The 82,822-nt window shown below is 34.0% G+C and carries 68 protein-coding genes and 1 other RNA gene (1 of these 69 running past the window's edge); 44 read left to right on the plus strand and 25 right to left on the minus strand.

The features are described from left to right. The 5 genes from CLV33_RS14560 to CLV33_RS14580 all read right to left on the minus strand — a co-directional run. A protein-coding gene (locus tag CLV33_RS14560) for a hypothetical protein (RefSeq protein WP_042248376.1) crosses the window boundary here: on the minus strand, window positions 1-437 show its 5' portion. It extends 319 nt beyond the left edge of the window; the window shows 437 of its 756 coding nt (coding positions 1-437); its start codon is at window positions 435-437; its stop codon lies off the left edge, out of view. 165 nt (window positions 438-602) lie between these two features. After that, window positions 603-1,625 (minus strand): UDP-glucose--hexose-1-phosphate uridylyltransferase, encoded by a 1,023-nt coding sequence (locus CLV33_RS14565; RefSeq protein ID WP_105474526.1) that lies wholly within the window; start codon window positions 1,623-1,625, stop codon window positions 603-605. Between the two features lie 22 nt (window positions 1,626-1,647). Further along, window positions 1,648-2,805 carry a galactokinase gene (gene galK, locus CLV33_RS14570; RefSeq protein ID WP_105474580.1) on the minus strand — a complete coding sequence of 386 codons (1,158 nt, stop codon included), beginning with the start codon at window positions 2,803-2,805 and terminating at the stop codon, window positions 1,648-1,650. 11 nt (window positions 2,806-2,816) lie between these two features. Beyond that, window positions 2,817-3,707 carry an aldose 1-epimerase gene (locus tag CLV33_RS14575; RefSeq protein WP_170064029.1) on the minus strand — a complete coding sequence of 297 codons (891 nt, stop codon included), beginning with the start codon at window positions 3,705-3,707 and terminating at the stop codon, window positions 2,817-2,819. Window positions 3,708-3,719: 12 nt separating this feature from the next. Continuing rightward, window positions 3,720-4,712, minus strand: coding sequence for a GntR family transcriptional regulator (locus CLV33_RS14580; protein ID WP_105474528.1), 993 nt, complete (start codon window positions 4,710-4,712; stop codon window positions 3,720-3,722). A gap of 173 nt (window positions 4,713-4,885) precedes the next feature. On the opposite strand from CLV33_RS14580, the gene CLV33_RS14585 reads away from it, so the two are divergent. The 3 genes from CLV33_RS14585 to bshA all read left to right on the plus strand — a co-directional run bounded on the left by CLV33_RS14585 (window position 4,886) and on the right by bshA (window position 10,860). Then, complete coding sequence (locus CLV33_RS14585; protein ID WP_042243903.1) at window positions 4,886-6,535, plus strand: sodium/sugar symporter; 1,650 nt, start codon at window positions 4,886-4,888, stop codon at window positions 6,533-6,535. Between the two features lie 193 nt (window positions 6,536-6,728). Further along, window positions 6,729-9,641 (plus strand): glycoside hydrolase family 3 N-terminal domain-containing protein, encoded by a 2,913-nt coding sequence (locus tag CLV33_RS14590; RefSeq protein WP_105474529.1) that lies wholly within the window; start codon window positions 6,729-6,731, stop codon window positions 9,639-9,641. An 82-nt stretch (window positions 9,642-9,723) separates the two neighbouring features. Next, complete coding sequence (bshA, locus tag CLV33_RS14595; RefSeq protein ID WP_105474530.1) at window positions 9,724-10,860, plus strand: N-acetyl-alpha-D-glucosaminyl L-malate synthase BshA; 1,137 nt, start codon at window positions 9,724-9,726, stop codon at window positions 10,858-10,860. A 76-nt stretch (window positions 10,861-10,936) separates the two neighbouring features. On the opposite strand, the gene CLV33_RS14600 is transcribed toward bshA, so the two are convergent. The 5 genes from CLV33_RS14600 to CLV33_RS14620 all read right to left on the minus strand — a co-directional run bounded on the left by CLV33_RS14600 (window position 10,937) and on the right by CLV33_RS14620 (window position 19,294). Next, window positions 10,937-13,018 (minus strand): mucoidy inhibitor MuiA family protein, encoded by a 2,082-nt coding sequence (locus CLV33_RS14600; protein WP_105474531.1) that lies wholly within the window; start codon window positions 13,016-13,018, stop codon window positions 10,937-10,939. 205 nt (window positions 13,019-13,223) lie between these two features. Further along, window positions 13,224-13,640, minus strand: coding sequence for a thiol-disulfide oxidoreductase DCC family protein (locus CLV33_RS14605; protein ID WP_105474532.1), 417 nt, complete (start codon window positions 13,638-13,640; stop codon window positions 13,224-13,226). 70 nt (window positions 13,641-13,710) lie between these two features. Then, on the minus strand, window positions 13,711-15,609 hold the full coding sequence (locus CLV33_RS14610) for a tetratricopeptide repeat protein (protein ID WP_105474533.1): 1,899 nt from the start codon (window positions 15,607-15,609) through the stop codon (window positions 13,711-13,713). A 594-nt stretch (window positions 15,610-16,203) separates the two neighbouring features. Then, entirely contained in the window at window positions 16,204-17,073 is an 870-nt protein-coding gene (locus CLV33_RS14615) for a polysaccharide lyase family 7 protein (protein ID WP_105474534.1), read from the minus strand. A gap of 52 nt (window positions 17,074-17,125) precedes the next feature. Beyond that, window positions 17,126-19,294, minus strand: a complete 2,169-nt coding sequence (locus tag CLV33_RS14620) for an endonuclease MutS2 (protein ID WP_105474535.1) — start codon at window positions 19,292-19,294, stop codon at window positions 17,126-17,128. A 165-nt stretch (window positions 19,295-19,459) separates the two neighbouring features. Between CLV33_RS14620 and sppA the strand changes: the two genes are divergently transcribed. After that, window positions 19,460-21,223: a signal peptide peptidase SppA gene (gene sppA, locus CLV33_RS14625; RefSeq protein ID WP_105474536.1), complete on the plus strand. Its 1,764-nt coding sequence runs from the start codon at window positions 19,460-19,462 to the stop codon at window positions 21,221-21,223. Between the two features lie 96 nt (window positions 21,224-21,319). On the opposite strand, the gene CLV33_RS14630 is transcribed toward sppA, so the two are convergent. Next, window positions 21,320-22,963, minus strand: coding sequence for an acyl-CoA carboxylase subunit beta (locus CLV33_RS14630; protein ID WP_105474537.1), 1,644 nt, complete (start codon window positions 22,961-22,963; stop codon window positions 21,320-21,322). A gap of 144 nt (window positions 22,964-23,107) precedes the next feature. On the opposite strand from CLV33_RS14630, the gene CLV33_RS14635 reads away from it, so the two are divergent. From CLV33_RS14635 to ettA, 7 genes are all read left to right on the plus strand, one after another. Further along, window positions 23,108-23,464: a DoxX family protein gene (locus tag CLV33_RS14635; protein WP_042248416.1), complete on the plus strand. Its 357-nt coding sequence runs from the start codon at window positions 23,108-23,110 to the stop codon at window positions 23,462-23,464. 42 nt (window positions 23,465-23,506) lie between these two features. After that, window positions 23,507-24,037, plus strand: coding sequence for an NADPH-dependent FMN reductase (locus tag CLV33_RS14640; protein ID WP_105474538.1), 531 nt, complete (start codon window positions 23,507-23,509; stop codon window positions 24,035-24,037). Between the two features lie 33 nt (window positions 24,038-24,070). Continuing rightward, a complete protein-coding gene (locus tag CLV33_RS14645; protein ID WP_105474539.1) occupies window positions 24,071-24,508 on the plus strand; it encodes a MarR family winged helix-turn-helix transcriptional regulator in 438 nt (145 codons plus the stop codon). Window positions 24,509-24,614: 106 nt separating this feature from the next. Then, window positions 24,615-25,484, plus strand: coding sequence for a pirin family protein (locus CLV33_RS14650; RefSeq protein WP_105474540.1), 870 nt, complete (start codon window positions 24,615-24,617; stop codon window positions 25,482-25,484). A gap of 275 nt (window positions 25,485-25,759) precedes the next feature. Continuing rightward, entirely contained in the window at window positions 25,760-26,476 is a 717-nt protein-coding gene (locus CLV33_RS14655; protein WP_105474581.1) for a pirin family protein, read from the plus strand. 100 nt (window positions 26,477-26,576) lie between these two features. Continuing rightward, the gene (locus CLV33_RS14660) at window positions 26,577-26,759 is read left to right on the plus strand and encodes a CAL67264 family membrane protein (RefSeq protein WP_042243884.1); all 183 of its coding nucleotides are present in this window, start codon (window positions 26,577-26,579) and stop codon (window positions 26,757-26,759) included. A gap of 66 nt (window positions 26,760-26,825) precedes the next feature. After that, the gene (ettA, locus tag CLV33_RS14665; RefSeq protein ID WP_042243882.1) at window positions 26,826-28,517 is read left to right on the plus strand and encodes an energy-dependent translational throttle protein EttA; all 1,692 of its coding nucleotides are present in this window, start codon (window positions 26,826-26,828) and stop codon (window positions 28,515-28,517) included. 394 nt (window positions 28,518-28,911) lie between these two features. Here ettA and CLV33_RS14675 read toward each other — a convergent pair whose 3' ends face one another. Then, window positions 28,912-29,151 carry a hypothetical protein gene (locus CLV33_RS14675; RefSeq protein WP_042243878.1) on the minus strand — a complete coding sequence of 80 codons (240 nt, stop codon included), beginning with the start codon at window positions 29,149-29,151 and terminating at the stop codon, window positions 28,912-28,914. A 325-nt stretch (window positions 29,152-29,476) separates the two neighbouring features. Here CLV33_RS14675 and CLV33_RS14680 point away from each other — a divergent pair, with 325 nt between their 5' ends. The 10 genes from CLV33_RS14680 (at window position 29,477) to CLV33_RS14725 (ending at window position 39,917) form a co-directional block, all read left to right on the plus strand. Next, a complete protein-coding gene (locus tag CLV33_RS14680; protein WP_105474541.1) occupies window positions 29,477-30,820 on the plus strand; it encodes a coiled-coil domain-containing protein in 1,344 nt (447 codons plus the stop codon). 248 nt (window positions 30,821-31,068) lie between these two features. Continuing rightward, window positions 31,069-32,133 carry a hypothetical protein gene (locus CLV33_RS14685; protein WP_105474542.1) on the plus strand — a complete coding sequence of 355 codons (1,065 nt, stop codon included), beginning with the start codon at window positions 31,069-31,071 and terminating at the stop codon, window positions 32,131-32,133. A 180-nt stretch (window positions 32,134-32,313) separates the two neighbouring features. After that, window positions 32,314-32,676 (plus strand): four helix bundle protein, encoded by a 363-nt coding sequence (locus CLV33_RS14690; protein WP_105474543.1) that lies wholly within the window; start codon window positions 32,314-32,316, stop codon window positions 32,674-32,676. A gap of 82 nt (window positions 32,677-32,758) precedes the next feature. Next, window positions 32,759-34,735 carry an AAA family ATPase gene (locus CLV33_RS14695; protein ID WP_105474544.1) on the plus strand — a complete coding sequence of 659 codons (1,977 nt, stop codon included), beginning with the start codon at window positions 32,759-32,761 and terminating at the stop codon, window positions 34,733-34,735. Beyond that, window positions 34,725-35,309 carry an NUDIX domain-containing protein gene (locus tag CLV33_RS14700; protein WP_105474545.1) on the plus strand — a complete coding sequence of 195 codons (585 nt, stop codon included), beginning with the start codon at window positions 34,725-34,727 and terminating at the stop codon, window positions 35,307-35,309. Before CLV33_RS14695 ends, CLV33_RS14700 begins: the two co-directional genes overlap by 11 nt. 111 nt (window positions 35,310-35,420) lie before the next feature. Further along, entirely contained in the window at window positions 35,421-35,789 is a 369-nt protein-coding gene (locus tag CLV33_RS14705; RefSeq protein ID WP_146109751.1) for a hypothetical protein, read from the plus strand. A 151-nt stretch (window positions 35,790-35,940) separates the two neighbouring features. Then, window positions 35,941-37,176, plus strand: a complete 1,236-nt coding sequence (locus CLV33_RS14710; RefSeq protein WP_105474547.1) for a DUF6638 family protein — start codon at window positions 35,941-35,943, stop codon at window positions 37,174-37,176. A gap of 68 nt (window positions 37,177-37,244) precedes the next feature. Continuing rightward, entirely contained in the window at window positions 37,245-37,547 is a 303-nt protein-coding gene (locus CLV33_RS14715; RefSeq protein ID WP_105474548.1) for a GIY-YIG nuclease family protein, read from the plus strand. Between the two features lie 41 nt (window positions 37,548-37,588). After that, the gene (locus CLV33_RS14720) at window positions 37,589-38,113 is read left to right on the plus strand and encodes a hypothetical protein (RefSeq protein WP_105474549.1); all 525 of its coding nucleotides are present in this window, start codon (window positions 37,589-37,591) and stop codon (window positions 38,111-38,113) included. A 112-nt stretch (window positions 38,114-38,225) separates the two neighbouring features. After that, window positions 38,226-39,917 (plus strand): hypothetical protein, encoded by a 1,692-nt coding sequence (locus tag CLV33_RS14725; protein WP_105474550.1) that lies wholly within the window; start codon window positions 38,226-38,228, stop codon window positions 39,915-39,917. Between the two features lie 75 nt (window positions 39,918-39,992). Here CLV33_RS14725 and CLV33_RS14730 read toward each other — a convergent pair whose 3' ends face one another. From CLV33_RS14730 to CLV33_RS14740, 3 genes are all read right to left on the minus strand, one after another. Continuing rightward, the gene (locus tag CLV33_RS14730; protein ID WP_105474551.1) at window positions 39,993-40,328 is read right to left on the minus strand and encodes a CCC motif membrane protein; all 336 of its coding nucleotides are present in this window, start codon (window positions 40,326-40,328) and stop codon (window positions 39,993-39,995) included. Window positions 40,329-40,340: 12 nt separating this feature from the next. Next, window positions 40,341-40,640, minus strand: coding sequence for a DUF2752 domain-containing protein (locus CLV33_RS14735; protein ID WP_317045190.1), 300 nt, complete (start codon window positions 40,638-40,640; stop codon window positions 40,341-40,343). 69 nt (window positions 40,641-40,709) lie between these two features. Next, window positions 40,710-42,701, minus strand: a complete 1,992-nt coding sequence (locus CLV33_RS14740) for a T9SS type A sorting domain-containing protein (RefSeq protein WP_105474552.1) — start codon at window positions 42,699-42,701, stop codon at window positions 40,710-40,712. A 158-nt stretch (window positions 42,702-42,859) separates the two neighbouring features. On the opposite strand from CLV33_RS14740, the gene CLV33_RS14745 reads away from it, so the two are divergent. Together CLV33_RS14745 and CLV33_RS14750 are read left to right on the plus strand one after the other, a co-directional pair. After that, entirely contained in the window at window positions 42,860-43,048 is a 189-nt protein-coding gene (locus CLV33_RS14745; RefSeq protein ID WP_105474553.1) for a hypothetical protein, read from the plus strand. A gap of 3 nt (window positions 43,049-43,051) precedes the next feature. Continuing rightward, window positions 43,052-43,609 carry a Smr/MutS family protein gene (locus CLV33_RS14750; protein WP_105474554.1) on the plus strand — a complete coding sequence of 186 codons (558 nt, stop codon included), beginning with the start codon at window positions 43,052-43,054 and terminating at the stop codon, window positions 43,607-43,609. Here the strand turns inward: CLV33_RS14750 and CLV33_RS14755 are convergent. Then, window positions 43,606-44,586, minus strand: a complete 981-nt coding sequence (locus CLV33_RS14755; protein WP_211297570.1) for a hypothetical protein — start codon at window positions 44,584-44,586, stop codon at window positions 43,606-43,608. The two genes, CLV33_RS14750 and CLV33_RS14755, sit on opposite strands and share 4 nt — an antisense overlap. Window positions 44,587-44,730: 144 nt before the next feature. On the opposite strand from CLV33_RS14755, the gene CLV33_RS14760 reads away from it, so the two are divergent. Then, complete coding sequence (locus CLV33_RS14760) at window positions 44,731-45,870, plus strand: cysteine desulfurase family protein (RefSeq protein WP_105474583.1); 1,140 nt, start codon at window positions 44,731-44,733, stop codon at window positions 45,868-45,870. A gap of 7 nt (window positions 45,871-45,877) precedes the next feature. Here CLV33_RS14760 and CLV33_RS14765 read toward each other — a convergent pair whose 3' ends face one another. Then, complete coding sequence (locus CLV33_RS14765; RefSeq protein ID WP_105474555.1) at window positions 45,878-48,337, minus strand: TonB-dependent receptor; 2,460 nt, start codon at window positions 48,335-48,337, stop codon at window positions 45,878-45,880. Between the two features lie 11 nt (window positions 48,338-48,348). Continuing rightward, window positions 48,349-50,034 (minus strand): M23 family metallopeptidase, encoded by a 1,686-nt coding sequence (locus CLV33_RS14770; protein ID WP_105474556.1) that lies wholly within the window; start codon window positions 50,032-50,034, stop codon window positions 48,349-48,351. A gap of 172 nt (window positions 50,035-50,206) precedes the next feature. On the opposite strand from CLV33_RS14770, the gene CLV33_RS14775 reads away from it, so the two are divergent. The 4 genes from CLV33_RS14775 (at window position 50,207) to rny (ending at window position 52,644) form a co-directional block, all read left to right on the plus strand. After that, window positions 50,207-50,497 carry a hypothetical protein gene (locus tag CLV33_RS14775; protein ID WP_105474557.1) on the plus strand — a complete coding sequence of 97 codons (291 nt, stop codon included), beginning with the start codon at window positions 50,207-50,209 and terminating at the stop codon, window positions 50,495-50,497. Window positions 50,498-50,514: 17 nt separating this feature from the next. Then, the gene (locus CLV33_RS14780; RefSeq protein ID WP_105474558.1) at window positions 50,515-50,808 is read left to right on the plus strand and encodes a cell division protein ZapA; all 294 of its coding nucleotides are present in this window, start codon (window positions 50,515-50,517) and stop codon (window positions 50,806-50,808) included. Window positions 50,809-50,863: 55 nt separating this feature from the next. Next, window positions 50,864-51,012, plus strand: a non-coding RNA gene (ssrS, locus tag CLV33_RS14785) — 6S RNA. 57 nt (window positions 51,013-51,069) lie between these two features. Beyond that, window positions 51,070-52,644 (plus strand): ribonuclease Y, encoded by a 1,575-nt coding sequence (gene rny, locus CLV33_RS14790; RefSeq protein ID WP_105474559.1) that lies wholly within the window; start codon window positions 51,070-51,072, stop codon window positions 52,642-52,644. A gap of 40 nt (window positions 52,645-52,684) precedes the next feature. On the opposite strand, the gene CLV33_RS14795 is transcribed toward rny, so the two are convergent. Both CLV33_RS14795 and xerD read right to left on the minus strand, forming a co-directional pair. Then, entirely contained in the window at window positions 52,685-53,824 is a 1,140-nt protein-coding gene (locus CLV33_RS14795) for a PAS domain-containing sensor histidine kinase (RefSeq protein ID WP_244906442.1), read from the minus strand. Window positions 53,825-53,913: 89 nt separating this feature from the next. Beyond that, entirely contained in the window at window positions 53,914-54,810 is an 897-nt protein-coding gene (gene xerD / locus CLV33_RS14800; protein ID WP_105474561.1) for a site-specific tyrosine recombinase XerD, read from the minus strand. A gap of 228 nt (window positions 54,811-55,038) precedes the next feature. On the opposite strand from xerD, the gene aroQ reads away from it, so the two are divergent. Further along, on the plus strand, window positions 55,039-55,455 hold the full coding sequence (gene aroQ / locus CLV33_RS14805; RefSeq protein ID WP_105474562.1) for a type II 3-dehydroquinate dehydratase: 417 nt from the start codon (window positions 55,039-55,041) through the stop codon (window positions 55,453-55,455). Window positions 55,456-55,644: 189 nt separating this feature from the next. Here aroQ and lpdA read toward each other — a convergent pair whose 3' ends face one another. Further along, on the minus strand, window positions 55,645-57,021 hold the full coding sequence (gene lpdA / locus CLV33_RS14810) for a dihydrolipoyl dehydrogenase (protein WP_042243823.1): 1,377 nt from the start codon (window positions 57,019-57,021) through the stop codon (window positions 55,645-55,647). Between the two features lie 105 nt (window positions 57,022-57,126). Here lpdA and CLV33_RS14815 point away from each other — a divergent pair, with 105 nt between their 5' ends. Next, on the plus strand, window positions 57,127-58,401 hold the full coding sequence (locus CLV33_RS14815) for an NAD(P)/FAD-dependent oxidoreductase (RefSeq protein ID WP_105474563.1): 1,275 nt from the start codon (window positions 57,127-57,129) through the stop codon (window positions 58,399-58,401). A gap of 94 nt (window positions 58,402-58,495) precedes the next feature. Further along, entirely contained in the window at window positions 58,496-59,437 is a 942-nt protein-coding gene (locus CLV33_RS14820; RefSeq protein WP_105474564.1) for a nuclear transport factor 2 family protein, read from the plus strand. Between the two features lie 155 nt (window positions 59,438-59,592). Here CLV33_RS14820 and msrB read toward each other — a convergent pair whose 3' ends face one another. Beyond that, entirely contained in the window at window positions 59,593-60,075 is a 483-nt protein-coding gene (msrB, locus tag CLV33_RS14825) for a peptide-methionine (R)-S-oxide reductase MsrB (RefSeq protein WP_105474565.1), read from the minus strand. 161 nt (window positions 60,076-60,236) lie between these two features. On the opposite strand from msrB, the gene CLV33_RS14830 reads away from it, so the two are divergent. Together CLV33_RS14830 and CLV33_RS14835 are read left to right on the plus strand one after the other, a co-directional pair. Then, window positions 60,237-61,055 carry a M48 family metallopeptidase gene (locus tag CLV33_RS14830; RefSeq protein WP_042248407.1) on the plus strand — a complete coding sequence of 273 codons (819 nt, stop codon included), beginning with the start codon at window positions 60,237-60,239 and terminating at the stop codon, window positions 61,053-61,055. A 66-nt stretch (window positions 61,056-61,121) separates the two neighbouring features. Beyond that, entirely contained in the window at window positions 61,122-62,423 is a 1,302-nt protein-coding gene (locus tag CLV33_RS14835) for an MFS transporter (RefSeq protein WP_105474566.1), read from the plus strand. 57 nt (window positions 62,424-62,480) lie between these two features. On the opposite strand, the gene CLV33_RS14840 is transcribed toward CLV33_RS14835, so the two are convergent. After that, entirely contained in the window at window positions 62,481-65,030 is a 2,550-nt protein-coding gene (locus CLV33_RS14840; RefSeq protein WP_105474567.1) for an ATP-dependent Clp protease ATP-binding subunit, read from the minus strand. 262 nt (window positions 65,031-65,292) lie between these two features. On the opposite strand from CLV33_RS14840, the gene gyrA reads away from it, so the two are divergent. Both gyrA and CLV33_RS14850 read left to right on the plus strand, forming a co-directional pair. Beyond that, window positions 65,293-67,833 carry a DNA gyrase subunit A gene (gyrA, locus tag CLV33_RS14845; RefSeq protein ID WP_105474568.1) on the plus strand — a complete coding sequence of 847 codons (2,541 nt, stop codon included), beginning with the start codon at window positions 65,293-65,295 and terminating at the stop codon, window positions 67,831-67,833. Between the two features lie 21 nt (window positions 67,834-67,854). After that, the gene (locus tag CLV33_RS14850) at window positions 67,855-69,108 is read left to right on the plus strand and encodes a tetratricopeptide repeat protein (protein ID WP_105474569.1); all 1,254 of its coding nucleotides are present in this window, start codon (window positions 67,855-67,857) and stop codon (window positions 69,106-69,108) included. A 52-nt stretch (window positions 69,109-69,160) separates the two neighbouring features. Here the strand turns inward: CLV33_RS14850 and rocD are convergent, their stop codons facing one another. After that, window positions 69,161-70,441 carry an ornithine--oxo-acid transaminase gene (rocD, locus tag CLV33_RS14855; RefSeq protein ID WP_105474584.1) on the minus strand — a complete coding sequence of 427 codons (1,281 nt, stop codon included), beginning with the start codon at window positions 70,439-70,441 and terminating at the stop codon, window positions 69,161-69,163. 360 nt (window positions 70,442-70,801) lie between these two features. Here rocD and rlmD point away from each other — a divergent pair, with 360 nt between their 5' ends. The 4 genes from rlmD (at window position 70,802) to CLV33_RS14875 (ending at window position 75,093) form a co-directional block, all read left to right on the plus strand. Next, window positions 70,802-72,211 (plus strand): 23S rRNA (uracil(1939)-C(5))-methyltransferase RlmD, encoded by a 1,410-nt coding sequence (gene rlmD / locus CLV33_RS14860; protein ID WP_105474585.1) that lies wholly within the window; start codon window positions 70,802-70,804, stop codon window positions 72,209-72,211. A gap of 27 nt (window positions 72,212-72,238) precedes the next feature. Continuing rightward, on the plus strand, window positions 72,239-72,778 hold the full coding sequence (locus CLV33_RS14865) for a DUF6452 family protein (protein WP_146109752.1): 540 nt from the start codon (window positions 72,239-72,241) through the stop codon (window positions 72,776-72,778). After that, a complete protein-coding gene (locus CLV33_RS14870; protein ID WP_105474571.1) occupies window positions 72,744-73,493 on the plus strand; it encodes a DUF6048 family protein in 750 nt (249 codons plus the stop codon). The genes CLV33_RS14865 and CLV33_RS14870 overlap by 35 nt, the downstream gene beginning before the upstream one ends. Before the next feature lie 112 nt (window positions 73,494-73,605). After that, window positions 73,606-75,093 carry a ComEC/Rec2 family competence protein gene (locus CLV33_RS14875; RefSeq protein ID WP_105474572.1) on the plus strand — a complete coding sequence of 496 codons (1,488 nt, stop codon included), beginning with the start codon at window positions 73,606-73,608 and terminating at the stop codon, window positions 75,091-75,093. 318 nt (window positions 75,094-75,411) lie between these two features. Here the strand turns inward: CLV33_RS14875 and CLV33_RS14880 are convergent, their stop codons facing one another. Beyond that, complete coding sequence (locus tag CLV33_RS14880) at window positions 75,412-76,569, minus strand: THUMP domain-containing class I SAM-dependent RNA methyltransferase (protein ID WP_105474573.1); 1,158 nt, start codon at window positions 76,567-76,569, stop codon at window positions 75,412-75,414. A 185-nt stretch (window positions 76,570-76,754) separates the two neighbouring features. Between CLV33_RS14880 and CLV33_RS14885 the strand changes: the two genes are divergently transcribed. The 5 genes from CLV33_RS14885 to mscL all read left to right on the plus strand — a co-directional run bounded on the left by CLV33_RS14885 (window position 76,755) and on the right by mscL (window position 82,691). Further along, window positions 76,755-77,486, plus strand: a complete 732-nt coding sequence (locus tag CLV33_RS14885; protein WP_105474574.1) for a class I SAM-dependent methyltransferase — start codon at window positions 76,755-76,757, stop codon at window positions 77,484-77,486. A gap of 87 nt (window positions 77,487-77,573) precedes the next feature. After that, the gene (locus CLV33_RS14890) at window positions 77,574-78,248 is read left to right on the plus strand and encodes a ZIP family metal transporter (RefSeq protein WP_042244447.1); all 675 of its coding nucleotides are present in this window, start codon (window positions 77,574-77,576) and stop codon (window positions 78,246-78,248) included. A gap of 63 nt (window positions 78,249-78,311) precedes the next feature. Next, a complete protein-coding gene (locus CLV33_RS14895; protein WP_042244449.1) occupies window positions 78,312-78,740 on the plus strand; it encodes a DUF4268 domain-containing protein in 429 nt (142 codons plus the stop codon). A 205-nt stretch (window positions 78,741-78,945) separates the two neighbouring features. Further along, the gene (ccsA, locus tag CLV33_RS14900; RefSeq protein ID WP_105474575.1) at window positions 78,946-82,152 is read left to right on the plus strand and encodes a cytochrome c biogenesis protein CcsA; all 3,207 of its coding nucleotides are present in this window, start codon (window positions 78,946-78,948) and stop codon (window positions 82,150-82,152) included. Window positions 82,153-82,250: 98 nt separating this feature from the next. Continuing rightward, window positions 82,251-82,691: a large conductance mechanosensitive channel protein MscL gene (gene mscL, locus CLV33_RS14905; RefSeq protein ID WP_105474576.1), complete on the plus strand. Its 441-nt coding sequence runs from the start codon at window positions 82,251-82,253 to the stop codon at window positions 82,689-82,691. Window positions 82,692-82,822: the final 131 nt, after the last annotated feature.

Consider the following 82,822-nt stretch of genomic DNA (forward strand, 5'->3'; position numbering starts at 1 on the left):
ATTGCAACAAAGTCCATTCCATTAGAGTACGACGATTGCGGTACATACAACTGCATATTGTTTTTTCTATCTCTTGCCAGTGCATTTTCTGCATTTTGGGTGTATTCTAGCGGATTAAATTTGTTTTTATCGTCGCTTAATAAAATTTCATCCAGTTCGTTTACAGACTTTTTTAATTCAAAAATTGCTATATCATCAAAATCACTTTGCTTAAGTTTTACCATTTTTGAATGATGGAATAGAGATTCGAAAAATAGTGTATCGTTAACCGAGGCAGAAATAGAGAAATCGCCTTCGTTATTTGTGTAGGTTAGCCTTTTTTGGCTCACGTTGTAAACCCTTATACCTTTAACGGTAGATTCGGTATCGTAAACTTTACCTTTAATGGTTTGGGAAAATAGGCTAAGGGGGAATAATAACAAAACAATGTATTTCACGGTTTGATGGGTTTTGTGATTTTCAAATTAAATGTATTTGGCTTTTAATACCTCTAATTTAAGATACTTTAACAAGTAAATTATTGAATCCTTAACATTTGTTAATAAAAAAACCTAACAAAAATAATTGCTGTTAGGTTTAAAAGAGTGGTTTTAGCTTGTTATTTATAACAAGGCTTTAATCATTTTTACAGCACTTTCGGCAGTTATATCGCGTTGTGGCGACCCAAACATTTCGTAGCCTACCATAAATTTTTTAACGCTTGCACTTCTTAATAATGGTGGATAAAAACTCATGTGCCAATGCCAGTGCGTGTTTTCCTTACCATTAGTTGGTGATTGGTGTATACCGCTTGAATAGGGGAATGATGTGTTAAAAATTTTATCGTAAGCTTTGGTTAAAACAGCAATAGCTTCGGCATATTGTAGTGTTTCAGCTTCTGTCATTTCTGAAATATTGGCCATATGCCGTTTAGGTACAATCATAGCTTCAAAGGGCCAAATTGCCCAAAATGGCACCAAGACCACAAAACCATCATTTTCAAAAATAATACGTTCCTGATTTTCTGATTCTTGTGCTAAATAATCGCCTAAAAGACTGCTACTGTTTTTGTTGAAGTAATTTAGTTGTTGTGTATTCTTTTTGTAAACTTCGTTAGGTAGGGTAGACTGGCTCCATATTTGCCCATGAGGATGTGGGTTGCTACATCCCATAACGGCACCCTTGTTTTCAAAAATTTGTACATAGTTAATTTTAGGGTTGCTACCCAGTTCTTTATATTGGTCTTGCCACGCGTAAACTACTTTTTGGATTTCCAGAGGCGACATGTCTGCTAAACTTTTTGAATGATCTGGACTAAAACAAATTACCTTGCAGATACCTGTTTCACTTTCGGCAATAAGTAAACCGTCGTTAACATTAAATTTTGGTGAATCGCTCTGTAATGCGGCAAAATCGTTGGTAAAAATAAATACATCTTCGTATTTTGGATTTACTTCGCCATTTATTCTAGTATTACCTGCACATAGGTAGCAAGTTTTATCGTATGTTGGTCGTTTTTCATTATTAACAGTCTCGTTTTGTCCTTGCCATGGCCGTTTGGCACGATGCGGAGATACCAACACCCATTCTCCTGTTAATATGTTAAAGCGTTTATGAGAGTAATCTTGTAAGTTAGAGTTTTCCATTTTAAATTTTATTGTATGTAGTTTAGTAGGTTTGTCGCACTAAATGTGTACCGTCTGATAATTGAATAAAATATACAGAACATGCTTTATCGAATTTATTTTTATAAGCTTTAGATGCTGTTTCAGCAAAAGCTTTGGCTTCGCTTTTGGCTACAAGGTTTATGGTACAGCCGCCAAAACCGCCACCCATCATTCTTGCACCCAAAACATGTTTGTTTTTTTTGGCTTGTTCTACTAAAAAATCCAACTCATCGCAACTAACCTTGTATTGGGTAGATAAGCCATTGTGAGATTGATAGATTAGGGCTCCTAAGGTTTCTAAATCACCATCTTCAATAGCTTTAGCAGCTTTTACAGTTCTGTTATTTTCTTGAATTACATAAAGTGCTTTTTGGTAATTTGCTGGTGTAACCTTATCGATTATGGTTTCTAAATCTGCCTCGGTAGCATCTCTAAGTGCTTTAACATCTAATAATTCTGATATACTTTCGCAAGCCGATCGCCTATCATTGTAAGCACTATCGGACAAACTATGTTTAACATTAGTGTTTATAAGCATTAATTGATGATCTTTAAAATTAATTTCGTAGGGTTTAGATTCAACCGTTCTGCAATCTAAATGCAAAGCGTTATTTTTTATTCCAAACATGCTGGCATATTGATCCATAATCCCACAATTTACGCCAACATAATTATGTTCTGCCTTTTGTGAAATTAAAATCATATCGTGTTTAGATAACCCAAGTTTAAAAAGCTCGTTTAAGCCAAAAACCACACTGTTTTCTAATGCGGCAGATGAGGACATACCAGAGCCTCCGGGGATATTTCCTTTTATTATAATGTTAAAATCGCCAACAACAATATTTCTGTTTTGTAATTCGGCTACAACACCAAGTACGTAGTTTTCCCAACTACCTTCTTTAGAGGGTTTAAGTTTGTCTAATTCAAAATTAATAGTACTATCTAAATCTAAGGCAATGGCGGTAGAATGTCCAGAATCGCTTTTTTGTATCGCTGCTGCTATACCTTTATCTACTGCTGCAGGAAAAACAAAACCATCGTTATAATCGGTATGTTCTCCTATAATGTTTATCCTTCCGGGAGAAAAAACAAGTAAAGGGTCTGCTTTAAATGTTTCAACAAATTTATCTTTTACATCTTTAATTAGTGTTGCGCTCATTATATTTTGGTTTAGTTGTTCTGTATAGTTATCGTCCAAGTTATAGCGTAGGTTTCGCTGGGTTTTAAGGTGTTTAGCCCTATTTTATTGTTAAAGCTGTTAGAAACTCCAGTTGTAGGCTCTATGGCAATAGTGTTGGCTTTGGGCGGTGTGTAAGCCTGTAAAAAATTATTGTTGCCAGTAGCATTGAATTGTAGATTGTATTCGGGTGTTTCAAATAATACTTTATCAGAATTTAAAATCCAGCAGTCATCTAAAAAATTATCTTCAATTTTAAGTGCATTGTTGGTTTTAATTGTTGTTGTTCCTTCGGTAATGTTGCGCGCTCCAATGATAAGTTTTTCTTTACTATCAAAAATAAGCTTACTTTCATATAAATTAGCACTTGTAAAATAAGGGTGCCAACCTAAGGTAAAAGGAAACGTTTTTGTACTGGTGTTTACAACGGAAAGTTTTACATCTATTGATGTTTCTGCAAACACATAATCTAATTTAATTGTGTAGGTGTAAGGAAATCCTTTAGATACCTTTTTTTCTATGTATTCTAGTGAAATCGTAGCAGTATCTGCGGTTAATTGGCTATTAACTAATTGAAACGTTTTGTTGTAAACCAAACCATGTAATGCATTTTGTTCTTCCTTTTGGTTAATGTTAAATTGAAATGTTTCGCCCTCAAACTCATAGGAGCCATCTTTTATTCTATTGGCAAAGGGAAATAAAATTGAAGATGCGTATGTGGTACTGTATGGTAACGGACTTAAATCTTGGATAATAGCCTTATTGTTTAGTTTAAGTTCTTGTAAACTGGCGCCTTCATCTAAATAAATTTTACCATAAACAGAAGCTTTGGCATTTTTAACTTCCAGGATGTTTTGTGCTTTAATGTGTTGTAATGCGTACAATTTTATAATGTTTTAAAGTGAATGTCTTACTATAAAGTGGTTTGGGTTTTCAATGTGTTTATGTTCGTTATTTTGAATCATTTCTGCTAACCGTTTTCCCATGGCTGTAAAATCTGTAGAAATAGTGGTAATGCCACCTTCTACAATTTCCTTAAGCAAGGTGTCGTTATAAGAAATAATGCCAATATCTTTTGATAATGATAATTTGTCTGCTCTAATTTTTTTAATAACATGAAGTAGGTTTTTATCATCGGGAATAATGTATAGTTCTCCTTTTTCAAGGGTTTTGTCTTCGGCAGATTCTAATATATGGTATGGTAAATTTCGTTTCTCACAAAACTTTATAAAACCATCTTTCATGCCTTTTGGTTGTTTTTTAGATGAAAATACTAAGAGTAGTTTCTTGTATTTTTTTATGTTTTGAAAAGCTTTTTCCAAATTTTCGTAAATATCCTTTTCAAAATTTTGATATATACCAGCGTATTTGTTTAGCTCTTTTGGCATTTGGTCTAAAATATAAACTTTATCCTCTGGCAGGTTGTTTAGCAGTGTGTGGGTACCGTTTAAATTGGCTGGCATAATTACATAACTATTATAATCTCCAACGTTATCTTCTAACACCTTTTTAAAAACATTATAGTTGAAATGATGAAAATAAATATCTACCTCAACATTACTGTTTACGTTGTTAACGAAAGCATTATATAGGTTTTCCTTAAATGAATTTAATTCATCAAACAATAATAAAACCTTTTGTTTTACATCAATATTCTCACTGGTTACATAATAGCCCTTACCAACTACAGATTGAATAATACCCCTACTTTTTAAATCGTTAAAAGCCATTAAAACGGTATCTCTAGACAGTTTGTGCTTTTCTTTTATGGCGTTTATAGAGGGTATTTGGTCTCCCTTTTTTAATTTCCCTTTAGAAATCGCTTTTTCGATAGAAAAAACGATTTGTTGGTACTTAGGAATGCTTAGTTTTTTTTTAATTTCAATCATTTCATTTCAAACATTGCGTTGTAAATATATAAATATTTTTGCCAAAAACCCTACTATACCCTACTAGTTTGTTAAATTGACTGATTTACACCCTTAAATATGAACTATTTCCCCTTTTCTTTAAATATAAATACATATATTTGAAACTTTAATCAACCAAACTAAATAGAATTATGACATCAGGATTTGATACGTGGGATTATGTAGTGTTTATTGCTTACGCCATACTTATTTTGGGTGTAGGGTTATGGGTGTCTCGAGATAAGAAGGGGCACCAAAAAAATGCAGAAGACTATTTTTTAGCAAGTAAATCTTTACCATGGTGGGCTATAGGCGCATCACTTATCGCTGCAAACATATCGGCTGAACAATTTATAGGTATGTCTGGTTCTGGTTTTGCTTCTGGGTTAGCTATAGCGTCTTACGAATGGATGGCTGCTTTAACATTAATTATAGTTGGTAAATACTTTCTTCCAATTTTTATCGAGAAAGGGTTGTATACTATACCAGAGTTTGTGGAAAAACGATATTCAACTAACTTAAAAACAATTTTGGCCGTTTTCTGGATTGCATTGTATGTATTTGTTAACCTTACCACGGTTTTATATTTGGGTTCCCTAGCTTTAGAAACCATTATGGGAATTCCGCTTATGTATGGTGTAATTGGGTTAGCTTTATTTGCTGCCGCTTATTCATTATATGGCGGTCTTTCGGCTGTAGCATGGACAGATGTAATTCAAGTTGTATTTTTGGTTTTAGGTGGTTTAATTACAACCTATCTAGCGCTTAATACCGTATCGGGTGGGGAAGGTTTTATTTCTGGACTAACTACAGTATTTGAAACCGTACCAGGACGTTTTGAAATGATTTTAGACGAATCGAACCCAGAGTATCAAAACTTACCTGGAATTGGTGTGCTTGTAGGTGGTATGTGGGTTGCAAATTTATATTATTGGGGTTTTAATCAATATATTATACAAAGAACATTAGCGGCAAAATCGCTTAAAGAAGCTCAAAAAGGTATTTTATTTGCTGCTATTTTAAAATTAATAATACCTCTAATTGTTGTTATACCTGGTATAGCCGCTTATGTAATGGTGAATGACCCTGAAATTATGGCACGATTAGGTGTGAGTGCTTCAGAAAATTTACCATCGTTAAATCAAGCTGATAAAGCATACCCTTGGTTGTTACAGTTTTTACCTGTTGGTTTAAAAGGTGTTGCTTTTGCTGCCCTTGCTGCTGCTATCGTATCTTCTTTAGCGTCTATGCTAAACTCAACTTCTACCATATTCACTATGGACATTTATAAGCAATACATTAATAAGAATGCTAACGATAAAGCTACGGTAAATATGGGTAGAATTTCTGCGTTTGTTGCTTTAATTATAGCGTGTATTGTAGCACCATTATTGGGTAATTTAGATCAGGCGTTTCAATTTATACAAGAATATACTGGTATTGTAAGTCCAGGAATTTTAGCAGTATTCTTGTTAGGGCTATTCTGGAAGAAAACTACAAACAAAGCAGCTATAGTTGGTGCATTGGCATCTATTCCAATAGCCATGTACTTTAAGGTAGCACCCAAAGGATGGTCCGATTCTGCATTCTTCGTAAATGTACCGTTTATGGATCAAATGGGCTATACTTTACTGTTAACCATGGGTGTAATTGCTGTATTTAGTTATATTCAGCATAATGGTGCTGATGACGAAAAAGGTATTCCCATTACAAAACAGTTGTTTAAAACTTCACCTTTGTTTAATGTAGGTGCATTTGCAGTTATGCTTATTTTAACTGTGCTTTATGCCTTATTCTGGTAATTTAATACTACAATTTATTTTATATACATGCCCTTAAGTTTTCTTGCTTAGGGGTTTTTTATTTGCAAGTCGTCAATTTTATAAGTTTCTACATAAAACTATCTTAAAGTGTTTTCCTCTTTTTTCTAAAAGTGTTAATTTGCCACGTTTATTAGTTAAATGCTAACAAATCAATTTGCTTAATTAATCCCCTATGCGCCATTTCTTTTGTTTCCTATTTTTTTCATGTTTATTTATAAACGGACAAAATTCTACACATCCATTACAGACCAATGATGCCGAAGCCCAAAAAAAATGGGTAGATAGTATTTATAATGCAATGACACTTAAGGAAAAAGTAGGGCAGTTGTATATGGTTCAGGTCATGTCCAATCAAAATTCAGTATTAAAAAACAGAGTTGTTAAATTAGTGAGAGATCACCATATAGGCGGTATTATATATTCTAATGGAGGTCCAAAACGTCAAGCACGTTTAAATAATGAATTGCAGGCTTTATCTAAATTGCCAATGCTTATAGGTATGGATGCAGAATGGGGGTTAAACATGCGTTTAGATTCTACCTATGCCTTTCCATATAACATGGCGCTAGGTGCAATAACAGATAATAATTTGGTAGAACAAACAGGACGACACATTGGCGAACATTGTAAACGATTGGGTGTACATTTTAATTTTGCACCTGTAGTAGATATCAATACAAATCCTAAAAATCCTATTATAGGCAATCGTTCATTTGGAGAAGATAGAGATAATGTCACCGAAAAAGCTTTAGCCTTTATGAAAGGCATGCAGAGTGCAGGTGTTTTAGCCAATGCCAAACATTTTCCAGGACATGGTAATACAGAAACAGACTCGCACCTTACCTTGCCAACCATAAATTTTAATGCAAAACGTATAGATTCTGTTGAGCTATATCCCTACAAGGAACTCATAAAAAAAGGTTTATCTAGCGTTATGGTTGCACACCTAAATGTGCCAAGTTTAGAGCCCAGGGAAGGCTATCCTTCATCATTATCAAAACATATTGTTACCGATATTTTAAAAGATTCTTTGGGGTTTAAAGGGCTTATTTTTACAGATGCCCTAACCATGAAAGGTGCAGCAAATTTTAGTAATACTGGAGATATAGATTTAGCTGCTTTTAAAGCGGGAAACGATGTAATGCTAATGTCTGAAGATGTTGAAATTGGCGTAGATAAAATTATGGATGCCCTTAATAATGGGGAGATTACAGAAGAGCGTTTGGCGCATTCGGTAAAAAAAATATTAATGGCAAAATATAAAGTAGGCTTGCATAATTACGAGCCTGTTGGCCTGTATAATCTAGATGCCGATTTAAACCGATTGAAAGATGACATTCTCTACGAAGACTTACTAGAAAATGCTATTACTGTTGTTAAGAATACTAACGATTTAGTACCACTTACACGCTTAGAAACCAAAACACTGGCCTATGTGGCATTAGGTGATGATGATGGTACACCTTTTTATAATGAACTAAAAAAGTATACTAAAATTCATAAAATTGAAGCAAACCAACTAGATGTGTTAATTAATAAGTTACAGTCTTACAATACAGTTATTGTTGGCTTTCATCGTTCAAATGAAAACCCATGGAAATCGCACAAATTCTCTAATAAAGAATTGGTTTGGTTGTACGAAATAGCACAAACCCACGATGTAATATTAAATGTGTTTGTAAAGCCGTATGCATTAGATGATTTAAAGACTATAGAAAATATCGAGAGTATCATAGTAAGCTATCAAAACAGTACAATAGCACAGGAGAAATCTGCACAATTAATCTTTGGCGCTATTCCTTCAAAAGGAAAATTACCAGTATCTACAGGGCAGTTTTTTAAGGCAGGCGAAGGTATTGTAAACAATCCTATAAAACGTTTAGGGTATACCATTCCAGAACGTGTGGGCATGAGTTCAGAGAAGTTAAAACGAGTAGATTCTATTGCTAAAATAGCTGTAGATTCTATGATGACTCCGGGCATTCAATTACTAATAGCTAGAAAAGGCAAAGTTATTTATAATAAAAACTTTGGAAAACATACTTACGATGGCAATAGAAAAGTATCTTTTGATGATATTTATGATGTAGCCTCACTTACTAAAATTTTAGCGACTTTACCTTTAGTTATGGAAATGGAGGAGAAAGGTTTAATTTCCTTAAACAGCAGCTTATCAGAACTGTTGCCCGAATACAAAAATTCAAACAAGGCAAACATTACCATAAAGCAAATGTTATCCCACTATGCGAGATTACGCCCTTGGGAACCATTTTATTACCATACCTTAGATACTGCTACAAAACGACCTAGTGGAAAATACTACCGTACCAAGAAAAGCAAAAAATTTGAAATAGAAGTGGCTAAAAACTTGTATTTAAGAACAGATTATCAAGATTCTATACAAAAAATCATTAAAGAATCTGAGCTTTTAGATCGGTTGCGTTATCGGTATAGCGATTTTCCCTATTATATTTTAAAGAAATTTATAGAGAAGCATTACGACAAAGGTTTAGACGAGTTGGTACAAACCCACTTTTATCAATCACTAGGTGCAAATTACACTATGTATAATCCGTATCGAAAAATAAGTAATCAACACATTGTACCTTCTGAGGTAGACGACTATTATCGTTATCAAAAAGTGCAAGGTTATGTACACGATATGGGTGCTGCGATGCAAAATGGTGTAGGTGGGCATGCAGGTATTTTTAGTAATGCCAACGATGTGGCAAAAATTATGCAAATGTATTTGCAAAAAGGCTTTTATGGCGGTAAACGTTATTTAAGCCCGTCTATTATCGATAAATTTAATACGTGTTACTATTGTGAGAAAGACAATAGGCGCGGTGTTGGCTTCGATAAGCCCCAACTAGATGAAGAAGGTCCTACTTGTGGTTGTATTTCTATGACAAGTTTTGGACATTCGGGCTTTACAGGAACTTATGCCTGGGCAGATCCAGAAGAAGAAATTGTTTATGTGTTTTTGGCTAATAGAACGTATCCAAAAGCAGGAAGAAACCTGTTGTTAAAACGAAATATAAGAACCGAAATTCAACGCTTAATTTATGAAGCGATAGAAGATTAAAATTGGTACTTAAAGTTATAAGTTTATTAAAACTCTTTTAATTTTTCAGTCACTTTAAGCTTTAATACTTAAACCTAAAAATATGAAAATAGGCATTGTTTGTTACCCTACATTTGGCGGTAGTGGTGTGGTTGCTACAGAACTAGGGCTAGAACTCTCTAAGCGAGGACATGAAATACATTTTATAACCTACAATCAGCCCGTAAGGTTAGAGTTATTAAGTAATCATGTGCACTATCATGAAGTTAACGTACCCGAATATCCGTTGTTTCATTACCAACCTTATGAGTTGGCTTTATCGAGCAAACTTGTGGATATGGTAAAATTGCATGGTATAGAAATTTTACACGTACACTACGCCATTCCGCATGCCTATGCAGCGTATATGGCTAAAAAAATGTTATTGGAAGAAGGTATTCATGTTCCTATAGTTACTACGCTGCACGGTACAGACATAACGTTGGTTGGCAGCCATCCGTTTTACAAGCCAGCGGTAACGTTTAGCATAAATAAATCAGATGCGGTTACAGCAGTTTCACAAAGTTTAAAGGAGGATACTTTACGTTTGTTTGATATTAAGAATGATATACATGTAGTACCAAATTTTATCGATTTAGATAAGTATAATCATAAGTTTACCGATTGTCAACGTGGTATGATGGCAGACGATAACGAAAAAATTATTACACACATTAGTAATTTGCGTCCAGTAAAACGTGTACAAGATGTTATTGAGGTGTTTTACGGCATTCAGAAAGAACTTCCCGCTAAATTAATGTTTATTGGTGAAGGGCCAGAAAAGGAACGTATAGAAAACCAATGTAGGGATTTAGGTATTTTAGATAAGGTTATTTTCTTTGGAAAAAGCAACGAAATAGATAAAATACTGTGTTTTAGCGATTTGTTTTTGTTGCCATCACAGACTGAAAGTTTTGGTTTGGCCGCTTTAGAAGCAATGGCCTCTGGTGTGGCAGTTATTTCTAGTAATACAGGAGGTATTCCAGAGGTAAATATACATGGAGTTTCGGGCTTTTTAAGTGATGTTGGCGATACAGATGATATGATTAAAAATGCACTATATATTTTAAGCGATGAAGAGCGCCTAAAAACCTTTAAAAACAACGCAAGAAAAGAAGCCTTAAAATTTGATTTACACGCTATTGTACCTCAATATGAGAAAATTTATGAGGACACGTTGTCTCGGTGTTTGGTGTTGTAGGTAGGTAATTCTTGCATTAAAAATTCAAAACTAAAAAACGGAAAAACTACTAAGTTCTCCCGTTTTAGTTTTAGTCTTAAATATTAATCTTCCTGTATTTGGGGTATTTAACTGCATACGAGAAGTAATACGTTTTAGAGCTGTTGGTGTTAATTTGCGCTTTCCATTTTAGAATGCCTTTTTTTGTATCATAATCTGATGCGCCAGTATCCATTACATCTACTTTAATGTCCTTATTCTGGGATACGGGAATTCTGTCTACAATAAGTACGTCTATGGCCGATGTCTTATTGTTTTTAATATGTATTTCGTAAGATTTATCTAAAATTCTATTGTTACCAATAAGGTTGGTTTTCTTAAAATTGTTAGTAGGCTTTCTTGTAATTACTACATTTGGATCTATTCCCAATGATACGGTTAAGCTATCGGTAGTGGCATAAGGGTTTATGTTGGTAATGCCAGAATAGCTATCTTCAAAATACACATTTACTTCTCCAGGTAATAAATTGTATTGTTGCCAATTACCAATTTTTGCAGTTAAAAATACGTTTTCGTTTATAACAGGTGCTGTAAAATATAGAAAGGTTGCAGGGACTTTAAAACTATCTATTTCTATAACGCTAATATCGCCATCTGAAGCTATAGTAGCCAATTTTTGAATTTCAAAATTTGTATTAGTAATGCCTTCTGTTACAATATCGCCGTTAGAGGTATAACTTCCTTTTTTAGTTGTAATAATTACAACGCCATTTGATGCCCTACTGCCATAAATTGATGATGCTTCGTTGCCTTTTAAAATATCTACACCAGCTATCATATTTTCATCTAATTTTTTAAAGTCGTACTCGTTGCTAGTAACGCCATCGATAACATACAGAGGCGTACCTTTAGATTTAAGGGAGCCAGCTCCTCTTATTTTAATGTTTGATGTACTAGATAGACCAGAAACACTTCCCGAAAGGGCATTAATGGATGCTGTACCGTAACCAACTACAACCACTTCATCCAGTTGCGACGCATCTTCTTGCAAACTTAAATTTATAACACTAGAATGTATAGGTATGGTTTCTGTAACATAACCTAAATAAGATACCACAAGTTCTTTAGCGCCTTTGGCATCTATGGAAAAGTTACCATCAAAATCTGTACTTGTACCAATGCTTGTGCCTTTTAAAAGCACACTTACTCCTGGTAAAGGCAAGCCGCTGGCATCGGTAATTACGCCACTAATATGTTTTACAAACGGATTATGCTTAAACTCGTAACGTTTTGTTGCGTTTTCTGATAGGTATTGGCTATTTCTGCTTATAAAGTTTAAGTATTTTGGGTTAATATCTGGTTTTAAATTATTGGTGTTAGGGTCGTTTGTAGAAAGTGTAAGCTTTACGTTGTCCCAATTCACACCCGTATTTTGGTATACATGTGCCTTGTAATTTAGCTGTAATGGTTTATTAATGTCCTTTGCTTTTAAATCGTAATTTGGAAACCAGCCCGCATGCGTTACATTATATTTTATAATTAAATTAAGCTGTTTGGTGGTGTTACTATTAAGTTTTACTTTAATTTCTCCTGTTTGTATTTTATCGTCTGCATTTAATTCTGCTAGCTGTTTCTTTATATCCTCAATTTTACTAGTGTATTCCTTGGTATTTTTTAAAGATATGTGCATAAGCTTATTAAGCTCAGTAATACGAGTTCTATAATAGGCCGCAAACTGTTTTAGTTTTTCTAGGTTTACTACTTCATTACTATTTCCAAGAGTTCTATTGTGTTCAATAATTTTTATTTCTTGTGTATAACCTTCCATTAAACCTTTTTCTAATTGAATAGCATCATTTAATGTTTCAATGTTGTTTTGAAAAGTTGTAATAGCTTCGGTTTTATCAAACTTAGTAATATGGTTAATGGCATAATTTATAGATAGAATAGAGGCGCCATCTAACCCAGAGATTTGAATGCTATTTTCTTGAATGTAGGGCGATAGTTTAATAAAAGAAAACTCGGTTGTTCCAACAGGTAATTTAACCGAAGCATGTCGTGTTACTTGTGCACCATCTACAAATACCGTAACTGTTTTTATGTTGGATTTTGTGGGATTTGTTGGCGAAGCAAAAGTAAAAGATACGTTTAACAAGAATACTAAGAATAGATGTTTCATGATTAGTTATTTAAAAGTTTTATTTAAAACTAATCACACTATAAAATTTAAAAAACCAAGAATGAGTTATCTCTACCTTTTAATGCGTGAAACACCATTATGGCATAGTTTCTATAAATAATTTAGTATTACAAAACGTATTATAATAGTCTGCAACCTCTATTGCTGTTTTAAAACCGATACGTTGAATGTGTATTTATAGAATTTAGTCTAAAAACTTATTTTTTAAGTCTGGTGTAGGTATCATACAGGCCTCTTTTTTGCCGTACCATTTATAGCGGTTCTTAGCAATAAAATCGTAAACCCAATTGCGTATAAATGCTGGTACAATTAAAAAGACAGTTAAAATGTTGGTGGGAAAACTTAATTTCGAAGCAATTTTTAAAGCAGCTGTACTTTTACTAAATATTCCTGTTTTTGGATTAAAAAGCAATATAGAATCTACTTTAGCCGTATTGATATTATACGCTTTAATAATTTTTTCACCTATTTTGCTTTGTAGCGGCGCAAACAAGAATTTGTTGTTCTTATCTCGTTTTATTACATATTGTACCGAGGCGTTACACAGGTTGCAAACTCCATCAAATACTATTAAACTTTTACTTTCGGGAATGTGTACCATTTTTTATAGCTCCTGTGTTGGAAAGTACCTGTTTTTAAAAATCTAAATATGTATTGCAAAGATACGAGCTTTATAAATTACTTAAAAACTGATTAAGATCGGTATTCTTATCTAATTCTAGTTTTTTCTTCAATCTGTATTTACCTTTTAATACGCTTTCTGGCAATACATTCATCATAGAGGCTATTTCTTTAGTTGATAAGTTCATTCTTAAAAAAGAGGCTAAACGCATTTCTTTTTCGGTAGCTTCAGGGTATATTTCCTTTATTTTATGATCGAAATTATTATGTACTTCAGAAAAGTAAGATTTAAAAACCTCCCAATCTTTATCTTCGGCACTCTCTTTTTTTAATAACATTACAATGCGCCTAAACTCTACTTTAAAAAGTTCCGGCGATTGTTTTATTTTTTCTAAATTATCCTTTAATTCCTGTATAAATGTATTTTTCTGAACCAAATGGAGGGTTTGTGTGGCAAGTTCCTTTTTCTTAAACTCTATTTCTTGTTTATAAATGGCTTCTTGTTTCTCGCGCTCAATTTTATTTTTTTTCATACGCTGCTTAAAACCAAAATAGAGTAGGACGGATACGGCAATACATGTAAACATACCACCGGCGTAAAGTCCTTTACGCAAATTGCCAATTTCAATATCTTTATTAAGGGTTTTAATTTCCTCTTTTTGTAGTGCAATTTCAGCTTCCTTTTTTTCAGAATCATAAATAGCCTTTAGTTCTGCAATTTGTTGAGATTTTTTAGTGGTGAAAAGGCTATCGTTTATGGTTTGGTAGAGTTTTAAAAACTCTAAAGCATCATTTTTTTTGTTTAAACCTTCTAGTATCGAAGAACGATATTTATACAAATCGGCTAAGTGAGACATGGCGCCTAAAGACTTAGAAACATTTATTGCTTTGTCGTTTTTATTTAGGGCGGATGTATAGTTTTTATTTTGAAAATCAATTTTAGACAAACTATTTAGTACATTAACTAATCCCAGTTTTAAATTTTCTTGTTCAGCAAGTTGTTTAGCTCTTAGCAGGGGGAATTTAGCTTCAGAAAGTTTATTTTGTAAACGTTTAATCTCCCCCAAATTATGTAAAGCATTGCTTAAACCAAGTTTGTCCTGAACTTTTTCTGCATTTAATACCGCAAGATTATAGAATTTTTCAGCAGATTCAAAATCGTTTAAGTTTTGATAAGAAATACCCAGTGAATTATATGTGTACGCCATATAGAAGGTTTCCTCAAAGCGTTCGTAAATCTCTAATGCTTCTTTAAAATATGTGATGGAGGATTTATGATTTTCTAAACCGCTTTCAATATCACCAATTTGTTTTAAAGCATCGGCTTTTCTAGATTCATGGTTAATATCTTCAAAACATTTTAAAGCCTTAAGTGCATATATTAAAGCTGTTTTAAAATTTGCTTTTTCTATGTATATATTAGCTAGCGAATTGTATTGTGCTCCAATAAATTTAGTTTTAGCATCGCCTTCTTTTTCATGTGTTTTTATTAATTCTATATTGTCTTTAGTAATGCTAATGGCTTTATCTAAGTTGCCATTAGTACTTTCTATAGAAGACAATGAATGGTTAACGAAAATTATGCCTCTAGTGCTGTTTGCTTTAGTAAAATAGTTTTTTGCAATTTCGTAGTAATATAAAGCCGAATCGTTTTCAACCCTGTTTGCGTAGTAGTCTGCAATGTGCATGTTTCCAACAGCAATACCTTTGGTGTAATTTATTTTTTTTGAAATGGCTAACTCTTGTTCGGCATATTGTTTTGCTTCTTTTGGTTTTGAAAACATGAGTTTTTCGTGAAGACGTGTTAAAATCATCACTTTTATAGTGTCGTCTAATTTTCTATTAGCAAGCTCGGTTTTTAAACTATCAATAAGTTTGGTGTTTTGGGAAAAACATAAGTAAGGTGTTATAATAAAAACTGCAATGGAAATAATTGTTAACTTTTTCATTTTCAGATATGTTATTAGCTATTGCTAAGTTAATTATTATATCAGTTAGAATTACATAGGGCCATGTTCATAAAAAGGTGTTTGTCCATAGCTTGTCCATAATTTTAGTTTTCATAACAAAATAAGAATTCGTTTAAATATTTAAAAATCAATAAGTTATATTTGTTGTTTTATGTTTTGGTATGGTCTTGTCCTATAGAAAATATTGGTAGTTTTATATAGCTTGTCCATTTTTTGTCCACTAAAAAAATAGATTTTATATAATTTTCGGATTAGCTTTTTGTGTTTTTTTTGTATGTAAAGTATACTACTATGAAAATGCAGTTTTTTAAAATGAAGTAAATAATTACTGAATGGACATAATCATATTTATGCTATTTTGTAATTCAGGACACATTGAAGCATTTATTGAGATTAAAAGAAATTACGCGTTATAGCAATACCAAAAATTAATACATGTTTTTGTTTAAGATCAATTAAGGGAACTCAGAACAATTACTTCTAAAAGCTTAATAATTAGTTGGGAAACTTTAATAAAATAGAAGTAAACACAGGTGTTTTTAGGAGATTTTACAGTTTAAAGTAATAGTCTTTTTAATTGTGTTTTGTAACAACTTTGTATAAGGTAACTTGTGCAGCTTTTTCATAATCGTCGTGCCAACCAAAATAGTTACCTGTTTTAAAGTAGTTTTCATGTACATAACCATTGCCTACATAATCGTAAACTAAGGTATAATCTATATTAATGTTTTTAGCTTCACATACTAAGCCATAATAAAATTTACCATTTTCAATTTTAATTTTAAAGGTAAAAATTTCGTTGCCAACATCTGCGATATCTATTTTGTCATCAAAAGCACTAGTCCAAGGTTTACCAGCATCGGGTTTTGTATAATAATCTATTTGAATGGTACCGCTGTTCCATCTAATTTTAATTGTTGCAGGAGACCCATCTATACCTGGAGATTCTTTGCCATGTATTTGTGCCACTATGGTTCTGCCATTACCTTCAACAAAATCAACCTTTAAAGTTGTTTCTAAGATATGTGTACCAGAAGCCATAGACCAATTATCGGTGGTAGATTGAACACCTCTCCAAAATTCGCGTAATTCAGTACGGCAATATTTGCCACCTAATTGAGACAGACCAGATGTAGTAAAGCCCGTAAATTTGGTATACATGGTATAGCTACCATCGTTGTTTTTATAAAAATATTTTGAAGCTTGTTCGCTTAAATTATTGTTTACAATGTCCTGGTAAAAAATTGATGTGGCACTACCATCACCTCTATCTAAAGGCACAGATAAGTACCAATTTTGCCATACAATGTTAGGTTTTTCTTTTGGCGTTTCTTCCTCTTCCATTTCCGCTTCTTCTTCAAGTATAGGAGCATCTGAAGTGGAGCTGCAAGTGGAAAAAAGAATAAAACAACCTATGAACAATATATACCAACTATTTTTCATCCTATTTTTTTTGTAAAGATAACCAAAAATTGGTTAACCAATTTTAATTAGGTTATTTTTTAGCTTCTACAAGCTCTAATAAATCTAACGATACGTTGGTGGTAAACATGCCGTAATTAACATTGGCTTTGTTCTTTTCTATACTGTCTATACTGCCAATGGCTCTACCATCGTGCATACGTACACGGTCTCCAACTTTTAAAACAGGTTTAGGTGGTACAGGTTTGTCTTTTTCCTTTTGTTTGGCCGCTTTTTTCTTTTTTCTTATAACTTCTACTTTTTTTTCGGCTTCCTTTTTTACTTGAAGTTCTTTGGCTTTTTGTGCGCGTTTTTGTTTTGCGGATATTTTTTTTCGTTTAGAATTTTCAATTTGTACCAATTTGAATAATTCTGACATTAGCTCACGTTTTTGCTTATTTTCAAAGTATTTTTCGGCGATGTCGTTTACTTTTTGCCCTAGATAAATTAAGCGTTGGTTACTATCGTACAATTCTTGGTAGCTCTCTAATTTCTTTTGGACTTTAGCGTTTATTTCCTCTAGTTTATCAGCCTCTTCACTTTTCTTTTTTTCGTTTTGTTTAAGCGATTGCCCAGTTTTTTCTAATCGAGACCGCTCTTTTTGGAGTTTTGCAATTGTTGCATCAAACCGTACTTTACTACGTTCAATTTTCTTTTTGGCACGATTAATTAAGGAATATGGTATGCCGTTTTTTTGTGCCACTTCAAAGGTAAAACTACTACCGGCTTGCCCTACCACTAGTTTAAACATGGGTTCAAGCGTACGTTCGTTAAACAGCATGTTGGCATTAATCATATGCGGCAATTCTGTAGCTAATATTTTTAGATTAGAATAGTGTGTGGTAATAATACCAAACGCTTCACGATGGTAAAATTCCTCTAAAAAGGTTTCGGCTAAAGCGCCACCCAATTCAGGGTCGCTACCTGTGCCAAATTCATCAATTAAAAACAGCGTATTTTTGTTACATTTCCTAAGAAAATAATTCATCTGTTTTAATCGGTAACTATAGGTGCTTAAGTGGTTTTCAATAGATTGGTTATCGCCAATATCACTCAAAATCCTATCGAATAGGCACGCTTTACTACGTTCGTGCACGGGTATTAGCATACCGCTTTGTAGCATTACTTGTAATAGCCCTACTGTTTTTAAAGTGATGCTTTTTCCACCTGCATTTGGTCCGGAAATCACAATAATTCTGCTATCCTTTTTTAGGGATAAGGTTTGCGGAAATGTTTTCTCTTTCTTTTCTAAGTTGTTTAAATAGAGTAGTGGGTGGTATGCATCCCGTAGGTACATGGTTTTATCATCTGTAATTTCTGGAAGTATGGCATTCATGGATTTACCATATTTTGCTTTTGCAGATATTACATCAATATCAATTAAAAAACTTTGATAGTCTTTTAAGAGTGATAGAAACGGACGCATAAAGTCGGTTACTTCTTTTAATATGCGTACTACTTCCTCTTTTTCTTCGTATTCTAAATTATTAAGTTCCCTGGTATATTGTAACGTTGTTTCTGGCTCAATATATACAATACTTCCTGTTTTGCTACCGCCCATAATGGCACCTTTTACTTTTCGGCGGTACATGGCTTTTACGGCCAAAACACGACGATTATCAACCACAGACTCTCTAATATCATCTAAATATTCAAGGTTGTGATATGTGTTTAGTGCAGACGCAAAACTTTGGTTTATCTTACCTTTTACCTTGTTAATGGACTGCCGTAAATCAAACAGTGTATTAGAGGCATTATCTTTTATATCACCAAAACGATCAACTATGGCATCTACTTTTTCAATTAGTACTTTGGTAACTTCAATATGCGAAGCAAATTCATTTAAAGTAGTGTAGTATTCTTCAAACTTCTTTAAAAATGTTACAATGGTATTTACCGTAAGCGACATGGCTACAATTTTCTTTAAACCATGAACTTCTAAAAACGTATTTTCGATATTTAAAAGTTGTATTTCTTTAGAAATGGTATCGAAACCATGATTTGGTATGCGATTGTCGTTGTAAAAAGACGACACATATTCGTTGGTAAGTTGTAACGCAAATTCTAAATCTTCTCTGGTTTTATAGGGTGTAATTTTAAGAGCAGCAGCATTACCCAAAGGTGTTATGCACAATTCGCTAATTTGCTGTAAAACTGTTTGAAACTCTAAATCCTGTAATGTCTTTTCGTGAATGTGTATCATTCGTGTATTAACCATCAAAAAATGAAAATGCAAAGTTATGAATTCTTTACGGCAACTTTTCCTAGATTTGCACAATTCAAAATAAATTAAAAAAAGTTCTGAAAATATAATGTTATGCTGTAACATTTTATCAGTTTTTAGACTAATGCGTAAAAAATATACAAGATGAATTTTATTAAGAGAGTATTGTCTACAGTTGTAGGTATTATAGTGTTTTTAGGACTTTGTTTTTTAGGTCTAATAGTTGTTGGAGCATTATTTGGAGGGGCTTCAGAAGATGTGGTTCAAGTAAAGCCAAACTCGGTTTTAGATTTAAAACTAGATTTCCCAATTAATGATTATGCGGGTAAAACCATATACAAGGAATATCCTTTTTTGAATGAAGATGATAAAAATGGTTTGTTTAATTTGGTTGATGCCATAAAATATGCAAAAACCGACGATAAGATAAAAGGTATTTCTATTGATAATAATTTTATTGTTGCGGGCATTACGCAAACCAAAACCTTACGGGATGCCTTGATAGATTTTAAAACATCGGGGAAATTTATAGTGTCTTATGCCGATATTTACACGCAAAAAGATTATTATTTAAGTTCTGTTGCCGATACCATATACATTAACCCTGTTGGAATGATGGAGTTTAAAGGGTTGTATACCGAAAGGCTGTATTTTAAAGATTTTCAGGAAAAATCCGGAATAAAAATGGAGGTGGTACGCCACGGTAAATACAAAAGTGCAGTAGAGCCATTTTTAGAAAACGAAATGAGCGATAATAACCGTGAACAAATTTCGGTATACTTAAACGGGCTTTGGTCTGAAATGAAAAAAGAAGTATCTGAAGCCAGAAATATATCGGTAGCGCAGCTAGATGTTATTGCAGATAGTTTATTGGCCAGAACACCACAATTGGCATTAAAATCTAACTTAATAGATAAAATTGCGTATTATGATGAATACGTTAATGGCCTAAAAAATGCTGTTGGAATTAGTGCCGATAAAAGTTTAAAAACCATAGCTATAGAAGATTATGCAAAACATGTAGCTCCTAAATTAAGTGCAAAATCTAGCGAAAATAGAATAGCAGTAATATATGCTGAAGGCGATATTATGTATGGCGAAGGGCAGCAAGGTATAGTTGGTCATGTTACCTTAAACGAATCTATTAAAAATGCTAGAGATGACGATCGTATAAAAGCTATTGTGTTGCGTGTTAATTCTCCCGGAGGTAGCGCCTTAGCCAGCGAATTAATTTGGAGAGAAATAGAGCTCACTAAAAAAATAAAACCCGTTATTGTGTCTATGGGAGACCTAGCAGCATCTGGTGGTTATTATATAGCAACCAATGCCGATAAAATTATTGCAGAACCTACAACAATTACAGGAAGTATAGGTGTTTTTGGAACTTTGCCAAACTTTAAAAACTTAGCAGATAATATGGGTATAAATGCTGAACAGGTAGCTACAAATGCCAATGCCGTAACCTATAGTATATTTGAGCCTTTAAATGAAAGCCAGTATAAATATATTGAAGAAGGTATTATAGATGTTTATGGCTTATTTACTAAGCGAGTAGCCGAAGGACGCAATTTAACTGCGGAAGAAGTTGAAGAAATTGCCCAAGGTAGAGTTTGGACAGGTAATGATGCGTTACAAAGAGGTTTGGTTGATGAATTGGGAGGACTAGACGTAGCACTTAAATATGCCGCAGAAGCAGCAGAGATTGATGACTACAAACTTAAAGAATTTCCTGTATTTGAAAAGAACTTGGACGAAATGCTAGAAACTTTTGGATTAGCAAAAGCCAAAGAACAAATTTTAGCCGAAGAGCTTGGTGAAGAAAACTACAAACTCATTAAAGAAGTAAAACGTTTATCTCAGAAAAAAGGTGTACAGTTGTTATTTCCTTTTAGTACGGATATAAAGTAACTATTTCCTGAGAAGGCAGGAATCTCAAAATAAACCAAAAGAGGCTTTGATTGAAGAAGCCTCTTTTTTTTTATTAGTAAGTTCATATTAAAAATATTAAACCTGCAAAACTCCCAAATTAAAAGGTTTTTCAATAGGAGCGTGGTTAGCTGCTTCAATTCCCATAGATATCCAAGTTCTTGTGTCTAACGGATTTATAACGGCATCTGTCCAAATTCTTGCAGCAGCATAATATGGCGATACTTGGTTATCATAGCGGTCTTTTATTTTATTGAAAAGTGCTTTTTCTTTTTCAGGAGTAATTTTTTCTCCTTGTTTTTCTAGAGATGCTTTTTCTATTTGCAATAAAACTTTGGCAGCAGAATTTCCACTCATTACGGCAAGTTCTGCACTAGGCCATGCAAAAATCAATCGTGGGTCATAAGCTTTCCCACACATGGCGTAATTACCTGCACCATAACTATTGCCAATAATTACGGTGAATTTTGGTACTACAGAGTTACTTACGGCATTTACCATTTTAGCACCATCTTTTATGATGCCAGAATGTTCGCTTTTACTGCCTACCATAAAGCCTGTAACATCTTGTAAAAATACCAAAGGGATTTTCTTTTGGTTACAATTGGCAATAAATCGAGTGGCTTTGTCTGCAGAGTCATTATAAATTACACCACCAAACTGCATTTCAGTCGGTTTGGTTTTAGAGCCTGTTGTTTTTACAATCTGGCGCTGATTTGCTACAATACCAACTGCCCAACCATCAATGCGTGCATAACAAGTAATAATGGTTTGTCCGTACCCCGCTTTATATTCTTCATATTCAGAATTATCAACCAGACGTTTAATAATCTCATACATATCATATTGATCGGCGCGACTTTTTGGAATAATACCAAAAATATCTTCAGGATTTTCTTTTGGGTTTATTGCTTCAATTCTATTAAAACCTGCCTTGTCGTAATCGCCTATTTTGTCTACGATGTTTCTTATTTTATCTAAAGCATCTTTATCGTCTTTAGCCTTGTAGTCGGTTACACCAGAAATCTCACAATGTGTAGTTGCGCCTCCTAAAGTTTCATTATCAATACTTTCACCAATAGCGGCTTTAACCAGATAGCTTCCTGCCAAAAAAATACTTCCCGTTTTATCTACAATTAACGCTTCGTCACTCATAATAGGGAGGTAGGCACCACCAGCAACACAGCTTCCCATAACAGCGGCAATTTGAGTAATACCCATACTGCTCATTATAGCGTTGTTTCTAAATATGCGCCCAAAATGTTCCTTATCTGGAAAAATTTCGTCCTGCATTGGTAAATAAACACCAGCAGAATCTACTAAATAGATAATAGGCAGGCGGTTTTCTATAGCTATTTCTTGGGCACGTAGGTTCTTTTTTCCAGTAATGGGAAACCATGCACCTGCTTTAACTGTAGCATCATTTGCAACAACAATACACTGCTTACCTTTTATATAGCCTATCTTTACAACAACACCTCCAGATGGGCATCCACCGTGTTCGGCATACATTTCTTCTCCAGCAAAAGCTCCAATTTCAATACATTTAGATTTGTCGTCCAATAAATAGTCAATACGTTCCCTAGCGGTGAGTTTGCCTTTGCTATGTAGTTTTTCAATACGCGATTTTCCACCGCCTAAGCTTACTTTAGCTAAGCGTCTATTAAGTTCAGAAACTAGAAGTTTATTATGATCTTCATTCTTGTTGAAGTTGATGTCCATTGTCAAAATTATTTATACACGAATTTACAAAACCATTTTAGTATAAAAAGTGAATAATTTATTAAAATAATTTACATGGAAATATATTCCTTGGAATATAAATATTTTTATCGTAGTTTTGTAATCTAATTAATTATGGAAAACATGAAAACAAATAAAATTATCTATTACATTGCAACAGCCATACTTACAGCTGTAATGCTATTTTCGGTAAGTATGTATTTTTTAAAGCACGATATGATAAAAGGTGCTTTTGAAAGTTTTGGTTATCCCACATACATTATTTATCCTTATGCGGTGGTAAAACTTTTAGGGTTGGTAGTATTGTGGCTGCCAGGGTTTAAAGTATTAAAGGAATGGGCGTACGCTGGATTCTTTTATGCTTTTGTTTTAGCATTTTTTGCGCATTATATGATTAGTGATGGGCAACAAGGTACTGCGGTTATAGCTCTAGTTGCATTAATGGTATCGTATGTTTTTTATAAAAGAATAAACAAGTAAAAATATTGAAACGAAGAAGTTAAAAAATTAAAAAAAAATTAAATGAAAAAAATAATTGCATTTGCAGGAAGTAATAGTAAAGCGTCTATAAACAAAGAATTAGCCGTTTATGCTTCTAGTTTAATTGATGGTGTAGCAGTGGAAATTCTGGATTTAAATGATTTTAACCTGCCACTTTATAGCATAGACTTAGAAACCGAAAATGGAATTCCAGACGAAGCACACCGATTTTTAAATATAATAAAAGCATCAGATGGTGTAGTGCTTTCCTTAGCAGAACATAATGGTGCGTATGCAACTGTTTTTAAGAATTTATTTGATTGGATGACCAGAATAGAAGGTAAAACATTTTTTGGGAAACCTATGTTGTTAATGGCAACCTCCCCGGGCGCTAGAGGAGGAGCTTCGGTTTTAAGTATTGCTCAAGACCGTTTTCCAAGACACAACGCCAATATTGTTGAGGTATTTAGTCTGCCATCGTTTAGCGATAATTTCTCAGGTGGAAAAATTGTTAATTCTGAATTAGATGAAGAATTAAAAGCAAAGGTTGGAACTTTTAAATTAAACTTATAATCGTTTATTACGACTGAAAACTGATTACTGAAGATGGGAGATTTATCAAAAGACATCAACTCAACATTTGTAAACAATAGGGTGAAAGCTTTATTGAATATTATTTACACCTCAAATTGGATAATGAGCTACCAAAACGAATTTTTTAAGTCATATGGTATCTCTCCCCAACAGTACAATATTTTAAGAATTTTAAAAGGTGCAAACAAACCATTAAATGTTCAAACAATTAAAGATAGAATGATAGAGCGTTCTCCTAACGCAACACGTTTAATGGATAAGTTGTGTGCAAAACAATTTATACAACGATGTCCTTCAGAACATGATAGGCGAGTGGTTAAAATTGTTATTACAGAAGAAGGTAAAGCTTTTTTAGAGTCTATACCAGAAGATTTTAATAAGGAGCTACTAAAAAATTTAAGCGAAGAAGAAGCAGAACAATTAAGCAATTTGCTAGATAAAATGCGATGATAGAGGTGTTTTTTTAATCAATTACTTTCCATGGAAGATAAAACCTAACAGTTTAAAAAAACAATATTTTCCTTACACAAGGAAATGAAAAAAATGTAAAATAATTATGAAAATAAATACAATAAAAAAAGTAGGTAGAAGTGATTTTGTTAATATGGGGCCAATACAATTGCGGCAACCCTTGCCAACAAGAACGATTGATACTATAGATCCATTTATATTATTACACCATTACGGTCCTTATGAGATTTCAGAGCAGAATAATCCGTTTGATTTAGGACCACATCCACATCGTGGATTTGAACCTATAACCTTTTTACTGCAAGGCGAACAGTTACATAGGGATTCGCTTGGAAATGAAAGTGTGGTTAAGGCTGGCGATGTGCAATGGACAACAGCTGGTAGAGGTATTATTCATGCTGAAGCTCCAACAAAGGCGTTTGTAAAAAAAAGGGGTGCTTTAGAAGGGGTTCAGTTATGGTTGAATTTGCCAGCGGAAAAGAAAATGATTGAAGCTAACTATCAGCACGTAGCAAACGAACATTTTAGAACGGTTATTTCAAATGATAAGAACGTAAGCATACAAATAATTGCCGGTGAGTTAGAAGGCGTTTATGGTCGTATTAAAACCCAAACTCCTGTAAATGCATTTATGATTTCTGTTGAAGCCGGTGGAGATTATAAAATTGAAGTTCCTAAATCACATCAATCCGCAGTGTATTTGTTAAAAGGAGAGGTAACGGTTAATAATTTAGAAACTTTAAAGCTGAATGAAAATCAATTGATCCAGTTTAATCAAGATGGTGATGGGTTTTCTATTCAGGGCAAAGCAACTAGTAAATTGTTATTTCTTTCAGGAGAACCATTTAATGAGCCTGTAACCACATATGGCCCTTATGTAATGAATACACAAACCGAAATTATGGAGGCTATGCGTGATTATCAAATGGGAAAAATGGGGTTTTTAACTCCCTGAAAAGCCCCTTATCCCCAAAAGGGGAATTAAAGATAGAGTTTTACTGCAAGGTTTTTAAAACCTTGTAGGTCTTATTTAAGAAATGAATTTTGTAGAAAAAATAAAGGCTAATGAATTTAATGGTATTGGCAGATAGGTGCGCTAAGGATTGCAGTGGAAAGCCCACAGCGTAGCGAGGACTTGTAACGAAAAGCCTGACCTGCAGGGGAGCGCCCAAAAAAAAATGAATTTAAAATAATATTTCCTTCTTCAAGACAATGAAAAAAACAAAAATTATGAAAACAATAATTCACAAAGCAGATACAAGAGGTTTTGCCAATCATGGTTGGTTGAAATCCCACCATACATTTAGTTTTGCCGGCTACCGGAACCCAGAACGTATGAATTTTGGAATGCTACGCGTACTAAATGACGATGTAGTACAGCCTAAAATGGGTTTTGGAACACATCCGCACCAGAATATGGAAATTATTTCCATTCCGCTAAAAGGCGCTTTGTCTCATAAGGATAGTATGGGTAACAAGCGTGCGATTGAAGTTGGCGAAGTGCAAGTAATGAGTGCAGGTACGGGACTTACACATTCTGAATTTAATGACAGCCAAACAGATGAGGTAAATTTTTTACAACTTTGGATTATCCCTGAGAAAACGGGTGTTGAACCAAATTATGAGCAACGTAAGTTTAACGCTTCTAAGCGTAAAAATAAGTTGCAAACTGTTGTGGCGCCAAAGGATAAATTAGAAGGTGATGCATTACCAATTAGTCAGCAGGCATATATTTATAGAACATATTTAGAAGCGGACAACACTGTAGCATTAACACCCAAAAGTACTGATAATGGTTTTTATATTTTCCTTGTTGATGGTAGTATTGAAGTTTCAGGGAATAATTTAACTAAAAGAGATGCTATTGGTATTTGGGATACTGATAATTTTGAAGTAAAAGCGCATGAAAGCGCAGAAGTAATAATAATTGAAGTACCTATGAACTAATTAGTTTTATGGATTAATAGCGAAAAAGCACCTTTAATAGGGTGCTTTTTTTATTTAAAATACGATATTTGCTATCCACTAACTAATAAAAGAAAAGATTATGGCGATGAATAAAAATACAGTACTAGCTTGGGCAACAATTTTAATGATAATTATGGGTGTTGTATTAATTTTAATGGGTGCATACAGATACGACGATGTTGCTGGTTGGGGCTTTGCCACCGTTGGTATTGGTTTTTTTGCAATAGCATGGGTGTTTAATGCCTTAAAAGGAAGAGTTTAAAACAGCTTGTAGTGTTTTTACTGGCTTAAAAATTTCACAATAATTTTAATAACTATCAACTAAAATATGAGTGACGATAAAAAAATAATTTTCTCAATGTCTGGTGTAACCAAGACATTTCCAAGTGCTAACACACCGGTTTTAAAAAACATATACTTAAGTTTTTTTTACGGAGCTAAAATTGGAATTTTAGGTCTTAACGGTTCTGGTAAATCTACCTTATTAAAGATAATTGCAGGGGTTGATAAGAATTACCAAGGCGACGTGGTATTTTCTCAAGACTATTCTGTTGGATATCTAGAGCAAGAGCCTCAACTAGATGAAGACAAAACCGTAATGGAAGTGGTACGAGAAGGTGCTGCGGCAACCGTTGCTATTCTAGATGAGTACAACAAAATTAATGATCAGTTTGGTTTAGAGGAAGTTTATAGCAATCCAGATAAAATGGAAAAGCTTATGAACCGCCAAGCAGAATTGCAAGACCAAATAGATGCTGCAAATGCTTGGGAGTTAGATACCAAACTAGAGATTGCTATGGATGCCTTACGAACGCCCGAAGGTGATAAGAAAATTAGTGTATTGTCTGGTGGAGAGCGTCGTCGTGTAGCTTTATGTAGATTATTACTACAAGAGCCAGACGTATTACTTTTAGATGAGCCTACTAACCACTTAGATGCAGAATCTGTACATTGGTTGGAGCATCATTTAGCGCAATATAAGGGCACTGTAATAGCTGTAACGCACGATAGATATTTTTTGGATAATGTTGCAGGTTGGATTTTAGAGTTAGACAGAGGTGAAGGCATTCCTTGGAAAGGAAATTATTCGTCCTGGTTAGACCAGAAATCTAAGCGTATGGCGCAAGAAGGTAAAGCAGCTTCCAAACGACAAAAAACTTTAGAACGCGAGCTAGAATGGGTACGCCAAGGCGCTAAAGGTCGCCAAACCAAACAAAAGGCACGCTTAAAGAACTACGATAAGTTAATGAGCCAAGACCAAAAACAGCTTGATGAAAAACTTGAAATTTATATTCCAAATGGGCCACGTTTGGGAACAAATGTGATTGAAGCTAAAGGTGTTGCCAAAGGTTATGGCGATAAATTATTGTATGATAATTTAAACTTTAATTTACCCCAAGCCGGTATTGTAGGCATTATTGGGCCTAATGGTGCTGGTAAAACTACAATTTTTAGAATGATAATGGGGGAAGAAACGCCGGATAAAGGTGAGTTTATTGTTGGTGACACGGCAAAATTAGCTTACGTAGATCAAAAACATTCTAATATAGACCCAGAAAAGACCATTTGGCAAAACTTTAGTGATGAGCAAGAGCTGGTGATGATGGGAGGAAAGCAAGTAAACTCTAGAGCATACTTAAGTAGATTTAATTTTTCAGGCAGTGAACAAAACAAAAAGGTAAAACTATTATCTGGAGGAGAACGTAACCGTTTACATTTGGCTATGACGCTTAAAGAAGAAGGTAATGTATTGCTTTTAGATGAGCCCACTAACGATCTAGATGTGAACACATTGCGAGCACTAGAAGAAGGTTTAGAAAACTTTGCAGGATGTGCTGTTGTAATTAGTCACGACCGTTGGTTCTTAGATAGGATATGTACACATATTTTAGCTTTTGAAGGCGATTCCCAAGTGTATTTTTTTGAAGGAAGTTTTTCCGATTATGAAGAAAATAAAAAGAAACGACTGGGAGGTGATTTAATGCCTAAGCGAATCAAGTATAAGAAATTAGTAAGATAATAATCGATTTAATTGATATAAAAAAAGCCTGCTTTAGCAGGTTTTTTTATTGTTTCAACTTCAATTTTTTTTCTAAATAAATAATTCTCTTTTTCTGTTTATATACTTCAAATAGGCTTATTGTTAATAATATTAAAATTGTAACAAAACCAATAGATAAAATACTTATTATGGTACTTAAATCATTAAGTTTTTCTGCCTCTTGAATATTTAATAGCAATGTATTCATTACATTTAATTTTAGTTGTCTTAATATAATTGTAAGTGATTATGGGGTAGCTTGAAATTGTAAATTGAATAAAAATACAAATGATGTATTGAAAAAAATTAATGGTTACTGTATAAATAGTAGTAGAATAAGTAAAATATTATAAATAAAAGAAACGTAGGCTTCTTATTTATTATCGTACAAATGACCATCTCTAAAATCCTTGTAGGCTTTATTGTCATCATCACTTTGTAAAGAGCCCGATTTTGCTAACTGGTCATTTTCCCTCTTAAGAATATAAGACTTTCTTACACCTAATATCAAAAGCACTAAAAAGAATACGACCACTATGGATAAAATGGTCACAATTTGGCTCTGACTTATTAATAAGGGGATGGTACTCGGATTTATGTTTAAGAGAAACATGAACTAATAGATTTGGGTTAATAGCTTTACAAATATAAACCTTTTTTAAAACTAAACCCTTAAAAATGAATATAATAATGTAATATTTATTAACATATGTTTATAAAAAAGTCTTATTATACCATATAATTCAATGGTTTTCAATTACTTTGTTTGAAGTAATATCTTACTTAGAACCATTGTAAAAATGATTTTTAGAATTGGTTTGTAACAATTACTCTAAAAAATATACCAATAATTTAAAGTCAATTAAATTTTAAAACTCAGCTTTTTTAACGAAATTGCTTATTCTTAAAAACGTTCAACTTTAAACACAACACTTACCATGTCTGATGATTTTGATTTATTAGAAACCAATTCTAACGAAAAAACCGAAAAAGTAGATGTCAACTGGGGGAAAGCCATAGACACTATGAAATCTAAACTTTCTCAGGAAGACGACCCCGAGGTACGTCAAAAAATACTAAATGCTACTTTGGATGACGTGGTACACATGGCGGAAAAAGATAGAACTACACTTTTAGATGCCATTAAAGACTTAACAGATTATCAAGATGAGGTAGGTATTTTATTCGAAAAGTTTTCATCACTTAATGCTACCGAACAAAAAGTAATAGACGATGCCCAAAATGCACTAGAGCGCGCAAAGATAGAATTAGAAGATGCAAAAAATAAGCCGGATACATGGTGGAATAACCTATGGGGACGAAAAAGCAAAATAAAAAGTGCAGAAGATGCGCTTAAAGTTGCCGAAAAAACAAGAGCAGCCGCCGATAATAAAGCTAAAGCCATGTTTCAAGAGCGTATTGAAAGTGCCGATGTACAAACACTTTTAAAAGAACTGTCTTACAAATCTCAAGCAGCTGTAACACGTTTAAAAAATCGCGAAATAGAAATAAAGGAAGTAGAAGATAAGTTGCAAGACGCCATTGTTGAAGCCACAAAAAACCATACAAAAGCACTTGAAAAGAAAAAAGAGGTTGAAACAAAACTTGAAGAGCAGTATGCACTTTTAAAACAAGCACGTCAAGAAATTGAGGATATAGCAGATAAGCAATCTGCTGAATACGCACAGGCAGTAGGTAAAGTTACAACTTTAGAACAAAAGGTAGAAGAGTTAGAAGGTTTAAAAAATGCTTATACAACCCTTGCAGCTAGTAAAGATAGTTTTGTGCATAAGCATAATTTAACAATAAAGGTATTAACCTCTTTGAGGAGTAATTTACAAACACATCGTGCTAAGCTTAAAAGTGATACCGAAGAGCGTTTAAAATATTACGATGGCTATATAGTGGCGCTTAAGGCACGTACAGACCAAGAGTTTGCTGCCATTTTAGAGCATTTAGGCGTAAAAACCGATGAGCATATTGGTGAGACGCTTGCTGCAATGCATACAGCTAGTGCCAAGGCACGTCAAGATATGATGGATAATATTCCTGTTCACGAAAAGGTAATGCAAGGTGTGTATAGTAGTTATGCCGAGGCCTTACAGGAAATTCGTGAGAAAGATATAGACATTCAAAAGAATTTTGCAGAGCGTTATGGTATCGATATGAAGGAAATTTTTGAAGAGTACTACAAGGCCGATACAAATACACCTTCGGGAGGTGATGGGGAACCCGTAGGCGAGCCAAAGCCAAAAGCTAGTAACGACGATTTGTTAAGTTAACACGTCACTTCGAGTGATTTGTGAGGAACAAACAAATTGTACCGAGAAGAGGGCGTTACCCGGCTTTAAGGCGGGGTCAGGCTTTCGGCAGTCGCTCTCTGTGAGGAGCTTCAATCCCGCAAGTGTGGGCTAATCCAATGGTCGCTTCATAATATATTAATTGGTGAAAATACGTGAAATTCGTGTCAAAAAACCTCTGTAAAACTCAGTGATTCTCTGTGGATCTCCGTGTAACAATTATCAAAAAAATGTCAATTAACCAAATAGTAACCCCTTTAGATTCCGCAATTTTAGATTCCAAAGCACATTATACTTTTTATCATAAAATGGTAGACTTTGTATTTAAGGAGCTAGTAGTCGCGGTACAAAGAGAACACATATGTAACGATGCCGAAGTAGCAATGTTTAAGCAGTATTGCGATTTGTTGTTGTATTCTATCGAGGCTATGCGCATTAAATATATGTATGACGATGAGGATAATATGAAGGTGGATTTAACCGAATCGGGCTTTCCAAACTATTTAGAGTTTCGGTATTTATTTAATGATTTAGAGCTTCGCGACGATTACTTGAGCAAATTAACGCCAATTTCAACCTTAAAAGAAGAGTTTTTAGATACATTGATGCGAAAAAAACAGCATGTAAAGAAAAGCAGGTTGTTTCAAGCTGCTTCTATAGTGTATTACACTTCGGTAAACAAAAAATACATTTTTAATCGTTTTGTGCAGGGTAGAATTGTGAATGCCCCAGAGGGTATTGATGCCAACTATATGACGAGCTGGAGCTTTTACGATGTTGTCCTAAACAGGCCGTTTATATGCTTTATGTATTTTAATTATAGTGGCTCTAATGTGCAAGATGTTAAACAGGATATATACGACGTTTTAAAACATGCTGCAGATCGCAAAATGGCCTTAGATACCATGGCGTACGGTATTGATAAAAAATTATTAAAGGTAGCACCAAAGTTAGTTAAACGTATAGATTTAGGCCCTCTGCACAATATGTTTACTAAAGATGAAAACACAATTACACATACCATTTTAGAAGCGATTAGTAAAAAGACTATTCCGTTGGAATCTTATGCGGTATCGTTAAAAGTAACTGAAGTAGCCTCTAAGAGCGAATTTAAGGAAGGTAGTTTTTTTAATAAGCAAATATTACAGCGTTGGGGTGATGTATTTCAGCAAAAATATGTGTTGGCGCCACATCGTGTCATTCAATTATTATATAACAAAACTCCCGAAGTAATGAATGGGCTCGATAAACCACCTATTGAGATTGCTGGGGTGGAAATTGAGTTAGATAAGTAGGCAGTTGGCAGTATTCAGTCGGCAGTAGGCAGTCAGCAGTATTCAGTCGGCAGTTAACTAGATAGTAAGTAATAAGTGTTATTGAAATAAGAGATAGAATTAATTAATAATCAAGAAAAATTATGTTTTTAGGTTGGGCGAATGACTGCCTACTGGAGACAGCAGACTGAATACTGAAATATGAGTTTTAAGACTTTATTGGCATACCAAAAAGGATTTGATTTAGCAATGGAAATTTTTCATTTAACTAAAGATTTTCCAAAATCTGAGATGTTTGGTTTAACTTCTCAGATGGTGCGTTCAAGTCGTTCCGTGTGCTCAAATATTGCGGAAGGTTACAGGAAACGTCAATATGAAAAGCATTTTAAAAGCAAGATGTCTGATGCTGATGGTGAAAACTCCGAAACTCAATTATGGCTAGATTTTGCACTAGTATGTAAATATATTTCAGAAGATAAAAGACAAGAATTACAATATAAAAGTGAAGAAATAGGCAAACTATTAAATTACATGATGAATAATCCAGACAAATTTGGAGTATAAAATTATTAACGAAAATATGATACAGAGTGAGTAGGTATGAGTGAGAACTGAAGACTGCTTACTGCCAACTGAATACTAAAACATGGAACATAACTCAACATTTCCTATAAAACTATCTGAGCTTGACATGCTTCGAGACGAAGCGTCCTCCTACTTAAAAAGCGTGCAATGGGCGCAGGGGGCTCGTGCAAAAAACAGAGATAAAAACGCTAAAGATGAATCTATTTTGTTGTATTTATCCCGTGCCAATAATGGATCTAATACTACTGAAATCACCTCAGTATCTAAAACTATTTTAGCGCTGAAGAAGCGGTTGTTGCCAGATTCTGTAGCTATTCCTATTTTTCTAAACCAAACGCTGTATGCAGTACAAGAAGGCATTACTCTAGGTATTTGGATTAAAGATAGCTATTACGATACTTCAGGATTATCGAGTTTAAATGAAAACAAATCTGCTTTAGATACCAATGGAAAGCGGGAGTTTGAAAGTAAAATGCATACGGCAACCGCTTTTATGTTGTTTGCCCAAGCTTATAAAATATTACATGATTTAAAACCTCATGCTTCGGACGATTTGAGCGTGATGAAGCAGAAGTTTGCAGGTATTCCCGAAGTGTCATTACTGTCGCCTATAAAAGGGATTTCCTGTAGTTTGTTTTATTATGACAAATATTTAGGACATCCAGAAATAATTAAATCTGATAAAGATGTTATCGATTTTACAGTAGTATATTTTGAAGCGTTAATAGACGAGATTCAATTACGCAAAAGCACTTTAGAATACACCGAAACCATAGAAGACAGAACCTACAAACTGGAATCCAGAAGTGTGGTGACGGAGTTTGCCATTTCAGGATGGAAAAACGTATTTCAAGGTACTGCAAAAAGTGTAGAATTCAATAAAATTCAGTTTGAACAAATAGTTGGCAACCGAGATGCAAAACATTTTGCACGACGATTGACTGAACGTCTATTAAGTTATGATTTTACCGCAAAGAAAAACCCGTTTCAAGAATTGGGTGGCTTTATGCCTGTATTTATGGGCTATGGTATTCCAGGAACAGGTAAAAGTATGCTAATTGCAGCTATTGCTACACGATTAAAAGCGCATTGCGATACTTTAGATATTCCGTTTTTATTTCACCCCATGCCAGATACGTTGATTTCTACATTTCAAGGTGGTTCAGCAGAAAAAATGGTAGAGTGGATGAAGCCGCTACAAGATCCTTCAAAATTAATTTTTGCACCAATTGATGATGCCGAAAATAATTTGCAAGAGCGCACTGCACAAGGCGTTTCGGCTGGTGTAAAAGAAGTTATTGGTGTGTTTTTAAGATATACTGAAGGTGCTTATGCTGTGAATTATGGTAACAGTTCTATTGGATTGTTTACCAATTTACCTGAAATGCTAGATAAAGCTGTGATTTCCCGTGTGCAAGGTCGATTTAAGATTGATGGTGCGCGTTCAGAACATGATTTTTTAGATCAAGACCATTTGTGGTGGCGTAAAATTGATGACACCATGCCCGATTTTGTGAACATGCAAGGGCCAGAAAACTACAGCTATTTACAAGATCAAGGTTTGGCAAAAAATATGGGTGATATACTAAGTAGTGTTGAAAAACCTACCGAGGAACGTGTGCATGAGGTTTACAATAAAGTTGAGAAGCATTTTAAAACGAATCAACATTTGTTTTACGCAAATCTATACAAAGAAATTCAGTCCATTTTTCCATTTTTTTCGTCGCGTGATGTTCGAAATATTCAATCGGCTATATCTTTACGGTTAACCGATTTTGATTTAGAAGAAGATTGGTTTGAAAACCCTGAAATTTATTTTAAAAAAGATTACGATACCAAACTTAATATGCTTCAAGAATTAATGCGAGCGAATATGAAGGGGTTAGATTTTAGCGAAATTCGTCGTCAAGAAGTCGTGCGTTATCTAGATAATGTAGCCACTATTGCAGATACCGATTTTAAACGAAAAGTAGATGCAAGGGTAAATCAGCTTAATATTGAAACCGAAGCTAGAAAAACATTTGAAAATGAGCAATAAATATATAAAAAATATTAAAAAGACCTTACTTTCAGACAACTATTATATTCTGAATAAAGTTACTTTTGATTATTTGATGAAAAGTGGCGAATGGGTCAACCAAATGCGAGAGGTATACGATAGAGGTGATGGTGCAGGAATCTTGTTGTACAATACAAAAAAGAAAACTGTAATTTTAACGAAACAATTTAGAATGCCAACTTTTTTAAACGACAATAAAGATGGCTTTTTAGTAGAAGTTGCCGCTGGTATGCTAGATAAAGATAACCCAGAGGCTTGCATAATTCGAGAAACAGAAGAGGAGGTTGGGTATCGCTTAAAAGAAGTAAAAAAAATATACGAAGCCTATTCGTCTCCAGGTGTAATGACTGAAAAAATGCACTTTTTTGTTGGCGAATATACTGATGATATGAAAGTGAGCGATGGTGGCGGTTTAGATAGTGAAGCTGAAGATATAGACGTGTTAGAAATACCTTTCGATAAAGCTGTAGATATGTTGCATAATGGCAAAATAGTGGATACTCGTACCATTGTGTTGCTTCAGTATGCTATAATTCATAAATTGTTGGAATAATATTTGTCATTCCTGCGAAGGCAGGAATCCACATTAAAAACAAAAATAAATTAGTAAGATTCCTGTTTTTACAGAAATGATGTGAATGTGAATAATAATTGGATTAATATAATGGTAGAAACAAATAGGGTAAAACTTACCAAGGAGCAATATTTTTGGCATTATGCTATTATACCTTTTTTTGTGTTTATTACTTTATTGAACCTTTATTCTGTTTTTCAAATTGAAATAACACATACTTATACTGGAGTAAGATCAACAAAAGAACATTTATTGGTTGGTTTACCTTGGTTAATCCCTGCTGCTTTATTTGGTTATATTCAATATAGAAGATTGAGGTTTAAGAAATTTAAAGTTATACTTACTTCAGAAGAATTTAAGAAAGCAGTAGAAGATGCTGGAAATGAAATGAATTGGAATTTTATAAGATTTAATTCTAAGTATGTAATAGCAAAAACAAAATTCAATTGGTATAGTTAGGGAGAAAGAATAACAATAGTCAGAAAGCAAAATGAAATTTTAATAAACAGTATATGTGACCCTGATAAATATCCATCGGTTTTATCTGGAGGACAAAATAAAAGACATATAAAAGCATTGCAAAAAGCAATAAAATCTTTTTAATTATTTAATGAACAAACTAAAACAAGCAAACCTATACAGAAGCGAATTAATTCCAGTAAGTGGAAAATTGGTAGAGCGTTACAACAAATGCTTGGTTAAACTTGGGTTTACAAAAACCAAGTTAAAAACTTTTCATATTGATGGTATTGGTTGGAGTCCAGAAATAGCTGAAGAAAAAGAGGAGACCAATTATCTTAATAATGGCGAGGCGAACCCACATGGTATTATTATTTCACCACTTCAAAAGGGGAAACCTGTGTACATGCCGTTTCATACGTTTGATAGAGACATGATGAAATATGTCTTTAAAATCCATGGTGTAAAAATTAAAGACATCACAAGAGATTCAGCTATCTGTTTAGATTTCGATCAAAAAATAGATGCTTTTTATGAACCTCTTGACGTATTAAAATACAATAAAATCACTGTTCATTTTCATTTAATTGATAACCTCGATAAAGCTAAAGAAGAACAGTTAGAATTGGTAGAGGAATTTAATAGAGATAACAATTTTATTAGTGAAACCATGCACCAAAAGTTGTTAGATTCAGCTAAAACATACGGAGATTTGCGTCATAGAGATTTAGAATTACACGAGTTAGAATACTCAACAGATTCTTTTTACACTAGAGCTTTTGGAGGTGTTTATCTGTTACGGGATTTTATTGTGCCCATAGTTGTTTTTGAAGACGAACAATGGCATAAAGAAGCCATAAAAGACACCACCCACGATGTTTTGATTTATCATATAAACCAGCCAGAATTGGTAGATAAATTACGCAGTCATTCTATTATTGATTGCGATTTGGAAGCTGAAGTAAAAACAGAGCGTTACAATCGTATCAAGAAGTTCGAGATGTTTCAGCATTTAAAACAAACTCAACACCCTGTTCAGGATATTTTAAATGATCCTATTTTATTCAAAAGCTATTTGAATAAGATAGACATCAAATCTCGAAAAAAAATAATGAGTGTAGAGCGCTACCTAGAAAAGATAGAAACTAGTAATCAATTTAAAATAGCCGATATAATTGACGATAAATTATATGTTTCATTGCACAAACCACATTCATCCCTAGAGGCTAAACACCAAGATTTAATTTGGAAGCTGTTGATGAATATCTCGCCAAAGGATGTATTGTTTTGGTATTGGTATGATAAAGAGGATTTTTATACTAAATTTAAAGATTGGGACGATTCTTTTAAGGATTGGGTAATCGAAATAATTGGTGATAATATTTAGGTTTTTTTAAACTAATTTTATAATACGTTAATTTGTCATTCCGCACTTGATGCGGAATCCATAGAAATATGAAAGTGAACTACCATCAATATTACGTTTATCTTTTATCAAATAAAAAAAATGGGACTTTGTATATTGGGCTAACAAATGATTTAGAAAGAAGAATGTTTGAACATAAAAATAAGTTAGTATCTGGATTTACCTCAAAATATGGGGTGGATAAATTAATGTATTTTGAACATTATCAATACGTTAATGATGCTATTAAAAGAGAAAAGCAATTAAAAAACTGGAATCGCCAATGGAAAATTGATTTAATTGAACAAGATAATAATAAGTGGGAAGATTTGTCTTCTGATTGGATTTATTAATGGATTCCGCATCAAGTGCGGAATGACAAAAACTTTAAACTATGACACTAGAACTCATAATTTTTATCGGCGCTATATTATTTGGGGCATTACTATATTGGAGAGAATCCCAAAGCAACAGGTTATATCGTTTTTTTAACAAACTGATGTATTCCAAGGAATTACAAATGAAACCATCAGATAAAACAGGGTTTTTGTACCAACAAAAATTCATTATCCGTTTGGTGTTTATTGGGTTTCTATTTCTTATCGGAATAGTAATAACACGTTTTTTAATACCTATAGATGTAGCTACTATTTCAATTTTTGCTTCTATGATTGTGGGAACTTTATTGGGCACATATTTAGCAGGTTTTATTTTTAAGTCTAGTGCGGTTATAGATAAAAAGAGTGAATCTGTTGAGGATTTGGTTAAAGAAACGATAGATAAAGGAAAAGATTTTATTGAGGATATTACAACTAAAAAACCTCCAGTAATTGAAGAAGCAAAAAAGGAGATTGAAAATGAGCCAAAAACAAAAGAGAAAAGCGCAAGAGAACGTTTAAAAGATAAAGGGCTTTTATAATTATTATTTCTGCGTGTTGCACTCAGCTTTTTTAAAGTGAAGGCAGGAATCCGTTTTTAAAATAGAAATTAAATTAATAAGACTCCCGTTATGGTAGGAGTAAGAAAATATTATGATTAAATCTTATTGGAATAAAGGCAAAAAACAAAAAAAAACCACCATCGTAATCGGTTTTATATTATTGATTCTTCTTTTTGTATTACGAGACGATTATCAACCAGCACTATTATTTGTTCGTAAATTTATTTTTATAATACTACTAAGCGGCATCGTTTTGTTTTTAGGGTTACGGAAATTTAGAAAATCGGCCAGTACAGGAAGTCGGTTGGGAATCCTTGTAATTTTAGTGTTGTTTTTTGGTATTTTATACTTAGTAGGATGGCATTTTAAAATGTACGATTACATGAAAACCTATAACGTATTCAATCATTTAAATAAAGTTGAAATTAATGAATTGCCCTTAACACAAAATGAACGTATACAGCCTTTAAGAAACGTATTTTCTATGGCGAATGAAAGTGTTGGCGAAACTAAAGATGTATCCTTACCACACTTGGTGAGAATTGGTGATGAAAACAAGTGGACTATGGCCATTCAACCTACTGAAAAGTACGTTTGGCAGGGTATGACGGATAATACCGAGGAAGTTTTTGCTGTGTCTAGTACTACGCCATTTCCTCGATTTTCTAGTGAAAATAGAATTCCTGTAACGTTTTCAATAGGTGAATCTTTAAAATTTAGTAGAAACACATACAATGCTGTTGTACAGCGTTTTAATTTCTTTCAATTATTCACTTTAGAACCTAGCGATACCTATTATATGAAAAATGATACTGGTGCGTGGGTACAAGTGGTAAGTTTAATAAAATGGAAAGGCTTTTTATTTCCATACCCAACATTTGGTGGCGTTATGGTAATTGATAATGGCGAACACGATTTTAATGACTACATAGAACGCATTTTAATAGGAAAGGGCACATACATTAGTCCTGAAAATATGAAAAACCACGAGTATTTAACACGACAAAATACGCTTGCTGAAAAAGTGTCAAGATTACAAGCCGAATCTTTAAAATTTTTAGGAGGTTTTAGCGATCCGTTACCTTGGAATATGGAAACTGCGGTAAAAATCCCTGAAATGCCCAAAGACCAAAATCAACAACCTTATGTAACCGATTTTGATTTTTCAGATACTGAAATAGAGGCATATAGTGGTTTATACCATTGGTTTGGATTAGAGCCAGTAGGCAATGAGCGTACCAGTTTAAGTTTTAGTGTGTTTGTACCTGCGGATGGTACAGATAAATTGTATTACTATAATCACTCAGCAAAAAAACAGGGTTATGCAGGTGTTTCTGCAATGCCTTTAAAGGTTAAAGAATCTCGTAAGGAATACGATTGGACTGCCAACACTCCAGTAGAGTTCAGGCCCTATATTAAGAATATTGCAGGCAGAAAACGTATGTTTTTTATGGGCACTGTATCTTCAATAAGTGATAAAAACGCACAACAGTTTGATGGTGCTGCCACTCCAGATTTGGTTTTAATAGATAGCGAATACCGTGATGTAATTTGGATAGATGTAAAACACCCAAGTAAATGGGATAAAACAGTTTACGATCAGTTAAACGAGGCGTGGAGATCTAGCGAAGGTATTGGTTATTATTTTGTAGAGGAAAATAAAATGATTGATGTGGTGCAGCAAGCTGTAGATTCCATAAAAATTATACCAGTAGTAGATGATAAGGCCGAAGAAATTAAAAAGCTACAAAAACAAATAGATTCTCTTAAAGCTGCAAACTAATACGTTTTATTTATTACATAAAAAAGCCTTAAAAACCGAGTTTTAAGGCTTTTCTTAATTATACAAATAAGGTTTTTAACTGCCTATTCCTAATTGTTCAAAAATTTCTTTTTGTTGCTCCATGTAAGCATCCCAACCGCCAACAGACATTATTTGATAAACTCCCCAAATTAACGTTAAAGCTGCCAATACTAAACCAATAATTGCAATTGTTTTAGCTGTTTTTAATTGGCTAAAATTGCTGTAAAGCTCAGGGTTTTCTGCATATAGCTTAGTATCTTTTTTCACTAAAAACAATGCTATTCCAGAGAAAATTAAGCCTCCAATTCCTGTGCTACAGCAACAGGCTATAAAAGATATTATTCCAAGAATTAAAGCAATTGTTGCGTTAGGTAATTTTTGTTGTTCCATAATTTAGATATATTAAGTTAAAATTTTAAAAGCGTAGCTTCCCAAAATAACGGCAACATTTAAAATGGCCAGTAGTATTATTATTTTATTGGAAAATTTAAATGGTTTAAATGTATTTATCGCCACAACAATGCATAACAAAACAAGTGTATATATTGCTGGGTACATTTTAAAAGCAGCTATAAATTCTCCATGTATTAGTAATGAAAAACTACGTTGTAAACCACAACCCATGCATTCTACCCCAAAAAATTTTTTATTTAAACAGGGCAGCATATAGTCTTCTAAGTTGCTCATTAGCAGCATTAACATATTAATTTTTGCTAAATATAATGAAAATGAAAATAAAAAAAAGTCTAAGCAAATTAAGAAAAGGTATTTTTAATTACCAGAAATAATCACTTTTTTGTTAAGTGTTTGATTGTCTGTTATTTTTATTGAAACAACATACATTCCAGCACTTAAATGTTTTGTGCTTATTACAGTTTTGTCCTTACTAGCATTAATTGTTTTATTTAAAATCTCTTTACCAGAAACATCATAAAGCATTACTTTATTTATGTTTAAACGTTTTGGGTTTAAAATTTCCAATTGAGATTGAGTTTTGTTTTCAAAAACTATAAAATCTCTTATGCTAATAGTTTCGGTATGTAGCACATTTTGTTTGCTAAAAGTAATTTCAAATCTGTCATTATAGGTACCTTCGTTTAAAACAATAGTAAATGTGTTGTTTATAACATTGGTATATGAGTTATTTAATTTATCATGAATGTAAATTGAAACATTTTCTGGAACAGCTTCCAAACTAAAAATGCTAATCTCAAAAGGTGTATTGTTCTTATTTGTTTTTAAGCCCAATGGTATTTTAGTGTCTTCAGAATAATTAATGGATTTTATAACTAATTCTTTATCATCAGAAAGTAAGTATGCATCTCTTGTTAACCCACCTTCGTAATTTCTTCCATCAAAAAATCTATTATAGGTATTGTTATTTGGTGTACCTTCTCTAAATGCTATTACACTTTCCCTGTAAAAAGTATTATCAATTTTAGTATGGATTCTTATTTCTGGAATAGTAATTGGGTTGTTTATAATTTCTTGGTAGTTAACACCATTATGAGACATGGCTATAACTTCAGATTTTTCATTTTCTTCACTTTTAGCTTTAGCGCTATTTTTTGCAAAAACAGAACCGTTGCCGCCAGTTGTAGAATCTTCAGCAAGATATAATCGCATGGCATTGTTAAATACTGCAGTACCACCTCCTGGCGCGCCACCGTTATCTAAACTACTTACAATAAAACCTTGCCCAATAGCAGCATAACGTCTTGCATTGTTAGCAGCAAAGTTTTGAGTATTTCCGGTAGTAGTTCCATTTACACTACCATTAAAGTTATAATTTACAAAAGGAGCAATGGCATAAGATCCATTATCAGCTAAATTGGTTGGGTCTCCTGGGGTATATACACTGTAACCACCCTCATAATCTGCTAGGTTATGGGATCCTACCGGTTTTTGTTCCCAAAAAAATGCTTCACCATTTAGTATATTTCTGTTGTTTGTGCCAGTAGGCGCAGTGGATCCAAAACCATCGGTTAAAAATAATTTTAAATCTAGCGCTGAAGGATAAGGGTTGCCAGTAAGGGTTTCCACTTGATGGGTTGGTCCAGAGCTAGGGTCTGCATCTACTCCAGTGAATAAGCACTCTATAGAAATATCCCCGTTATTTGGTCTTCCTCTAAAATCTAAAACATTATTGGGGTTAGGGCTGCCTTTTAAAGTAAAGCCATAACCAGCTGCTGCATTACCCGTGTTAAGTATTTGTGTCCATCCGTTATAGCCACCAGCAGATATTAGTGTAAACATCCAATACGTTGCTAGTTGGTTTGTTGTGCCGTTATAAGAATTGCCAATAAAACCATAAGGAACAGACAGCACATTTGTTAGATCTGTATGGTCTGCAGGATCATGAATATTACTACCATTAAAATCTACATTAGCATTAAAACCAGTATCGCTAACACCAACCGGTGAACACCAAAAATTATATTCGTAAACACCTGTAGTTTGGTTTTGGTATATGGAAAGCTCCCCTAAATCGGAATTTTTTATGTCGGTATTTTGAACAAGTTGTGCATCTCCCCGCATAAAAATATTAGACGTTGGTGTTTCTAACCTAATGTCGTTATTTACAAAAACAACAACATCTCTAGCATAAAGGTAAGAGTCGTTATCTACATAAAGATCTTGGGAAAAACCTGAAAAACTACACAATAGGAATAACGCTAATACACTTATGTATTTACAAGTGAAATAAGCACTTTTGTTGCCGTTGTTTCTAAAGGCAGTTAAAATTGACAGAATGGGGCCCATCTTTTTTTATTAAATTACCGCTCAAAAATACAAAAAAATATCATACAACCGATTTTTTATGCACTTTATCGATATTTTGTTAGGTTGTTAGTGTCATAAAGAAAACAATATTTCACTATTTTCGTGTAACTTTGTGAAGTTCTACATTTGAAAAATTTATGAAATATTTTAATTACTTACTAATTCTTTTAGGGGCTATTATAGCAATGTATGCGAAGGCTGAAGAGAAACAAAATCAATACATTCTTATAGCTGGTATTGTTGTTTTAATGATTGGTATATACAGAATAGCAAGAACCATCCCTAGTAGAAAAAGCGATAGTGAAGATGATGAAAACGAGCAATAATTTATGGCTTTTAAAGTAGGGGATAGGGTTTTGGTGCTAGATGAAGATTTATCTGGTGTGGTAAAAACAATAGATGGTTTTGAGGTTACATTAGAAACTGAAGATGGATTTTTATTAAGTTTTGATGCCAGCGAATTGGTTTTAGATAAAAATTCGAATGTTATAAGACAAGATGCTTTTAACATATCGGACATCGATGCTATAATTTCTGAAAAAGAAACAACTAGACGGAAGCCAGCACAAAGGTTAAAACCTAAAGAACGTACACAGGCCGCAATGGAAGTAGATTTGCATATTCATAATTTAGTGCAATCGTCTAGGGGCATGACAAATTTTGATATGTTAAACCTGCAACTTCAAACCGCACAACGCCAATTGGAGTTTGCCATAAAAAAACGTATTCAGCGCATCGTATTTATACATGGTGTGGGCGAAGGTGTGCTTAAGGAAGAACTAGAAACACTTTTTAGACGTTACGATAATTTAAAGTATTACGATGCCAATTACCAAAAATATGGTTTAGGAGCTACTGAGGTTTACATTTACCAGAATACAAATTAAGGAAATATAGGAGTAGCAGTTCTTGTGCTATTTAGGGCAAATTCATTGTTGTTGTCATTAACTTCAGTTAATTTGCCGAAGTTTAAAACGTCTTGAGACAAAAAATCAAAAGAAATATCTCTAACAATAACCCTTATATTAAATGTTTGACTAATGGAATGTGTTCTGTAAGCCTTTGCAGGAACGGAATTACTTACATTTGGATTTAAATAATCTGCCGCCCCAACTACACTATTGGTAACGTCGTTTGAAGGATTTTCATCTAGTGTGTCGTTTTCTTCATCTCTTGTTAGCACAGAGTCTCCATCATCATCGTCATCTAAATAATCGGGAGTGCCATCTTCATCTGTATCTTGAGCGTCCGAGAGGTTTTCATCACCATTAGGATCTGGTTTTTCATTCCTTGTTAATACATTATCGCCATCATCATCTGCGTCTATAAAGTTTGGTAAGCCATCACCATCTGTATCAAAACCTTCTTCAATCTGTCCGTTTGCATCACCAATACTAGCGTTGTTTGGTGCGTCGTCTAAAAAATTGTAAACGCCATCTGCATCATCATCACCTAAGGGATCTGTTGGACCTTCTAGTTCACGAGGTACGCCATCATTATCATCTTCTGTTAAAATACGGGTTATAGTAACGTTTACAGCATCTTCTTGGTCTATTAAAATATTTAAATTAGCAGGAGGTACAATGCTACAAAATATATTATCTGGTAAATCAGCTCTATCATATGTTCTATAGTTAAGAGTCGCGGTTTCATCAAAAGTTAGCGTATCGCCTATAAATCTTAGGGAGTCTTCGCTAATTTCGAATAGCTCGTCATAGTCAAAAGAAGCGAATAATAAAGAAAGAGATTCTGAAGGTTCTTCCTTAGTTTTAAAAAACAATAATTCACTTTCTTGACAACTCTGAAAAGTATCATCAAAATCTAATTCAACTGTTAAAATATCGCCATCATTACATGAAAGCATAAGGATAAAACAGCATGATAAAAAAAGTGAAAAACGGCTTCCCATAGGTTTTTATTTTAAAGCAAAAATAACAGATTTGTATTTATAACGTTGCTTATTACCAATAATTTTATTTGGAGTATTTTTGTTTTAAATTTAATAAACATGCAACAGGTGTATTTTGATAATGCAGCAACTACCCAAATGCGGGAAGAGGTTATTTCTGTAATGACTGAAGTAATGAAAAATAACTATGGAAATGCTTCATCTTCATATAGTTTAGGTAGATTGTCTAAATCTTTAATTGAAACATCTAGAAAAACCATTGCTAAGTTTTTAAATGCATCGGCAAGCGAAATTATATTTACATCTGGAGGAACAGAAGCCGATAATTTGATATTGCATAGCGCGGTAAAAGATCTTGGAATACGCCATATTATAACCTCAAAAATAGAACACCATGCGGTTTTACATACCGTAGAGGCGTTAAAAAAAGACTACAATATTGCTGTAAGTTACTTGCAAGTTGATGGTAATGGGACAATAGACTTTGATGAATTAGAAAAGCTTTTAAGGGAAAACACTAAAACCCTAGTAAGTTTAATGCACGTTAATAACGAAATTGGCAATATACTAGATATTAAAAAGGTTGCAGATGTATGTAAAGCTTACAATGCTTTGTTCCATTCTGATGCTGTACAAGCTATTGGCCACTATCCCTTGGATTTACAAGATATTAAAGTAGACTTTTTAGCTGCTAGTGCGCATAAATTTCATGGTCCCAAAGGCGTAGGTTTTGCTTTTGTTAGAAAAAATAGTGGTTTAAAACCATTAATTATCGGGGGCGAGCAGGAGCGAGGGCTTCGTGCAGGTACAGAAAGTGTGCACAATATTGCGGGTTTAGAAACCGCAATGACCTTAGCTTATAATAATTTAGATTCTGAAATGGAATATATAAGAAATCTAAAATCTTATTTTATTTCTAAGATTAAAAGTGAAATCCCAGATGCTGGTTTTAATGGCATGTCTGGAGATTTAAAAAGTAGTACTTATACGCTAATAAATGTACGTTTGCCTATTGCTGCAAATAAGTCCTCAATGTTTTTGTTTCAGTTAGATTTAAAAGGCGTAGCATGTTCTAGAGGTAGTGCTTGCCAAAGTGGGAGCAATAAAAAATCGCATGTGCTTTCTGAAATTTTAAATAAAGAGGATTTAGAAAAACCATCCATTAGGTTGTCTTTTAGTAAATATAATACCAAAGCAGAAATAGATTATGTTGTTGGTGTTTTAAAGGCCTTGGTGTAATTTATTTTTAAAACTTCATAGTAGTTCTTACGTTAAAAACCCTTGGGGTTAAAAAATTTGGAATAGCATATTGCCTTTTGCTGTACACATCTCTTACCCAAGTGTTGGTAATGGAGTTTTGAACGTCGAAAATATTAAATATCTCTACTCCAAAGGATAATTGTTTAAATGGTTTTTTCCATCCGTTTTTAAACTGCTTGTTTTCATCTACAAGAACAAATTGAAAGCCTACGTCTGCGCGTTTATAGTCAGGTAATCTCAGTTGGTAATCGTAAGGGTCTGCATAAGTTGGTGAGCCACCCGGTAAGCCTGTGTTGTAAACTAAGTTTAAATATACCCTCATATTTGGTATGTTTGGTACATAATCCTGAAATAAGGCTGCAAATTTTAAACGTTGGTCTGTTGGTCTTGAAATATAACCACGGTTATTAATGTTTTCTTCCGTTTTTAAATACCCAAAGCTAAACCACGATTCTGTTCCCGGAACAAACTCGCCGTTTAATCGCATATCAAGACCATAGGCATACGCTTTGGCATTATTATTAGCGCGGTAACGAATGCGTACGTTTTCTAAAGTATAAGGGTTAACATCGGTTAAGTTTTTGTAATACACTTCAGAGGTGAGTTTAAAAGGTCTGTCCCACATCTTAAAACTATAATCGTTTCCCAATACCAAGTGAAAGGATTTCTGAGCCTTTACATTAGGTTGAACCGTTCCTGTAGAGTCGCGTAACTCCCTGTAAAACGGTGGTTGATAATACAACCCTGCAGCAGCCCTAAAAAGCATATCCTTCTTCCAGTTAGGTTTTATGGCAAATTGCCCACGCGGGCTAAACACTGTTTGATTAGATGAGTTTACACCGTCTTTAACGCTCCAATTATGCATGCGCACACCAGCATTATACCAAACATCGCTTTCGCCAAGGGTAGCTCGTTTGCTCCATTGTGCATAAGCTTGTAACCTGTTAATTTGTGTGTTGTTTCTAGCCCTTACGTTTGTAAAAGGCGTTAAAGGGCCTTCGTAAGGTACGTAAGGCTGTTCGTTTGTTGGGATGGTTCTTGGAGGTCTTATGGAAAACCCAGCAGAATCTATCACTTCCCATTCCACCAAACGATCCCGAATATTTTCGTGCGTGTACTTTACAGACCATTCAATTCTATTGTCATCAATTTTTAAATCGCCTTTGGTTTGTATGGTAGAAATTAATGCATCTAGATCGTTCCTGCCATGGTTAAGTTGGCTACCAATACCTTCGCTAAACTCTACTTCGCCTAAATTCTCATCGCCAATATTACTGTTAACTTCGCCTAAATTATATTGCGCCAAAATATCAAAATACTCTTCTTCTGTAGTGTGATATGTAGAGGCGGTAAGGTTTAATGTTAAATTGTCGTTTGCAAAATAGGTGCCCTGAAATGCTCCAAAATAAGTTTGGTACTCGGTTTTCTCTTGGCCTTCGTAAAATACAACAAGCGCAACAGGGTCAGCTAATGTGCCAAAATTTGTTTGTCGTGTTAATGGCTCATAGTCGTATTTGTTCAAAGCGGCGTTTCCTAAAAAGCTTAAATGAAATTTATTAGTGAATTTATAGGTAAAATACCCTTGTAAGTCTGCGAAAATAGGGCGAAAATTAGTCTGTGTTTGTTTTGCATCTACAAATAAATTATTGTTACGATAACGTGCCCCAACAATACTGGTGAATTTGGAGTCTTTGCTTATGTTTTCAACAGAAACGGCAGCTCCCAACAAACTTAAATCGGCATTAACTTCAAATTGATAAGGCGTTTTATAAGTAATATCTAGAACAGAGGAGAGTTTGTCGCCATATTTAGCCTGAAAACCACCTGCGGAAAAATCTACATTCTGTACTAAATCACTGTTTACAAAACTTAAGCCCTCTTGCTGTCCAGAACGCACTAAAAAGGGGCGGTACACTTCTATGCCATTTATGTATACTAAATTTTCGTCGTAATTTCCGCCTCTAACCGAGTATTGTGTGCTTAATTCGTTGTTGTTGCTTACTCCAGGAAGCGTCATCAGTAAATTTTCAACCCCAGCATTGGCACCAGGAATTTTTCTTATAGTTTCTGGCTGTAGGCTTATAATGCCTTCAACCTCTTTTCGTCTATCACCAGAAATTACTACTGTTGCAATTTGTTCTATAGATTCGCTTAAAACAGGATTAAATTCTTTAATTACACCGTTTTTTAAATTAAAGGTTGCTATTACCTTTTCATGTGAAATATGTGAAAACTCTATAGTAATGTCTTGGTTGGCAGGAATAGACAGGGAATAAAATCCGTTGTCGTTAGTTTCTGTGCCAATATTTCCTGTTTTTACCGAAACTTTTGGTATAGGTTGGTTGTTTTCGTTAAGGATAACGCCTTTAATGGTGGCTTCTTGCGAATAAATAAATAAACAGAAAAAGCATGTAAATAATAAGGCTAGAGTGTGGTTAGTTTTCAAAAGCGGTAAATTTATTTTCTGTAAAATATAGTTTCAAAAGTAGAACTATTTCCAACATTATCTGTAACAATTATTTTTAAATTGTTTTTTGTATCTGTAATTATCCCATCATTAAAGTCGTGCGTAAGTGTTTTTGTTTTGTAATCGTACTCCATCAAAATCCACTTGTTGTTAACTGTCGCCCTATAATTTGAAATGCCTGAGACACCATCATCAATTTTTATTTTTAAGAAGCGATATTTGCTTAACCATTGTCCTTTTTTAAAATTAATGGGCGTTATAGTGGGTTTTTCTTCGTCTTTGGCTAATGTAAATGTGCCTAATTTTTTGGTGTAGGCAATTAAGGTGTCGCCTTGGCGCTTGGTAGAGGTGTAATAAGGTGTTTTATTGTATCCTGAAAGTCTTGCAATAAAGAGTTTGTTTTTGTCGTCTTTGTTATACTTGCTAATGTCATATGATATTTTTACGCTTTTTTGCAGCGGAATAATATCTTCATGAAGCGTTAATGTATCGGCGTTAACATTAAAATCCATATAAAAATCTTCATAGAACGTATCGGAAAAAATAGAAACACTTACACTTTTTTCTTTTAGAGTTGTGTTTTTATTGGCGTAGATATAATAGGGTGTTTGCTCTTTTGGTTCAGTTTTAAACGGTTCATTTTTTTCGCCTTTAATGGAGAGTGTTACCCAAGAAGTATTGTTTTTAAAATCGCTTACCTTTATCTTAAGTACTTTATATGTGCTGTCTTCAACCGTTATAATGCCTTCGTTGTAGAGGTCTTTGTAAATACTAAGGGGATTGTTTGTTCTAAAAAGTTTTTGTACGCGTTGTCTTTTGGTTCTGAATATGTTATAGTCTATTAATTGATTGATATGTTTAGTTTCATCAAAAGAAAATCTTTTAAAGTCTAACTCAAAATTTTTACTGCCATTAACAAATGTTTGAATGTTATATACACCATTTTTGTTAGCAGCTAAATCCTGTCTGTCCCAAGTAGTAATCCCAAAACCTATTTTTCCAAAGGCTTTAATATTTTCTACAGTGTAGTCTCCATTTTTTAGAGGTATAAGTCGTAATGCTTGTTTCGTTTTGGCATTATTTACATGTGAATTTTCATTTAGAGGGTACGCATAAATAGAAGTAATGGTTGGGAGTTTACTATCCTTAATATCTAAGCCAAAAAGCATGGGGTTTATGGGGCGTTCTGCATTATCCCTTATTTCAAAATGAAGGTGAGGCCCACCCGAGCCTCCTGAATTACCACTGTAAGCTACTAAACTTCCTTTTGTAACCAATAATTCGTCTACTTTTGGAAAAAGCTCAATCTCGTAAGATTCGTTCTTGTACTGTTGTTTTTTTATATAATCTTCAATTTCTGGAGCAAAACTTTTTAAATGCGCATAAACCGTTGTGTAACCATTTGGGTGCGTTATGTAAAGTGCTTTTCCATAACCGTAGTGCGATATTTTAATTCTACTTACATAGCCATTGGCAGATGCTATTACTTTTAAACCTGTGCGTTGTTGTGTTTTAATATCCATTCCCGAATGGAAATGGTTGGAACGTAATTCTGCAAAAGTTCCAGAGAGTATTAAAGGAATTTCTAGCGGACTTGAAAAATAGTCCTGAGGGTAAATGCTTTGAGCATTAAAAGACACAGAACACAGTAGAAAAAGGGCAAAAATTATTCGCATAATAATGTATTAGGCTAAAATATTAATTTGAATGTAATTAGCAAAGAACTTAACAAGAATCAAGCCATATAACAAAAGTAGTAAACCAAATTATTTTCAAAAATTATAGAAAAACAATTGTAATTTAGCTTAATGTATGTTAACTTTGTTTACTAAGTATTGATTTTTGTAAATGAGTAATATTGAAGATATTGTTGATTCTTTGGAACACAAAATTAGTAAGGTACTGCTTAAAGTAGACCATTTAAAACAAGCTAATTTAAAACTTACTGAAGATTTAGCCTCAGCGCGACAAGAAATTCAAGCCCAAGAAAGACTTAATATGGATTGGGAAGAAAAATATAAAGCTCTAAAAATTGCAAATTCAATGCTTGGTAGTGACGATAATAAAAAAGAAACTAAGCTTAAAATAAATGCATTAATTAGAGATATAGATCATTGCATCGCCCAGTTATCAGATTAATGTATAAATAACAAACAATGTCAACAAAGCTTAAAATAAAGCTATCTATAGCTAATAGAGTGTATCCTTTAACTATTGATGCAAAACAAGAGGAAGGGTTACGTAAGGCAGCTAAGAACATTGAGGTTATGATTAAACAATTTGAGCAAAGTTATTCCGTTAGAGATAAACAAGATGTTTTGGCTATGTGCGCTTTACAATTTGCATCTCAAGTGGAACAAAAAACTATAGATAAAGAAGTACGAAATGAGGTTGTTGAAGAAAAGCTTAGTGCCATCAACAAATTATTAGAGGCTCATTTAAGTGCTTAACGTTCTTTAAAATAAGTAGAAAGTTACTGCCTACATCGGTTATTTTTTTTGATAAACTCAACGTTAATTCTTTAAAAAGGGTGAGTTTAAGTTGTAAAAGCATGCTGCTAGTGCTGCCAGTACTAAATTTATTTTTAGTTACACAGTATCTTGAGCAGACCCTTGATCAGCTTGTTAGCCCTAAACTTGTTTTTTAAGGAGTTTATACAAAACACTATACTGATGTAGGCTTTTTTTTATATATAAATTAACTAAATTAAAATGGACAACACAATTATATTAATTGTAGTAGGAGTAATTGTAGGCCTTGTAATAGGATTTATTATAGCCAAGACAATAGAAAAAAATAATGCATCTAAACTCATAAAAAACGCAAAAAAAAGCGCAGCAACAATATTAAAAGAAGCCAAAAGTGAAGGTGAAACCATAAAAAAAGATAAAATACTTCAAGCAAAAGAGAAGTTTATTGAACTAAAGGCAGAACACGAAAAAGTAATACTTGCTAGAGATAAAAAAATAGCTGAAGCAGAAAAGCGAACACGAGACAAAGAGTCTCAAGTGTCTAGCGAGCTAGCAAAAAACAAAAAACTAAATGCCGATATTGAGAATAAAATTAAAGATTACAATCACAGATTAGATGTTCTCGATAAAAAGCAGGCAGAGATAAATAAGCTACATAAAAGCCAAGTTCAACAATTAGAGGTTATCTCTAGTTTATCTGCCGAGGAAGCTAAGGAGCAATTGGTAGAATCGCTTAAAGGAGAAGCTAAAAATGATGCCATGGCCTACATTCAAGGTGCTTTGGAAGAGGCTAAACTTACTGCTGAACAAGAGGCTAAAAAAGTAATTATAAATACGATACAACGAATTGGTACAGAAGAAGCTGTTGATAACTGTGTTTCTGTGTTCAATATTGAATCTGATGATGTTAAGGGGCGTATTATTGGACGCGAAGGTAGAAACATTAGAGCTATTGAAGCTGCAACAGGTGTGGAAATTATAGTGGATGATACTCCAGAAGCCATTATTCTTTCTTGTTTTGATTCTGTACGTCGTGAAATTGCTAGATTATCACTTCATAAATTGGTAACAGATGGTAGAATACACCCTGCAAGAATTGAAGAAATAGTTAAGAAAACTAAAAAACAAATCGATCAAGAAATTATAGAAGTTGGTAAGCGTACCGTAATAGATTTGGGTATACATAACTTACACCCAGAATTAATTAAAACGGTAGGTAGAATGAAATACCGTTCTTCTTACGGCCAAAACCTATTGCAACACTCTAGGGAAGTTGCAAAACTTTGTGGTGTAATGGCTGCAGAATTAGGATTAAATCCAAAACTTGCTAAACGCGCAGGTTTGCTTCATGATATAGGAAAAGTACCAGATGCTGAAACCGATATGGAAACCCCGCACGCTATTTTGGGCATGCAATGGGCTGAAAAGTATGGCGAAAAAGACGATGTTTGTAATGCTATAGGTGCGCACCACGACGAAGTTGAAATGAAATCGTTGTTAGCGCCAATTATACAGGTTTGCGACGCTATTTCTGGTGCAAGACCCGGTGCACGTCGTCAAGTGCTAGACAGCTACATTCAACGTTTAAAAGATTTAGAAGATATAGCTTTTGGTTTTAACGGTGTAAAAAAAGCATATGCAATACAAGCGGGTAGAGAACTACGAGTAATTGTAGAAAGCGATAAGGTGAGTGATGAGAAGTCTGCTGAACTATCCTTTAATATTTCCCAAAAAATACAAACGGATATGACATATCCAGGTCAAGTTAAGGTAACTGTAATTAGAGAGACAAGAGCGGTTAATATTGCGAAATAACTAGTAAAATATAATGTGAATATTAAATAAGAAAAAGCATTTACCCAACGGTAGATGCTTTTTGGTTTGGTGCTATTATTGTAAAAGTGGCGCCTTTACCAACTTCGCTATCTAGAAGAATACGCCCACCATAACTTTCTATTTGGTTTTTTACAAGATACAAACCTACACCTTCAGCATCTTTGTTATGATGAAATGTTTTGTAAAGTCCAAAAATATCATTTCCATATTTTTTTAAGTCTATACCTAAACCATTATCAGAAACTTTTAGCTCTAATTTTTCCTTGTCATAAGCACAATCAATAGTTACTATAGGGTTTCTATCAGGATGTTTATATTTAATAGAGTTGCCTATTAAATTTTGAATTACACTTTCAAAATACGAGTTGTTAAAATGAATAAAAAGCTTTTTGTCGATATTGTTATTTATAGTTGCTTTAGATTTTTTTATTACTACATCTAGCATTTTTATGGTATTATCAACACCCTCGGCTAAGTAAATTTTCTCTGTTTTTCTATTTTTATTGGCCTGAACAGAAACAATATTATTTAAATCTTTTATGGTTTTGCTTAAAGAATTTGATAGTGATAGAAGGTGATTAAAAATTTCCTCTTTTTCCTTATCATCATTGGTTTCAGCATAAAACTCTAAAAGACTCTCTAAATTGCCAGTATGTTGTTTTAAGTTATGCGTAACAATATGGGCAAAATTTTTGAGTCTATTATTTTGTTTACTAGCAATATCTAGTGCGTTTTTTGTGATAGATTCAGCTTTTTTAAGAGCTGTAACATCAGTATGTGTCCCAATAATACGTTTGTATTTTCCACTAGGGAACCATTCTACAACCTTACCTCGGTCTCTAATCCATTTGTAAGTACCATCCATACATTTAACTCTATGAATGTTATCGTACATGGGTGCTAAACCGTCAACATGGTCTTGAAAATCTTGAAAATATTTATCTTTATCGTCTGGGTGCACCCTATTGTTCCAGTCGTTTGGGTTTTTACCAAAATTATTATTTGTTACGCCAATAATTTGTTTTGATCCTTCAGAGAAGTAAACACGATTTTCTTTTGCTTCATATTCCCAAACGCCTATACTTGAGTATTCTAAAGCAAGGTTAGATTTTGTTTTTTCTGGCATTTCTTGTTTGTTATGATTATTAAAGAAAGCCATTTTAAAAAGGTTCATAAATTATTATGTCTCAGGTAGTAATTCTTATTAAATATAGGTAATTACTTATTAATTAACAAATGTTAAATATGTTAATTTCTAGGATGGTATTTTTCTACAACATCTGTTAAATGGCTTTTGTCTAAATGCACATAAATTTCTGTAGTGGTAATACTTTCGTGCCCTAGCATTAATTGAATAGCTCTTAAATCTGCGTTATTTTCTAATAAGTGCGTTGCAAAGGAATGTCTAAATGTGTGTGGTGATACATTTTTTTTCAGTCCTATTTTTTCAACCAGTTGCTTAATAATAGTAAATATCATAGCACGTGTTAATTGCTTCCCCCTTCGGTTTAAAAATAAAGTATCCTCATAGCCAGATTGGATGCTTATTTTATTTCTAACTTCGTTTTTATAAATGTTTATGTATTTTATGGTAGTAGCAACTATTGGTACAAAACGTTGTTTGTCTCCTTTTCCTGTAACTTTAATAAAGCTTTCTTCGAAAAACAAATCTGATAGTTTTAAATTTATGAGCTCGCTAACTCGCAACCCGCAACCATATAATGTCTCTAACATAGCTCGATTTCGTTCACCTTCAGGTTTGCTTAAATCTATCGCAGAAATAATCTGGTCTATTTCTTCTTCTGTAAGTATATCGGGTAGTTTTCTACCAATTTTTGGGGATTCTACTAATTCCAGCGGGTTATCTTTTCTATAATCTTCAAAAACCAAATAATTAAAAAAGCTTTTTAAACCAGAAATTAACCTAGATTGAGATCTTGCATTAAGGCTTTTGGCTGAAGTATAAATAAATTGCTGAATAATATCGGAAGAAATTGTAATTGCCGATGCGTTGATAGCATTTTCCTCCATATAGGCGATTAACTTTTTAATATCTAGACTGTAATTATCTATAGAATTTTGCGATAAACCACGTTCAATCTTTAAATAGAGTTGATAGTCCTTAAGTGCGTTTTGCCATTTCATTGGTATTAAAAATAGTTAAAATATAGAAAAGGGTATAAGATTTTTATGAACAACCGTTTTTTAGAATTTAATATTATGATTAGATACAATTCTTTACCATTTTCGTTTTGGTGATTATTTTATTTAGGGAGTTTAGCTTTATATTTTCTTTAAAAAAAAATTAAGTTAGATAAAAGTAGATAAAAAAAATACATGCTACTTGTATAATATCTTTTGTATTTTTAACCCATGAAAAAACTAATCATCATAAACGGTCCAAATCTCAATTTACTTGGGAAACGAGAACCCAATATATATGGAAGCCTAAGCTTTACAGAATTTTTAGATGAAGTTAAAGAAAAATATCCCGAAGTTCATTTAGAATACTTCCAATCGAACATAGAAGGTGAACTTATAGATAAACTGCATGATGTTGGCTTTAGTTACGATGGCGTAATTTTAAATGCAGCAGCATATACACATACTTCTGTAGGTATTGGTGATGCCATTAAAGCTATAGAAACCCCTGTTGTTGAAGTTCATATTTCTAATACTTTCGGGAGAGAGGAGTTCAGGCACCAATCTTTTATTTCACCAAACGCAAAAGGCGTTATTCTTGGTTTTGGTTTACAAAGTTATGAGTTGGCTATTCAGAGCTTTTTATAGAATGAAGAAGCCTCGCCTCCCCAAAGGGAAGGAATACTCACTTTTTCGTACCTATCTTTTTACAATAGATTTTAATAGAAATAAATCGTAAATAAAAAAGTGCAATTCAAATAGTTTTGAATTGCACTTTTTTATTTCAATCCGTCTGAGTAAAAGTTTCTCCCCTTTGGGGAGGCTAGATGGGGCTTTTTATATATGTATTACCTCGTCGTAGGCTGCGGCTACGGCTTCCATAACAGCTTCACTCATTGTTGGGTGTGGGTGTACAGCTTTAAGCACTTCATGACCTGTAGTTTCTAGTTTTCTACCTAAAACCGCTTCGGCAATCATGTCGGTAACTCCGGCACCAATCATGTGGCAGCCTAACCATTCACCATATTTAGCATCAAAAATTACTTTTACAAAGCCTTCCTTATTACCACCTGCACTGGCTTTACCAGAAGCAGAAAATGGAAATTTTCCAACCTTAATATCTAGCCCTTTTTCTTTGGCTTGTTTTTCTGTTAAACCAACACTTGCAATTTCTGGTGTACAATAGGTACATCCCGGAATGTTGCCATAATCAATTGGTTCAACATGATGGCCTGCCAATTTCTCAACACATAGAATACCTTCAGCAGAAGCAACGTGTGCTAGGGCTTGCCCTGGTGTTACATCACCAATGGCGTAATAGCCTGGTATATTTGTTTGGTAGAAGTCGTTTACTAAAATTTTATCTCTATCTACAACAATACCTACATCTTCTAAACCAATATTTTCAATATTAGTTTTAATTCCAACAGCAGATAAAATAATGTCGGCTTCTAAAATTTCTTCTCCTTTTTTTGTTTTTACAGTAGCTTTTACACCTTTTCCAGAGGTGTCAACAGAGGTAACCTCTGCGGAAGTCATAATTTTTATACCATTCTTTTTAAACGAACGTTCTAACTGCTTAGAAACTTCTTCGTCTTCAACAGGTACAATATTAGGTAAATACTCAACTATGGTCACTTCTGTTCCCATAGAATTATAGAAATATGCAAACTCTACACCTATAGCTCCAGAACCAACAACAATCATTTTCTTTGGTTGTTTTTCTAGAGTCATTGCTTTTCTGTATCCAATAACTTTTTTTCCATCCTGTGGTAGGCTTGGTAGCTCGCGAGAGCGTGCACCAGTTGCTATAATAATGTTGTCGGCAGTGTATTCAGTACCATCAACATCAATTTTCTTTCCGGGTTTTAATTTGCCATAGCCTTCAATAACGTCAATTTTATTCTTTTTCATTAAAAATTGTACGCCTTTACTCATGCCATCAGCAACATTACGACTACGTTTAACAACGGCATCAAAATCGTGTTCAGCATCTTTAACTTTTAAGCCATAATCTTCAGCATGTTTAAGATATTCAAATACTTGTGCAGATTTTAATAGGGCTTTCGTTGGTATGCATCCCCAATTAAGACAAACGCCTCCAAGGTTTTCTTTTTCAACAATAGCGGTTTTAAAACCTAATTGTGATGCTCTAATAGCTGTTACATAACCACCGGGACCACTTCCAAGAACTATAATATCGTATTTACTCATGTGTTAAATTTTAAGTTGCAAATTTACGAAATCGGATTTTAAAAAGTAATATACATTAATACTAATTTATATCTTTTGCTACCTTTGTACTGCAATTTTTATGAAATGAATATACCTAGAACTAGTTTTCCTAGAGTCGTTATTATTGGTGGCGGTTTTGCAGGCGTAGCTTTAGCGAAAAAATTATCTAAACAAGAGGTTCAGGTAGTACTTTTAGATAAACATAATTATCATACGTTTCAACCACTTCTTTATCAGGTATCTACGGGAGGTTTAGAGCCAGATTCTATCGCATATCCCATTCGGAAAATATTAAAAGATTTCCCTAATTTTTATTTCAGATTAGCTTCTGTAGAAGAAATTAATACCGACCAAAACAAGGTAATAACTAATATTGGTGATTTAAAATTCGATTATTTAGTAGTTGCCTCTGGTTCAAAAACTAATTTTTTCGGGAATTCTGAAATAGAAAAAAATAGTATGGCAATGAAAACCATACCACAATCGCTTAATTTAAGAAGCTTGATTCTTGAAAATTTTGAAGAAGCATTACTAACTTCAGATTTAAATGAACGCAATGCTTTAATGAATTTTGTAATTGTTGGCGGAGGGCCAACAGGCGTAGAGCTTGCAGGGGCTTTGGCTGAAATAAAGAAAGGTATACTTCCTAAGGACTATCCAGACCTTGATACTCGCTTGGCGCAAATACATATTGTGCAATCTGGCGACTGTATTTTAAAGGGCATGAGTGAAAAGGCTTCACAAAAGGCTGAAGATTTTTTAGAGAAGCTAGGTGTTAATATTTGGAAAAATGTACGTGTTACCAATTACGATGGAAAAACAGTGACTACTGATACCGATTTAACTTTTGAGACTGCCACGGTAGTTTGGGCTGCAGGAGTAAAAGGTGCAACCATAAAAGGATTGGATTCCACTGATTTTGTAACTCGTGGCAATAGAATTCTAGTAAACGAGTATAATCAAATTAAAAATTTTCAACATATTTTCGCTATTGGCGACATAGCATGTATGGTAACCGAGGCGCACCCTTTTGGATTTCCTATGATGGCACAACCAGCCATACAACAGGGTAAGCAATTAGGAGACAACTTATTGCGTATAATAGAGGAAAAACCACTAAAACCTTTTGTATATAAAGATAAAGGTGCTATGGCTACTATTGGTAGAAATAAGGCTGTAGTAGATTTAAAAAACGTTAAGTTTCAAGGTGTTTTTGCGTGGTATGTATGGATGTTCGTGCACCTCTTTTTTCTCATAGGTTTTAGAAATCGTATGGTAGTATTTGTTAATTGGGTTTACAATTATATACGTTTTGATCGTGAAGCTCGATTAATTATTAGGCCTTTTAAAAGAAATTAAACATTCTTTTTCTTCACGCTTAACATAGTATAAGATTCACTATCAGTTTTTTAGTTACATTGAAGAACTATTAACAATCAAATTTTTATCAAAAATGAAAAAAGTAACTATCATTGGCATGATACTGTTAACCTGTATCGTGTACTCTCAAACAAAAAAAAATGGTACAATTTATCTTGAACATCCAGCTATAACAATAGCGGAACAGGCACAACAAGCCTTTATTAAGGGCGACACTACTAAACTAAAAAGCCTATTGGCAGAAAATTTTAAAGCCTACAATGGGATGAATGCAAACCCTGATAATGAGGGCACAGACAAGAAAACTTTCTTAAGACAGTCTTCTTTTTGGAAGAATAATGCGTCCTATTTAAGCATAGAGCGGTATCCTGGTGCTTATCCTGATGCCTTAGAGTATAAAAAAGACAATAAAGACGACAAAATTTGGGTGCAAACTTGGGATATGCTCAAAGGCGTACACAATGCAACCGGCGTAAAACTAAATATGCCGCTTCATAGGCTTTTTGTTATTAATAAAGACAATAAAATAGAAACTATAATTACTTACGATGATGGCGCCGTTTTTCAAACCTTACGCGCTGGTTTTTCTACCAGAACTAATGGAAAATTGTACGACCAACATGAAAACATTAATACCGTTAGAAAAATGGTAGCATCTTTAGAACATGGTGATGCAGATAAGGCGTTTAGTTATTTTACAGAGGATGCAACATTTTCTAATTTAGATATGCCAAACGGTGAAACGAAAAATTTAGAAGAAGAAAAAGAAGACTTTTTAATGATGTTGACAAATTGGGATATAGAAAGTATAGATGTAAGAGGTTATCCAGATTATTTAGAATATGAAATTGGAAACGGAAAAGTTGTGCAGTCTTGGTGGGATTTTAGAGTGAAAAGAAAATCTGACGGAAAAAAAATTAACATTCCAGTATTGCTTATTCACGATTTTAATGATGATGGTAAAATAATTAACGAGACAGGATATTACACTGTAGCTGCTATGATGGAAAAATAGCAAAACCAAATAATATGTTTTTAAAAGAGGCTATCTTAAAAATACTTTTTAAGATAGCCTCTTTTTTTAATTATTAGTTGCTATAAAACTCAAACAAATTATTTGATTTTTATAATGTAATATGTTTGAAAATCAATATTTTATAGTAAAGCTGTTTAGTTTTCTTCTGGAATAAATTTTAGGGCAACCCCATTTATACAGTGTCTTTTCCCTGTGGTGTCTCTTGGGCCATCGTTAAAAACATGACCTAAATGGCCGCCGCAAGTTGCACAATGTTCTTCGGTTCTTGTATAGCCTAATTTGTTATCGGTTGAGAATGCTACATTGCCCTTTATTTCCCTATCAAAACTTGGCCACCCAGAGCCAGAATCGTACTTGTGTTCACTTTTAAACAAAGGTGTGTTACAACCTTTGCAAACATAAGTCCCAGGTTTGTAAATTTTGTTCAAAGGGCTGGAAAATGCGGGTTCAGTACCAGCTTTTCGTAGCACATAATATTCCATATCGGTAAGTTGTGCTTTCCATTCTTCTTTTGTTTTAGTTACCTCGTAGGTTGCATTGTTTTTGCTTTTCTTTTGGGCATTAGAATTACAGCCGAATACTAAAGTAAAAGCAATTAAGGTTAAAAATTTTTTCATAGCGTAAAATTTATTTTTTAATCTGTCGAGCAAAACTATATATCATAACAGTTAATAACTTTATAATATATTAGCTAAAATTAAGTGACAAATAAAAATAATACGTGTCTTACCAATGTAAGCATTGATTTTGTATTTTTAACTCTAAATTTAACGTTATTATGAAACCACATAACATTATATTAACACTTGGGCTCTCAGTTTTTTTGTTGGCCTGTTCCACTAATCCTTTTACAGGAAAAAAAACAATGGCGTTAGTGCCAAATTCGCAGTTGTTTCCAACAGCGTTTGCACAATACGATCAGTTTTTAAATGAAAATAATGTAATTACTGGAACTAAAGATTCAGAAATGATTAAACGTGTAGGGCAGCGAATAGCTGTTGCAGCAGAACGTTATTTAAATGCAAACGGGCACCAAGGTTACTTAAAAGATTATAAATGGGAGTATAATTTGGTGAAGGACGAAACTGTTAACGCTTGGTGTATGCCAGGGGGGAAAATTGTATTTTATACGGGTATTTTGCCAATTGCCCAAAACGAAGCCGGTGTAGCTGCAATTATGGGGCATGAGGTAGCACATGCATTGGCAAACCATGGCCAACAACGTATGAGTGCTGGTATTTTGCAACAACTTGGTGCTGTTGCTGGTAATGTAGCTATTAAAGACGATCAGTCCAGAGCAATTTTTAATCAGGCCTATGGTATAGGTTCCCAGGTTGGTGTAATGTTGCCATTTAGTAGGAGTCATGAAACAGAATCTGATTTAATAGGTGTGTATTTAATGGCCATCGCGGGATATAATCCAGATGAGGCCGCTGAATTATGGAAGCGAATGAAAGCCAATAGCGGAGGGCAAGCACCAGCAGAATTCATGAGTACACACCCTTCAAACGATACGAGAATTGCTAATTTAACAAAGTGGGCTCCAAAAGCTAAAGAAGAAGCTAAAAAGTATGGTGTAACTACATTTAGAAATTAATATAAGATTTAAAATAAAATATTTGTTTATTTTAGGCGCTGTTCCATAAAAGGGGCAGCTTTTTTTATGAGTGAACTTAAAAAAGGAAGTCGAAAACTTTTAAATGCTTGGGCGTTTTATGATTGGGCAAATTCGGTTTATCCCTTAACAATAACATCATCAATTTTTCCAATTTTTTACTCAGCGTTATTCGCTTCAGAAATAAAACGAGTAGAGGCTTTTGGTAATGAGTTTAAAAGTACTGCGCTTATAACATTTGTTACAGCTTTCACCTTTTTAGTTGTTGCGGTAATGTCACCCATTTTGTCTGGTATTGCAGATTATGTAGGCAATAAAAAAAACTTCTTAAAGTTTTTTTGCTATGTAGGTAGTGCTGGGTGTATAGGGTTGTATTGGTTTGATATTTCACCAGAACGTATCCATATAAGTTTGTTGTTTTATTTTATGGGATTAATTGGTTACTGGGGTAGTTTGGTATATTATAATTCGTATTTGCCAGATATAGCGTTCCCAGAACAACAAGATAGTATAAGTGCCAAAGGTTTTTCTATGGGGTATTTGGGTAGTGTATTACTCCTAATTATTAATTTGGTTATGGTAATGACTCAAGATACGGGAGAGGCTAAAATGCAAATGATGCGCTATTCCTTTATTACGGTTGGCCTTTGGTGGGTTATTTTTAGTCAGTATTCATTCTACTGGTTGCCAAAAGGAGTTTCTAGTGGGCATAAAGTAACTAGAGCTATTGTTTTTAATGGTTTTAAAGAATTGAGAAATGTTTGGAAATCCTTATTGCAAAACTTAAGATTAAAACGCTATCTATATGCTTTTTTTGTTTTTAGTATGGCCGTACAGACTATAATGCTGGTTGCAGTATATTTTGGTGAGGAGGAAATTGCTTGGGGAGGTGACAGCGAAAAGACTTCAGGTCTTATAGTTAGTATTTTGGTTATTCAATTAGTAGCTATTCTTGGTGCTTTTTTAACGTCTAGGGCATCTGAGAGATTTGGCAATATAAAAACATTAATCTTCATAAATTTTATGTGGGTAATGCTGTGCGTTTATGCATATTTTATGCAAACACCGCTACAGTTTTACATTGCTGCAGGTTTTGTAGGTTTGGTTATGGGAGGCGTACAGTCTCTAGCAAGATCTACATATTCTAAATTTCTGCCCGATACAGAAGACACTACATCTTACTTTAGTTTTTTTGATGTTGCCGAAAAAATAGGTATTGTAATAGGTATGGTTATTTATGGTATAATAGATCAAATTACGGGAAGTATGAGAAATGCTATTTTATTTTTAGTGGTTTTCTTTTTAATGGGTATTGTTTTATTATTTAGAGTGCCCAAAACTTCAGTATAAAAAAAGCCCTTTTATTGATAAACAAAAGGGCTTTTTTAAATTCTAATTTTTAAAGTATTAAGACTCTGCTGGCTTTTCGGCTTTCTCTATTGCAATGCTTAATTCCTCAGCTTTCTTATCTAAATCTATAATAATTTTATCGCCGTCTTGTAAATTAGATGCTACTATTTCTTCGGCTAAAGCGTCTTCAATATATTTCTGGATAGCTCTTTTTAATGGTCTTGCGCCATATTGCTTATCGAAACCTTTATCGGCAATATAATCTTTTGCGGGTTTGGTTAATTCTAAATCGTAACCCAAGCCTTTTATTCTTGCAAAAAGTTTTTCCAGTTCAATATCTATAATTAGGTTGATGTCTTCTTTTTCTAAAGGATTGAATACAACAACATCATCAATTCTATTTAAAAACTCTGGAGCAAACGATTTTTTTAGTGCATTTTCAATGACCTTAACGGCGTTAGCATCTTCTTGTGCTTTTTGAGAAGCAGTGCCAAAACCAATACCGGTTCCAAAATCTTTTAATTTTCTAGCTCCAATATTTGAAGTCATTATAATAATGGTATTCCTAAAATCAATCTTTCTGCCTAAACTATCGGTTAAATGGCCGTCGTCTAGCACTTGAAGTAGCATATTGAATACATCAGGATGTGCTTTTTCAATTTCATCTAAAAGAATTACTGAATAAGGCTTGCGACGCACCTTTTCGGTTAGCTGTCCGCCTTCTTCGTAACCTACATAACCTGGAGGCGCACCAACCAAACGGGAGATTGCAAATTTCTCCATGTACTCACTCATGTCTATTCTTATTAATGAATCTTCACTATCAAACAGTTCACGAGATAATACTTTAGCCAATTGTGTTTTACCAACACCTGTTTGCCCTAAGAAAATAAAAGAACCAATGGGTTTGTTTGGGTCTTTTAGTCCCGCTCGATTACGTTGTATGGCCTTTACAACTTTATCTACCGCTTCATCTTGACCAATTACTTTTCCTTTAATTAAATTAGGCAATTCTGCCAATTTATTAATTTCGGTTTGGGCTATTCTATTTACGGGAATACCAGTCATCATAGAGACAACATCGGCCACATTTTCTTCGGTAACAATTTCGCGGTGTTGTTTTGTTTCCTCTTCCCATTTTTCTTGTGCAATTGCTAAATCTTTTTCTAGGCGCTTTTCGTCATCTCTTAATTTTGCAGCCTCCTCGTATTTTTGTTTTTTAACAACTGAGTTTTTTGTTTCCTTAACTTGTTCTAGTTGCTTTTCTAGCTCTAGAATTTGCTGGGGCACATCTATATTAGTTATGTGTACGCGCGATCCTGCTTCATCTAAAGCATCAATGGCTTTGTCTGGAAGGAATCTGTCGGTCATGTATCTATTTGTTAGTTTTACACAAGCCTCAATAGCTTCTGGTGTGTAATCTACATTGTGATGATCTTCATATTTACCTTTTATATTGTGAAGAATTTCTATGGTTTCCTCAACAGATGTGGGTTGTACAATTACCTTTTGAAAACGTCGTTCTAAAGCACCATCTTTTTCAATATATTGCCTGTATTCGTCTAAAGTTGTAGCGCCTATACATTGAATTTCACCACGAGCCAAAGCAGGCTTAAACATGTTGGAGGCGTCTAAACTACCTGTGGCACCACCAGCACCAACAATGGTGTGAATTTCATCAATGAAAAGAATAACATCATCGTTCTTTTCCAATTCGTTCATTACCGCTTTCATACGTTCTTCAAACTGTCCGCGATACTTAGTGCCAGCAACTAAACTTGCTAAATCTAGGGTTACTACTCTTTTATTGAATAAAATACGCGATACTTTACGCTTTACAATTCTAAGTGCTAAACCTTCTGCAATGGCAGATTTACCAACTCCAGGTTCACCTATTAACAGCGGGTTGTTTTTCTTTCGTCTACTTAAAATTTGTGAAACGCGCTGTATTTCAGCTTCTCTACCAACAACAGGGTCTAACTTGCCTTCTTCAGCAAACGCTGTTAAATCGCGTCCAAAATTATCTAGAACAGGTGTTTTAGACTTTTTGCTAGACTTGCCAGATGGCGAGTTAAAAATATTATCCTTTTGAGAATCTTCTCCTAAATTGGCATCATCATCTTGAAAAGATTCTGATTTTGGTTCTATATAGTCACTTTCGTTTGTAATCATTTGCTTAAATTGTTCTTTAACATTATCGTAGTCTACTTTTAATTTATTAAGTAGTTTGGTTGTTGGGTCGTTCTCGTTTCTAAGAATACATAGCAGCAAATGTGCGGTATTTATAGAAGAGCTTTGAAATAATTTTGCTTCTAAAAATGTGGTTTTAAGGGCACGTTCTGCTTGTCGCGTTAAGTGTAAGTTCTTTTTTTGGTTAGATGCTATGTTAATGTTTGGGTTTGCAGGACTTAAAATCTCAACTTTACGTCTTAAGTGATTTAAGTCCACATCCAATGCGTTTAATATATCAATAGCCTTACCGTTACCATCGCGCAAGAGACCAAGCATTAAGTGCTCTGTACCAATAAAATCGTGGCCTAAGCGCAGTGCCTCCTCTTTGCTATATGCTATTACATCTTTTACTCTGGGGGAAAAATTGTCATCCATAACTAAGTTCCTTTCTGCATTAAAAATACTAAAATAGTTTTACTAACGGCAAAAACTGTACCTTAAAATAAACTATAGATGCTAATTGACGAAAAAATAATCAAAATATCAAAGTTTATACACTTAGAGTTATTAACGAAAAACAGGGGTAAAATTGTTAATAAAAAGTCCTAAAAAGCAAGCTGAAATCACTTATCCTCACTAATGAAATTCGTATATTAGCATGTTTTGAAAAATTCGTAAAAACTAAATTAAATTATATATGGCAGAAGGAGAAAAACTGATACCTATTAACATTGAGGATGAGATGAAATCTGCGTACATTGATTACTCAATGTCGGTCATTGTGTCACGTGCACTACCAGATGTAAGAGATGGTCTAAAACCAGTTCATAGACGTGTACTTTACGGTATGCATGAGTTGGGAGTTAGGGCAAATTCTGCACACAAAAAATCAGCCAGAATAGTAGGTGAGGTTTTAGGTAAATATCACCCGCATGGTGATACTTCGGTTTACGATACCATGGTTCGTATGGCTCAAGAATGGAGCTTGCGCTATATGTTGGTTGATGGTCAAGGAAATTTTGGTTCAGTAGATGGCGATAGTCCCGCAGCAATGCGTTATACAGAAGCAAGGATGCAAAAAATTTCTGAAGAAATGCTTGCAGATATCGACAAGGAAACGGTAGACCATCAATTAAATTTTGATGATACATTACATGAGCCAACGGTACTCCCAACAAGAATACCTGGTTTATTAGTTAATGGCGCGTCTGGTATTGCAGTAGGTATGGCAACTAATATGCCACCTCACAATTTAACAGAGGTTATTAATGGAACAATTGCATATATTGACAATACCGATATTGAGATTGATGAATTAATGACTCACATAAAGGCACCTGATTTTCCAACAGGAGGTACTATTTATGGTTACGATGGCGTAAGGGATGCATTTCATACAGGTCGTGGTAGAATTGTACTTCGTGGTAAAGCAAATATTGAAGAGGTAAACGGAAGGGAATGCATTATTGTTGATGAAATTCCATATCAGGTAAACAAGGCAGAAATGATTAAAAAAACTGCCGATTTAGTAAACGAAAAAAAGCTGGAAGGTATAGCTACAATTCGTGATGAATCTGATAGAAAAGGCATGCGTATTGTTTACGTTTTAAAACGTGATGCAATTCCAAATATAGTGTTAAATAAATTATATAAGTATACTGCGCTACAGTCCTCATTTAGTGTCAATAACATTGCGCTAGTAAACGGGAGACCACAGCTTTTAAACTTAAAAGAATTAATTCATTATTTCGTAGAGCACAGACACGATGTTGTGGTACGAAGAACAACGTATGAATTAAGAAAAGCAGAAGAACGCGCGCATATTTTAGAAGGTTTAATTATAGCTTCTGATAACATTGATGAAGTGATACAAATTATACGAGCATCATCAAATGCAGACGAAGCTCGTGAGAATTTAATAAAACGTTTTGAATTATCTGAAATACAAGCCCGTGCCATTGTAGAAATGCGCTTACGACAGTTAACAGGGCTAGAGCAAGATAAATTACGTTCAGAATACGAGGATATAATTAAAACTATTGCAGATTTAAAAGATATTCTTGAGAAAAAAGAACGTAGAATGCAAATCATTAAAGACGAATTAGAAGTTATTCGTGATAAATACGGTGATGAAAGACGTTCTATTATAGAATATGCTGGAGGCGACTTAAGTATTGAAGACATGATTCCTAATGAAAAAGTAGTAATTACTATTTCTCGTGCAGGTTACATTAAACGTACGTCGCTTACAGAATACAAAACGCAAAATAGAGGCGGTGTTGGCCAAAAAGCATCTACAACAAGAAATGAAGACTTCTTAGAGTATTTATTTGTTGGTACCAACCACCAATACATGCTGTTCTTTACCCAAAAAGGGAAATGTTTTTGGATGCGTGTTTACGAAATTCCTGAAGGTGCAAAAACATCAAAAGGGCGCGCTATTCAAAACCTTATAAACATAGAACAAGATGATAAGGTAATGGCTTTTATATGTACTCAAGATTTAAAGGACGAAGCGTACATAAACAGTCATTATGTCATAATGGCAACCAAAAAAGGCCAAGTTAAAAAAACAGCCTTAGAACAATATTCTCGACCAAGAACTAACGGAATTAACGCAATTACCATTAAAGACGGTGACGAATTGCTAGAAGCTAAACTAACAACAGGCGAAAGTCAAGTAATGCTGGCTTTAAAATCTGGAAAGGCAATCCGTTTTGAAGAAGCTAAAACTAGACCAATGGGAAGAAATGCTTCTGGAGTTAGAGGTATTCGTTTAGCCAATGAGAAAACCGATGAAGTGGTGGGCATGATTGCCGTTGATGATATGGATAGCAATATACTTGTAGTATCTGAAAATGGTTATGGTAAACGTTCAAGTTTAGATGACTATAGAATTACCAATCGAGGCGGAAAGGGTGTGAAAACCATTTCTATTACTGAGAAAACAGGTAATTTGGTGTCTATTAAAAATGTAACTGATAATGATGATTTAATGATTATCAACAAATCTGGAATAGCTATTAGGATGGCTGTTAAAGACTTACGAGTTATGGGGCGTGCAACACAAGGTGTAAAACTTATAAACCTTAAGGGTAATGATTCTATAGCTGCCGTTGCTAAGGTAATGCATGATGAAGACGATGTTGAGAGCGTAGAGGAAGCAGAAAATACCCAGCCTACAAATGATGGCACAACTGTTGATAATAATGATACTGATAACAATAACAATGAATAACAAACACAAATTAAATTAAAAATGAAAAAACAATTTATTATAGCTTTAGCTATTTCCATAAGCGCATTTTCTTTTGCCCAAAAGAAAGAGCTAAGAGCTGTTGAAAAAGCAATTAAGGATAATAATTTTTCTGAGGCAAAAGCTGCACTTGCTGTTGTAGAGCCTATGCTTGGTTCCTTGGATGAAAAATTAATGGATAAGTATAATTATCTAAAAGGCGTTGCTTTGTACGCTGGCGGAGCAGGATCAAACGCTGATATGGATGCTGCCGTAGAGTATTTAAACAAGGCTGAAGACGCTTATAAAGTTGAAGTTACCCAGCTAAAGGGAGATATGGTTAATAAACTTTTAGAAAAAGGAAATAAAGCATACGAAGGTAAAAAATTTGGTGCTGCATCTGAGTACTTCGAGAAAGTATACAATATGAGAAAGAAAGATACTGTATACCTATACTATGCAGCTGCTACTGCTGTAAACGAACCAGATTACGATCGTGCATTAGTTTTGTACCAAAAACTAAAAGATTTAGAGTATACAGGTATTGAGGAAAAATTATACGCTGTAAATGTAGCTACCAATGAAAAAGAAGTTTTTCCAAGTGAAGCGTTGCGTAAAGCCTCAGTAAGCGCTAAAACGCATATGAATCCAACCAATGAAAAATCAGATTCAAAACGTGGGGAAATAGTTAAAAATGTAGCACTAATTTACATTTCTAAAGGCGATAATGATAAAGCTATACAGGCAATTAAGGATGCCAGAGCAGAAGATCCTGATGATGTGAATTTAATTCTTTCTGAAGCTAACATTTATTATAAAATGGGCGATACAGAAAAGTTTAAGGAACTTTTAGAAATTGCTACCGAAAAAGATCCTGGAAATGCTGAACTACAATATAACTTAGGTGTAATTTCAGCAGAATCTGACCATCCTGAAGAAGCTATGGGATATTATAAAAAAGCTATTGAATTAGATCCTAATTACGTAAACGCATATATTAACAGTGCTGCGTTGGTTTTAGGTAGAGAGGAAGCACTTATTAAGGAAATGAATGGCCTTGGAACCTCTGCTGCTGACGATAAGCGTTATGAGCAATTACGTAAAGAGCGTCAAGATTTATACAGAGAAGCCGTACCTTACTTGTCTAAGGCATTGGAAATTAACCCAAAAAGTCAAAGTGCAGCAACTACTTTGATGAATATTTATAGTGTACTTGGAGAAACCGATAAGTATAAAGCTATGAAAGCTAAAGTAGAAGCGATGGGCGCAGGACAATAATATAATCTCCCTTCATAAAAAAAACCAGAGTTTAACTCTGGTTTTTTTATGTTTAATTTTCAAATTCATTAAGGGTTTTCGTAATTATGGCAATACATTCTAGTATTTGTTCCTTAGTCATCACCAAAGGTGGCGCAAAACGAATAATATTTCCGTGGGTAGGTTTCGCTAATAAGCCGTTATCACGTAAAGCAAGACAAATATCCCAAGCTTTATTGCTGCTTTCATTATCATTAATAACTATTGCATTAAGCAAGCCTTTTCCTCTTACTAACGTAACAACATTACTGTTTTTAATGTATTTATTTAATTCGTCTCTAAAAATATTGCCTAATACATCAGCATTTTCAGCTAAATGTTCTTCCTGAATCACTTCTAAAGCAGCCATAGCAACAGCAGCAGCTATTGGGTTGCCACCAAAGGTGCTACCGTGGTTACCTGGTTTAATTACATTCATAATATTATTATTGGCAAGTACGGCACTTACGGGGTATGCACCACCACTTAGTGCTTTCCCAAGAATTAAAACATCGGGTTTTACATCAGGTGTTCCGCTGCAATTTTTGTTTTCACAGGTGCAGTTGCCACATGTAGCCAATAAGCGTCCCGTTCGTGCTATTCCTGTTTGTACTTCGTCTGCAATAAACAAAACGTTATGTTGTTTGCATAAGGCTTTTGCTTTTATTAAATAATCCTCGCTAGGTACGTAAACACCAGCTTCACCCTGAATGGGTTCTACTAAAAAGGCAGCAATTTTAGAGTTACTTTTTAAAGCATCTTCTAATGCTTTTAAATTATCATATTCAATTTTAATAAATCCTTTGGTGTATGGTCCAAAATTTTTACGTGCAATAGGATCGTTAGAAAAAGAGATGATGGTAGTAGTGCGCCCATGAAAATTATTCTCACAAACAATTATTTCAGCTTCATTTTCATTAATTCCCTTAACCTCATAAGCCCATTTTCTAGCTAGTTTTAAAGCAGTTTCTACAGCTTCTGCACCAGTATTCATTGGTAGTAGTTTGTCAAAACCAAAAAGTTCTGTGGCGTACTTTTCGTATTTTCCTAGCATATCGTTATAAAATGCTCTAGAGGTTAGCGTTAAGGTTTTGGCTTGAGCTATCATCGCATTTACTATTTTGGGGTGACAGTGACCTTGGTTAACAGCAGAGTAAGCTGATAAAAAATCGAAATACCGTTTGCCTTCTGCATCCCATACATAAACACCTTCCCCACGACTTAATACTACTGGAAGCGGATGATAGTTATGTGCACCATACTTGTCTTCTAATTCAATTGCTTGTTGAGACGTTAATTGTTCTAAAACAGCCATTTTAAAAAAAAATTTAAAGTTTAATGCCTGTAAACAGACACCGTTTAACACCGCAATTGGGTGCAAACATTAATAATTTAAATCTCGCTAAGCGAGTAAAATAACCATTCCTTCTGTACCTTTATTCTTTCGAAGTGCTCGAAAAAGCAGCGTGGGAGAGAAATCATCCCTGGATAGACCTGCAATTTAATAAATAAATACTGTTCTTTAAAATAATTATGGTCACCTACTTATATAGACTAATAATTTAACGGGTAATCATTAATATTAATAACTAATACCTTTTTTACTTGTGTGAATTTTGCTAAAGATAATTTAAATAACACGCATTTTATTTCAGGCTATTGTTATTTTTGCAGCATGTCTAGAAAAAAGAGGAATTTAGTTTTTGAAAACCTTGAAGTTATTGATGCAGGAGCAAAAGGTAAAACCGTAGCCAAAGCACCAGACGGTAAGGTTGTATTTTTGCCAAATGCCGTACCTGGAGACGTGGTAGATGTAAAAACCTTTAAAAAGCGCAAAGCTTATTACGAGGGTAAAGCCATTGTTTTTCACAAACTGTCGGATAAGCGCGTTGAACCGCCTTGTAAATATTTTGGAACTTGTGGTGGCTGCAAATGGCAAGATATGGGGTATGAACATCAATTATATTTTAAACAAAAAGAGGTCGTTAATAATTTAACTAGAATAGGGCATATTGAGCTACCTGAAGTTACTCCCATACTAGGTTCAAAACAGCAATATTTTTACCGCAATAAAATGGAGTTTTCATTTAGTGATAGCCGATGGTTAACACAAAATGAAATTCAATCTGATAAGGATTTGGGCGATAAAAATGCACTAGGATTCCATATTCCTGGGATGTGGGATAAAATTTTAGATATTGATAAATGCCACTTACAAGAAGATCCGTCTAACGCTATTAGAAATGCTGTAAAACAGTTTGCGGTTGCTAATAGTTTAGAATTCTTCAATACGAGAAACCAAAAAGGTTTTTTGCGTACTATGATGATTCGTACATCCAGTACAGGCGATATTATGGTGTTGGTTCAATTTTTTAAGGAAGATGTTAAAAAACGCAAATTGCTACTAGATTTTATATCAGAAGAATTCCCTGAAATTACATCATTACAATACGTGATAAACGGAAAAGGCAATGATACCATTTACGATCAAGACGTGATTTGTTATAAAGGGCAAGACCATATTTTTGAGGAAATGGAGGGCTTAAAATTTAAAATAAATGCTAAGTCTTTTTATCAAACAAACTCCGAACAAGCTTACGAATTATATAAAATTACGAGAGATTTTGCAAGATTAATGGGTAACGAACTTGTGTATGATTTATATACAGGTACAGGAACTATTGCACAATTTATAGCAAAAAAAGCTAAAAAAGTAGTAGGTGTGGAGTCTGTTCCTGATGCTATAGAGGCTGCAAAAGAAAACGCACAATTAAATAACATAAATAACGTTGAATTCTTTGTTGGCGATATGAAACAGGTGTTTAATGACGATTTTATTTCAACACACGGGCAACCTGACGTAATAATTACCGACCCACCAAGAGATGGTATGCATAAAGACGTTGTAGCTCAGTTATTAAATATCGGAGCAGAAAAGATAGTTTACGTTAGTTGTAATAGTGCTACACAAGCTAGAGATTTAGCATTAATGGATGCCATGTATAAAGTAACAAAAGTGCAGCCCGTTGATATGTTTCCGCAAACATTTCATGTAGAAAATGTGGTGTTGCTAGAAAAACGCTAAAACTGTTTGAAATCTATTAAAGATAAAATGAAATACATAAAAATATTAATTTGGATTTTTATAATTGCACTTATTTATGTGAGTTGCGAGCGTGACGATTTATGCCCTGAAAGTACACAAACTACAGCAAGTTTAGTTATGGAAACGTTTGATGTGTCTCTACCAGACGATAGTAAAAATGTTTTTGGTTTAAGAATAGAAGGTGTTGATAACGATGGTAATGGCATAGGTGTTTTAGAGGGGTATGATGTAGTTACCACCAATTCTATAGTTTTACCGTTACGAACCGATCAAGATATTACGGTATACAAATTACATCAAAATTATACCGAAGACGAAGATGGAAATCCAAATGGTGGGAATGAGGATATTTTAACCATAACTTATATTCGCGAAGATGTATTTGTATCGAGAGCCTGTGGCTACAGAACTATTTTTAGTAATGTTCAGGTGCGTATAGATGTAGCTGATGTTGATGAGGATGAATGGATAAGTTTAATACAAGCCCAAGACGATAATCAAATTGTAGAAAATGAAGCAGAAGCACATTTTATATTATTACATTAGTACAATAATGCTGGTCTTGGTTTGTTCTGGCATTGCCCAAGCTCAAAACGATAGTATTCCAAAAAAACAAAATGACTCCACTGTTATAAAAGTAAAATATGGACTACGTGTGGGTGTGGATACTGGTAAGTTGATACGTAGTTTTGTAGATGATAATTATACTGGTATAGAGTTGGTAGCAGATTATCGCATCACTAAAAGGCTATACATTGCTGGAGAACTTGGGAATGAAGAACGTATTTTAATTACAGATTTTTTAAATACAACTACAAAAGGGAGTTATTTTAAGGCAGGAATAGATTACAACACCTATCAAAATTGGTTAGATATGGATAATATGGTGTACTTCGGCTCCCGTCTCGCTTTTAGTTCTTTTAGTCACAATATAAACGAATATCAGGTGTACAACACAAACCAATATTGGCGACCTCAAAACATTGTAGCCGAAGGCATTGAAAAAGACGGTTTAACTGCTATTTGGACAGAACTTATCGTTGGTATTAAAGCAGAATTGTTTACTAACCTCTATTTTGGTTTAAACGCTCAACTTAGAGTAAAACTTACAGAAACCGAACCCGATAATTTCCAAAACATATACATTCCAGGTTTTAATAAAACCTATGATAGTACACGCATTGGCGTAGGTTATGGTTATACATTAGCCTATAGAATTCCGCTTTATAAAAAAACTAAGGTTATAGCACCGGTGGAGTAAACTGAATATTAAAATTTATTTATTCTAATTTATATTTCTTTATTTACGTATCTGTACGTATTGATTTTAAAGACTTTAATCCCTAACTTGTTGTCTCGTTAATTAAAAAATCATGGCAACAATTAAATACCTAAAATCCGAAACTGCAAAAGTCTACACAAAAAGTAATGAAAATAGAGTGCTGTTAGAAGCGCTTTGGGGAGACCGTGTAGAGATAGTATCTAATACGCAAGCCAATGGGCGCTACAAAGTAAATGTGCGTTGGGCAAAAAATGTATATATAAAGGCTGAAGATTTAGGCGATGAACCTTTATTAGAACTTTACTTTATAGATGTAGGGCAAGGCGATGGCGTATTGATAGTTACGCCAGAGCGCAAGCATATTTTAATTGATGGAGGCTACAAACGCTCTAAACAACCGCATGGTAAAAGTGCAGCCGATTTTGTGGATTGGAAGTTTTTTAAGGAATACAAAAAAGAGAATATAGAGCTAGATGCCATGATTTGCTCGCATTGTGATGCAGACCATTATGGTGGTTTATGGGATTTGTTAAGTAGAGACCAAGAAGCCAGAAACGAATTAGACACCAAAGCCACAAAAGTAGACACCTTTTACCATGCAGGTGTATCTTGGTACAAAACAGATAAAAAACGACGCTTTTTAGGCGATGAAACTGGAGGGTATCTTCATGATTTGTTAACCGGGAAAACATCCATTAAAAACGGATTAAAGAAAACGGCAGATCTACGTATACAAGGGGAGTGGGCAGACTTCTTAAAAACAGTTGTTGATAGTGGCGCCGATATAAAAAGGCTAGCAAACAACCCAAATAAAGATTTTAAATATTTGAAAGGTTTTGAAGAAGATAAACCTACATCCATTAAAATTTTAGGTCCTATTGAAACTACCATTAATGGTAAGCCCAAGTTAAAAGACTTAGGAAGTTATAGCACTAACACTAACGGCAATTCTGTACTATTACGATTAGATTATGGTAGAAGCCGCATATTACTCACGGGCGACTTAAATAAAAAAAGCATGCAGCATATTATTGCTTCTATGCAAGGCGATTTAATTGAGCTGGCAGCCGATGTAGCAAAATCGTGCCATCATGGGAGTGACGATTGTTCTTATGAATTTTTACAATATGTAAATGCAGCAGCAACCGTTATTTCTTCGGGAGATGATGAAACCCATGCACATCCACGTCCAAATATTGTGGCAGCTTCAGCTGCTACAGGCTTTAAAAAGATTGAGAACGATGAAATGGTTACCCCTTTAATTTATAGCACGGAAATTTCTAGAAGTTTGCGTATGGGCGACCCTTACGAAGTTAAGCAAGATGACTATAAAACTCCAAACGGCGCTTTAGATGTAGTGCTCACCGATGAAGCCAAAACCAAAATTCGTTATACACATACGACTTCTGGGGCTTTAAACCCAAAAGATAAGATAAAAAGCATGAGCCGTTTAAAGGTAGTTGATGGTATTGTATATGGTTTAGTAAATGTACGTACCGATGGCAATAAAATACTTTGCGCTACTTTAAATGAGGGTAAAAGCAAATGGGAAGTTAAGAGCTTTACTTCACGGTTTTGAAGTTTCCGTTATTAATTACGCAGTAAAGCAATCTTAATAATGACATTTGAAATTTATGATTTTGTAGTTTGAGATTATTTCAGTTGTTCCTCCTTCGTAATGACGGTTTTGTTTTTTTTTCTAAAGTTTAGTTATTAGATGTCATTGCGAACGCAGTGAAGCAATCTGACTCATGAAAGAGCCACTGTAAACCATATTAGATTAGTCTTTTTGTTGATTGAGATTACTTCGGTCAAGCTTCCCTCGTAATGACGTTTAGAGATTTTAAACTTAGCGTCATCCTATGTTTGTACAAGGATTTAAAAGGATAAATAATTTTTATTTCATATACTTTCCTTTTTTACTCCCTTCATACATCACATATTTTACTAAGCGTGATTCTAGTTTAGCATTATAGAGTTGTATTTTTCTGGAAGGGCGTAAGCCTATATGTTTAAGCGCATCTAAATTACTGGTAATGAACCACGCATCAGTACCAGGATAGTTTTGTTTTAGGGTATCGCCTATATTAGAGTATAATTTTTCCATGTCGATATCTAAACGCTCACCATAAGGTGGGTTAAATACCATGTGTAGTTTTTCTTGTCCGCCTTTTTGGGTTTTAAAGAAATCTTCGTGTTTTATGGTGATAAAATCGTCTAACTGTGCATTTGCAACATTTTCTTGGGCCTTACGTACCGCACTTGGTGCTTTATCGTAGCCAATAATTTGGTGGTGGAAATCGCGGGTTTTCTTTAAAAGCGACTCCTCAATTTTTTCAAATAAATCTACATCCCAATCTTGCCAACGCTCAAAAGCAAACTCCTTGCGCATAAGGTTAGGAGGGATGTTGCAGGCTATCATTGCTGCTTCAATGGGAATGGTGCCTGAGCCACACATAGGGTCCATAAAATCGGACTGTCCGTCCCAACGAGACAGCATAATTAAACCTGCGGCCAATACTTCGTTTATAGGCGCAATATTGGTGGCTAATTTGTAACCTCGTTTATGCAAGGATTCACCCGAAGAGTCTAATGAGATGGTACACTCTTTTCGGTCTATTCGTACATTTATTTTTAAATCGGGGAACTTTAAGTCTACATTGGGGCGTTGTCCTGTTTTGTCTCGAAAGCGGTCTACAATAGCGTCCTTTGTTTTTTGAGCGATAAAGAGTGAGTGCGTAAACAAATCGGAATGTATGGTAGCATCAACTGCTAAAGAGCCTGTAGGTTTTAAATAGTTTTCCCAAGGCATGTTTTTTATGTTATCGTACAGGTCTTTTTCGTTATTAACTCTAAAGGTTTTTATGGGTTTTAGAATTTTTATTGCGGTGCGCAACGCTAAATTTGCTTTGTACATAAAGCCTAGGTCTCCCACAAATTCTACCACACGCACGCCTTTTTTAACGTGCATTGCGCCTAGTTGTGTAAGCTCTTTTTCTAATATATCTTCAAAACCGTACAGGGTTTTGGCCACCATGTTGAAATTTTCTGCCATTTTTTTCGTCCAATAAATTTAAGTCGGATAGATTGCAAAAATAATGTAATTTTGCGGTAAATAAAGGACATTAGCAGATAATGGGTTAGGGATTGCAGTGGAAAGCCCACAGCGAGGTACGAGCGAGGACTTGTAACGTAAAGCCCGCCCACCGCCATAAGTGGTGGGAACCCCAAAAATAATACATGACAAATAAGACTACTAAATGGTTTGCATCGTGGTTTGATACACGATTTTACCATATTTTATACAGGGATAGAGACGACACCGAAGCGCAGGTGTTTATGGACAACTTAACGAATTATTTAAATTTACCAGAACATGGTACTATTTTGGACTTGGCCTGTGGAAAGGGCAGGCACTCGCGGTATTTAAACAAAATTGGGTATGATGTTACGGGGATTGATTTGAGTGAAAATAGTATTGCTTTTGCAAAACAGTTTGAAAACCATAGATTGAAATTTGAGGTGCACAATATGTGCGACCCTTACCCTAAGCAGTTTGATGCGGTGTTTAATTTGTTTACCAGTTTTGGGTATTTTGACAAGGATATTGATAATTTAAATACCATTAAAGCTATAAAGGCCAATTTAAATGACACAGGTTTTGGGGTGATTGATTTTATGAACACCGAACAGGTTATTGAGAATTTAGTACCCGAAGATACCAAAACCGTTGATGGTATTACCTTTAATTTAAAGCGTTTTGTTAAAGATGGTTATATTATTAAGACCATTAATTTTGAAGCGGATGGCGAGGTGTTTAATTTTGAGGAACGTGTAAAAGCATTTACTTTAACTGACTTTGAAGCGCTATTTGAAGCAGCCGATGTACATTTGCTAGATGTGTTTGGCGATTACAAATTACGGAAGTTTAATGCGGAAACTTCAGAGCGCTTAGTGATGATTTTTAAGTAGAATTTAAAAAAGTTATTTGGTAATTAACTTGTTGTTGCAACAACTAAGTAAACGAATAACTTAAAACCGATTTACTGATATATATAAATGAATAAATTTCTATTTCCGGTTTACGCTGTTATTCTTGGAGTAATTATAGCAAAACTCACTAAGCATAAAAATACGTGGAATACCAAACTATTGCTGTCTTTTAGCGGTGCTTTTTTATTGGCGTTAACACTGTTTGAACTTCTGCCCGAAGTATACCATCATTTAGACGCAAAACTTACAGGGCTTTATATTATGTGTGGTATTTTGCTGCAAATAGTTTTAGAATTGTTTTCTAAAGGTGCGGAACATGGGCATGTACACATTCATAAAAATTCTACTGCTTTTCCGTGGTTGTTGTTTATAAGTTTATGTATTCATAGTTTTTTAGAGGGGTTCCCAATACATCAGCATAACGATATGGTATATGGCGTTTTGGTACACAAAATACCTATTGCAGCTTTGGTGAGTATGTTTTTGTTTAAATCTAACTACAATACTTTACAAATTGTTTTGTTTTTGGTAGTATTTGCTGCTATGACACCTTTGGGAACTTTAATTTCTAATACAACCGATATAAGCGAAGCATTGGCACATAGTATAAACGCCGTTGTTATTGGTATATTTTTCCATATTTCTACAACTATTTTATTTGAAACTGGTGAAGGGCACAAATTTAATTTAAGTAAGTTTATCTCCATAATATTAGGTGTTGGGATTGCGTACTTTATTTGACCGAAGATTTATGACTAATGTTACAAACTGCATACTGCGACTGAAAACTGTTTACTGATTTTTATGTTTAGCAAAGAGGAATCTCGCATATTACGACAAGAATTTTGGACCAGCTTTGGGAAGTCCTTTCCTAGAAAGTGGATTTTATACAATACAAAGTTAAAAGGGTTAAGTTTTAAATTTCATTTTGATACAAAAAAAGCTTTAGTGGCTTTAGATTTGGAGGATGATTTAGAATACCGCATAAAATACTGGGAAAAACTGGAAGCCTTAAAGTCTATTTTAAAAGATGAATATTTACCTGATGCCATTTTTGAAGAGGAATTTATTTTAGAAAACGGTAAAGAAATCTCAAGAATTTATGTGCCTTTAGAGCAAAAGGTATCCATCCATAATAAAAACACATGGCGCGGTGTTATGGTGTTTTTTAATAAAACAATGAGCTTATTTGAAGCGTTTTTCTTGGAATATAAAGATATAATTGAGGGGTAATAACTTCAGAGCTTGTAATTAAGAGCAAGGAACAACCGATGCATCTTCATTTTCGCTTAAGAATCTTCGCTACGCTTTGAATGACAAGGTGAATTCAATCTAGAATGGTTAAAAACAAAAAGAAACTATTTAAACCCCTGTTAAAAAAAAGTTTAAATTCACATTAATCCGTATTTTTGCACGAGAAAAAAAAGTGCAAATTGTTATGCAGGAAAAACTCGCCAAAATTCTTTTCTCAACACGTCTTACCGCTATTTTGTTTATTGTATTTGCCGCTGCTATGGCTGCGGGTACATTTATGGATGCAGGACAAGACACCTCGCCAACGCCATACACCAGAAATTTAATTTACAATGCTTGGTGGTTTGAAGCCATAATGGTATTTTTTATCATTAATTTCTCAGGAAATATTTTTAGGTACCAACTCTATAAAAAAGAGAAGTGGGCAACCTTTATCCTTCATATTGCTTTTATTTTTATTCTATTAGGAGCATTTATTACACGTTATGCAAGTTTTGAAGGTATGATGGGTATTCGAGAAGGTGCCACAGAAAACACATTTTTATCTCAAAAAACATATATCACTGGGCGCATTTTTGGCGATTACATGGTAAACGGCGTAAACCAAATGCGTGTTGTAGAAGAGGAGGTAGATTTTTCACCCAGGTTGGAAAATGAACTTAAAATTGAAACCGAATATGGCAATAAACCTGTAACTATAGAACTTGAGAAATTTATTGGTGGTGCAGAAGAAGATATTATACCAGATGATAATGGGGAAGCGTATTTAAAAGTAGTTGAAGCAGGGGCCAATGGCCCACACAATCATTTTTTAAAAGTAGGCGAAGTTGCTAGTGTTCATAATATTTTATTTGCTTTAAATAAGCCAACCGATGGTGCTATTAATATTACTTACGCGGGCGATTCCCTAACTATAAACTCACCTTTTGAAGGAGAATACATGACTATGGCAACCCGAGCGCAGGGTAAATTGATAAAAGATAGTTTACAGCCCTTGTATCTGCGTTCTCGTTATGTTATTGGCAATATGCAAATGGTGTTTCCAAAACCAGTAACAAAAGGTGTTTTTGATATTGTTCAGAAATCTGAAATTTTAAAAAATGATGATGATGGTGCCGTTTTAAAAATTACCGCAAATGGTGAAACCAAGAGATTAGGACTTTTAGGTGGTAAGGGTAGATTTGGTAATTACAAGAAGGTAAATGTGGGTGGTATGGATTTTGAGTTTCGTTATGGCTCTAAAGTTTTAGAATTACCTTTTGCTTTAAAACTAAATGATTTTGAAGCAGAACGCTATCCCGGAACCGAAAACGGATATTCGGCATATTCTAGTGAAGTTACAGTTGTTGATGAAGAAGAAGGTAGTTTTGATTATAAAATTTATATGAACAATATTTTGGACCATCGTGGATACCGCTTTTTTCAATCTAGTTTCGACCCTGATGAAAAAGGTACAATTCTCTCTGTAAACCACGATTTTTGGGGTACTCTCGTTACTTATATAGGTTATATAATGTTATATTTTGGTCTTATGGCCATAATGTTTAGCAAAGGCTCGCGTTTCAGTGATTTAAAAACACGTTTAGAGAAGGTAAAAGCCAAAAAAGCAAAACTTTTAACAGTTTTAGTTTTGTGTTTAGGGTTAAACACGTTTGCTCAACAAGAGCAACACTCCGCTGATGATGGTCACGATCACGGGCATCAATTTGAACAACCCACAAAAGCACAAATAGATTCTGTTTTAAAAGCAAATATAGTTCCTAAAGCTCATGCTGATAAGTTTGGGCATTTAGTTATACAAGACTTAAGTGGCCGTATGATGCCAGTAAACACTTATGCTTCTGAGTTTTTACGAAAGGTAAGTAAAAGTGATGCTTACGAAGGGTTTGATGCTAATCAGGTATTTTTATCTACACAAGAGAGTCCAAGGCTTTGGTACAATGTGCCTATTATTTATTTGCGCCCTATGGAAACAGATTCCCTGCGCAATATTATTGGTGTACCTAAAGAAGGCAAACATTTTGCTTTGGTAGACTTCTTAGATGAAAAAGATGGATCTTACAAACTAGCACCGTATTTAAATGATGCTTACAATACTACAGTTCCTAATGGGTATCAAAAGAAATTAAAAGAAACACACGAACGTGTTTCGTTATTGTCCAATACACTTGAAGGACTTTCGTTAAAAATATTTCCTATACCAAATGATGATAATAATAAATGGATCTCAAACTACGAATACCGTTTAAATCCAACAGTAATAAAAGATTCGCTATATAACAATTTTGTAAAAAACGGATTTCAAACATACCTGTTCACTTTAAACAATGCGAAACGTTCTGGTGATTTTTCCGAAGCTGAAAAATTACTAGAAGCATTTAAAAAAACGCAGCAGAAATATGGTGCGGAAGTGATGTTGAGCGACAAAAAAGTAGAAACAGAAGTTCTATACAATAAATATGATATTTTCAAAAAGCTTTACAAATGGTTTATGTACGCTGGTAGCTTAATGTTTGTGTTTTTAATTATTCAAATTTTTAATGATAAAAACAAGATTGTTAATGTTTCTATAACCGTATTTAAATTTATAATTCTTGGTTTATTTATTCTGCATACTGCGGGCTTAATTGTGCGCTGGTACATTTCTGGGCACGCCCCTTGGAGTGATGCTTACGAGTCTATGATTTATGTAGCTTGGGCAACCATGTTCTTTGGTTTGGCTTTTGGAAGAAAAAGCGACTTAACTTTAGCATCTACAGCATTTGTAACATCTATGATTTTAATGATTGCACACTGGAATTGGATGGATCCTGCCATAGCAAATCTTCAACCAGTTTTAAATAGTTATTGGTTAATGATTCATGTTGCAGTAATCGTAGCGAGTTACGGACCTTTTACTTTAGGTATGATTTTAGGTGTGGTAGCCTTGTTTTTAATGGCGTTTACAACCAATAAAAATAAAAAAGTTATGGGGCTAAACATACAAGAATTAACCATAATTAATGAGTTGGCATTAACTGTTGGCTTGGTAATGCTTACTATTGGTAACTTTCTTGGAGGTATGTGGGCCAATGAGAGTTGGGGGCGCTATTGGGGTTGGGATCCTAAAGAAACTTGGGCGCTTATCAGCATTATGGTGTATGCCTTTGTAATACACATGCGATTGGTTCCTGGACTTCGTAGCCGCTGGTTGTACAATTTAATGTCTATTATTGCTTTTGGCAGTATTTTAATGACTTATTTTGGTGTTAACTTTTACTTAGCCGGTTTACATTCTTATGCAAGCGGCGATCAAATTGTTAGTTTAAAGTTTATTGCTATAGCTTGTGTTTGTATTGCTATTCTTGGATTCTTTGGTTATCGAGGTTTTGCAAAGCATTACAAGAAATAATATTTCAATGGTTTTTAGATATCGTTAAACATTCTACGATTTGAATGAATTTTTTAAATGCTATTGAATTAGTTTTGTACTGAAAAAATAAATTTAGTATGAAATTATTCAAAGAATTTAAAGAGTTTGCAGTAAAAGGTAATATGATGGATATGGCCATTGGTATTATTATTGGCGCTGCATTTAATAAAGTGATAGATGTTCTGGTAAAACAAGTGGTATTGCCACCATTATCTCTGTTAACGGACGGTGTTAACTTTCAAAACAAAAAAATTATTTTACAAGACGCAACAAAAAACACCGATGGTTCTGTAATTACAGATGAAGTTGCTATTGGTTATGGTGCTTTAGCCGAAGCATTTTTAGATTTTATGATTATTGGTATTACTATATTTATTGTAGTAAAATTTATGAATCGTCTTAAAAAGAAAGCACAAGACACTAAAGATACTACTGTTGCAACTCCAAAAGATATCGAGCTATTAGATAAGCTCACACAATTAATGGAAGAACAGAACGCACTTATAAAATCTAAATAACTAAACTCTATATACACTCATTTTTACCCATATTAAGAGGCACATTCATAAAAATCACATCCCTTGTAAATACGAGTGTTTCTTTTTAAATTAACGTACACAAAAACCCCGAAAACAGCTGTCCAGGGCTA

This window comes from Jejuia pallidilutea (assembly GCF_002973595.1).
GTDB lineage: Bacteria > Bacteroidota > Bacteroidia > Flavobacteriales > Flavobacteriaceae > Jejuia > Jejuia pallidilutea.

Excerpts from the sequence above, each read along its gene's own strand:
- CLV33_RS14565 (WP_105474526.1), bottom strand. The coding sequence starts at position 1,625 with ATGGAAAACTCTAACTTACAAGATTACTCTCATAAACGCTTTAACATA.
- galK (WP_105474580.1), bottom strand. The coding sequence starts at position 2,805 with ATGAGCGCAACACTAATTAAAGATGTAAAAGATAAATTTGTTGAAACA.
- CLV33_RS14580 (WP_105474528.1), bottom strand. The coding sequence starts at position 4,712 with ATGATTGAAATTAAAAAAAAACTAAGCATTCCTAAGTACCAACAAATC.
- CLV33_RS14585 (WP_042243903.1), top strand. The coding sequence starts at position 4,886 with ATGACATCAGGATTTGATACGTGGGATTATGTAGTGTTTATTGCTTAC.
- CLV33_RS14590 (WP_105474529.1), top strand. The coding sequence starts at position 6,729 with ATGCGCCATTTCTTTTGTTTCCTATTTTTTTCATGTTTATTTATAAAC.
- bshA (WP_105474530.1), top strand. The coding sequence starts at position 9,724 with ATGAAAATAGGCATTGTTTGTTACCCTACATTTGGCGGTAGTGGTGTG.
- CLV33_RS14600 (WP_105474531.1), bottom strand. The coding sequence starts at position 13,018 with ATGAAACATCTATTCTTAGTATTCTTGTTAAACGTATCTTTTACTTTT.
- CLV33_RS14605 (WP_105474532.1), bottom strand. The coding sequence starts at position 13,640 with ATGGTACACATTCCCGAAAGTAAAAGTTTAATAGTATTTGATGGAGTT.
- CLV33_RS14610 (WP_105474533.1), bottom strand. The coding sequence starts at position 15,609 with ATGAAAAAGTTAACAATTATTTCCATTGCAGTTTTTATTATAACACCT.
- CLV33_RS14615 (WP_105474534.1), bottom strand. The coding sequence starts at position 17,073 with ATGAAAAATAGTTGGTATATATTGTTCATAGGTTGTTTTATTCTTTTT.
- CLV33_RS14620 (WP_105474535.1), bottom strand. The coding sequence starts at position 19,294 with ATGATACACATTCACGAAAAGACATTACAGGATTTAGAGTTTCAAACA.
- sppA (WP_105474536.1), top strand. The coding sequence starts at position 19,460 with ATGAATTTTATTAAGAGAGTATTGTCTACAGTTGTAGGTATTATAGTG.
- CLV33_RS14630 (WP_105474537.1), bottom strand. The coding sequence starts at position 22,963 with ATGGACATCAACTTCAACAAGAATGAAGATCATAATAAACTTCTAGTT.
- CLV33_RS14635 (WP_042248416.1), top strand. The coding sequence starts at position 23,108 with ATGAAAACAAATAAAATTATCTATTACATTGCAACAGCCATACTTACA.
- CLV33_RS14640 (WP_105474538.1), top strand. The coding sequence starts at position 23,507 with ATGAAAAAAATAATTGCATTTGCAGGAAGTAATAGTAAAGCGTCTATA.
- CLV33_RS14645 (WP_105474539.1), top strand. The coding sequence starts at position 24,071 with ATGGGAGATTTATCAAAAGACATCAACTCAACATTTGTAAACAATAGG.
- CLV33_RS14650 (WP_105474540.1), top strand. The coding sequence starts at position 24,615 with ATGAAAATAAATACAATAAAAAAAGTAGGTAGAAGTGATTTTGTTAAT.
- CLV33_RS14655 (WP_105474581.1), top strand. The coding sequence starts at position 25,760 with ATGAAAACAATAATTCACAAAGCAGATACAAGAGGTTTTGCCAATCAT.
- CLV33_RS14660 (WP_042243884.1), top strand. The coding sequence starts at position 26,577 with ATGGCGATGAATAAAAATACAGTACTAGCTTGGGCAACAATTTTAATG.
- ettA (WP_042243882.1), top strand. The coding sequence starts at position 26,826 with ATGAGTGACGATAAAAAAATAATTTTCTCAATGTCTGGTGTAACCAAG.
- CLV33_RS14675 (WP_042243878.1), bottom strand. The coding sequence starts at position 29,151 with ATGTTTCTCTTAAACATAAATCCGAGTACCATCCCCTTATTAATAAGT.
- CLV33_RS14680 (WP_105474541.1), top strand. The coding sequence starts at position 29,477 with ATGTCTGATGATTTTGATTTATTAGAAACCAATTCTAACGAAAAAACC.
- CLV33_RS14685 (WP_105474542.1), top strand. The coding sequence starts at position 31,069 with ATGTCAATTAACCAAATAGTAACCCCTTTAGATTCCGCAATTTTAGAT.
- CLV33_RS14690 (WP_105474543.1), top strand. The coding sequence starts at position 32,314 with ATGAGTTTTAAGACTTTATTGGCATACCAAAAAGGATTTGATTTAGCA.
- CLV33_RS14695 (WP_105474544.1), top strand. The coding sequence starts at position 32,759 with ATGGAACATAACTCAACATTTCCTATAAAACTATCTGAGCTTGACATG.
- CLV33_RS14700 (WP_105474545.1), top strand. The coding sequence starts at position 34,725 with ATGAGCAATAAATATATAAAAAATATTAAAAAGACCTTACTTTCAGAC.
- CLV33_RS14705 (WP_146109751.1), top strand. The coding sequence starts at position 35,421 with ATGGTAGAAACAAATAGGGTAAAACTTACCAAGGAGCAATATTTTTGG.
- CLV33_RS14710 (WP_105474547.1), top strand. The coding sequence starts at position 35,941 with ATGAACAAACTAAAACAAGCAAACCTATACAGAAGCGAATTAATTCCA.
- CLV33_RS14715 (WP_105474548.1), top strand. The coding sequence starts at position 37,245 with ATGAAAGTGAACTACCATCAATATTACGTTTATCTTTTATCAAATAAA.
- CLV33_RS14720 (WP_105474549.1), top strand. The coding sequence starts at position 37,589 with ATGACACTAGAACTCATAATTTTTATCGGCGCTATATTATTTGGGGCA.
- CLV33_RS14725 (WP_105474550.1), top strand. The coding sequence starts at position 38,226 with ATGATTAAATCTTATTGGAATAAAGGCAAAAAACAAAAAAAAACCACC.
- CLV33_RS14730 (WP_105474551.1), bottom strand. The coding sequence starts at position 40,328 with ATGGAACAACAAAAATTACCTAACGCAACAATTGCTTTAATTCTTGGA.
- CLV33_RS14735 (WP_317045190.1), bottom strand. The coding sequence starts at position 40,640 with ATGTTAATGCTGCTAATGAGCAACTTAGAAGACTATATGCTGCCCTGT.
- CLV33_RS14740 (WP_105474552.1), bottom strand. The coding sequence starts at position 42,701 with ATGGGCCCCATTCTGTCAATTTTAACTGCCTTTAGAAACAACGGCAAC.
- CLV33_RS14745 (WP_105474553.1), top strand. The coding sequence starts at position 42,860 with ATGAAATATTTTAATTACTTACTAATTCTTTTAGGGGCTATTATAGCA.
- CLV33_RS14750 (WP_105474554.1), top strand. The coding sequence starts at position 43,052 with ATGGCTTTTAAAGTAGGGGATAGGGTTTTGGTGCTAGATGAAGATTTA.
- CLV33_RS14755 (WP_211297570.1), bottom strand. The coding sequence starts at position 44,586 with ATGCTTTCATGTAATGATGGCGATATTTTAACAGTTGAATTAGATTTT.
- CLV33_RS14760 (WP_105474583.1), top strand. The coding sequence starts at position 44,731 with ATGCAACAGGTGTATTTTGATAATGCAGCAACTACCCAAATGCGGGAA.
- CLV33_RS14770 (WP_105474556.1), bottom strand. The coding sequence starts at position 50,034 with ATGCGAATAATTTTTGCCCTTTTTCTACTGTGTTCTGTGTCTTTTAAT.
- CLV33_RS14775 (WP_105474557.1), top strand. The coding sequence starts at position 50,207 with ATGAGTAATATTGAAGATATTGTTGATTCTTTGGAACACAAAATTAGT.
- CLV33_RS14780 (WP_105474558.1), top strand. The coding sequence starts at position 50,515 with ATGTCAACAAAGCTTAAAATAAAGCTATCTATAGCTAATAGAGTGTAT.
- rny (WP_105474559.1), top strand. The coding sequence starts at position 51,070 with ATGGACAACACAATTATATTAATTGTAGTAGGAGTAATTGTAGGCCTT.
- CLV33_RS14795 (WP_244906442.1), bottom strand. The coding sequence starts at position 53,824 with ATGGCTTTCTTTAATAATCATAACAAACAAGAAATGCCAGAAAAAACA.
- xerD (WP_105474561.1), bottom strand. The coding sequence starts at position 54,810 with ATGAAATGGCAAAACGCACTTAAGGACTATCAACTCTATTTAAAGATT.
- aroQ (WP_105474562.1), top strand. The coding sequence starts at position 55,039 with ATGAAAAAACTAATCATCATAAACGGTCCAAATCTCAATTTACTTGGG.
- lpdA (WP_042243823.1), bottom strand. The coding sequence starts at position 57,021 with ATGAGTAAATACGATATTATAGTTCTTGGAAGTGGTCCCGGTGGTTAT.
- CLV33_RS14815 (WP_105474563.1), top strand. The coding sequence starts at position 57,127 with ATGAATATACCTAGAACTAGTTTTCCTAGAGTCGTTATTATTGGTGGC.
- CLV33_RS14820 (WP_105474564.1), top strand. The coding sequence starts at position 58,496 with ATGAAAAAAGTAACTATCATTGGCATGATACTGTTAACCTGTATCGTG.
- msrB (WP_105474565.1), bottom strand. The coding sequence starts at position 60,075 with ATGAAAAAATTTTTAACCTTAATTGCTTTTACTTTAGTATTCGGCTGT.
- CLV33_RS14830 (WP_042248407.1), top strand. The coding sequence starts at position 60,237 with ATGAAACCACATAACATTATATTAACACTTGGGCTCTCAGTTTTTTTG.
- CLV33_RS14835 (WP_105474566.1), top strand. The coding sequence starts at position 61,122 with ATGAGTGAACTTAAAAAAGGAAGTCGAAAACTTTTAAATGCTTGGGCG.
- CLV33_RS14840 (WP_105474567.1), bottom strand. The coding sequence starts at position 65,030 with ATGGATGACAATTTTTCCCCCAGAGTAAAAGATGTAATAGCATATAGC.
- gyrA (WP_105474568.1), top strand. The coding sequence starts at position 65,293 with ATGGCAGAAGGAGAAAAACTGATACCTATTAACATTGAGGATGAGATG.
- CLV33_RS14850 (WP_105474569.1), top strand. The coding sequence starts at position 67,855 with ATGAAAAAACAATTTATTATAGCTTTAGCTATTTCCATAAGCGCATTT.
- rocD (WP_105474584.1), bottom strand. The coding sequence starts at position 70,441 with ATGGCTGTTTTAGAACAATTAACGTCTCAACAAGCAATTGAATTAGAA.
- rlmD (WP_105474585.1), top strand. The coding sequence starts at position 70,802 with ATGTCTAGAAAAAAGAGGAATTTAGTTTTTGAAAACCTTGAAGTTATT.
- CLV33_RS14865 (WP_146109752.1), top strand. The coding sequence starts at position 72,239 with ATGAAATACATAAAAATATTAATTTGGATTTTTATAATTGCACTTATT.
- CLV33_RS14870 (WP_105474571.1), top strand. The coding sequence starts at position 72,744 with ATGAAGCAGAAGCACATTTTATATTATTACATTAGTACAATAATGCTG.
- CLV33_RS14875 (WP_105474572.1), top strand. The coding sequence starts at position 73,606 with ATGGCAACAATTAAATACCTAAAATCCGAAACTGCAAAAGTCTACACA.
- CLV33_RS14880 (WP_105474573.1), bottom strand. The coding sequence starts at position 76,569 with ATGGCAGAAAATTTCAACATGGTGGCCAAAACCCTGTACGGTTTTGAA.
- CLV33_RS14885 (WP_105474574.1), top strand. The coding sequence starts at position 76,755 with ATGACAAATAAGACTACTAAATGGTTTGCATCGTGGTTTGATACACGA.
- CLV33_RS14890 (WP_042244447.1), top strand. The coding sequence starts at position 77,574 with ATGAATAAATTTCTATTTCCGGTTTACGCTGTTATTCTTGGAGTAATT.
- CLV33_RS14895 (WP_042244449.1), top strand. The coding sequence starts at position 78,312 with ATGTTTAGCAAAGAGGAATCTCGCATATTACGACAAGAATTTTGGACC.
- ccsA (WP_105474575.1), top strand. The coding sequence starts at position 78,946 with ATGCAGGAAAAACTCGCCAAAATTCTTTTCTCAACACGTCTTACCGCT.
- mscL (WP_105474576.1), top strand. The coding sequence starts at position 82,251 with ATGAAATTATTCAAAGAATTTAAAGAGTTTGCAGTAAAAGGTAATATG.